The 115,343-nt window shown below is 33.3% G+C and carries 95 protein-coding genes and 2 tRNA genes (2 of these 97 running past the window's edge); 53 read left to right on the top strand and 44 right to left on the bottom strand.

The features are described from left to right. The 3 genes from DM397_RS18475 to DM397_RS18465 form a co-directional block, all read right to left on the bottom strand. On the bottom strand, positions 1–122 hold the beginning of the coding sequence (locus tag DM397_RS18475; protein ID WP_111378934.1) for a TolC family protein. The gene continues 1,210 nt to the left of window position 1, outside the view; the window shows 122 of its 1,332 coding nt (coding positions 1–122); its start codon is at positions 120–122; its stop codon lies off the left edge, out of view. A gap of 93 nt (positions 123–215) precedes the next feature. Next, positions 216–815 carry a TetR/AcrR family transcriptional regulator gene (locus tag DM397_RS18470; protein WP_111378933.1) on the bottom strand — a complete coding sequence of 200 codons (600 nt, stop codon included), beginning with the start codon at positions 813–815 and terminating at the stop codon, positions 216–218. A gap of 107 nt (positions 816–922) precedes the next feature. Continuing rightward, positions 923–1,444, bottom strand: a complete 522-nt coding sequence (locus DM397_RS18465; protein WP_111378932.1) for a YceI family protein — start codon at positions 1,442–1,444, stop codon at positions 923–925. Positions 1,445–1,710: 266 nt separating this feature from the next. On the opposite strand from DM397_RS18465, the gene DM397_RS18460 reads away from it, so the two are divergent. Further along, positions 1,711–2,685 (top strand): polyprenyl synthetase family protein, encoded by a 975-nt coding sequence (locus tag DM397_RS18460; RefSeq protein ID WP_111378931.1) that lies wholly within the window; start codon positions 1,711–1,713, stop codon positions 2,683–2,685. A 53-nt stretch (positions 2,686–2,738) separates the two neighbouring features. Next, the gene (locus DM397_RS18455) at positions 2,739–3,092 is read left to right on the top strand and encodes a hypothetical protein (RefSeq protein WP_111378930.1); all 354 of its coding nucleotides are present in this window, start codon (positions 2,739–2,741) and stop codon (positions 3,090–3,092) included. A gap of 20 nt (positions 3,093–3,112) precedes the next feature. On the opposite strand, the gene DM397_RS18450 is transcribed toward DM397_RS18455, so the two are convergent. Further along, positions 3,113–3,685, bottom strand: coding sequence for a hypothetical protein (locus tag DM397_RS18450; protein ID WP_111378929.1), 573 nt, complete (start codon positions 3,683–3,685; stop codon positions 3,113–3,115). 65 nt (positions 3,686–3,750) lie between these two features. Next, complete coding sequence (locus tag DM397_RS18445; RefSeq protein ID WP_111378928.1) at positions 3,751–4,317, bottom strand: hypothetical protein; 567 nt, start codon at positions 4,315–4,317, stop codon at positions 3,751–3,753. A 116-nt stretch (positions 4,318–4,433) separates the two neighbouring features. Here DM397_RS18445 and DM397_RS18440 point away from each other — a divergent pair, with 116 nt between their 5' ends. From DM397_RS18440 to DM397_RS18410, 7 genes are all read left to right on the top strand, one after another. After that, on the top strand, positions 4,434–7,211 hold the full coding sequence (locus tag DM397_RS18440; protein ID WP_111378927.1) for a 2-oxoglutarate dehydrogenase E1 component: 2,778 nt from the start codon (positions 4,434–4,436) through the stop codon (positions 7,209–7,211). A gap of 96 nt (positions 7,212–7,307) precedes the next feature. Next, a complete protein-coding gene (gene odhB / locus DM397_RS18435; protein WP_111378926.1) occupies positions 7,308–8,549 on the top strand; it encodes a 2-oxoglutarate dehydrogenase complex dihydrolipoyllysine-residue succinyltransferase in 1,242 nt (413 codons plus the stop codon). Positions 8,550–8,767: 218 nt separating this feature from the next. Further along, positions 8,768–11,221 (top strand): TonB-dependent receptor, encoded by a 2,454-nt coding sequence (locus tag DM397_RS18430; RefSeq protein ID WP_111378925.1) that lies wholly within the window; start codon positions 8,768–8,770, stop codon positions 11,219–11,221. 65 nt (positions 11,222–11,286) lie between these two features. Continuing rightward, positions 11,287–11,619, top strand: a complete 333-nt coding sequence (locus tag DM397_RS18425) for a hypothetical protein (RefSeq protein ID WP_111378924.1) — start codon at positions 11,287–11,289, stop codon at positions 11,617–11,619. Between the two features lie 20 nt (positions 11,620–11,639). Next, complete coding sequence (locus DM397_RS18420; protein WP_111378923.1) at positions 11,640–11,939, top strand: hypothetical protein; 300 nt, start codon at positions 11,640–11,642, stop codon at positions 11,937–11,939. Between the two features lie 5 nt (positions 11,940–11,944). Further along, on the top strand, positions 11,945–13,495 hold the full coding sequence (locus DM397_RS18415) for a PepSY-associated TM helix domain-containing protein (protein ID WP_111378922.1): 1,551 nt from the start codon (positions 11,945–11,947) through the stop codon (positions 13,493–13,495). A gap of 195 nt (positions 13,496–13,690) precedes the next feature. After that, positions 13,691–14,803 (top strand): PepSY-associated TM helix domain-containing protein, encoded by a 1,113-nt coding sequence (locus tag DM397_RS18410; protein ID WP_111378921.1) that lies wholly within the window; start codon positions 13,691–13,693, stop codon positions 14,801–14,803. A 58-nt stretch (positions 14,804–14,861) separates the two neighbouring features. Here the strand turns inward: DM397_RS18410 and DM397_RS18405 are convergent, their stop codons facing one another. Then, the gene (locus DM397_RS18405; RefSeq protein ID WP_008466129.1) at positions 14,862–15,209 is read right to left on the bottom strand and encodes a toxin-antitoxin system YwqK family antitoxin; all 348 of its coding nucleotides are present in this window, start codon (positions 15,207–15,209) and stop codon (positions 14,862–14,864) included. A gap of 211 nt (positions 15,210–15,420) precedes the next feature. Beyond that, on the bottom strand, positions 15,421–16,416 hold the full coding sequence (locus DM397_RS18400) for a TlpA family protein disulfide reductase (protein ID WP_111378920.1): 996 nt from the start codon (positions 16,414–16,416) through the stop codon (positions 15,421–15,423). A gap of 157 nt (positions 16,417–16,573) precedes the next feature. Between DM397_RS18400 and aspS the strand changes: the two genes are divergently transcribed. From aspS to DM397_RS18310, 18 genes are all read left to right on the top strand, one after another. Further along, positions 16,574–18,325 carry an aspartate--tRNA ligase gene (gene aspS, locus DM397_RS18395; RefSeq protein ID WP_111378919.1) on the top strand — a complete coding sequence of 584 codons (1,752 nt, stop codon included), beginning with the start codon at positions 16,574–16,576 and terminating at the stop codon, positions 18,323–18,325. Positions 18,326–18,633: 308 nt separating this feature from the next. Then, complete coding sequence (locus tag DM397_RS18390; protein ID WP_007137066.1) at positions 18,634–18,828, top strand: cold-shock protein; 195 nt, start codon at positions 18,634–18,636, stop codon at positions 18,826–18,828. A 243-nt stretch (positions 18,829–19,071) separates the two neighbouring features. Next, complete coding sequence (locus DM397_RS18385) at positions 19,072–19,437, top strand: NADH-quinone oxidoreductase subunit A (RefSeq protein ID WP_008466117.1); 366 nt, start codon at positions 19,072–19,074, stop codon at positions 19,435–19,437. Between the two features lie 157 nt (positions 19,438–19,594). Next, positions 19,595–20,143, top strand: coding sequence for an NADH-quinone oxidoreductase subunit B (locus DM397_RS18380; protein WP_111378918.1), 549 nt, complete (start codon positions 19,595–19,597; stop codon positions 20,141–20,143). Position 20,144: 1 nt separating this feature from the next. After that, a complete protein-coding gene (locus tag DM397_RS18375; RefSeq protein WP_111378917.1) occupies positions 20,145–20,666 on the top strand; it encodes an NADH-quinone oxidoreductase subunit C in 522 nt (173 codons plus the stop codon). Between the two features lie 21 nt (positions 20,667–20,687). Further along, positions 20,688–21,926, top strand: a complete 1,239-nt coding sequence (locus tag DM397_RS18370; RefSeq protein ID WP_111368854.1) for an NADH-quinone oxidoreductase subunit D — start codon at positions 20,688–20,690, stop codon at positions 21,924–21,926. Between the two features lie 77 nt (positions 21,927–22,003). Continuing rightward, entirely contained in the window at positions 22,004–22,534 is a 531-nt protein-coding gene (locus DM397_RS18365; RefSeq protein ID WP_057115709.1) for a complex I 24 kDa subunit family protein, read from the top strand. A 1-nt stretch (position 22,535) separates the two neighbouring features. Beyond that, positions 22,536–23,906, top strand: coding sequence for an NADH-quinone oxidoreductase subunit NuoF (gene nuoF, locus DM397_RS18360; RefSeq protein WP_111378916.1), 1,371 nt, complete (start codon positions 22,536–22,538; stop codon positions 23,904–23,906). 170 nt (positions 23,907–24,076) lie between these two features. Continuing rightward, entirely contained in the window at positions 24,077–25,108 is a 1,032-nt protein-coding gene (locus DM397_RS18355) for a 2Fe-2S iron-sulfur cluster-binding protein (protein ID WP_111378915.1), read from the top strand. Positions 25,109–25,111: 3 nt separating this feature from the next. Then, entirely contained in the window at positions 25,112–26,164 is a 1,053-nt protein-coding gene (gene nuoH, locus DM397_RS18350) for an NADH-quinone oxidoreductase subunit NuoH (protein WP_111368849.1), read from the top strand. A gap of 87 nt (positions 26,165–26,251) precedes the next feature. Next, entirely contained in the window at positions 26,252–26,797 is a 546-nt protein-coding gene (locus tag DM397_RS18345; protein ID WP_111368848.1) for a NuoI/complex I 23 kDa subunit family protein, read from the top strand. Beyond that, positions 26,798–27,337 (top strand): NADH-quinone oxidoreductase subunit J family protein, encoded by a 540-nt coding sequence (locus tag DM397_RS18340; RefSeq protein ID WP_066033069.1) that lies wholly within the window; start codon positions 26,798–26,800, stop codon positions 27,335–27,337. It abuts the gene before it with no gap. Further along, the gene (nuoK, locus tag DM397_RS18335; protein ID WP_008466103.1) at positions 27,337–27,657 is read left to right on the top strand and encodes an NADH-quinone oxidoreductase subunit NuoK; all 321 of its coding nucleotides are present in this window, start codon (positions 27,337–27,339) and stop codon (positions 27,655–27,657) included. The genes DM397_RS18340 and nuoK overlap by 1 nt, the downstream gene beginning before the upstream one ends. 6 nt (positions 27,658–27,663) lie before the next feature. Continuing rightward, the gene (gene nuoL, locus DM397_RS18330) at positions 27,664–29,547 is read left to right on the top strand and encodes an NADH-quinone oxidoreductase subunit L (protein WP_111378914.1); all 1,884 of its coding nucleotides are present in this window, start codon (positions 27,664–27,666) and stop codon (positions 29,545–29,547) included. Positions 29,548–29,557: 10 nt separating this feature from the next. Continuing rightward, on the top strand, positions 29,558–30,997 hold the full coding sequence (locus tag DM397_RS18325) for a complex I subunit 4 family protein (protein WP_111378913.1): 1,440 nt from the start codon (positions 29,558–29,560) through the stop codon (positions 30,995–30,997). 64 nt (positions 30,998–31,061) lie between these two features. After that, positions 31,062–32,453 (top strand): NADH-quinone oxidoreductase subunit N, encoded by a 1,392-nt coding sequence (locus DM397_RS18320; RefSeq protein WP_111378912.1) that lies wholly within the window; start codon positions 31,062–31,064, stop codon positions 32,451–32,453. Positions 32,454–32,612: 159 nt separating this feature from the next. Continuing rightward, positions 32,613–33,383 (top strand): Bax inhibitor-1/YccA family protein, encoded by a 771-nt coding sequence (locus DM397_RS18315; RefSeq protein ID WP_111378911.1) that lies wholly within the window; start codon positions 32,613–32,615, stop codon positions 33,381–33,383. A 477-nt stretch (positions 33,384–33,860) separates the two neighbouring features. Beyond that, positions 33,861–36,719: a pectate lyase family protein gene (locus DM397_RS18310; protein ID WP_111378910.1), complete on the top strand. Its 2,859-nt coding sequence runs from the start codon at positions 33,861–33,863 to the stop codon at positions 36,717–36,719. 63 nt (positions 36,720–36,782) lie between these two features. On the opposite strand, the gene amaB is transcribed toward DM397_RS18310, so the two are convergent. Next, positions 36,783–38,336 carry an L-piperidine-6-carboxylate dehydrogenase gene (amaB, locus tag DM397_RS18305; protein WP_111378909.1) on the bottom strand — a complete coding sequence of 518 codons (1,554 nt, stop codon included), beginning with the start codon at positions 38,334–38,336 and terminating at the stop codon, positions 36,783–36,785. A gap of 180 nt (positions 38,337–38,516) precedes the next feature. On the opposite strand from amaB, the gene DM397_RS18300 reads away from it, so the two are divergent. Together DM397_RS18300 and DM397_RS18295 are read left to right on the top strand one after the other, a co-directional pair. After that, positions 38,517–39,473 carry an MBL fold metallo-hydrolase gene (locus DM397_RS18300; RefSeq protein ID WP_167511656.1) on the top strand — a complete coding sequence of 319 codons (957 nt, stop codon included), beginning with the start codon at positions 38,517–38,519 and terminating at the stop codon, positions 39,471–39,473. A 53-nt stretch (positions 39,474–39,526) separates the two neighbouring features. Then, positions 39,527–39,817, top strand: coding sequence for a type II toxin-antitoxin system RelE/ParE family toxin (locus DM397_RS18295; RefSeq protein WP_091128809.1), 291 nt, complete (start codon positions 39,527–39,529; stop codon positions 39,815–39,817). Between the two features lie 2 nt (positions 39,818–39,819). Here DM397_RS18295 and DM397_RS18290 read toward each other — a convergent pair whose 3' ends face one another. The 3 genes from DM397_RS18290 to DM397_RS18280 all read right to left on the bottom strand — a co-directional run bounded on the left by DM397_RS18290 (position 39,820) and on the right by DM397_RS18280 (position 41,971). Next, positions 39,820–40,131, bottom strand: coding sequence for a hypothetical protein (locus tag DM397_RS18290; protein ID WP_091128812.1), 312 nt, complete (start codon positions 40,129–40,131; stop codon positions 39,820–39,822). 140 nt (positions 40,132–40,271) lie between these two features. Then, the gene (locus DM397_RS18285) at positions 40,272–40,811 is read right to left on the bottom strand and encodes a 3-hydroxyanthranilate 3,4-dioxygenase (RefSeq protein WP_111378907.1); all 540 of its coding nucleotides are present in this window, start codon (positions 40,809–40,811) and stop codon (positions 40,272–40,274) included. Positions 40,812–40,876: 65 nt separating this feature from the next. Beyond that, positions 40,877–41,971, bottom strand: a complete 1,095-nt coding sequence (locus tag DM397_RS18280; RefSeq protein ID WP_111378906.1) for an endonuclease/exonuclease/phosphatase family protein — start codon at positions 41,969–41,971, stop codon at positions 40,877–40,879. A 230-nt stretch (positions 41,972–42,201) separates the two neighbouring features. Here DM397_RS18280 and DM397_RS18275 point away from each other — a divergent pair, with 230 nt between their 5' ends. The 3 genes from DM397_RS18275 to DM397_RS18265 all read left to right on the top strand — a co-directional run bounded on the left by DM397_RS18275 (position 42,202) and on the right by DM397_RS18265 (position 44,430). Beyond that, on the top strand, positions 42,202–43,101 hold the full coding sequence (locus DM397_RS18275) for a S66 peptidase family protein (RefSeq protein WP_111378905.1): 900 nt from the start codon (positions 42,202–42,204) through the stop codon (positions 43,099–43,101). A 179-nt stretch (positions 43,102–43,280) separates the two neighbouring features. Then, on the top strand, positions 43,281–43,652 hold the full coding sequence (locus DM397_RS18270) for a YraN family protein (RefSeq protein WP_111378904.1): 372 nt from the start codon (positions 43,281–43,283) through the stop codon (positions 43,650–43,652). A gap of 121 nt (positions 43,653–43,773) precedes the next feature. Continuing rightward, a complete protein-coding gene (locus DM397_RS18265) occupies positions 43,774–44,430 on the top strand; it encodes a hypothetical protein (RefSeq protein WP_008466087.1) in 657 nt (218 codons plus the stop codon). A gap of 500 nt (positions 44,431–44,930) precedes the next feature. On the opposite strand, the gene DM397_RS18260 is transcribed toward DM397_RS18265, so the two are convergent. The 3 genes from DM397_RS18260 to DM397_RS18250 all read right to left on the bottom strand — a co-directional run bounded on the left by DM397_RS18260 (position 44,931) and on the right by DM397_RS18250 (position 49,721). After that, positions 44,931–45,485, bottom strand: a complete 555-nt coding sequence (locus tag DM397_RS18260) for a DUF5683 domain-containing protein (RefSeq protein WP_111378903.1) — start codon at positions 45,483–45,485, stop codon at positions 44,931–44,933. 269 nt (positions 45,486–45,754) lie between these two features. Continuing rightward, on the bottom strand, positions 45,755–49,120 hold the full coding sequence (mfd, locus tag DM397_RS18255) for a transcription-repair coupling factor (RefSeq protein ID WP_111378902.1): 3,366 nt from the start codon (positions 49,118–49,120) through the stop codon (positions 45,755–45,757). After that, complete coding sequence (locus DM397_RS18250) at positions 49,113–49,721, bottom strand: hypothetical protein (protein ID WP_111378901.1); 609 nt, start codon at positions 49,719–49,721, stop codon at positions 49,113–49,115. Before DM397_RS18250 ends, mfd begins: the two co-directional genes overlap by 8 nt. A gap of 312 nt (positions 49,722–50,033) precedes the next feature. On the opposite strand from DM397_RS18250, the gene DM397_RS18245 reads away from it, so the two are divergent. Beyond that, the gene (locus tag DM397_RS18245) at positions 50,034–50,972 is read left to right on the top strand and encodes an L-threonine 3-dehydrogenase (RefSeq protein WP_111378900.1); all 939 of its coding nucleotides are present in this window, start codon (positions 50,034–50,036) and stop codon (positions 50,970–50,972) included. Positions 50,973–51,211: 239 nt separating this feature from the next. On the opposite strand, the gene DM397_RS18240 is transcribed toward DM397_RS18245, so the two are convergent. The 12 genes from DM397_RS18240 to DM397_RS18185 all read right to left on the bottom strand — a co-directional run bounded on the left by DM397_RS18240 (position 51,212) and on the right by DM397_RS18185 (position 67,436). Continuing rightward, the gene (locus DM397_RS18240; protein WP_111378899.1) at positions 51,212–52,270 is read right to left on the bottom strand and encodes an SDR family oxidoreductase; all 1,059 of its coding nucleotides are present in this window, start codon (positions 52,268–52,270) and stop codon (positions 51,212–51,214) included. A gap of 94 nt (positions 52,271–52,364) precedes the next feature. Beyond that, positions 52,365–52,949: a Crp/Fnr family transcriptional regulator gene (locus DM397_RS18235; protein ID WP_111378898.1), complete on the bottom strand. Its 585-nt coding sequence runs from the start codon at positions 52,947–52,949 to the stop codon at positions 52,365–52,367. A gap of 295 nt (positions 52,950–53,244) precedes the next feature. Next, positions 53,245–54,048 (bottom strand): hypothetical protein, encoded by an 804-nt coding sequence (locus DM397_RS18230; protein ID WP_111378897.1) that lies wholly within the window; start codon positions 54,046–54,048, stop codon positions 53,245–53,247. A gap of 2 nt (positions 54,049–54,050) precedes the next feature. Then, the gene (locus tag DM397_RS18225) at positions 54,051–55,655 is read right to left on the bottom strand and encodes a M23 family metallopeptidase (protein WP_162615500.1); all 1,605 of its coding nucleotides are present in this window, start codon (positions 55,653–55,655) and stop codon (positions 54,051–54,053) included. Between the two features lie 55 nt (positions 55,656–55,710). After that, a complete protein-coding gene (locus DM397_RS18220; RefSeq protein ID WP_111378895.1) occupies positions 55,711–56,754 on the bottom strand; it encodes an XAC2610-related protein in 1,044 nt (347 codons plus the stop codon). Continuing rightward, entirely contained in the window at positions 56,723–57,994 is a 1,272-nt protein-coding gene (locus DM397_RS18215; RefSeq protein WP_111378894.1) for a peptidoglycan amidohydrolase family protein, read from the bottom strand. Before DM397_RS18215 ends, DM397_RS18220 begins: the two co-directional genes overlap by 32 nt. Positions 57,995–58,077: 83 nt before the next feature. Continuing rightward, positions 58,078–58,872 (bottom strand): hypothetical protein, encoded by a 795-nt coding sequence (locus tag DM397_RS18210; RefSeq protein ID WP_111378893.1) that lies wholly within the window; start codon positions 58,870–58,872, stop codon positions 58,078–58,080. Between the two features lie 9 nt (positions 58,873–58,881). Then, complete coding sequence (locus DM397_RS18205) at positions 58,882–62,763, bottom strand: PAAR-like protein (protein WP_111378892.1); 3,882 nt, start codon at positions 62,761–62,763, stop codon at positions 58,882–58,884. A gap of 110 nt (positions 62,764–62,873) precedes the next feature. Beyond that, a complete protein-coding gene (locus tag DM397_RS18200; protein ID WP_111378891.1) occupies positions 62,874–63,410 on the bottom strand; it encodes a hypothetical protein in 537 nt (178 codons plus the stop codon). Beyond that, positions 63,377–63,724: a hypothetical protein gene (locus DM397_RS18195; RefSeq protein ID WP_111378890.1), complete on the bottom strand. Its 348-nt coding sequence runs from the start codon at positions 63,722–63,724 to the stop codon at positions 63,377–63,379. The genes DM397_RS18200 and DM397_RS18195 overlap by 34 nt, the downstream gene beginning before the upstream one ends. A 132-nt stretch (positions 63,725–63,856) precedes the next feature. After that, the gene (locus DM397_RS18190) at positions 63,857–65,737 is read right to left on the bottom strand and encodes a M1 family metallopeptidase (protein ID WP_111378889.1); all 1,881 of its coding nucleotides are present in this window, start codon (positions 65,735–65,737) and stop codon (positions 63,857–63,859) included. 64 nt (positions 65,738–65,801) lie between these two features. Continuing rightward, positions 65,802–67,436 carry a S8 family peptidase gene (locus DM397_RS18185; protein WP_111378888.1) on the bottom strand — a complete coding sequence of 545 codons (1,635 nt, stop codon included), beginning with the start codon at positions 67,434–67,436 and terminating at the stop codon, positions 65,802–65,804. A 303-nt stretch (positions 67,437–67,739) separates the two neighbouring features. On the opposite strand from DM397_RS18185, the gene DM397_RS18180 reads away from it, so the two are divergent. From DM397_RS18180 to DM397_RS18165, 4 genes are all read left to right on the top strand, one after another. Beyond that, on the top strand, positions 67,740–73,784 hold the full coding sequence (locus tag DM397_RS18180; protein WP_111378887.1) for a T9SS type A sorting domain-containing protein: 6,045 nt from the start codon (positions 67,740–67,742) through the stop codon (positions 73,782–73,784). A 3-nt stretch (positions 73,785–73,787) separates the two neighbouring features. Next, positions 73,788–74,489: a glycoside hydrolase family 78 protein gene (locus DM397_RS18175; RefSeq protein WP_111378886.1), complete on the top strand. Its 702-nt coding sequence runs from the start codon at positions 73,788–73,790 to the stop codon at positions 74,487–74,489. 162 nt (positions 74,490–74,651) lie between these two features. Then, a complete protein-coding gene (locus DM397_RS18170; protein WP_111378885.1) occupies positions 74,652–77,459 on the top strand; it encodes a T9SS type A sorting domain-containing protein in 2,808 nt (935 codons plus the stop codon). A 160-nt stretch (positions 77,460–77,619) separates the two neighbouring features. Next, complete coding sequence (locus tag DM397_RS18165; protein ID WP_162615499.1) at positions 77,620–79,797, top strand: T9SS type A sorting domain-containing protein; 2,178 nt, start codon at positions 77,620–77,622, stop codon at positions 79,795–79,797. 68 nt (positions 79,798–79,865) lie between these two features. On the opposite strand, the gene DM397_RS18160 is transcribed toward DM397_RS18165, so the two are convergent. Both DM397_RS18160 and DM397_RS18155 read right to left on the bottom strand, forming a co-directional pair. Continuing rightward, positions 79,866–80,723, bottom strand: a complete 858-nt coding sequence (locus DM397_RS18160) for an MBL fold metallo-hydrolase (protein WP_111378883.1) — start codon at positions 80,721–80,723, stop codon at positions 79,866–79,868. A gap of 83 nt (positions 80,724–80,806) precedes the next feature. Further along, positions 80,807–81,727, bottom strand: coding sequence for a coiled-coil domain-containing protein (locus DM397_RS18155; RefSeq protein WP_111378882.1), 921 nt, complete (start codon positions 81,725–81,727; stop codon positions 80,807–80,809). 331 nt (positions 81,728–82,058) lie between these two features. On the opposite strand from DM397_RS18155, the gene DM397_RS18145 reads away from it, so the two are divergent. The 6 genes from DM397_RS18145 to sufD all read left to right on the top strand — a co-directional run bounded on the left by DM397_RS18145 (position 82,059) and on the right by sufD (position 87,032). Continuing rightward, a complete protein-coding gene (locus DM397_RS18145) occupies positions 82,059–82,388 on the top strand; it encodes a HesB/IscA family protein (RefSeq protein ID WP_111286450.1) in 330 nt (109 codons plus the stop codon). 90 nt (positions 82,389–82,478) lie between these two features. Further along, positions 82,479–83,927 (top strand): Fe-S cluster assembly protein SufB, encoded by a 1,449-nt coding sequence (gene sufB / locus DM397_RS18140; protein ID WP_111378880.1) that lies wholly within the window; start codon positions 82,479–82,481, stop codon positions 83,925–83,927. A gap of 7 nt (positions 83,928–83,934) precedes the next feature. Beyond that, complete coding sequence (locus DM397_RS18135; protein ID WP_111378879.1) at positions 83,935–84,423, top strand: flavodoxin family protein; 489 nt, start codon at positions 83,935–83,937, stop codon at positions 84,421–84,423. A gap of 11 nt (positions 84,424–84,434) precedes the next feature. Continuing rightward, positions 84,435–85,181 (top strand): Fe-S cluster assembly ATPase SufC, encoded by a 747-nt coding sequence (sufC, locus tag DM397_RS18130; RefSeq protein ID WP_008466070.1) that lies wholly within the window; start codon positions 84,435–84,437, stop codon positions 85,179–85,181. Between the two features lie 47 nt (positions 85,182–85,228). Beyond that, positions 85,229–85,597, top strand: a complete 369-nt coding sequence (locus tag DM397_RS18125) for a four helix bundle protein (RefSeq protein ID WP_111378878.1) — start codon at positions 85,229–85,231, stop codon at positions 85,595–85,597. A gap of 118 nt (positions 85,598–85,715) precedes the next feature. Continuing rightward, complete coding sequence (sufD, locus tag DM397_RS18120) at positions 85,716–87,032, top strand: Fe-S cluster assembly protein SufD (RefSeq protein ID WP_111378877.1); 1,317 nt, start codon at positions 85,716–85,718, stop codon at positions 87,030–87,032. 118 nt (positions 87,033–87,150) lie between these two features. Here sufD and DM397_RS18115 read toward each other — a convergent pair whose 3' ends face one another. Both DM397_RS18115 and DM397_RS18110 read right to left on the bottom strand, forming a co-directional pair. Then, the gene (locus DM397_RS18115) at positions 87,151–87,621 is read right to left on the bottom strand and encodes a hypothetical protein (RefSeq protein WP_111378876.1); all 471 of its coding nucleotides are present in this window, start codon (positions 87,619–87,621) and stop codon (positions 87,151–87,153) included. Positions 87,622–87,624: 3 nt separating this feature from the next. Then, the gene (locus DM397_RS18110; RefSeq protein WP_111378875.1) at positions 87,625–88,974 is read right to left on the bottom strand and encodes a serine hydrolase domain-containing protein; all 1,350 of its coding nucleotides are present in this window, start codon (positions 88,972–88,974) and stop codon (positions 87,625–87,627) included. Positions 88,975–89,195: 221 nt separating this feature from the next. On the opposite strand from DM397_RS18110, the gene DM397_RS18105 reads away from it, so the two are divergent. The 6 genes from DM397_RS18105 (at position 89,196) to DM397_RS18080 (ending at position 93,361) form a co-directional block, all read left to right on the top strand. Further along, positions 89,196–90,410, top strand: coding sequence for an aminotransferase class V-fold PLP-dependent enzyme (locus tag DM397_RS18105; RefSeq protein ID WP_111378874.1), 1,215 nt, complete (start codon positions 89,196–89,198; stop codon positions 90,408–90,410). 84 nt (positions 90,411–90,494) lie between these two features. Beyond that, complete coding sequence (locus DM397_RS18100; protein ID WP_239457878.1) at positions 90,495–90,848, top strand: hypothetical protein; 354 nt, start codon at positions 90,495–90,497, stop codon at positions 90,846–90,848. A 2-nt stretch (positions 90,849–90,850) separates the two neighbouring features. After that, complete coding sequence (locus DM397_RS18095) at positions 90,851–91,276, top strand: SufE family protein (protein WP_012023259.1); 426 nt, start codon at positions 90,851–90,853, stop codon at positions 91,274–91,276. 88 nt (positions 91,277–91,364) lie between these two features. Then, a complete protein-coding gene (locus DM397_RS18090) occupies positions 91,365–91,688 on the top strand; it encodes an SUF system Fe-S cluster assembly protein (protein ID WP_008466058.1) in 324 nt (107 codons plus the stop codon). Positions 91,689–91,822: 134 nt separating this feature from the next. Next, the gene (locus DM397_RS18085; protein ID WP_111368783.1) at positions 91,823–92,332 is read left to right on the top strand and encodes a DUF2480 family protein; all 510 of its coding nucleotides are present in this window, start codon (positions 91,823–91,825) and stop codon (positions 92,330–92,332) included. 78 nt (positions 92,333–92,410) lie between these two features. Further along, positions 92,411–93,361, top strand: a complete 951-nt coding sequence (locus DM397_RS18080) for a DUF3078 domain-containing protein (RefSeq protein ID WP_111378872.1) — start codon at positions 92,411–92,413, stop codon at positions 93,359–93,361. A gap of 171 nt (positions 93,362–93,532) precedes the next feature. Here the strand turns inward: DM397_RS18080 and hflX are convergent, their stop codons facing one another. The 7 genes from hflX to DM397_RS18045 form a co-directional block, all read right to left on the bottom strand. Beyond that, complete coding sequence (gene hflX, locus DM397_RS18075) at positions 93,533–94,768, bottom strand: GTPase HflX (RefSeq protein WP_111378871.1); 1,236 nt, start codon at positions 94,766–94,768, stop codon at positions 93,533–93,535. Between the two features lie 165 nt (positions 94,769–94,933). Further along, positions 94,934–95,791, bottom strand: coding sequence for a hypothetical protein (locus DM397_RS18070; protein ID WP_111378870.1), 858 nt, complete (start codon positions 95,789–95,791; stop codon positions 94,934–94,936). A 136-nt stretch (positions 95,792–95,927) separates the two neighbouring features. Continuing rightward, positions 95,928–97,262, bottom strand: coding sequence for a DUF5689 domain-containing protein (locus DM397_RS18065; protein ID WP_111378869.1), 1,335 nt, complete (start codon positions 97,260–97,262; stop codon positions 95,928–95,930). A gap of 18 nt (positions 97,263–97,280) precedes the next feature. Then, positions 97,281–100,100: a carboxypeptidase-like regulatory domain-containing protein gene (locus DM397_RS18060; RefSeq protein ID WP_111378868.1), complete on the bottom strand. Its 2,820-nt coding sequence runs from the start codon at positions 100,098–100,100 to the stop codon at positions 97,281–97,283. A gap of 191 nt (positions 100,101–100,291) precedes the next feature. Further along, complete coding sequence (locus tag DM397_RS18055; protein ID WP_111378867.1) at positions 100,292–101,512, bottom strand: MFS transporter; 1,221 nt, start codon at positions 101,510–101,512, stop codon at positions 100,292–100,294. A 575-nt stretch (positions 101,513–102,087) separates the two neighbouring features. Next, the gene (locus DM397_RS18050) at positions 102,088–103,131 is read right to left on the bottom strand and encodes a Gfo/Idh/MocA family oxidoreductase (protein ID WP_111378972.1); all 1,044 of its coding nucleotides are present in this window, start codon (positions 103,129–103,131) and stop codon (positions 102,088–102,090) included. A 108-nt stretch (positions 103,132–103,239) separates the two neighbouring features. Continuing rightward, a complete protein-coding gene (locus tag DM397_RS18045; RefSeq protein ID WP_111378866.1) occupies positions 103,240–104,310 on the bottom strand; it encodes an NADH:flavin oxidoreductase/NADH oxidase in 1,071 nt (356 codons plus the stop codon). A 200-nt stretch (positions 104,311–104,510) separates the two neighbouring features. Between DM397_RS18045 and rseP the strand changes: the two genes are divergently transcribed. The 4 genes from rseP (at position 104,511) to DM397_RS18025 (ending at position 106,463) form a co-directional block, all read left to right on the top strand. Beyond that, positions 104,511–105,854 (top strand): RIP metalloprotease RseP, encoded by a 1,344-nt coding sequence (gene rseP, locus DM397_RS18040; RefSeq protein ID WP_111378865.1) that lies wholly within the window; start codon positions 104,511–104,513, stop codon positions 105,852–105,854. A gap of 83 nt (positions 105,855–105,937) precedes the next feature. Then, a tRNA-Asn gene (locus DM397_RS18035) sits at positions 105,938–106,011 on the top strand. Between the two features lie 39 nt (positions 106,012–106,050). Then, positions 106,051–106,124: transfer RNA gene (locus DM397_RS18030), tRNA-Asn, on the top strand. Between the two features lie 54 nt (positions 106,125–106,178). Further along, the gene (locus DM397_RS18025; protein WP_111378864.1) at positions 106,179–106,463 is read left to right on the top strand and encodes a GIY-YIG nuclease family protein; all 285 of its coding nucleotides are present in this window, start codon (positions 106,179–106,181) and stop codon (positions 106,461–106,463) included. A 748-nt stretch (positions 106,464–107,211) separates the two neighbouring features. Here the strand turns inward: DM397_RS18025 and DM397_RS18020 are convergent. From DM397_RS18020 to DM397_RS17990, 7 genes are all read right to left on the bottom strand, one after another. After that, positions 107,212–107,892: a hypothetical protein gene (locus tag DM397_RS18020; protein WP_111378863.1), complete on the bottom strand. Its 681-nt coding sequence runs from the start codon at positions 107,890–107,892 to the stop codon at positions 107,212–107,214. A gap of 461 nt (positions 107,893–108,353) precedes the next feature. Next, on the bottom strand, positions 108,354–109,550 hold the full coding sequence (locus DM397_RS18015) for a C1 family peptidase (RefSeq protein ID WP_111378862.1): 1,197 nt from the start codon (positions 109,548–109,550) through the stop codon (positions 108,354–108,356). A gap of 220 nt (positions 109,551–109,770) precedes the next feature. Next, the gene (locus tag DM397_RS18010) at positions 109,771–110,931 is read right to left on the bottom strand and encodes a BamA/TamA family outer membrane protein (RefSeq protein ID WP_111378861.1); all 1,161 of its coding nucleotides are present in this window, start codon (positions 110,929–110,931) and stop codon (positions 109,771–109,773) included. Positions 110,932–110,986: 55 nt separating this feature from the next. After that, complete coding sequence (locus tag DM397_RS18005) at positions 110,987–111,955, bottom strand: SphA family protein (protein ID WP_111378860.1); 969 nt, start codon at positions 111,953–111,955, stop codon at positions 110,987–110,989. Between the two features lie 43 nt (positions 111,956–111,998). After that, a complete protein-coding gene (locus DM397_RS18000) occupies positions 111,999–113,174 on the bottom strand; it encodes a helix-turn-helix domain-containing protein (RefSeq protein WP_111378859.1) in 1,176 nt (391 codons plus the stop codon). Between the two features lie 129 nt (positions 113,175–113,303). After that, entirely contained in the window at positions 113,304–113,885 is a 582-nt protein-coding gene (locus DM397_RS17995) for a DUF4136 domain-containing protein (protein ID WP_111378858.1), read from the bottom strand. 303 nt (positions 113,886–114,188) lie between these two features. Beyond that, positions 114,189–115,343: the 3' portion of a DUF2252 domain-containing protein gene (locus DM397_RS17990; RefSeq protein ID WP_111378857.1), read on the bottom strand. 246 nt of this gene lie beyond the right edge of the window; the window shows 1,155 of its 1,401 coding nt (coding positions 247–1,401); its start codon lies beyond the right edge, outside the window; it ends in the stop codon at positions 114,189–114,191.

Here is a 115,343-nt window from a genome sequence, read left to right as displayed (position 1 = left end):
GCTTTTTTAGCATCGGCTTTATTTTGAAGCGCATAATTGACCGCGTCTTTCAGGGTTAAAGTGGTTTGTGCGTTGACAGACAAGCCAATGGTGCACAAAAATATAAGAAGGATTCTTTTCATAAGTAGTTAAATATTTATTTTTTAAATTTTGAGATAGTACCGCCATTTTCCATCCTCACTCAGAATAATGACGATTGAATATATTTGGATGAATTAATTATTTATTCTTTTTAGTTGCTTTTCTAATTCCTCTACTCCTTTTAAAGTTGCCATTGCGCGAGTATGATATTCTAATGCTTCCAGCTCAATTCTTTGTGCTTCGCTTTCAGAAACGGTGTTTTCGTTTATATGAAAAACCAGTGTATAATAAAACTTCACATAAACCTCTATATTCAAATCGCTTCTGTAAAGACCTTCACGAATTCCCTTTTCAATATTTTCTCTAAACATCTGTGTACATTGATCAATTTCGAATGAAAGAATATTTTGATAGATCTCAGGGTAATGTTTTTTGAGCTGATAAATTGGCGAAGTATCAATGTTATTTTTAAACATGTCGCGGAACATTTCTCTAATCTCAAAATTCTCATGAATAGCATTAAAATTCTTTGCAATAATGGTATCCATGATTTCGTGTACCTGGCCATGAACCAGCGAAGTGCTTTCTTCAATCAAAACTTCTTTATTGCAGAAATACTTGTAAATCGTTTTTTTCGAAATACACATTTCGCCTGCAATATCGTCCATTGTAACACTCTTAAAACCAAGCTTTAAAAACAACTCGCTTGCTTTTGCTATAATCTTCTCTTTCATTTTAAATTCTCGATTGCATCACAAATATACTTTGGAAACTAAAATTAAAAAAATAGTTTCCTGTTAATTTGTAATAATTTTACATCAAATTATTGATTTGGTAAGATTTATATGCTAAATTCTAAATTTGCTATAAGTTTAATGTCTTTACCTAAAGCAGCACCCGAAGCGTGGTTGAAAGAACTGTAATCTAAACCAAAGTCCTCACGTTTGATGTTTCCTTTGATTTCAAAAGCCACTTTCTTTTCTCCGTTATAAATATTTTCCCCTAGAAATTCAGCATCCAATTCAACTACTCTGGTGATATCTTTTATAGTTAAATCTCCTTTAAAAAAATTGATGTTCTGATTTACTTTTTGAAACGATGTCGATTTGAAACTGATAATTGGGTGCTCATCTTCTTCAAAAAAATCCTGAAGCTGTAAATAAGCATCTATAGATTGGAAACTTTCATTTTTGTTATTGATATCTAATGAGAATTCGACAGAAGCGTCTTCAATCTCATTATCTTCAATATTTACATACCCATCAAATTTATTTGAGTCTCCTCCCAAATAAGCAGTTCTTGATCGTCTCATTTTCAATAAAACATCTGATTGGCTAGAATCTAAGGTCCATTTTGTTTTCATAAATAGCTGATTTAATTGATTTTAAGAATCATTAAAACTCTTCATGGAAACTTTTACAGTGTTCTTAGTTTCCATTTTATTGCTGCAAATATAGACAGGAAACTCTGAATACCAAAAAAGTTTCCAAGTTTTTTATGAAAAATTTTAACATCTTAGAAATGAGACGGATTAAAAGCCTGTTTAAAGTGATTCATACGCTTTTAACATTTCATCCTTAGAAATTCATATTTGAATTGTATCTTTGAGCCGCGAAATCAGAATTTATTATGCACGATATAAGTCAGTACCAGGATTTTTTTATCAATTATCTACAAAGCCAAAACATACATAAAGAACCTAAAAATCTTTACGAACCTATAGAATATATTTTAGGACTTGGAGGAAAACGCATTCGTCCAGTTTTAACTTTAATGGCCGCAGAGGTTTTTGATACTGATTATTCGATTGCGCTTCCGGCAGCAATGGCGGTTGAAGTTTTTCATAACTTTTCGCTAGTTCATGATGATATTATGGACGATGCGCCTTTAAGAAGAGGACAAGTTACTGTGCATGAAAAATGGGACTTAAACACTGGAATCCTTTCGGGAGATGCCATGCTGATTTTGGCTTACCAGTATTTTGAGCAATATGAGCCGATTGTTTTTAGAAACCTTGCCAAATTATTCAGCAAAACAGCGCTTGAAGTTTGCGAAGGACAGCAATGGGATGTAGATTTTGAGGACCGTAAAGATGTTACCATTCCTCAATATCTTAAAATGATTGAATACAAAACAGCTGTTTTGGTTGCCGCTGCCATGAAAATGGGCGCAATTGTAGCTAAAACTTCTGAAAAAGAAGCAGATTTAATTTACGATTTCGGATTAAATTTAGGATTAGCTTTCCAACTTCAAGACGATTATCTAGATGCTTTTGGTGACCCAGAAACTTTTGGAAAACAAGTTGGAGGCGATATTATTGAAAACAAAAAAACCTATTTATATCTAAAAGCTTTAGAGTTTTCTACTGAGGAAAAAGCTTCAGCATTAGAAAAATTATTCACGTTACAATTAGAAGATAATTCAGAAAAAATAGAAACGGCAAAAACCATTTTTAACGAATCTGGAGCATCACGCGCCACGCAAGAAGCTATTGAAATGTATACTTTAAAAGCCTTTGAAACCTTAGAAAAAATGGATATTAATTCTGAAAAAAAGGATATTCTAAGAACATTTGGCGAGAATTTAATGGGACGTAAAGTTTAGTATTCAGGAAAAAATCTACAATCATAAATCAGCAATCTAAAATCTAAAATCACATGTTTGTAGCACCAGTAAATACCGAATCATTATTAGCGCAAGCGCAAGCAGAGACTTTATACCTTAGTCTTATTGAACAGCTTAATAAAGATTTTAATTTAGCAAATGAAGGAATCGATTTTCCGTTAAGCATTTCGCCAGATGAATTAAAAATTCAGCTTCACGAAAAAGTCTACAGAATGATTCAGTACAAATTTGCTGAATATTTAAATCTACTTTACATCATTGACGTTCCCGAAAATGAAATCAAACAATTAGATGGTTCTGATTTAGTTATTTTGGCTGAACAAGTTGCTTTCTTGATTTTGAAAAGGGAATGGCAGAAGGTGTGGTTCCGCAACTATTATAAATAAGGTTCTAAGATACTGAGATGCTAAGGTTCTAAGGTTTTTTCATTGGGACGAACGATATTATGCAATTTATCTAATTCCTCAAAAAGCCCAAAATACTGGGTATCAATTTTACTTCCAATAATTTGGAAACGGCCACATTCAAAACAAATCTTAGCTATACCCACTGTCTTTTCTTTCTTTTTAAAAATAAAGATATCTCGATATTGAGCACTGCAGGCATATCCATCTTTCATTAACGAATCTTTTTCGCTAAATATATCTTCGATTTCCTTTTGCTTCTTAATCGATAATTTTGATTTTTTATAACTATGATTTAATAAAGTTTTCTCAAAATCAACTTTTGGAATACTTTCTGGATAATCAAACTCATAAATATCAATTAACTCTCTTTCTTTTGCATTTGGATTATCCTTACGGACTAATCCATAATAATCATCATCTGAAAAATTCAAATAATAATGATCAACTATGTTTGCATCAAAAAAAGGTCGCAATTCCTTTTTTGCAACCTTTTCACTATTGACATCGGACTTCTTAGAATTATTACAGCTTAAAAGTACAATTGCCGTAATTATAAAAATAACTTTCTTCAAATTTTCGCTTTAAAAAACCTTAGAATCTTAGCATCTCAGTCCCGATAGCTATCGGGATAGCATCTTTAGAAATAAACTCTCACAAAAGGCATAAATCCAGAGCCATAAAGACTTTTATTAGGATCATACAAGACATCGTAACGTGCTCCAATAGTCACATTTCCTGTTCTATAACCTGCTCCTAGATATAGTGCAGTATTCCAATAACTATCTGAATAGGAAGGATAATAACGACCATAAATATCATATCCTGCTTCATATTGGCTATCGACTCTTACTTGCTCTAATTCAGCTGACAACTGGATTTCGGGGATTGGATTTACTAAACCTATAAGGCTTCCTCCCCAAACGAAAGATTCGTAATAATTTTTTTGATATAAATAGCCAAATTGAAGACCTGCTCCAACTGCTGCAATTTCGTTAACATTATAAATGGCACTTGGCATTACAGAAATATTGGTGTATCCTGAACCAAACCCGAGACCTAAACCTCCTCCAAATTGAACTTTTTCCCAAAAATGGTTACTGTTGTCTATGACATATTTTTGCTGCGCAATACTATAACTTGAAAACAAGACCGCCAAAATCACAAAAAAATATCTGAAATCGATTGAAAATTGAATTTTATTCATAGTTAACGTTTATTTTAACAAATTTTTACGTAAAAGTACGTAAAAAAAAGATTTAAATAAATGCGATTGTTGTACTTTTGCCTTTCTATATAACAAAAAGTATATTCACTCATATTATGGATAGGTTTTCATTTTTAAACGCAGCGCATACTGAGTTTTTTGCACAATTATACGATCAATATTTAGTTAACCCAGACAGCGTTGAGCCTAGCTGGAGAAGTTTCTTTCAAGGTTTTGACTTTGGGCAAACGACTTATAATGACGAAAATCCGGTGCAAACGATCGTTGAGTACGTGACTAGCGATAACACAGATTACAGTCAGATTTCTGAAAAACTAAAGAAAGAATTTAACGTTCTTAAATTAATTGACGGATACCGTACGCGCGGGCATTTATTCACGAAAACAAATCCTGTTCGTGACCGTAGAACTTCATCTCCAACTTTGGATATCGAGAACTTTGGATTATCTACAGCAGACCTTTCAACTGTTTTTGATGCAGCTCAAACAATCGGAATGGCGCCATCTTCTTTGCAAGATATCGTAAATCGTCTAAAAGCTATTTACTGCCAGCATATCGGTATCGAGTACATGTACATTAGAAACCCTAATGTAGTAAAATGGATTCAGGATAAATTATCTGTAAATACGAATCAGCCGAACTTCTCGTCTGACGAAAAGAAAACGATCTTAAATAAATTAAACGAAGCTGTTTCTTTTGAGAATTTCCTTCATACTAAATATGTTGGACAAAAACGTTTCTCATTAGAAGGTGGAGAATCTATCATCCCAGCTCTTGACGCTTTGATCGAGCAAGCTGCTGAAAAAGGTGTTGAACAATTCGTAATGGGAATGGCTCACCGTGGTCGTTTGAACGTTTTGGCAAACATCTTCGGAAAATCTACTCAAGATATTTTTGGTGAGTTTGACGGAAAAGATTACGATCAAGAATATTTTGACGGTGACGTAAAATACCACTTAGGTCTTACTGCTGACAGAAAAACAAGATCTGGAAAAAGCATCAACATCAACTTAGCACCAAACCCTTCTCACTTAGAGACTGTTGGAGCTGTAATTGAAGGTATTACAAGAGCAAAACAAGAAAGACATTTCCCAGAAAATATTTCAAAAGTATTGCCAATCGCTGTTCACGGTGATGCGGCTATTGCTGGTCAAGGTATTTTGTATGAAATCATTCAAATGTCTTTATTGGACGGATACAAAACTGGCGGAACAATTCATATCGTGATCAACAACCAAGTTGGTTTTACAACAAACTACTTAGACGCTCGTTCTTCTACTTACTGTACAGACGTTGCCAAAGTAACGCTTTCTCCAGTATTACACGTAAATGCTGACGATGCTGAAGCTGTTGTTCACGCTGTATCTTTTGCATTAGACTACAGAATGCAGTTTGGACGTGACGTATTTATCGATTTATTAGGATATAGAAAATACGGACACAACGAAGGTGACGAACCACGTTTTACGCAGCCTGTTTTATATAAAATCATTGCTAAACATAAAAACCCAAGAGACATCTACGCAGAGAAATTACTTTCTGATGGCGTAATTGATGCTTCTTATGTGAATGCTTTAGAAAAACAATACAAATCTCAATTGGAGGAGAACTTAGAAGCTTCTCGTAAAAAAGATTTGACTATCATTACTCCATTCATGAAAAACGAGTGGGAAGGTTTTGTACAAGTTACAGACACGCAAATGCTTCAAAAAGTTGATACTTCTTATCCAAAAGAAAAATTAACTCAGATTGCAAATGCTATTTCTAATTTACCTGAAGACAAAAAATTCATCAGTAAAATTCAAAAATTAATCAACGACAGAAAAACAATGTTCTTCGAAACTAATCTTTTAGATTGGGGAATGGCAGAACATTTAGCATACGGATCTTTATTACAAGAAGGTTTTGATGTTCGTATTTCTGGACAAGACGTAGAAAGAGGTACTTTCTCTCACCGTCACGCTGTAGTTAAAGTTGAAGATTCTGAAGAAGAAGTAATCTTAATCAATAGCCTTGAAGACAAAAAAGGAAACTTTAATGTTTACAACTCTCACTTATCTGAGTATGGAGTTTTAGGTTTTGATTACGGATATGCATTAGCAAGTCCAAAAGCTTTAACAATCTGGGAAGCACAATTTGGAGATTTCTCTAACGGAGCTCAAATTATGATTGACCAATATATTTCTTGTGGTGAAGATAAATGGAACAACCAAAACGGTATCGTTCTTTTATTACCTCACGGATACGAAGGACAAGGTGCTGAGCACTCTTCTGCAAGAATGGAGCGTTACTTACAGCTTTGCGCAAGACATAATATGTATGTTGCAGATTGTACAACTCCTGCTAACTTCTTCCACTTATTAAGAAGACAATTGAAAACGAATTTCCGTAAACCATTGGTTGTATTTACTCCAAAAAGTTTACTTCGTGACCCAAGATGTGTATCTCCAGTAGAAGATTTAGTAAACGGAAGTTTCCAAGAAACAATTGATGATACTACAGTAAACAAAAAAGACGTTAAAACTCTAGTTTTCGTTACTGGTAAATTCTACTATGATATAACTGCAGAAAGAGAAAACAACGGAAGAAAAGACGTTGCAGTTGTTCGTATTGAGCAATTATTCCCTTTCCCAGTTGAGCAGATTAAAGAAATCATTGCAAAATATCCAAATGCTGATGATTATGTTTGGGCACAAGAAGAACCTAAAAACATGGGAGCTTACAGCTTTATGTTAATGAACTTTGATCTTGTAAAATGGAGATTGGCTTCATTAAAAGCATACTCTGCTCCTGCATCTGGAAGTTATACACGTGCTAAACGCCGTCACGCAGATGCAATTAGAATGGTATTCGATAAAAACTTATTTAGATAATTAAAAAATAATTGTTTCAAGTTTCATGTTTCGGTTTCAAGTGCAACAACTTGAAACTTGAAACTTGAAACCATAAAAACCTTAAACAAAAACAAGATGATTTTAGAAATGAAAGTCCCATCACCAGGGGAATCAATAAAAGAAGTTGAAATTGCAACTTGGTTAGTAAAAGACGGAGATTATGTAGAGAAAGATCAGGCTATTGCTGAAGTTGATTCAGATAAAGCTACTCTTGAATTGCCTGCTGAAATGAGCGGTGTAATTACACTAAAAGCTGAAGAAGGTGATACAGTTGCAGTAGGTGCTGTAGTTTGTTTAATTGATACAGATGCTGCTAAACCAGCAGGAAGCGCTCCAGCGGCAGAAGCCCCAAAAGCTGAGGCTCCAAAGGCAGAAGTAAAAGCAGAAGCTCCAAAAGCAGAGCCAGTTCAAGCTCCAGCAGCTACAAGCTATGCAGCAGGAACTCCATCTCCAGCGGCAAGAAAAATATTAGACGAAAAAAATATTGCTCCAGCTTCTGTAACAGGAACTGGTAAAGGCGGAAGAATCACTAAAGATGATGCAGTAAATGCAACAGCTGTAGCTTCAATGGGAACTCCAACTGGAGGAAACCGCGGAACTGAACGTACAAAATTATCTATGTTGCGTCGTAAAGTAGCAGAAAGATTAGTTTCAGCTAAAAATGAAACAGCTATGCTTACTACTTTCAACGAAGTAAACATGACGCCAATCAACAATATCCGTAACGAATATAAAGATGCTTTCAAAGCTAAACATGGTGGTTTAGGTTTAGGTTTCATGTCATTCTTTACAAAAGCGGTAACAAGAGCGCTTCAATTATATCCAGATGTAAACTCAATGATCGATGGAGATTACAAAGTAGGATATGATTTCTGCGACATCTCTATCGCAGTTTCTGGACCAAAAGGATTAATGGTTCCTGTTGTTCGTAATGCTGAGAACTTAACTTTCCGTGGAATTGAAGCTGAAATCAAAAGATTGGCTTTAAGAGCTCGTGATGGTCAAATTACAGTTGACGATATGACTGGAGGAACTTTCACAATCACTAATGGTGGTGTTTTCGGAAGTATGTTATCTACTCCAATCATCAACCCTCCTCAATCAGGAATTTTAGGAATGCACAACATTATCGAGCGTCCGATTGCTGTAAACGGAAAAGTTGAAATTCACCCAATGATGTACGTTGCTCTTTCTTACGATCACAGAATCATCGACGGACGTGAGTCTGTTGGTTTCTTAGTAGCTGTAAAAGAAGCTTTAGAAAATCCATTAGAATTATTAATGAATGGCGACGCTAAACGTGCTTTAGAGTTGTAATTTTTAAGTAATTTTCGATAATACAAAGGCCTGTTCTTTCATTAGAACAGGCTTTTTTTTGCTTAAAATTAGCTTAAGATTGTCTTAAGATGTTAATTTTTTAAATAAATGAAAATTTTAACCTTGAAAAACTATTTAATTTAGAATAAATAAGAATAACTTGTTTAGTTGCTATCCAACAATTAAATTTGCACTATCAAAATTAATTCTAAATAAAAATGAAATTAAAATTTACGATTTCGCTCTTAACTTTTTGTTTTTTCTTATTGATTGGAAATACAATTACAGCACAAGAAAAAGCAACTATAAAAGGAAAAATATCTTTAAATAATAATGAATCTCCTGAAGGGATTTCTTTAGCATTAAAAGGCACGAGGTTTGGAACAACTACCGATGAAGAAGGTAATTACAAAATAAAAAATGTTAAGCCAGGAACATACACATTAAAAGTTTCGGCTGTTGGCTATAATGCATCAGAAAAAAAGATTACCATTACCGAAGGACAAGAATTAACTGAAAATTTCAATCTTACTTCAAATTCAGAAGAATTAACAGAAGTAGTTGTAAACGGTCGTAAAAATAGTTTCGTACGTAAAGACAACCAACAAGTTTCAAGATTACCTCTTAAAAACCTTGAAAACCCACAAGTTTATACCACAATTACTGGAGGAGTTCTAAAAGAACAAGTAGTAACAACATTTGATGACGCTTTAAAAAATGCACCTGGTGTTACACAACTTTGGGCTTCAACAGGCCGTGGAGGAGATGGAGCAAGTTACTACTCACTAAGAGGATTTCCTGTTCAAGCAACTATTGTAAATGGTGTGCCAGGTTTAACAAACGGTAGTTTAGATCCTGCAAATATTGACAGAGTTGAAATTATTAAAGGACCTTCTGGAACCTTATTTGGAAGTAGCTTGATTTCATATGGAGGATTAATTAATACCACTACAAAAAGACCTTACAAAGGGTTTGGCGGAGAAGTAAACTATACAGCAGGAAGCTACGGACTAAACCGTGCAACTGTAGATCTTAACACTTCGCTTAACGACAAAAAAACACTTAACTTCAGAGTTAACTCAGCATACAATAAACAAGAAAGTTTTCAAGATGCTGGTTTTATAGAATCATTTTTTGTAGCGCCATCGCTATCTTATGAAGTGAATGATAGATTATCATTCTTAGTAAATACAGAATTCATGAGTAATGAAACAACAAACCCAACCATGTTGTTTTTAGACAGAGCAAATCCGTTACGAGTTCATAATATTGCTGAATTAAAATACGATAACAATCGTTCTTATACAAGTAACGAATTAACAATCAAAACGCCTTCTTACAATATTCAGGCGCAAATGAATTATAAGCTTTCTAGTCAATGGACTTCTCAGACTATTTTCTCTACAAGTAATGCTAAGTCAACTGGTAATTATGCATATCTATACGAAGGAACTAGCAATAAGGCATTTTCTTCTATTAAAGAAGGTATTGTTTTGGCAAGATTTTTCAATTACCAAGACAACAAAAACACCACTTTTGACATACAACAAAACTTCGTTGGTGATTTTAAAATCGGAAATTTAAGAAACAGACTTGTTGTTGGTTTAGATTACTACAATAGAGTGGGACTTGATCGCGGTACAGGATACTTTGGAAATGGATATGTTTATATTGGAGACGATTTAGCATCTTTCAACGCAATCTTTGGACCTTCAAATGGTGATACAGGAGATTTAACAAAAGCTGGATCTGATGCCATTGTAGGAAACGCTCCAAGAAACAACAGTAAAACAAAACAAGAAGTTTACAGCGCTTATTTCTCTGACGTAATTAACTTCACTCCTGCCCTTTCTGCAATGGTAAGTTTACGTGCAGATCGTTTTATAAACAGTGGAGATGTTTCAACTGACGATGACAACTACAATCAGACTTCTTTATCTCCAAAATTTGGATTGGTTTACCAGCCGATCATTGATAAAGTGTCTATTTTCGCAAACTACATGAATGGTTTTTCAAACGTAGCACCAGGCGAAAATGTAAATGGAACAGTAAGAACACCTGTAACGTTTGATCCTGAACATGCTAACCAAATAGAATTTGGTACAAAATTGAATATTTTTAAAGATAAAATTTACGCTACTTTAAGCTACTACGACATTAAAGTTTCGAATATGGTTTATAGCGTTAGACCAAATGCAACCGATGTAACAAACTTCCAAGACGGTGCGCAGCACAATAAAGGTTTTGAAGCAGAATTTATTGCTAACCCAATTACTGGTTTAAACATTATTCTTGGCTACAGCTATAATGATGCAACTCTAACTAAAGGAGATGCTGACTTTGTAGGATTCAGACCAGAAAGTGCAGGAGCTTACAACTTAGCAAACTTATGGGCAAGCTATAAATTTACTAATGGATTATTGAGAGGATTTGGTGTAGGATTTGGAGGAAATTATGTTGGAGACAACAAAATCATGAACCGATCAGTTTCAGGAACATTTACAATTCCAGAATATACTGTACTTAACTCTTCTCTGTTTTACAACACGGACAGATTCGGTATAACATTAAAATTAAACAATATTGCGAATAAAGAAATCTATGACGGATGGTCAACAGTGCATCCAAAAGATCCTAGAACTTTCGCTGCAAGTTTTACATACAAATTCTAATAAAATATAACTAAAAACACCTTTCTAAATTGACTAGAAAGGTGTTTTTCAAATTTTTATTGATTATGATTACAATAGCCAGTCTTATCGTTTTCCTAGCTTTTTACACACTGTATTATACTTCGAAAAGAGCAGTGTTGTCGTATGATTTAGGTTTTGAAAAATGGATGCAGAGAAATCCAAAACAAACAAAAATCGTAGGTTTAATGCTTTTGCTTTCTGCTTACGCAATGTGGCTTTTCACACAATCTTTAGGCTGTGGCACTTTAATGTTTTTCATTCAGCTGATGACTGTTGGAAGCTTAATCATTATTCTTACTCCTTTAAAAAAAATAAACAGCAAGTTACTTTTAGCCCTACTGATTTTTATTGCCACAACTGAATTTTATTACAACTAAAATCCACATTAAATTACAATATGCCAGCAAATCCAAAATATCTAAACCCTTCTTTTTGGCCTCGTTTTTCCAAAATTACTGCTGCAATTTTAGGCGGATACTTTGTTTCTGTTACTTTTCATTTGGCTCTAGCGGCTTGGTTTAGCCGAAAAGATATTTTAATCACAATGGCTTTCAGTGGTTTTATTCTTTGGGTGGCCTTAATGATTATTGCTTTTTTAGCCAAAAGCGGCTGGAAAATTTGGGGAATTTACATTCTGCTGTCTCTACTTTTTTGTCTTTTCATTTACTTAGGTCAAACCTATAATACGGCACAATAATATTTATGAATAACCGTCATTACAATATCTATTTTCACACGCATACTGTCAGCGGAATCGTTATCAGTGTAGTTCTTTTTGTAATTTTCTTTGCTGGATCTTTTTCTTTTTTTAGAGATGAAATCATCAATTGGGAAAGAAGTGAATCTACAGCAATCACAAGAGAAATTCAATTAGACTACAATAATGCACTGCAGCATCTTGACAAAAAACATGTTTTGCACGGAAGAAATCTTACCATTTCTAAACCGGCTGTAGAAAATAGAGTCGCCGTTTACATGGAAGGAACCAAAGACACCTTGGCTCCAAAAAAACAGCAAGCTGGAGAGTTTTTTTATTTGGACAATAAAAATTACAAGAGCTACACTTATGAAGAATCTTATTCGTTAGGCGAACTCTTATATCGTCTTCACTTTCTGGCTCAAATTCCATATCCAGCAGGATATTATTTAGCAGGATTTACAGCTTTGTTCTTTTTATTCGCCATCATAACGGGAGTTCTCCTGCATTGGAATAAAATTGTTTCCAACTTTTATATGTTCCGTCCGAAAGAAAAATTAAAAACACTTTGGACAGATGCTCACACCGCCTTAGGAATGATTGGTTTACCATTTCAATTTGTATATGCGGTTACTGGAGCATTTTTTATGATTAAGCTTTTAATTGTAGCTCCAGCTGTAATGGCTTTGTATAAGGGAGATCAAGATAAATTATACAAGGAACTGGAATATACTGATCCTGATTATAAGTTTGAAAATAAAAAACTGGCAAATCCTTTTAACATAAATGAACTGGTTGCAAAAACCAAAAAGAACTGGGCCGATTTTGAAATTACACGTGTTTTTATCCAAAATTACGGTGATACTAATATGCACGTTCTAGTTGAGGGTGAACTTTTAAGTCATAAAAAATTTACCGGAATTGGAAAAGTAGTTTACAGAGTTGCTGACGGAAAAGAAATTGCCAAAAAAGACCCAATTGCACAAACGAGTTATTTAGATGTCGTAAAAAATGTTTTATACAGAATACATTTTGGCGATTATGGCGGATATGCTTTAAAAATTGTAAGCTTCATTTTAGGAATTATAACTTGTTTTGTCATTATTTCTGGAGTTATGATTTGGCTTGTTGCCCGACAAAAAAACAATATGCCAGAAAAGAAGAGACGTTTCAACGCTGCTGTTGTTCGTATTTATTTGGCAATTTGCTTAAGCATGTATCCTATTACGGCTCTAGCTTTTATAGGAAGTAAAATTTTCTATCCGTTAAGTCAGTCCAATCTGTACGCACTGTATTTTGGAGGCTGGCTAACACTTACCATCTTCTTTATCATTAAAAAGAATGATGCTTTCACCAATAAATTCTGCCTGATTTCAGGAAGTATTTTAGGATTCCTGATTCCAGTTACCAACGGAATTGTCTCTGGAGATTGGTTTTGGACTTCATTTATGGAAAACAAATTTCAAATTTTCTTTATAGATGTTTTCTGGATTTTCTTGGCATCAATTTCATTATACGTTGCCTATCATTTAAAACCTAAAAAAGCGGTTGCTTAATTAAGTTTTTTTTTACAAAGAACATTTAATCTCGCAAAGACGCCAAGTCGCAAAGAAGTATTCAAAATAAAACTTTGCGACTTCGCGACTTTACGAGATTTTTCTTTGACCAACACGTTACCTTATAAACAAAATACTTTGGAAATATTTGCCCTATATAGATTTTGAGCATACTTTTACGCTTTTAATCAAAAAATGGGATTCAAAACCAAAATACGTTTTATACACAAATGGCTCGGACTAATTTCCGGGCTTATCGTTTTTATAGTCTGTATTACGGGTTGCATTTTCTGTTTTCATGATGAAATAAAAGACATTACCAGAAAAGAATGGCGTTTGGTCGAACCTCAAAACAAACCTTTTCTATTACCATCTCATCTGCAGGAAAAAGCAAAAGAAGCTGTTCCTGAAAACAAAGCCAGTATGATCGCTTATTATGGAAAAGATAGATCGGCGATTGTTTACACTTATTCAGACGCTGGAAATCTCTACTTATATTTTAATCCGTATACTGGAGAATATCTGAAATCTGAAAATCCAGAGACTGACTTTTTCATTATTGTAGAATACATTCACCTATATCTGCTTCTACCCGATTATATCGGAAAGCATATTATTGGCGGAGCGACGATCATTTTTATTTTATTATTGATTTCTGGAATTATTCAATGGTGGCCCAAACGAAAAAGTGACATTAAAAGAAGTTTCACCATAAAATGGTCAGCAAAATGGAGACGCGTTAATTACGACTGGCATAATACTACTGGATTTTACATCTCAATAATAGCCTTAATTTTAGCTATAACCGGACTTACTTTTACCTATGAATGGGTTGGTGACGGAATTTATAAATCCTTTAACTTTGGAGGAGACAAAGCAGTTGAAACAAAAACTCCCGTAATTGATACCACCACATTCAAAGTAAATTTGGTTACAGCAATTGACAAAGCATTTATTCAAACTCAGCAATTGCAGCCAAAAGCAGAAATGTTTTTTATAATGATTCCGCAGAAAAAAGGCGATATTGTGAGCACAGGCGCTTATCCACATACATTACGCTATGATCAGCAGAGCAATTATTATTTTCATCCGTCAAGCGGAAAATTAATCCAAAGCCAAACTTTTGATAAAAAAAGCTTAGGATTGCAAGTTGTCGAAATGAATTACGGAATACATACCGGACAAGTTTTAGATCTTCCTGGAAAAATAATAGCCTTTATCGTGAGTTTAATCGCTGCTGCACTTCCTGTCAGCGGATTTATAATTTGGTTTGGAAGAAACAGAAAATCTAAAAAAGTAAAAGCATAAAAAAACCGTCCCATTTTTAACGAGGCGGTCTTTTTATAAGTGATTTTTGAAATTATGATTAATTTCTGTTTGCTAAAGCATTTTTCTGTAAACTTTTAACTGAGCTCACTTTGTTGTCTACATAAGCAACTTCGCTTAAACTGTTTTCATTAAAGTAAATCCATTTTCCTGTTTTAACTCCGTCTGTGTATTCTCCAACGGTTTTTTTATTTCCTTTTTCGTCATAAGATACCCAAACACCGTCTAATTTACCGTCTTTAAAAAAGCCTTCTTGCTGCACTTTACCATTGTCATAGTAATACGTTGCTTTTACCTTGTTTCCAGCAGCTTCCAATTCAGGCTTTCCTTCTTGTGCAACTACAATTCCAGAGAACAATATTGCAGCTAAAATTACACTCTTTTTCATATCTTTAGGTATTTAATGTTAAGAAATCTTTATCAAATATAGTCAATAGTTTACATTAAAAAAACTTTTACTTAACAATTTGGTAACATAGAATAAAAACTTAACATTGGAAATTTCCCGAAAAAGAAAAAACCAGCGCTCAAGCACTGGTTTTACTGGTATTTTAGAAATATTTAAATTTTACGATAACGTTGTAAATTTCGTAAATAAATTAGTTCAATAACGCACTAAGCTGTTTATCCAATTCAGGATCAGATGGTCTTGATGCATCAGATTTTAAAATATTGCCTTGCGGATCAATTAAAATAAATCGAGGAATTCCGGTGACACCGTAGTTCACAACAAACTCAGATTCCCAGTCTTTATCAGCAAATAGTTGAACGCCTCCTAACTTTTTATCAGTTACAAACTTTTTCCATTTTTCATTATCTTTTGCCTTATCAATAGAAATACTTACAAATTCAATATTTTTTCCATGATATTTTTCTTCAATCTTCTGCAAATACGGGATCTCAGCTCTACAAGGCGCGCACCATGTTGCCCAAAGATCAATGTAAACATATTTTCCTTTTAAATCAGAAAGTTTTGTTTTTCCTCCTTTAAAATTTTCATAGTCAAAACCTGGAGAAGCTTTTCCAACCATTTTATTTGCCTTTGCAACTCTTTCATATTCTTCACCCGCATATTGGTGAAAACTTTCGAAACTGCGTTTTAGAGCCGTTTTAAATTCAGGAGCAAAATCACCTTTTTCAAGACTTTCTGTATCTGCTTTTAATTTACTATCAAGTAAAGCGGTAAATTCAGCCGATTCTTTTGCAAAAGCATCTTTCTGAAAATTTTCATCTTTTAAAGCTTGTTGAGCTAAAAAGTTACTTTCGTTTACTCCTTTACCTTTATAAACAATCGTTTCATCAAATTCTTTGGCATTCATAGTCAAATTGATTTCAGAATTTGGTTTTAGATATAAATTAGAAGATTCTGTTCCGTCAGAAAAAACATAAAATCCCTGAGGAGCATCAAAAGTTGCAGAAAAAATCTCTTTTTTATCAATTGGAATTACTTGTCTGAAATTATCTCTTCCTTTAATAACCAAAGTATCGCTATTTCTATTGGCGATTTTAGCTGTAAATTTTACCGAATTTTTGCTTTGACCAATGATATTTAAAGCATTAAAAAGCACTAAACCTGCAACAAAAAGTTTTTTCATAGGTATTATGATTAGTTTTTAGAGAATCAAAACTAAAGAAATTAAAGCTTCGGATTTTCACAATTAACAATTTATTTGAAATTATTCTGAATCAACTTATCACTTTACTATATTATCTTGAATTTTGTATTTACTTTTGCAGTCTAAAATTTTGATTATGTATAGAAGTCATAATTGTGGCGAATTAAACGCTTCAAATATTAATACCGAAGTTACACTTGCGGGCTGGGTTCAAAAATCACGTGATAAAGGATTTATGAATTGGGTCGATTTACGCGACCGTTATGGAATTACACAACTTATTTTCGACGAAAGTCGTACCGATAAAACTGTTTTTGAATTAGCTAAAACTCTTGGTCGTGAATTTGTAATTCAGGTAAAAGGAACTGTTATTGAGCGTGAAGCCAAAAACAAAAATATTCCAACAGGTGAAATCGAAATTTTAGTTTCTGAATTGACGATTTTAAATACTGCATTAACTCCTCCATTTACAATTGAAGATGAAACTGACGGTGGAGAAGACATCAGAATGAAATATCGTTATTTAGATATCAGAAGAAATCCTGTAAAAAACAGTTTGTTATTCCGTCATAAAGTAGCGATGGAAGTTCGCAAATATCTTTCTGATTTAGATTTCTGCGAAATTGAAACACCTTATTTAATTAAATCAACTCCAGAAGGAGCAAGAGATTTCGTTGTACCAAGCCGTATGAACGAAGGTCAGTTTTATGCATTGCCACAATCTCCACAAACTTTCAAACAATTATTGATGGTAGGCGGAATGGATAAATATTTCCAAATCGTGAAATGTTTCCGTGATGAAGATTTACGCGCAGACCGTCAGCCAGAGTTTACTCAAATTGACTGTGAAATGGCATTTGTTGAACAAGAAGATATCTTGAATATTTTTGAAGGTTTGACAAGACATTTATTAAAAGAAATTAAAGGTATTGAAGTAGATAAATTCCCAAAAATTACTTACGACTATGCCATGAAAACATACGGAAACGACAAACCGGACATTCGTTTCGGAATGAAGTTTGGAGAATTAAACGAATTTGCACAACATAAAGAATTCCCTGTATTCAATTCAGCTGAATTAGTTGTGGGAATTGCTGTTCCTGGAGCAGGAAATTATACCCGTAAAGAAATTGACGGATTAATTGACTGGGTAAAACGTCCTCAAGTTGGAGCGTCGGGAATGGTTTATGTAAAATGCAACGAAGATGGAACATACAAATCATCTGTAGATAAATTCTACGACAATGATGATTTGGCAAATTGGGCAAAAGCAACAGAGGCAAATCCTGGAGATATGATTTTTGTTCTTTCAGGACCAGCAAATAAAACAAGAGCACAACTTTCTGCTTTACGTATGGAATTGGCTACTCGTTTAGGATTGCGTAATCCGGAAGAATTTGCACCACTTTGGGTTGTTGATTTCCCATTATTGGAACTTGACGAAGAAAGCGGACGTTATCATGCAATGCACCACCCATTTACTTCTCCAAAACCAGAAGATATGGCTTTACTGGAAACTGAGCCAGGAAAAGTTCGTGCAAATGCATACGATATGGTTTTAAACGGAAATGAAATTGGCGGTGGATCTATCCGTATTCACGATAAAGCGACACAACAATTAATGTTCAAATATTTAGGATTTACCGAAGAAGAAGCAAAAGCGCAATTCGGATTCTTAATGGATGCTTTCCAATTTGGAGCACCACCCCATGGAGGGTTAGCGTTTGGTTTAGATAGACTTGTTGCTATCTTAGGAGGACAGGAAACCATCAGAGATTTTATCGCATTCCCTAAAAATAATTCAGGACGCGATGTCATGATTGATGCTCCTGCCGCAATTGATGATGCACAATTGAAAGAGCTTCGAATTAAAGTAGATATTGCTTAATTTGAAGTAAATTATTCATAAAAAAACAAAAAGCCGTTGAAATTTCAGCGGCTTTTTTATATTAATGAAATTTTAAGAAAAATCTTAGCTACTAATTTTTTTGAATTATCATATTCTTACAAACGTAATGCTTTTATATTCTTACAATTAATGATTCGCAAATTATGGTATTTTATAAACAAATTGATGCAATAAACCGCGTAAAAACACTGTAAATCAATAATTTTTACAAAAAATTAACACGTATATGTCTTTTGTATGATTTTATATATTACATTTGTTTATTATAAATTATTATTACATTACAAATGCGTACAGGTACAGTAAAATTTTTCAATGAGTCTAAAGGTTATGGATTCATTACAGACGAAGAAACAGGAAAGGACATCTTCGTTCACGCTTCAGGAATTAACGCGGAAGAATTACGCGAAGGTGACCGTGTAAGCTATGAAGAAGAAGAAGGAAGAAAAGGGAAAGTTGCTGCTAAAGTAGCAGTAATCTAAGAAAAATATAGCAATTATTTTTTTTTGCCTCTGAATGGTCTCAGAAGACGTCCCGAATACTTCGGGACGTTTTTTTTTACCCATTTCTTAAAAAAATATTAAAATAACGCAATGTTATTTATAATGAATAAAAATTAGACATAAACACGGTTTTGCACCCTACTTAAATCCTTTTTTAACTTGTGTTTTACAGACTTCCAAGTTATCTTTGTGGCTCATTTTTTAAGTATAAAATCTAAGTTTATGCAATCTGATCAATACAGTTACATTCCTATTTTAATGCAGTTTATTCTAGCTGTTGGTTTTGTGGTAGGAACAATCATCATTTCTGGAAAATTAGGACCAAAAAGATCCTCTGAAGTTAAAGATCAAAACTTCGAATGCGGTATCGAATCTGTTGGTAATGCCCGTATTCCTTTTTCTGTAAAATACTTCTTAGTTGCCATTTTGTTTGTATTGTTCGACGTAGAGGTTATTTTCCTTTATCCATGGGCAGTAAACTTCAAAGACTTAGGAATTGAAGGAATGTTAAAAATGTTAGTTTTCATGTCTTTGCTTTTGGTTGGTTTCTTTTATATCATCAAAAAGAAAGCATTAGAGTGGGAATAATTTAGAGATTTTAGATTTTAGATTTCTGATTTTAGATCTAAACGATTTAGAATTAAAATTTAAAATTTAATCCTCAACAAAAACTGATTTAAAAAATTGACTTTATTTTTTATGATTTCAAAAATCTAAAATCTAAAATCAGAAATCTAAAATAAAAATGAGCGATTCAAAAGTAAATATGGTTGCGCCGCCAGAAGGAGTTACTGGTGAAGGTTTCTTCGCTACAAAACTTAGTGATGTTGTTGGTTTAGCAAGAGCCAACTCATTATGGCCGCTTCCTTTCGCGACTTCATGCTGTGGTATCGAATTCATGGCAACAATGGCATCTCACTATGACTTAGCTCGATTTGGTTCTGAGCGTGTGAGTTTCTCGCCAAGACAAGCCGATATGTTATTAGTAATGGGAACTATTTCTAAAAAAATGGCACCTATTTTAAGACAAGTATACGAACAAATGTCAGAACCTCGTTGGGTAATTGCTGTTGGAGCATGCGCTTCTTCAGGAGGAGTTTTTGATACTTATTCTGTTCTTCAAGGAATTGACAAAGTAATTCCTGTTGACGTTTATGTACCAGGATGCCCACCAAGACCAGAACAAATTGTTGATGGAGTTATGAGACTTCAAGACTTAGTGAAAAGTGAATCTGTAAGAAGAAGAAGCTCTCCAGAATACCAAGAATTATTAGCTTCATATAATATCTCATAAGATGGCCTTAGAAAATACCCAAATTCAAGACAAACTTGTAGAAACATTTAATAATGATGTTTTTAACTTTCAGCAAGAAAGAGATATTTTTTCTTTAGAAGCTTCGGCTGATAAAATTACGCCTCTGATTCTATTCCTTAAAAATGATCCAGAATTAAAATTTCATTTTTTAACTGACTTATGCGGAATTCACTATCCGGATAATGAAACAGAACGTCAGTTTGCAGTTGTTTACCATTTACACAACTGGTACGAAAACAAAAGATTGAAAATCAAAGTTTTCTTAAACGGCGAAAAACCAGAAATTAAATCGGTTTCAAATATTTTCTTGTCTTCTAACTGGATGGAAAGAGAGACTTTCGATTTCTATGGGATTGACTTTATAGGACATCCTCAATTGAAACGTATTTTAAATATGGATGAAATGCAGTCTCACCCAATGAGAAAAGAATTCCCATTGGAAGACAGCGGAAGAACAGATAAGGATGATAGATTCTTCGGAAGAACAACATCAAATTGCTAAAAAATAATTCAACATTATAAAATGTCAGAACTATTATTACCACCAGAGCATCGTTATGCTAAAATAATTAAGGAGAGACTAAACGACGACGGAAGCGAACTTTCTGTTCTGAATTTAGGTCCAACTCACCCTGCAACACACGGTATTTTTCAAAATATCTTATTGATGGATGGTGAAAAAATTCTTGAGGCTGAGCCAACTATTGGTTACATCCACAGAGCATTTGAAAAAATTGCCGAAAATCGTCCTTTTTACCAAATTACACCTCTTACAGACCGTATGAACTATTGTTCATCTCCTATTAATAATATGGGATGGTGGATGACAGTAGAAAAACTATTAGGTATTGAAGTTCCTAAAAGAGCTCAGTATTTAAGAGTTATCGTGATGGAGCTGGCTCGTATCACGGATCACATTATCTGTAATGGAATCTTAGGTGTTGATACAGGTGCGTATACTGGTTTCTTATACGTGTTTCAATTTAGAGAAAAAATCTACGAAATCTACGAAGAAATTTGTGGAGCTCGTTTGACAACAAATATGGGAAGAATTGGCGGCTTTGAAAGAGACTGGTCTCCAGAAGTTTTCAAAAAACTAGACAAATTCCTAGAAGAATTCCCACCAGTATGGCAAGAATTCCAAAACTTATTCGAGAGAAATAGAATTTTCCTTGACAGAACTGTAAACGTAGGTGGAATTACTGCTGAAAAAGCAATGGCTTACGGATTTACAGGTCCAAACTTACGTGCTGCTGGAGTTGATTATGACGTACGTGTAGCACAACCTTATTCATCTTACGAAGATTTCGATTTTATTGTTCCTGTTGGAAAATCAGGAGATACTTACGATCGTTTCTGTGTTCGTAATGCTGAAGTTTGGGAAAGTTTAAGCATTATTCGTCAGGCATTAGAGAAAATGCCTCCAGGAAACGAATATCACGCTGAAGTTCCAGATTACTACCTTCCTCCAAAAGAAGATGTTTACACTTCTATGGAATCTTTAATTTATCACTTTAAGATCGTAATGGGAGAAGTTCCTGTACCAGTTGCAGAAATCTATCACCCTGTAGAAGGAGGAAATGGAGAACTTGGTTTTTATTTAGTAACAGACGGAAGTAGAACTCCATATAGATTACATTTCAGAAGACCATGCTTTATTTATTACCAAGCATTCCCAGAAATGATTAAAGGTGCCATGCTTTCTGATGCAATTATCATTCTTTCAAGTTTGAACGTAATTGCAGGAGAATTAGACGCCTAAGAAATTTAGATTTTAGAAGATAAAATTTAGATTAAAAAATTTGTGCCTTTGCGCCTTTGTGGCAAAACAAGAATAAAATGGAAAGAAAACATTACAAACAAGAAATAAATATGACCGAGGCATTGATGAACCGCATCAATGAATTGATCAGTCATTATCCTGAGGGCAAACAAAAATCGGCTTTATTGCCTGTTTTGCACGAAGTTCAGGATGCACATAACAACTGGCTTAGTATTGAATTGCAAGATAAAGTTGCTGAGATTCTTCAGATAAAACCAATTGAGGTTTATGAGGTGGTAACGTTCTATACAATGTTCAACCAAAAGCCAATTGGTAAGTATATGTTTGAGTTCTGCCAGACTTCTTGCTGTTGTTTAAGAGGTGCCGAAGATTTGATGGATTATACTTCTGAAAAACTAGGCATTAAAATGGGCGAAACAACTCCAGACGGAATGTTCACTATTGCCGGTGTAGAATGTTTAGGTGCTTGCGGATACGCTCCAATGATGCAATTGGGAGATTTCTACAAAGAAAAACTGACAGAAGAAAAAATCGATCAGATTATTGCTGATTGTAGAGATGATAAAATAATATTACACGATAAATAAGATGTCACAAAAAATATTATTAGATAAAATCAATATTCCTGGAATTAAAACCTACGAAGTGTATCGCCAAAATGGTGGTTATGCTTCTGTAGAAAAAGCTTTAAAAACACTTACTCCAGACGAAGTTACTGAAGAAGTAAAAAAATCAGGATTACGTGGTCGTGGTGGTGCAGGTTTCCCTGCGGGAATGAAATGGAGCTTTATTGACAAAAAATCAGGAAGACCAAGACACTTAGTGTGTAACGCCGACGAATCTGAGCCTGGAACATTCAAAGATAGATTTTTGATGGAATATATTCCTCACTTATTGATCGAAGGAATGATTACTTCAAGCTACGCTTTGGGCGCTAACCTATCGTATATCTACATTCGTGGAGAATACATGTGGGTTTTCAAAATCTTAGAAAGAGCAATCGCCGAAGCAAAAGCTGCCGGATGGTTAGGAAAAAATATATTAGGATCAGGTTATGATCTAGAACTTCACGTTCACTGTGGAGCTGGAGCATATATCTGTGGAGAAGAAACAGCATTAATTGAATCATTGGAAGGTAAAAGAGGAAATCCTCGTATTAAACCACCTTTCCCAGCGGTTTCTGGTCTTTGGGCAAATCCAACTGTGGTTAACAATGTTGAAACAATTGCGACTGTGCCATGGATTGTAAACAATTCTGGAGATGATTATGCTAAAATTGGAATTGGACGTTCTACTGGAACTAAATTAATTTCTGCTTCTGGGCACATTAAAAATCCTGGTGTTTACGAAATTGAATTAGGTTTGAGTGTTGACGAATTCATGAATTCTGATGAATATTTAGGAGGAATGTCTTCAAGCCGTCCATTAAAAGCATTTGTGCCAGGAGGTTCTTCTGTGCCAATTTTACCAGCTGAATTGATTTTCAAAACAGCAAACGGCGAAGATCGTTTAATGACTTACGAATCTTTAAGTGACGGTGGTTTTGCTACTGGATCTATGTTAGGTTCTGGAGGATTCATTGTTTACAACGATACTGCTTGTGTGGTAAGAAACACTTGGAACTTTGCTCGTTTCTACCACCACGAATCTTGCGGACAATGTACACCTTGCCGTGAAGGAACAGGATGGTTAGAAAAAATCTTATGGAGAATTGAAAACGGTCAAGGCCGTGAAGAAGATATCGAATTATTGTGGAGCATTCAGAGTAAAATTGAAGGAAACACAATTTGTCCACTTGGTGACGCTGCTTCTTGGCCAGTAGCTGCAGCGATTCGTCACTTTAGAGATGAGTTCGAATATCACGTTCGTTTTCCAGAAAAAATTAAAAATAGAGATCACTTTGTTGCTGAACCTTTTTCGCAAGTAAAGCATTTAGTTGGCGGTAAAGCAATCGTATAAATATATAGCAGAAAGTTATAAAGTTAAAAATATTAAAAAGGACAGCAACTCTTTTGAATATTCCGACTTTCAACAAAAAAGTTTAAAATAGTTTCAAGTTTCAAGTTATTATAGTTTCATGTTCAGCAACGTGAAACTTTAAACCTGAAACTAAAAAAACAAAATAAGAGATGAAAGTAACCATAGACGGTCAAAGTATAGACGTAGAACCAGGAACAACGATCCTGCAGGCTGCACGTATGATTGGTGGAGATTTAGTTCCGCCTGCCATGTGCTATTACTCAAAATTAAAAGGCAGCGGCGGTAAATGTCGTTGTTGTTTAGTTGAAGTTTCTAAAGGTAGTGAAGCTGACCCACGACCAATGCCAAAATTAATGGCATCTTGCGTAACAGGATGTATGGATGGTATGGAAGTGAACAGTAAATCGTCTGCAAGAGTAACTGAAGCCCGTAAATCTGTAACAGAATTTTTATTAATCAATCACCCATTAGATTGCCCTATTTGTGATCAGGCTGGTGAATGTGATTTACAGAATTTAAGTTTTGAGCACGGGAATCCGAAATCACGTTACATCGAAGAAAAGAGAACATTTGAACCAGAAGATATTGGTCCAAATATTCAACTTCACATGAACCGTTGTATCTTATGCCAAAGATGTGTACAAGTTGCAGATCAATTGACAGACAACAGAGTTCACGGAGTATTAGACCGTGGTGATCACGCTAATATTTCAACTGGAATTTCTAAAGCAATCGACAATGAGTTCTCTGGAAACATGATTGACGTTTGTCCTGTTGGAGCTTTAACAGATAAAACTTTCCGTTTTAAATCAAGAGTTTGGTTTAATAAACCTTATAACGCGCACAGAGAATGTACAACTCCTGGCTGTTGCGGTAAAACTACAGTTTGGATGTTTGGTGGAGAAATTCAGCGTGTAACTGGTCGTAAAGACGAGTACCATGAAGTAGAAGAATTCATCTGCAACAGCTGTCGTTTTGATCATAAAAATGTTAATGACTGGGTTATTGAAGGTCCAAGAGAATTTGAAAAAGATTCTGTTATCAACCAAAACAACTACACTCAGAAATTAGAGAAAGTTGAAATCGATACTGAGAAAAATATCCTTTTAGGTCGAGATATTGACCGTAAAAAAATTAGTATGGCAGCGATTCCATTAACTGATAATGATAAAAAAGTTTAAGAAATGGAAAGTGCATTTATTATAGAAAAGAGTGTTGTAATTGTTGTCGTTTTTGCGGTAACAATGATCATGGCAATGTATTCTACTTGGGCAGAGCGTAAAGTTGCTGCTTTCTTACAAGATCGTGTGGGACCAAACCGCGCTGGATGGGGAGGTTTATTACAGCCACTTGCAGATGGTATGAAATTATTCTCTAAAGAAGAATTTTTCCCAAATACACCAAACAAATTTTTATTCGTTGTAGGTCCGGCAATTGCAATGAGTACAGCTTTAATGACAAGTGCTGTAATTCCGTGGGGAGATCGTTTACACCTTTTTGGACGAGACATTATTCTTCAGGCTACAGATGTCAACATTGCTATTTTATACATTTTTGGAGTTCTTTCTGTTGGAGTTTACGGCATCATGATTGGTGGATGGGCTTCTAACAATAAATTCTCTTTGATGGGAGCTATCCGTGCTGCTTCTCAAATGGTTTCTTACGAAGTTGCAATGGGATTATCAATAATTGCTTTATTGATGATGACTGGAACAATGAGTTTAAAAGAAATCTCATTACAGCAGCAAGGTATGAACTGGAATGTATTTTATCAGCCATTATCATTCTTGATTTTCTTAATCTGTTCATTTGCAGAAACAAACAGAACTCCTTTCGATTTAGCAGAATGTGAAAACGAATTAATTGGAGGTTACCATACAGAATACTCGTCAATGAAAATGGGATTCTATTTATTTGCTGAATATGCAAGTATGTTCATCTCTTCTACTATTATTTCTGTTTTATTCTTTGGCGGATATAACTACCCAGGAATGCAATGGATGGTAGAAAATGTTGGTGTAAATACAGCTAACCTATTAGGAATTGGAGCATTATTTATAAAAATATGTTTCTTCATTTTCTTCTATATGTGGGTACGTTGGACAATTCCAAGATTTAGATATGACCAATTAATGAACTTAGGATGGAGAATTTTAATCCCGCTTTCGATTATTAATATCATGATTACAGGTGTTGTTATTTTAAGACACGATATTGCAGCAGCTTTAGGATTCTAAGAACCGTAATAAGCTTCAAATAAAAAACAAAATAGATTTTGAATTTGATTAATATCAAATTGCAAATCATAAACTATAATAGTAAAAATGTCAATAGAAACTATATCATTATCGGGTAGAAAAAAGGTGGTGTCAAATAAGGACATGTCTTTTGTTGAACGATTGTATCTTGTGGCGATTGTAAAAGGTCTAGTTATTACTGTAAAACACCTTTTCAGAAAAAAAGTTACCATTCATTACCCAGAACAGGTTCGTGAAATGAGTCCAGTTTACCGTGGTCAGCACATGTTGAAACGTGATGAACAAGGTCGTGAAAACTGTACTGCTTGCGGATTATGTGCTTTATCATGTCCTGCAGAAGCAATCACAATGAAAGCGGCAGAACGTAAGCCTGATGAAAAACATCTATATAGAGAAGAGAAATACGCTGAAATCTACGAAATCAATATGCTTCGTTGTATTTTCTGCGGTTTATGTGAAGAAGCTTGTCCAAAAGACGCTATTTACTTAACAGAATCTAAAGTATTGGTTCCTGCTAATTACAATAGAGAAGATTTCATTTTCGGGAAAGATAAATTAGTGATGCCTTTAGAAATGGCTATGAAAAATGCTCAACTTAAAAACGCTAACTAAATGATACATATTCCTGATTTTGCACACGCAACAACTATTCAAGTTATCTTTTGCTTTTTAGCGTTTATTACCGTTATTACTGCTTTCTTGACTATTTTCAGCAGAAACCCGATTCATAGTGCCATCTACTTGGTAATTTGTTTCTTTTCTATTGCTGGTCATTATTTACTATTAAATTCTCAGTTCTTAGCTGTTGTACATATAATAGTCTACTCCGGAGCTATTATGATTCTGTTCCTGTTTACCATCATGTTAATGAACCTGAACGAACAGCGAGAAGTTCACCGTCCTAGAATTACACGTTTAGGGGCTATTGTATCTTTCTGTTTAATATTGATTGTTTTAATTGCAATCTTTATTAACTCAAAACCAATTGTTGGTGAATACGATTCTACTGGAGAAGATTTCCAATCAATTAAAGTTTTAGGTAAAATCTTATTGGACGAATATATGGTTCCGTTCGAGTTTGCTTCGATCTTACTTTTGGTTGCTATGATTGGAACAGTTCTATTGTCTAAAAAAGAAAAATTAAATAAATAATGGGTAATATATTAAATCAAATAGGTATTGAAAACTACATCTTTTTGAGTGTTGTACTTTTCTGTATTGGTATTTTTGGTGTATTGTACAGACGAAATGCTATTATCGTTTTCATGTCTATCGAAATTATGTTGAATGCGGTAAACCTTTTATTTGTTGCTTTTTCAACTTATCATCAAGATGCGCAAGGACAAGTTTTTGTGTTCTTCTCGATGGCGGTTGCTGCAGCCGAAGTTGCGGTAGGATTGGCCATTTTAGTTTCTATCTTTAGAAATATCGGATCAATCAGTATCGATAATTTAAAAAATTTAAAAGGATAATCAGAAATGGATACCAATTTAGCTTTAATTTTAGTTTTAACTCCTTTACTAGGTTTTCTAGTAAATGTCTTTTTTGGAAAAAGCTTAGGAAAAACAGTTTCTGGTGCAATCGGAACTATTGCCGTAGCAATTTCTTTTGTAGTTTCTCTTTTACTTTTTAATCAAATAACTTCAACTGGAAAAGGAATTGAAGTTACTTTATTTGATTGGATTCAAATTAGCAACTTAAAAATCAATCTTGGATTTTTATTAGATCAATTATCTGTTCTTTGGTTACTTTTCGTAACTGGAATCGGATCTTTGATTCACTTATACTCTATCAGTTACATGCATGATGACGAAAACATGCACAAATTCTTCGCTTACCTGAATTTGTTCGTTTTCTTTATGATTACTCTTGTAATTGGAAGCAACTTATTAGTTCTTTTCATCGGATGGGAAGGTGTTGGACTTTGTTCTTACCTATTAATTGGATTTTGGCATAAAAACCAAGATTACAATGATGCTGCGAAAAAAGCTTTCATCATGAACAGAATTGGAGATTTAGGTTTATTAATCGGAATGTTCATCATTGGATCAATGTTTTCAACATTAGATTATGCAACTTTAAAAACTGCAATTGCTGGTGCTACTAACTTAAATTTACCTTTACTTTCTTTAGCTGCTTTATGCTTGTTTATTGGAGCTTGTGGTAAATCTGCTCAGATTCCATTGTACACTTGGTTACCTGATGCGATGGCTGGACCAACTCCAGTTTCTGCGTTGATCCACGCGGCTACGATGGTTACTGCTGGTATCTTTATGGTAACAAGATTAAACTTTGTTTTTGACCTTGCAACAGATGTTCAATCTGTAATTGCAATTATTGGAGCAATCACTTCATTAGTTGCTGCTACCATTGGATTAGTTCAAACTGATATCAAAAAAGTATTGGCTTACTCAACAGTTTCTCAATTAGGTTTAATGTTCTTAGCATTAGGATTTGGAGCTTATGAAGTAGCGGTTTTCCACGTAATCACGCACGCTTTCTTTAAAGCATGTTTATTCTTAGGTTCTGGATCTGTAATTCACGGATTACACGGAGAACAAGATATGCGTAATATGGGAGGTTTGCGTAAAGCAATGCCAATCACATTCTGGACAATGTTAATTTCTTCATTAGCCATTTCTGGAGTTCCATTCTTCTCAGGATTCTTTTCTAAAGACGAAATTTTATTGACAGCTTTCCACCACAGTATTCCATTATACGTTGTTGGATCGGTTGCTTCAATCATGACAGCTTTCTATATGTTCCGTTTAATGTTCCTGACTTTCTTCAAAGAATTTAGAGGAACTGAAGAACAAAAACATCACTTACACGAAAGTGGTTCATTAATTACTATTCCGCTTATCATCTTAGCTATTTTGGCAACTTTTGGTGGATTAATTAGTTTACCTGGAAACAGCTGGTTAAATGAGTACCTTGCTCCTCTTTTTGCAAAAGCAACAGAAGGCGAACATCATTTAGGCCCAACAGAATACACTTTAATGGGTGTTGCAGTTCTAGGCGGATTACTAGGAATTTTAATTGCTTACATAAAATACTTTAAACAAGATAATGTTCCAGAATCTGATGAAAACATTACTGGTTTAAGCAAAGTGTTATACAACAAATATTATGTAGACGAAGTTTACGATGCAGTATTTGTAGCGCCAGTTAATAGTTTATCTAAATTCTTTAGAGACTATATCGAGACAGGATTATCTGCACTTGTTTTTGGATTAGGTAAAATAGCAAACGAAATTGCTTTCCAAGGAAAAAAATTACAAACCGGAAGTATAGGATTATATCTATTTGTTTTTGTTTTAGGACTTTGCGCAATTGTTTCCTATATATTTTTAGCTCAATAATATTATTACTATGAACGTTTCTACTATATTAATTATACTTTTAATTGGTGCATTTGCCACTTACTTTTCTGGTGACAAACTAGCTTCAAAAGTTGCTTTACTTTTTAGTTTAGCTGCTTTAGGATGTTCAATTGTATTATTGAATAATTATAATGCTGGCGAAAATATCAGCGTAATCAACAGCTGGATTACACAGCCAAAAATTTCTTTCGCTTTAAATGCTGACGGACTTGGACTTGCAATGGTTTTACTTACTGCAGCTTTGACTCCGATTATTATATTTTCTTCTTTCGGAAATGAATACAAAAATTCAAAAAACTTTTATGCTTTGATCTTGTTTATGTCGTTTGCTATGACAGGAACTTTCTTAGCTTCTGATGGTCTTTTATACTACATTTTCTGGGAGTTAGCACTTATTCCAATCTACTTTATTGCTTTAATTTGGGGTAATGGTGATGCTGAAGAACGAAGAAAAGCAGTGATTAAATTCTTTATTTACACACTTGCTGGTTCCTTATTCATGCTAACAGCTTTCATTTATTTATACCAAAAAGCAGGTTCTTTCTTAATTGAAGATTTATATAAAGTAAACTTATCGGCTTGCGAGCAATTCTGGATTTTCTTGGCTTTCTTCTTAGCTTATGCTATCAAAATTCCAATCATTCCTTTTCATACTTGGCAAGCAAATGTGTACCAAAAAGCACCAACAGTTGGAACAATGCTTTTATCTGGTATCATGCTAAAAATGGGATTATATAGTGTACTTCGTTGGCAATTGCCACTTGCGCCAATCGCAGCTAAAGAATACATGTATATCTTTATCGCTTTAGGAATTGCAGGTGTTATCTACGGATCAATTGTTGCTTTAAGACAAAAAGATCTAAAGAAATTATTAGCTTATTCTTCTCTTGCTCACGTTGGATTAATCGCTGCTGGATCATATACTTTAACTCTAGATGGTTTTAGAGGTGCTGTTATGCAAATGATCGCTCACGGTTTTGTTGTAGTGGGATTATTCTTTGCTGCTGAAGTAATTTTCAGAAGATATGAAACTAGAGAAATTGAAGAAATGGGCGGTATCCGTGCTCAGTCTCCAAAATTTACATCGATGTTTTTAATCTTAGTATTAGCTTCTGTTGCGTTACCAAGTACATTTAACTTTGTTGGAGAATTTACAGTATTATACAGTTTATCTCAAGTAAATATTTGGTTTGCTATTCTTGGCGGAACGACAATTATTTTGGGAGCTTACTATATGTTAAGAATGTTCCAACATGTTATGTTAGGCGAAACTAATTCTAAAGCTTTTGCTGATGTTACGCTTAACGAAGGAATTTCGTTTGCGGTAATCATTGCTGTTTTATTATTCTTTGGTTTCTATCCAAAACCAATTACAGATTTGATTACACCAAGCTTGGAAAACATTTTACAAGTTATCAATAAGAACTAATATTTTAAACAAAAAATAAATTAGGATTACAATTAAAATGAAATCCTAAATCAAAAAGATAAAAATGAATACATTAATAGCTATAACAGGATTGGGTATTTTCTGCCTATTGTTTGAAATTCTTAATTTAAGAAAGGCCATTATTCCTATTACCATTTTAGGTTTATTAGGGGTGTTGGCACTTAATTATTGTGAATTTGGAACAGAACAAAGTTATTACAACAACATGATAGCAGTAAGTAAATTCTCTACAGCTTTTTCATCATTGTTTATTGTTTTGACCATTTTCCTTGTAGCATTAAGCCACAATTTTTACCAAAATCACCCAACAAAAATCTCAGATTACGTTGCAATTAAAGTATTCTTGCTAGCTGGAGCTGTAGCTATGGTTTCTTTTGGAAACTTAGCCATGTTCTTCTTAGGAATTGAAATCTTGTCTATTGCTTTATATGTTTTAGCGGCAAGTGACCGTTTGAATATAAAGAGTAACGAAGCGGGTATGAAATACTTCTTAATGGGATCTTTTGCATCTGGAATTATTTTATTCGGAATCTGTTTGATTTACGGAGCAATGGGAACTTTTGATATAACTGAAATCCACGAAAGCGCTTTATCTGCAGAATTACCAATCTGGTTTCCTATTGGTTTGATTTTAATGATTATCGGAATGTTATTTAAAGTTGCAGCTGTACCTTTCCACTTCTGGGCTCCAGACGTGTACGAAGGTTCTCCAGCTTTAACAACAGCTTTGATGAGTACTTTAGCAAAAGTAGTGGCTATTGCGACTCTATTTAAGTTGATTTCTGGAATGAATGTAATTGCTTCTTTAGAAAACCAAGACCTTTTACATACGTTTGAAGTTATTGTAGTAATTATCTCTATCGCTTCAATGTCTGTTGGTAATATTATGGCGTTAAGACAAGTAAACGTAAAACGTATGCTTGCTTTCTCTGGAATTTCTCATGCAGGTTTCATGTTAATGACATTATTAACGGTTTCTGCTTCAGCTGGAGTTTTATTATATTATACTGCTGCTTACGCATTAGCTGGAATCGCAGCTTTCAGTGTAATTTTATATGTTTGCAGAGATCAGGATAACGAAGATATTACAAACTTCCACGGTTTAGGAAAAACAAACCCGCTATTGGCTGCTGTTCTTACAGCTTCATTATTGTCAATGGCCGGAATTCCTATTTTCTCTGGGTTCTTTGCTAAGTTATTCTTATTCAACCAAACAATTCAGGCAGGATATATTGGTTTAGTAATTGTTGCTGTAATCAATTCAATCATTAGTGTTGGATATTATTTCAAACTGATTATTGCAATGTATTCTAAAGAACCTAATCAAGAAAGAACAGGAAGACCATTTCTTATTTATGCTACAGCTGTAGTATCAATAGTTTTAAACATTGCTTTAGGTTTATTCCCTTCATTAGTTTTAGATTTATTGAAATAATAGAGTCTTTCTCTTAAAATACAAAATCCATCAAATAAGTTTTGATGGATTTTTTTATATTCTAAAATTAAGAAGAGAAATTCATGTTAAAAAATTCTTTCCAACAATTGCACTTCAAAAAATCTCCATATATTTGAATTCAATTAAATGTATTAAAATATGAACTTTAATTCAAAAAATCCATTTTTAAACAGTAAGCGTTTTTCATCTAATGCTGAACCAAGAACAGAAGTACACCAAGCTCAGATTATTGATTACAATCAAGAAATGACGGTATCTGGAACAATTAACAAAACAGCAATCTTATTTCTAATCTTATGCGGTGCTGCTATGGTAACATGGTGGATGACTTTTAACGGAATGAATCCTATGCTGCCTACAATTGGAGGAGCAATTGTTGGTTTCATTTTAGTATTAGTTTCTTCTTTCAAACCACAGTTATCTCCTTACCTAGCGCCAGGATATGCTTTATTTGAAGGATTATTTATAGGAGGTATTTCTGCAATATTTGAATTAAAATTTCCTGGAATCGTAATTAATGCAGTTGGAGCAACTTTGGTTACTTTCTTAGTTTGCCTTGGTTTATACAAATTTAGAATTGTTAAAGTTACAGAACAATTCAAATCTGTTGTCGTTGCTGCAACCTTGGCAATTGCTACCTATTATTTAATTTCTTGGGTTGTATCAATGTTTACAAACTGGACGCCTGTTCATTACGGAAATTCTATGATGAGTATTGGTATCAGTGTTTTTGTTATCATCATAGCTGCTCTTAACCTTTTCTTAGATTTTGATTTAATTGAAAAAGGAGCAAGAGAAAAAATGCCAAAATTTATGGAATGGTATGGAGCAATGGGATTAATGATTACATTAGTTTGGTTGTATATTGAATTCCTAAGACTTTTGTCAAAACTTTCTAGTAAAGATTAAATTTCTTAAATATAAAATCGAAGCCCTTTTGAGTAAAATCAAAAGGGCTTTTTTGTTCCTATAGATTAATTTTTGAGTTTATATTCAAAATTCTAATTAAATCTTCTAAGAATAATCTGTTATTCAAAATGATAAAAGAATCTATTTCCTACAAAATTTAAAATGTAATTTATTGTAATAAAAAAAAATATAAAATCTCAATCTTCATTTTGTTTAAACTTTTAGAATTGTTAAAAGCGAGAAAAATACGGCTTTCCTTACTCAATATAGAATATGCAATAAATTACAATTCGTGCAATTAATTACATTTTTAATATTTTAAAAGCAAAATTTTTTATGTATCCTCTATTTTTTATTAAAAAAATTATAGTATTAAAAATTAATATATAATTTTGTGTAATCGATTACAATTAAACCACTTGGGATCGTAAGTAAAAAACCACTTACTTATTTTATTAACTATCTTAAACAAACCTTATGAAGAAAAACCTACTTTTCGTGGCTGTCTTTCTAATGACAGTTCAATTATGGGCCCAAACTATCCAAATCAATGAAGCTTCTGGCTGGTTGGAATCTGCTTTTGTAAAATGGCAACCAGTTAGCGGTGCCCAAACCTACAATGTGTATTACACAGGTAACGGATTTACAGACCAAAAAATAGATGACCAGCTTATTAGAAGTTATGGCTCTTACTTTCGCGCCGACATTCCTGGCCTTAAAGCTGGAACATACATCGTAAAGGTAAAACCCGTTGTAAATGGCACAGAAGGAACCGGAGCTACAACAGGAAATCTAACTGTAACCGCTCACGACAGAAACGGATTTGCTTTTGATGGCGGTCGTGTACCTGGAGGATACAAAGCAGACGGAACCCCAAAAGACAATGCTGTAATCCTTTACATTACACAAAACACCAAAAACACAATTTCCATGAATATTACGGGTGCAAGTGTAAATCCTTGCATTGGTTTACAAAATATTCTTTACGCTATCAAGAAAGGAAAAGATACACGTCCGTTCATTATTCGTTTAATCGGAAACATTACCGATATGACAGTTATGGATGGTGGCGACGTTGTTATTGAAAACGCGAACAATGCTTCAAGCTATGTTACCATTGAAGGTATTGGTGACGACGCTGTTGCAAATGGATGGGGCGTTAGATTGAAATCGGCTTCAAACATAGAAGTAAGCAATCTTGGATTTATGAACTGTAATAGTACTGCAGGAGATAACGTAGGAATGCAACAGGATAATGACCACGTATGGGTGCACAACTGTGATTTATTCTACGGAAATGCAGGAAGCGATGCTGACCAAATAAAAGGCGATGGAGCATTAGACAATAAAACTTCAACTTATATCACATTATCATACAACCACTTCTGGGATAATGGAAAAGCAAGTCTTTTGGGTTTAAGCGAAGGAACAACTTCTGGGCTTTACATTACGTATCACCACAACTGGTTTGATCACTCTGATTCACGCCATCCTCGTGTACGCTATTACTCAGCTCACATTTACAACAACTATTATGACGGAGTTTCAAAATATGGAGCAGGATCAACATTAGGGTCGTCTCTTTTCGTTGAAGGAAATTATTATAGAAACAGCAAACACCCAATGTTAACTTCGCTTCAAGGATCAGACATTTGGGATGAAGCTAATCAAGTGAATAATGCTGGAACAATGGGAACCTTCTCTGGTGAAGCTGGAGGAAGCATTAAAGCATACAATAATACTTTTGACGCTTCTAACGGAACAAATAATATGCGTTTTGTAGCTTACAATGACCCTAATCCGTTGTACAATATCTCAGGAAAAATAAGCTCTACAACAGATTTTGATGCTTATGTGGCTTCTACAAGAGGAGAAGTGGTAAGCAGTGCTGTTAAATCTAAATCGGGCGCTAATGTTTACAACAACTTCGATACAGATGCTAATTTGTATGTGAAAAATCTAACTATAGATACTCCAGCGGATGCAAAAACAAAAACTACTCAATATGCAGGACGTATTTCTGGAGGAGATTTGAAATGGACATTCAACAACGCTACAGATGATACTTCTTCTTTAGTTATTACAGCATTAAAATCAGCCCTTACAAATTATACCGGAAATTTAGTTTCAGTACAAGGTGAAGGAAATCCTCCTTCTGGATCACAAACTTTAACTTTGACTTCTGCTTCAAACAACAATCAAACTGTTGTGAGCGGTACTGCAATTTCATCAATAGTATTTACATGGGGCGGAGATGCAACTGATGCAACCGTAACAGGATTACCTGCTTCTGGCTTATCTTTTGTAAAAAATGCAACAGCAAAAACTATCACTATTTCAGGTACGCCAACGGCAACAGTTTCGTACTCCATTGCAACTTCTGGAACTATTGGTTCCCCAGCTACTGGTTCTGGAACTGTAACAGTAACTCCAGCTGGAACGCAAACATTAACTTCATCTGGGAATAATAGCCAAACTGTTTCTTCTGGAACTGCTATTGCTTCAATTGTGTTTACTTGGGGCGGAAACGCTACAGATGCATCTGTAACTGGATTACCTGCTTCTGGATTGTCTTTTGTAAAAAATACAACTGCAAAGACTATAACTATCACTGGAACTCCAACTGCAAATGTTTCTTATACTGTAACAACTTCTGGAACAGCTGGAACGCCAGTATCTGCATCAGGAACAATAACAGTTACTACAGGTTCAGGTGGAGGATCTGAATTACATAATTTTACTACATCTGGTAAAACAAGTACATTCTACTCTATTACAGGAAATATGAATTCAACTCCAGGTTCTGTAACTTACAATGGACTAACACTTACTGAGCGTCTAAAAATAGAATCAAGCACATCAATAACATACACTACGACTAGTGCATCTACATTGACTTTGGTTTTCGATTCAAGTTTTGCGGGTACAATCAAAGTTGATAACGTTTCGTACACAGCATCTGCAGGTATCGTAACAGCTTCAATTGCTGCTGGTTCTCATACTATAACTAAAGGATCTGTTGCCAACTTATTCTACATCAGCACGGTTTACAGCGGAAGCACTTCAAGAATGGCTGTTACAACTGAAACTGCTGCAAAAGAAAGCACAGAAACTTCACAAATAATCTTATATCCGAATCCAGTTTCAAGCACTTTATACTTATCAGACCCAGAACAGAAAGTACAAAAAGTACTTATCTATAACATTTCTGGAAATCTAGTGATCAATTCTGGAAATTCTCAAAACATTGACACAAGTGGCTTAATTCCTGGAACTTATCTAGCAAAAATTTACACTGTCGATGGGTCACTTAATCAAACATTAATTAAAAAATAAAAACTAATTTAACTTAAAAAGGCTTCCAAATTTGGAAGCCTTTTTTATATCAAATAATATCAATTACAAATCAAATTTAATTCCCTGCGCAAGTGGAAGATTTGTTGTATAATTGATTGTATTGGTTTGACGTCTCATGTAAATTTTCCAAGCATCAGAACCTGATTCACGTCCGCCGCCTGTTTCTTTTTCACCACCAAAAGCACCTCCGATTTCAGCACCAGAAGTTCCAATATTTACGTTTGCAATTCCGCAATCAGAACCTGTAGCAGATAAAAATCTTTCAGCTTCACGCAAATTATTCGTCATAATTGCAGATGACAATCCTTGCGCAACACCATTTTGAATTTCAATGGCATTTTCTACTTCACCAGAATATTTAATTAAATATAAAACTGGAGCAAAAGTTTCATGCTGTACAATTTCAAACGAATTTTCAGCTTCAGCAATTGCAGGTTTTACATAACAGCCACTTTCATAACCTTCACCAGATAATACTCCTCCTTCTACAAGAATTTTTCCGCCTTCAGCTACAACTTTATTTAAAGCCGCGGCGTACATTTCAACAGCGTGAGTATCAATTAGCGGTCCTACATGATTGTTTTCGTCAAGCGGATTTCCGATTCGTAACTGTTTGTAAGCTGCCACTAAAGCATCTTTTACTTTATCATAAATACTTTCGTGAATAATCAGTCTTCTAGTTGAAGTACAACGTTGTCCAGCTGTTCCAACAGCGCCAAAAACAGCTCCAATAACGGTCATTTTAATATCGGCATCTGGAGTTACAATAATAGCATTGTTTCCTCCTAATTCTAATAATGATTTGCCTAATCTTCCTGCCACAGTCTGAGCAACAATTTTTCCCATTCTAGTTGAACCTGTTGCAGAAATAAGCGGAATACGAGTATCTGCGGTCAACAATTCTCCTATTTTATAATCTCCGTTTATTAAACACGAAATTCCTTCTGGAAGATTGTTTTCTTTTATAACCTGAGCGATGATATTCTGGCAGGCAATACCGCAAAGAGGTGTTTTTTCAGAAGGTTTCCAAACACAGACATCACCAGAAATCCACGCTAAAGCTGTGTTCCAAGACCAAACGGCAACCGGGAAGTTAAACGCCGAAATAATTCCGACAATTCCTAACGGATGGTATTGTTCGTACATTCTATGCCCTGGTCTTTCAGAATGCATGGTTAATCCATGCAATTGACGAGATAAACCAACTGCAAAATCACAGATATCAATCATTTCCTGAACTTCTCCAAAACCTTCCTGCAATGATTTTCCCATTTCGTAAGAAACCAGTTTCCCAAGCGCTTCTTTATTCTGGCGCAATTTTTCTCCAAACTGACGTACAATTTCACCTCGCTGTGGCGCTGGAATCAATCTAAAAGTTTTAAACGCCTCCGCTGCTGTCTGAATTGCTTTTTCATAATCTGCTGCCGTTGACATTTTTACCGAAGCAATTAGTTTTCCGTCAACAGGCGAATAACTTTCTAAAATTTCTCCAGAAGAAAAGTTATTAATTCCTGTTGATGTTCCTTCATTTATTGTCTTGATGCCCAATTTATCAAGAGCTTCCTTCATTCCAGATTGCGATGTTATTGTTGTCATTGTAACTTTCTTAGTTAAAATTGTTATATTTTTATGTAAAGATATTGTTTTAGAATTAATTTCCCATTGAAGTTAATTCATAAATGAACGTAAATTTAAGCTTATTTTATAGTATTAACAGAAACGAAACCTCAATATTGAATTTATTTAATGAAATTTGCATTACTTAAAATTAAAAATATGACCGCTTATACTAGGCTTTTCCTTTGTTTTCTTTTAATAACAACCAATATCTTTTCTCAAAAAACAAAAACCTCTTTTTCTGTAGTTCCATTAGGTGTAATGGGCGGTATTGACGAAAAAAATCTCTCTGCTTATTTAATCGCTCCAGCCAACACAACTGATTATATCTGCCTTGACGCTGGAACCGTAAACGCAGGAATTGAAAAAGCTATTGAGAAGAAAACTTTTAAAGTTTCTACAAGTGAGGTTTTACGAAAACACATCAAAGGATATTTAATCTCTCACGCACATTTAGATCATGTTTCGGGTTTGATTATTAATTCTCCTGCCGATTCTTCTAAAACAGTTTATGCTACAAATAAGTGTATGGAAATGATGGAAAACCATTATTTCAACGATCAGACTTGGGCTAATTTTGGAGACGCAGGGCCAGGATTTCCTTTAAAAAAATACCATTTTCAGACTTTAAATTTGGAAGAAGAAACTTCTTTGACGAATACCAAAATGACAGTTAAAGCATTTTCGCTAAGTCATGTTAACCCATTTGAAAGTACTGCTTTCTTAATTAAAAATGAAAATGACTATGCCTTATATTTAGGAGACACAGGACCAGATGAAGTAGAAAAAAGCAATAATCTTCGCGATTTATGGACCGCAGTTGCTCCATTGGTTAAAGCCAAAAAATTGAAAGGAATTTTTATTGAAGTTTCGTTTCCAAATGAACAGCCAGATAAATTTCTATTTGGTCACTTAACTCCTAAATATTTATTGAAAGAACTTCATGTTCTAGAGAATTTAGCTGGAAAAGGTTCTCTTGAAAACTTTAAAATTATTATCACACATTTGAAACCGCCTGCAAAGAATATTGCTAAAATAAAAGAGCAGTTAAAAGCTCAAAATGATTTAAGATTGAAGATTATTTATCCTGAGCAGGGGAAAAAACTTGAATTATAGAAAATACAATTTGTAAGTTATTTTTTATATTTTAGCCAGATAAATTATATTAAATGGAAATTGTTTGGTCAAAAAAAGCAAAATATAACTTTTACTCTATTCGAAATTATTTAGAATTATATTGGTCACCATTAATAGCAGAAAAATTTATTCTCGATGTATTAAGAGTAAATAAGTTATTAGAAAAAAATCCTCAAATAGGAAAATATAGGGATGATTTAGAATGCCGGGAAATAGTAATCTCAAAACATATTACTTTATATTATGCAATAAAAGAAAATCAAATAAAACTGATTGCTTTTTGGAATAATCGCCAACGACCTTTAAATCCTTATGATTTGTAAATCTATATAAGTTTTTTACTTCTTAATTCTGCCAGCATTTCTTCATGAGTAATAAAATCTCCATTTTCGAGATCACGTTTACCCTGCTCGATTTCCTCTTTTAATTCTAATCTAAAGTTTTCTTCTGGAGAAAGAATTTTAGCAATAGAAAGCATTTCATCGGCAGAAAAAGTTTGAGTCTTTAACTTACGATAGAACGTTGGACTTGGAATACCAACTTGCTCAATAATATAGCTTTTTTTAAAGGGTGATTTGTTCATTAAACTCTCAATATTATCGACAATATTTTTATATGCAATTATTTCTTGTATCATTTTTGATATATTTATGAGTTATTTGTAATACAAATATACTTCAAAAATGATACAATCTTCTTTTTTAGCGTTAAAAAAATAACCCAACAAGCTTACAATAGTTGTTGGGTTATTTTTTATATGTAATAAACATTATTTCTTCATTTCTTCGCCACAAACCTCGGATCAGTTTCCATAACGGTTCCACAATTATCACAGGTTCTTAATTCTTCTGAATTGTAGAAATGTTCAAAATGAGGTAGAAAGTCTTTCTCAATGTTATGAAGTTCAAAATACACTTCATACAATTTATGATTGCAGTTATCGCAATGCCAAAGCAAACCATCTGTAAAACCTTGTCCAGCGCGTTTTCTTTCTATAACAAGTCCTATTGAACCTTCTGAGCGAACAGGAGAATGAGGCACTTTTGCAGGATGCAGATACATATCACCTGCATTTAATTCCATTTCTTTACGCTGGCCATCTTCCTGAATTACCACTTTTATACTTCCTTCTAACTGATAAAAAAGCTCTTCTGTTTCGTTATAATGATAATCTTTTCGTGCATTAGGTCCCGCCACAACCATTACAATATAATCACCAGAATCTACGTAGAGATTTTTATTTCCAACAGGCGGTTTAAGTAAATGACGATTTTCGTCAATCCATTTAGTTAAGTTGAAAGGTTTTGCTATAGCCATTTTTTTAATTCTAATTTATGAAAAGCTAAGATAATGAAATTGTAGAGACGCACCGCAGTGCGTCTCTACAAAACCTCTTTTATCAAATAAATATAAACTGGAAGATGATCACTAAAACCTGCTTCATTTAATGTATTCCGCAACGGATAGCCTTTATAAGCCCCAAAATTTTGAATAAGATAAGGCCTATTGAAAATACCCGCTTTCCAGAACTTAAAAGTCGAAAAATCCGATTTAACCAAAGAGGCTGTCATTATAATTTGATCAAAAATATTCCAAGAATCACGATACGCAATAGTTCCTAAACCTTTATTCGCAAGTTCTTCAAACGGATTAAAAACATCAAATTCTGAAACTTCAGTCTTTACGCCCTTTGCTCCTAATCCTTCTTTTATGCTTTTATTAAATGGTCCATCGTTAAAATCTCCCATTGTCAATACTTTTGCCTGTGGATTTATCTGCTGTAACGAATCAATAATTTTTCTGTTCAATTTTCCTGCGGCTTCTCGAAACATTGTTGTTGCTTTTTCTCCACCAGATCTCGAAGGCCAGTGATTTACAATAATATGTATTTCTTCATCTTCTAAAAATCCTGAAACCAAAAGCTGATCCCTTGTAAAAACTCGATTTTTATTTTCTTTTTTAACTTCAATTTCATCATCTAAGATTTCGGTCTCTTCTTCCTTTTTGGGAATTCCTTTTTTATAAATAATTAATGGAATATTCGTATAAGAAGTTGGTCTGAAATACTTTTTCTGATAAAGTAGCGCCACATCAATACCACGTTTGTCTGGCGAATCAAAATGAATGATTCCGAAATCTAAAGGCTGTAGTTTTGGTTCTCTGATTAAATCTTCTAAAACGTTACGATTCTCGATTTCAGCTCCTCCAATTAAAGTTGGAGCGTTTGAATTCTCAGATGTTCCAATTTCAGATAAAACCCTTGCCAAGTTCTTTAGTTTCTGCCGGTATTTCTCTGTGGTCCAATGCTGTGCCCCATTTGGTGTCCACTCATCATCATTTGTAAATACATCATCTACAGTATCATAGAGATTTTCGAAATTGTAAAAGGCGATTGTATGTATTTTATACTTTTTGGATTGAGATTGCGATTGAATTGAAAAAAGTGTGGCTAATAAAAAGATTCTAAAAAAGTGCATGGATTTAATATTTTAAAAAACAATTCAATATTACTCTTTTTTATCTAATTGTAAGAAAATTCAAATAGATTTAAAATCTAAAATTTCTATATTTGTTTTTTCATACAAATGAAAAGAAGCAAATGATGATCATGAAAAACCTTTTAAATAGTAAGAAGCCAAATACTCTGTTTCAACTCGCATTTCTTATTTTTGCTTTACAATCATTCAACTGTCAATCTCAACAAAACATGATAACACCGCCTTATTTACAAAAAGGAGATACTGTGGCACTTTTGGCAACAGCAAGAAAAAACATCGATGACAATTTAAAACCAACCATAGATTTATTGCACAGCTGGGGTTTAGAAGCTGTAATCGGATCAACAATCGGTTTAGATTATAATCAATTGGCTGGAACAGATGAACAGCGAGCTGCCGATTTTCAAAAACAAATGGACAATCCAAATATTAAAGCAATTTGGTGTGTTCGCGGCGGATATGGCACTGTTAGAATGTTAGATTTACTAGATTTTACTAAATTCAAACAGCACCCAAAATGGGTTATTGGTTTTAGTGACGTAACCGTTCTTCATAATCATTTGAATACTATGGGTTACAAATCTATTCATGGTATTATGCCGGTAACAGTCCCTAGAGCCACTCCAGATGCGGTAAGTTCATTAAAAGCAGCTTTGTTTAACGAACCTATTTCCTACTCTATCAGCCCAAGTCCGATGAATCGTTTGGGAAGTGCAACTGGAGAATTAGTCGGCGGTAATTTATCTATTTTATATAGTCTATTAGGATCTCCGTCTGCAATTGACTGCAAGGATAAAATTTTATTTATCGAAGATTTAGATGAATATCTGTATCACATCGACCGTATGATGATGAATCTAAGACGTAACGGATGCATCGAGAATCTAAAAGGAATTATCATTGGCGGAATGACAAGCATGAAAGACAACGAAGTACCTTGGGGGAAAAACGCTTTGGAAATTATTGATGATGTAACTAAAAAATACAATATTCCAGTAATTTTTAATTTTCCTGCAGGCCATATTAGAGACAACAGGGCTTTAATTATGGGAAATACCGTTTCTATAGAAGTTACAGCTTCTGGAAGTACGGTTACTTTTAAAAAGTAATATCGCATTGCTTATGATTTAAGCAAGTCTAATAATACCACATAAAATCTCGCAAAGACGCGAAGCCACAAAGAATATTAAAACTTTGCGACTTCGCGTCTTTGCGTGCAAAAAACATAAAACTACTATTCAGTTTTCAAAAACCTGAAACCTGAAACTTGAAACAAAAAACAAACCTCATGGCCGAACATAACGACTTAGGAAAATTAGGCGAAGATCTCGCCGCTACGCATCTTGAAGAAAATGGATATTCTATTCTAGAAAGAAACTTTGTCATCCAAAAAGCAGAAATAGATATAATTGCGCAAAAAGACGCTGTTTTGGCAATCGTCGAAGTTAAAACTCGTTCGAGTTTAGATTTTGGTTCTCCGCAAGATTTTGTGAAGCAAAAAAAGATTCAATTACTTATTAAAGCAGTAAATGCCTACATAAACGATAGGGAAAAGGATTTTCAAGAAGATTTAGAAATCCGTTTCGATATCATTGCGGTCCATAAAGACGGGGAATCATTTGCAATTGAACATCTTACCGACGCATTTTATCACTTTTAACATAATTTTTTATTGTTATAATTGTAACAATTTGTTTTTTTATTTATATTTGCAAAGAATTATAACATCGCAATGTTAAATTAACAAACCAACTCAACTGTTACCAAAAAAAAAAAGAATTATGAAAACTGTTTCTTCTATTGTAGAAAACTACATTAAAACAAAACCATTTTTATTAAATGCCCTGTCACTCGGAATTATTAACCTAACATCACTTTCGCGTAATATTATGACCGAATTAGAAAGTGAATTTGGGAAAGAAGTAAAACAAGGCGCTGTAGTAATGTCTTTAAAACGACTGACGGAAGAACTAGATTTTAAATTGAACCACAAAATCAATAAAGTAATTAAAAATATCGGTGAAATCACAGTTCGCTCAGAGCTTACAGATTACACTTTCGCAGCATCTGAAACTGTCTTAAACAAACAAGCAGATTTAATCTCCGATATTAATGCTTTATCTGATATTTTTTATACCTCATCTCGTGGCGTAAACGAAACTAATATCGTAGTGAGCAGCAGTGTAAATCACTTAGTTGAGAAACACTTCATGAGAGAAAAATTAATCCAGAAATTGGATAATTTAGCTTCTATTACTGTAAAATTACCAAAAGAAAATATTGTTGTTCCTGGTATTTATTACTTCATTTTCCAGCGTTTGGCTTGGGAAGGAATTATTATCAACGAGGTAATTTCAACTTCAAATGAATTTACGATTTTAGTTGGAGAAGATCAAGTTGATGTTGCATTTAAAGTAATTAAGGACTTGAAAAACTAAACTAATAAAGATTAAAGAATCATCCCGATTCTTCCCTATACCTTAAAAATCCTTTTGTCTTTTTAATGAAAGATAAAAGGATTTTTTTTGAATAAAAGGTTCTTAGACATAATTTCATTTTTAGTAAATAAGAATATTCTCAAAATACAAATTCTCAAATGAACTTTATTTCTAAAAAGCGTCAAAATGACACTTACTTGCAAAAAGCCACTTCACATCGCATTTTGTGTCTTTTATATAAAAAACTAACAAAAAATACGAATTAAGTTTTTTTACATATAATTTATTACGGATAATATTTTTATATATTTGCTAACGCATCAAAAAAACATCACCTGTTTTTGCTTGTATGCCAAAACAAATAATGAGCTAAATTATTTTGAAATAAGTTAATTTCTAAGATTCAAATTGAATATTGCTTTTTTCAAATTGACGATATAATTATCTAACCAAAACCACAATAATGCCCTTAAAATCACTCTTCGGAGTGATTTTTTATTTTAAAATGAATAATTCACAGCAAACCCAAAATCATTCTTAAATGTGATATCATTTTTTATAACTGCAGGTTTAAATGCCAATCTTTCATCTACATTAAATTGAGATAAAGCCGCATCTATATTTGCATCAATAATATTTAAAACATAAAACCCAACTATAAATAAAGCTGATAAATCCCTGTATCGTTGATATTCTTTTTGAGCAGATGTCAATTGGCTTTCTGATAAACGTGCTAAAAATTCAGAATCACTTTTTTTACCTTCAAGTCTATTTTTATACTCATCTCTATATAAATTATATTTTTTCTGATTGTCAATATAAAAATAAGTGCTTGTGCCAATTGCCTCATAAACCAAAGGAACCTTCCAATATTTCTTGTTATATATCTGTCCTAAACCAGGCAAAACAGCCGAATAAAATGCAGCCTTTGCAGGACGAAGCGGATCGATTGTTTCTGATTTTAGAGAATCATTTAAAATGTTTTTGCTCTTTCCCTGAGCGAAGATTGTAGTTAATCCTAAAAATAAAAATAGTAGAATAAGCTGGTTCTGCATATAAAGTTCTCTTTGAAAATTTGACTCAAAGAAAACTTTTTAGTTCTAAGATTTTTCTTAAATAAAAGATAAAGAAAGCTTAATTTTTTTTAGCCACGAATTTCACAAATTCACACGAATTATTTTAAAAAATTATTGCCACAGATTAAAAGGATTTAAATGATTTTTTAATCTTCATACTCTTTTTAATCTGTGGCAAAAAAATTCGTGTGAATTCGTGACTCGAGCGATAGCGAACAGGCGAAGCAAATTCGTGGCAAACTTTATTTTTACTCTTCAAACAACTCCATCAATTCAAGAGCTCGTTTAATAGACTTCACATTTTCAAAAGTCAATAACAAACGTAATCCATTAACGGTTTGTTTTTCTTTCATTTTGCAGAGTGTGCTGTGCTTTTGAACGAAGTTTAAAACGTTTCTGAACTTCACAGATTGATAATAATCAGACTGCTGATCTGAGACGAAATAACCAATCATTTTGCCTTGTTTCAAAACCAATTTCTCTATTCCGACTTTGGTTGCAATCCATTTTATTCTAATGCTGTTTAATAAAGCAACAGCAGGTTTTGGCAATGGTCCGAAACGGTCAATTAGTTTTTTCTCAAATTCCTGTAAACCAGCTTCGTCTTTTATGGCACCCAATTCGTTATATAAAACCAAACGTTCCGAAACGTTGTTGATATATTCATCTGGGAATAAAAGTTCAAAATCAGCATCAATTTGAATGTCTTTTACATACTCTTTGGTATCGATATCATTTTCTTCCGGGTATAAATCTTTGAATTCGTTTTCCTTCAATTCTTCAATCGCTTCATTCATGATTTTTTGATATGTATCAAAACCAATTTCGTTGATGAAACCGCTTTGTTCTCCACCTAATAAATCTCCAGCACCGCGAATTTCAAGGTCTTTCATTGCAATATTGAAACCGCTTCCTAATTCGCTAAATTGCTCCAATGCCTGAATACGTTTTCTCGCATCTTCGGTCATTGATGAATACGGCGGACAGATGAAATAACAGAATGCTTTTTTGTTGCTTCGTCCTACTCGACCGCGCATTTGATGCAAATCTGATAATCCGAAATTATTGGCGTTATTGATGAAAATCGTGTTGGCATTTGGGACGTCTAAACCACTTTCGATTATTGTGGTTGCCACCAAAACATCAAAATCCCCGTTCATGAAACCTAACATCAATTCTTCCAGTTTAGCGCCGTCCATTTGTCCATGGCCAATTCCGACTCTTGCATTTGGAACCAAACGCTGAATCATTCCTGCCACTTCTTTTATATTTTCAATTCTATTATTGATAAAGAAAACTTGTCCGTTTCTCTGAATTTCATACGAAATCGCATCACGGATAATTTCTTCATTAAAACCAACAACATTAGTTTCAATAGGATATCGATTTGGCGGAGGCGTTGTAATTACCGATAAATCTCGTGCCGCCATTAACGAAAACTGTAAAGTTCTCGGAATTGGCGTTGCTGTCAAAGTCAGCGTATCAACATTCGCCGCAATGGTTTTTAATTTATCTTTTACGTTTACTCCAAATTTTTGTTCCTCATCGACAATCAATAAACCAAGATCTTTAAAAACTACATTTTTGTTTACTAACTGATGTGTTCCAATAACAATATCTAGTTTTCCTTCTGCTAGATCTTTTAAGGTTTGTGTTTTTTGCTTTGCAGTTCTAAATCGATTTAAGTAACCAATTGAAACTGGCATATCTTTCAAACGTTCAGAGAAAGTTCTATAATGCTGATACGCCAAAATGGTTGTCGGAACTAAAACCGCAACTTGTTTGCTATTATCAACTGCTTTAAAAGCGGCACGAATCGCAACCTCTGTTTTTCCAAAACCAACATCACCACAAACCAAACGGTCCATTGGGCGATCGCTTTCCATATCGGCTTTTACTTCTGCAGTCGATTTCATTTGATCTGGAGTATCTTCGTAAATAAACGAACTTTCTAATTCGTTTTGAAGATAACTGTCTGGCGCAAACTGAAAACCTTTTTCTAAACGACGTTTGGCATAAAGCTGAATTAAGTTGAATGCAATATGTTTTACTCGTGCTTTGGTTTTCTGTTTTAAAACCTTCCAAGCGTTCGACCCTAGTTTATAGATTTTAGGAGGCGTTCCATCTTTTCCGTTGTATTTCGAGATTTTATGAAGCGAGTGAATACTCACATACACAATATCATTATCGGCATAAACCAATTTTATGGCTTCCTGCGTTTTGCCTTCAACCTGAATTTTTTGCAGTCCGCCAAACTTCCCGATTCCGTGATCGATGTGTGTTACATAATCGCCAACCGAAAGCGCGGTCAGTTCTTTTAAAGTGATATTCTGCTTTTTTGAATATCCATTTTTAATGTTGAATTTATGATAACGTTCAAAAATCTGGTGATCTGTGTAAGCCGTTATCTGATTTTCTTCATCAATAAAACCTTGATATAAAGGCAGTACAATTGTATGATAATGTTTCCTGATATTTTCAGAATTCGCTTCGTCTAAGCTTTCAAAAATATCATGAAAACGTTTTGCTTGTGTATCATTCGAACAAAACAGATAATTGACATATCCGTTAAAATGATTATCGCTCAGATTATTCAGCAATAAATCAAATTGCTTATTGAAAGATGGCTGTGGCTGAATATGAAATTCGAAATTCTTAGTGGTTTTATAAACTGGTCTTGAAGCCAATTCTACAACCGAAAAATCTAAAGATCTTTTGATAAATGACGCCTGATTTAAAAATAATTGTTCTGGCGTAGCATGTTTTATTTCTTTCGAAAGTTTCTCAAAAGCTTCTTCTGCTCTTGCAAACTGTTTGTCCAACTGAGAAAAAAGTCCCTCAGTATTTTGAATAAAAAGAACAGTTTTTTCGGCAATATAATCTAAGAAACTCTCACGGTTTTCCTGAAAAAGTTTGTTTTCAACATTCGGGATAATCGTTATTTTTTTATGCGTTTCAACAGATAATTGTGTTTCAACATCAAAAGTTCTAATGCTGTCTACTTCGTTTCCAAAAAACTCAATTCGATACGGATGATCATTTGAGAAAGAGAACACATCGACAATTCCACCACGAACTGAAAATTCTCCAGGCTCGGTAATAAAATCTACTCTCTTGAATTCGTATTCGAACAAAACTTCGTTGATAAAATCAATCGAAATTTTATCGTTCAAAGCTACTTTTAAAGTGTTTTTATCGAGTTCTCTTCTGGTAACTACTTTCTCAAAAAGCGCTTCTGGATACGTAACAATTACTGCTGGCTTTTTTCTAGAATTGATTCTATTTAAAACCTCAGCACGAAGCAAAACATTGGCATTATCGGTTTCATCAATTTGGTACGGACGGCGAAATGATGCGGGATAAAACAGTACATCTTGTTCTCCAATCATTTGTTCCAAATCGTTTAGATAATACGCAGCTTCTTCTTTATTGTCTAAAACAATCAGAAAAGGCAGTTCGGTTTTCTTGAAAACGGAACGGATAATAAATGAAACAGCAGATCCTAACAATCCGCTGATGTTCATTTTTACCTGATTTCCTTCCAGTAAATTTTTAGCAATCTGCTCTGCTTTTGGCAGATTGTCGTATGTAGTATATAAAGCGTTTTTACTCAACTCTCGGTATATTTGGATCTATTGGCGGTGCCGAATTTGGAATCGCGCGTGTTGTGTCTAACATTCTAAGGAAATCTTCTTCTCCTTGTTCTTTCGGGATTTTGGCTTTTTCGACAATTTTATCCATTTGTCTCTCCAGTGAAATCAGTTCTTTATTGATTTCCTGTATTAAAAAAACCACTTTATCATCTGGAATTTTACTTAAATGAATAAATAAATCCAGCATTTTAATTTTTGTTATTAAAATAGAAATACGGCTTTTGATTTGAGGCTGGTTAAACTGAGCTGGAATATTATTGTTTAAAGCCATTGCTTTTTTAGAAATAGCCGCCGATTTTTTCTGAAACGCGCCAATGGTCTTTCGAGGCTTTTCTCCAATTTCTTTCATGAATTCACGCCATTCTGTCCAAGAATTCAATTGTGATTCTGAGATTTCGTTAATAGGTTCGTCTAGAAAAGTCCAGCCCTTATTTATATTATTAAAAATAACTTCTTTCTTCTTCGCTTCTTTTGCATTTTCTGCAAAGCGCTTTTCATTTTCATTTTGGCAAGAAAATAATAGAGTTGTTAAAAGCAAAAAAAGAGATATTTGATATTTCATTGATAAAAATAGTTTGACCGCAAAGTTACGAAGTAAATTTACAATTATGAATTCTGTTTTTTGCTAAAGATTCTATAAATCAAGGTTATTTTTTTGTCTTTTTATGGCTGTCGGCGTTATAATTTGAAAAGCGATTTTTCTAATAAAACAGGGCTTTTTTAACTGATTTTAAAAAAGGCACAAAGACACACTTTTAAAAGAGAATAATATAACAAACAAACTTTTTAATTATTGAATTTATAATTTATTCTCCAAAAAAGTGCTCGTAATTGCGAAAACGTTATATTTGTATCTCTAAAAAATTATCAAAAAATGAATCCTAAAATATTGATCATTGGCGCCTGCGGTCAGATTGGAACAGAACTGACGCAAAAACTGCGTAAATTATACGGAACCGAGAATGTTATCGCTTCTGATATTCGAAAACTTAATACTGATGTTGTGAATTCAGGCCCTTTTGAAGTGGTCAATGCTTTAGATTTTAATCAGATCGAACATTTGGTCGAAGTGCACAAGATTACAGATATCTATCTGATGGCGGCACTTTTATCTGCAACTGCTGAAAAAAATCCAGCTTTTGCTTGGGATTTGAATATGAATTCTCTTTTTCATGTCTTGAATTTAGCGAAAGCTAAAAAGATTCAGAAAATCTTCTGGCCTTCAAGTATTGCTGTTTTTGGACCAACAACTCCAAAAGAAAATACACCTCAATATACCGTAATGGAACCTTCTACAGTTTACGGAATCAGTAAACAAGCAGGCGAAAGATGGTGCGAATATTATCATAACATTTATGGTGTAGATGTTCGCAGTATTCGTTATCCAGGCTTAATCAGCTGGTCTACTCCTCCAGGAGGCGGAACCACAGATTATGCAGTTGATATTTTCTATAAAGCAATTGCTGATAAAAAATACGAATGCTTCTTATCATCTGAAACCAAAATGCCAATGATGTATATGGATGATGCAATTGATGCGACTATTAACATCATGAAAGCTCCGGCTGAAGAAATCAAAATACATTCTTCATACAATTTGGCTGCAATGAGTTTTACTCCAACTGAAATTGCTGCAGAAATCAAAAAGCATATTCCTGAATTTGAAATTACTTATAATCCAGATTTCCGTCAAAAAATTGCGGACAGCTGGCCAGCAAGTATTGACGACAGTTCTGCAAGAGAAGACTGGGGATGGAATCATAAATTTGATTTGGAAACTATGACAAAAGATATGATTGAGCATTTGAGTTAAATCAATAAACTGAGGTTTGAATAGCGTCCAACTTTAGTTGGATGGAAAAATAAATCACAATAAGGGCTTTAGCCAAAACTGTAACGGTTGGGCTAAAGCCCTTTTCTATTCAAATCTAATTCCTCCAGCTAAAGCTGGAGGCTATTCAAATAAAGCTTTATCTTAAAAAGAAAAAGTCCTATTTATTGACATATGCGGTGCTTTTTTTATTTTATTTACTTCAAAAAACATCCTTTCATTTATGGTATAATTTTTTCTTGACGTAATTGATCAAAAAGACTAAAAAACATTTCTTCTGTATCTATAAATTCATGAAATCCTAAACGTCTTGCTTTGGTTCCATCGGCAAAAAAATCATAATCCCAAGAAAAGACAAAATCTCCGAAGTTCCAACTGGCTAATTTTTCATAATCGTGTTTTTCTAAATTGTGTTTTTCCTGAATATTTTCCCATAAAATCTTTTTGTCAGCCATTACAGTTTTTAGTTCCATTTGTAGTGGCGCTGCAACAGGAATATCAAAATAAGATGCAATTTTAGGCCAAAGTTCTGTCCATCGAAACAGATCACCATTATTAATATTAAAAGCCTGATTTGCACATTCTGGATTTGTAGCTGCCCAAACTGTAGCTTTGGCTAATAGACCCGCATCTGTCATTTCCATAAGTTTATCGTAAGCTCCTGCTTTTCCAGGAAATCGAAGCGGAACATTTAATTCTTTAGAAATTGAAGCATAAACAGCAATCAAAAGTGCCAGATTCATTGGATTTCCTATTGCTGTGCCACCAACAACAGAAGGCCTAATGGCGCTCCAATTCCACTTTTTCCCTTCTTTCTTTTTTTCTAAATATTGCTGTTGGTCAATGTTAAATTCTGGAGGCATGTGTCCTGCATCTGTTTCTTTGGCTGGAGTTTTAAACGGTCCCAAATGAGCTCCATACACTTTATATCCTTGCATCAAACTAATATGCTGTAAGTCTTTAGCTATTGGCTCAATTATCTCCACTACATTTTTGAGCATGTTCAGATTAGGCTCAACAAGCTCAGCCCATGATGGACGATCTTGATAAGCGGTATAAAATATATGAGTAATATTTGTGAGCTCTGATAACTGCTTTTTACTGTTTTCAGCATCTAGCAAATCAACTGAAATGTATTTCAGATTAGGAGCGTTTTTGCCTCCTTTTCGAGACAATCCAATAACATCCCAGTTCTTAGTAGATAAAAGATATTCTATAAGATTTGCACCGATAACGCCATTTGCGCCAACAACCAATGCTGTGTTTTTATTTGCTGTCATTTTCTTTGTATTTAAAATTGTTTTACAAAGTTCAGACAAGCTAAACTGCTATAAAATGAAGTGGATTATGAAATAAGGTTGAACTAGTTCAAGTTTATTTTTTCAATTTATTGTTTTTTATTTTCGAAAGAAATTCTGTTGTCATTCCTAAATAAGAAGCCAATGCATATTGAGGCACTCGATTTGCGATTAAAGGGAATTGGGTTATAAATTTGTCATAACGCTCTTCTGCCGAAGAGGTGAGATTTGTAATAATTCTTCGTTGAAAAAATGCGGCAGTACGTTCTGCTGTAATTCGAAAAAAAGTTTCAAATTTTGGGTTAGCCATCTTTAATTTCGCTTCTGTTTCGAAATCTATTTGAAGCAAAACAGCATCTTCTAAAGCCATAACAAACATCGTGGCAGGCTGTTGGTAGATGTAGCTATTATAGTCAGAAATCCACCAATCTTCAATAGCAAAGGCAATTGTATGTTCCTGACCTTCATCATTTACAACATACGCTCGTAAAGCACCTTCTACCACATAATTTCTGTGTTTAGCAACAAAATCAGGCTGTACTATAAACTGTCGTTTCTTGATCTTTTTTATTTTAAAATTAGAAACAAATAGATTGGCTTCTTCCTCAGAAAGTTCTATTCTGTCTTGCAAATGTTTTATTAAAGATTCATAATGTTCCATTCTTTTGGGTTTTAAAGTTTCAATTTACAAGACTTCTATTCTTTCAAAATTACAACTCTTTTAAATTTATCAGGCAAAAAAAAAATCCAAAGCCAGAAACCTGCTTTGGATTTTTTTGATTTACGTTTTAAGCTTTGAAACACGAAGTATAACTTTCCATCATTTTATACGTTTTAAACCTTTTTTAAAACTAGCGATTTCATCATTTATATCACCTAGAAAACTTTATCAATAACTTTAGAACATTACCAAATAACATTGAGATTTGTTTTATAATTTAAAATTTTCTAATACTTTAATCTGCACTATAAGTAATGATTTGCTTTACATTATTATTAATTTTCTGTAATTCTATTATTGTAATGCCTCCCTGATAATTCATAATAATTTCTACTTTAGTATTATTCATAACTTTGTACTCAATATTCATTATTCCTTTTTGATTTACAGCAATAATCTCACTTGATTTAGGCAATACTTTGCTTAAAAATTCAGAATCATTCACTCCATGTTCTTCAACTAATTTATTATACACATCCTTAAGGTTGGTGTTTTTAAATAAACATTCTTCTATATTGTCCATATCCTCTATAATCTTTTTACAATCTTCATTTTGTGATACTTTCTCATTTTCATCAAAACAAAAACTACGATCATTATTAAATAAGCAAGCAATAATTTTATTCCATATTATTTTGTCGAATTTTAACTTTTCTGGATTTTTATCATCATTAGTAATATCAAGAAGTCTCATGTTTTCAGCATCAAAAACAATCCATCCAACAGTATTTTCTGATTTGTCATTTGCATCAAACAAACGTAATTTCATATTAACACCGTTATTGTCTATAATTTCAATTTTTAAATTCTCTTTGAAAGGATTTTTAAAATTTGATTTTTGTATTAAGCTTAAAACTAATTGAGAACAATCAATTTTTAAATCTTCAGATCCCTGATTGTTTTTTTTAAGTAATGTTTCAGTTTTTTTGACTGGAACTTCTCTAATGTTTTTTTGTATTACTTTTTTATCTTCGTTATACTTACATGATAAGATGAATACCAATGTAATTAATACTATAATATTTTTCGCTAACTTCATTTTTAAAATGTTTTTACTATTCTTGGTACTATTGCTTTTAAAGATTCTCTATATTTTTCCTGCGCTTCTAAATTAGTTTTATTATACCAAGTTGCATAATTACCATCATATCTATTTATATAGTCGGCCTTGTAAATCATTCCTGCTAAAACTGATGGCAACTTAACAAAATTCTTGGGTTTATCTTTCTGCTGAGCATTTCCACCTTTACCATCTAATCCTTTATTTTCCATTGCACTCCATGTCCCTATAGGACTATACTCTGGATGTTTCTTGAAAGTTGAAGAGTCCCATCCATAATAAGGTGCTTGTCCAAAAACTTCCATTCCTCCAGTTCCACAATACTGATACTGTTCTGATTTAAAATGATCCGTTTCTAAACGATACATCTTTTCAACTATTATTGCTATTTCTTCTCCATACTCTTTATAAATTTTCAATAATGCCATTCTTGCATCTTCCTCATCAAATAATTCACTATCACCTTCTTTTGACCCAATTGTAGTTTCAAATGAATTCTTATATCCTTCTTTTAAAATAGATATAGGATCTAACAAATCACTTCTTCTTAAAAATGGTTTTGACCCGTTTGTTAATGGAGCTTTATTTAAATCAAAACCTAAACTTCCACTATAGTATTCGAAATGAAGCATATAAACAATTTCATCTTTTATTTTCATTAGCGGAATATATTTTCCTGTTTTTTTAATGTAATCAAGAAGTTTTCCTGTTTTTCCTAGAATGTGTTTCTGCTTAATTTCTTCTCCTACTTTTACATTTATACTTTTAGGATCAAGTTCACCATACCTGATTATAAAATCTCTGCCATCTTTAAGAGTATGTCTTACTGTTACTTGATGAGTTTGACAGTAAAAATCGGCAATCTCAAGTACTATTCCATCTGCAATTGCAACAACTTCAGTAAGAGGATTTGTATACAAATCCCTAGCAGCATGTTTTCTTGCTCCACTATTCCTGTTAGAATTAAAAGTTGTCATATTAACTCCTTGTTTTGCAGTCCAATTTCTAATTTTGCCCCACTTTTGATTTTCATCATTCTCAGGTTTAACAAGCAATGGAAAAATCACAAGTTTGGATTTACTCCTATCATTACTCTCAGACTTCTTAACCAAAACAGCACTCTTATACTCCGCCAATCCCAGCAAAGAACTAGTTTTTGTAATATGCACTCCTCCATTGGCAACTTTATTACCCTCATACAAAATCTTGTTTTCACTGTCTACGACCACCACATGAACAACGCGATTTGGCAGTTTTTGGCTTATGGTATCCCATTTTAAAGTTGCTGTTATTTTACCGCTGGTATCGACTGATACATTAGTCGCATCAAAAAGCTTTTTCCCTTTCTCGTAAATCGTGATTTTTAGTTTTTCTCCCGCTTTTATACCACGAGACTTGCCGTAGAAATAACTTATTTTGTTGTAGTCTACATGATAATGTCTTTGCTTACCATCTTGTGTGCCAATTTGGGCAGAGTAGATTTCGCGTTTATCTTCTACGTTAAGGTGGTTTTTAGATTTAAAAACATTATTCTCATTGGCCAATTTTAAATGCGGTGCGCCAATTTTTAATTCCTCTATCTTCATTAAAATTTGGGAAAACAACTTCATCACTAACTTTGGAACATTACCATTAGCAGTATTAATTAGTAATATTTTTCTGTTTAGATGAAATTACTACCCATTTGTTGTCATCTGTTAATTGATAAATAACAGTATTTATTTTGCAACATCCAACAATGCTTACTTGTTCCAAAGTTTTGTTGATTTTGTTTATTTTTGAAGGAATAAGTCTAACAGGAAAAAGCTTATCTTCTTCAAAAAAACCTTCTAAATTTTGAAAAAAATAAGTATAAATTGTTCCCGTATTAATGCTATTGTCATATACAATTGCAAAATCATCAAGTGAGTCAAAGTTGTAATCTCCAACGATTATTTCGTAGTCATTATGTAAAGGAATGTCATCAGTAAATGCTGTTGATTTACAGTTAAAATCAAAACTAAATGGGGTATAATTTAATTCTTGAAAAATAATATTGGACTTACTATCAATTAATGTAATTTTTAAATCTTGTGAATTCACAATTTCAGACTTCATTATATGGATAGTTTTGTCTTTCAGTAATTTTTTATAAAAGCATTCTTGCAAATTTTCTTGTTTGATTATTTTATTATCATGCCTAATGATAAAATCAATTTTATATTGATTCTTTTCTTTTATTACTCCTAAATACATTTTTTCATCTTCTTTTCCATTATAATAACTTACAATGTATTGATTGTTTACTGATTCATCCTTTTTAACTTTCAACGTTTTAATCCAACCATCATAAAAATCTTGTGCATTTACAAAAGGATCCCAATCTAAACTGCCATTTTCCATTTGATTCCTAATATTTTGTAACAATTTTTTTGATATATATTTATCTTTTATTTTGTTTATAAAGCTGGGATTGATTTCATTTTTTGAATTTTCGAAAATATAAGAAATGTAAAACTCTTTTATTGTATTAATTATCAATGAATCATTTTCCTGAATTTGTTCTGTACCATTTATATCTTTTTGAGATATCGAACTCTGTTCATTTTTTTGAAAACAAGATTGAATCGAAAACATTAAAATGAATAAACTTATATATTTCATAATTTTATTTTTATTCCCATCTAAAAATTGAACTTTTTCCATTGTTATATGCGTTATTTACAATTATACTTTTTTGTTTAAAATCTGAAATCCATTCTGTACCTGTCCACATTGCAATATGCCCATATTGATGACCTGTTACAGCATCAAAAACTACTATGTCTCCTTTTATATAAGTAGTTGTTTGAAGTTCCTTAAAACCTAATTGTTTTAAAATACCAAAATAATTTAAGGCATTTCGAGGCTGTGCATTGGACTTTAATCCACCTGCTTCTATAGCCAATCTAACATACGTTGCACATTTACTTAATGATTGAGATTCGGCATGAGACTCAATATAGCTAACGGCTTTATTTATATCATAACCTTGTTTACTTAATTTTTTATTTTGACCACTACAAGTACAGTCATATCCGAATCCTTGTAAAAATCCTTTTTTAATATGTAAGTCACTTTTGCCTTTTAATTCCTCATTCAAGTAACTATCATATTTAACTTTAACCTCTTTAATAGTGTAATCTGCTCTTTGTTGTCCATAAGGAGAGTCTGGAAAACTAGCCCATTCTAAAGAAGCAGTTAAAAATAATTTATTATAATTCTGAGTTAGTATCATTTTTATCATGTGTCCATGAGCATTTCTAAATTTTTCTCCATACTTTTTTATCACAGATTCAGGTAAAGGGTCGAACCTTTTATGCTTCAGTAAAACGACAATAAATCTATCTTGATTTTCTTGGTTAAAATTTGAAATATTATACTTTTTTCTATATTCAATCATACCATTCCACGTATATCCCATAACTTGATATGCTCCAGCAGCACTTGAATAATCATTTATTCTCTTGATATAAACTTTTATTTGCGGATGGTCATCCCAATTCTTTCCATAATTTTTTATGAATGACTCTCCTCCACATAGTGTTTCATATCCTATTTCTCCTGCCACGCCTTCCTCATCCCTCAACATCCTCATAAATGCCCTAACTCTTGCCTCGCATTCACAAGCGCAGTTTTTATTATTTATTTTAGAAATACTGCTGTCAGACTTCTTCACCAAAACAGCACTCTTATACTCTGCCAAACCAAGCAAAGCGCTTTTTTTAGTAACGACCACACCGCCATTTGTGGTTTTAGTGCCATTGTATAATATTTTATCTTCACTATCCTGCACAACAGCATAAACGGTGCGCATAGGTAATTTTTGACTAATGTTATCCCACTTTAAAGTTGCTTGTATTGCACCACTTGTATCGACTATAACATCTTTAACATCAAAAAGCATTTTGTCTTTTTCGTAAATAGTTAAGTTTAAGTTTTTCGCCTGCTTTTATGCCACGAGACTTTCCGTAGAAATAACGATCACATTTATTCTTTCTTTAAAATGTAAGTATTCTTTTTCCCATCATTAAAATTAATGTCAATATATGGACTTACCCAATTGTAGTTTTTACTATCAAATGTGATTACACCAAAGTTTTTAGTTTTTTTCAACGCCCAACTATTAGCATTATTAAGATCTTTTTCAAAAGTCAATTTTAAACTATCATTTTTTTCAATTGCATAAATTCGATAAAACTCATATAATTGAAATCCTTTTGCTAAATACGTTACAGAATCTTTATTTATTGTAATGGAAATATCACGCATATCTCGCCAATCATCACTATCTTCATTCATTGTAAATGAATATTCTCCACACCATTTTGAACTTAATAAAACTTTATTTTTTTTGCTTTCTGTCTTAATAAAAAAGCTTTTATATTCATAGAAAAGATCTGTGAATCTATCTTTGTTAGATTCCTTTAATGATTCTTTCTCTTTTCTTAATATTTTAGGTGTTGAATTTATATAAATAGGTTCCTGATAATGATTCGTAATATGTACAACATTTAATAATTTTTTATTAAATGTAAATATGTAATTTACATTGCCCATCTCTCCAAAAGTTTCTACCTTAATTATTGAATCATTATTATTTAATTGTTTAAATAATTTAACTTCGGTTCCTTCGGTCGATTCTCCAAATACAGCTGTATCTTTAATTAGAAATAAAGAATCCTTTTTTACAATCGCTGTTTTAGTTTGAAATTGTTCTTTATGTTTACAAGAAAACAAAATATTCAAACAAATTAAAAAAATTGAAATTTTAATTTTATTCATAATTCTTATTTATAGAGGGATTTTAGTATAATCTTTATAAGTTTCAAGTAATTCTCTTAAATCTTTAGTCTTTTTTCCAAATGTCATTTCAAAATGAGGCTTATCAACAAAACTTTTCCATTCACCTCCCCATTCAAAACCCCATTTTTTACCAATAGGAGCAATTTTAGGCAAAACATTTTCTTGTTCTGCCCAATCAATATTGCCATTTTTTATTTCAGCAACATCAATTGCCAAACCAAAATTATGATTGCTTTCTCCTCCTTTTGCATTTGTAACTTTTGGGCGTTGTGCATATAAGGCATCTTGTTCTGCATAAGTTCTATAACCTTGAATTATTCTTAATTTTATTCCCATAGTTTTTTCTACATCATTAATAAAGTTTTTAACTGAACATTTTATTTTAGGATGAAGCTTGTCAATTCTTGAATTTGTTACTGTATCCCATGTATCTAAACAATTTCCTCTTTCTGTAATAATTTCTTTACATCTAAAAACATTCTCTTTTAATGTTAATCCTTCCGTATAGACTTCTTGTGCAACCATTGCAATCTCCCAAACATATGTATTACCGTCCGGATTTGTTGCTTTCTTATATTTTATTTCTTTACCCTTATTATTTACCTTAGTTGCCCATTCCCATTCTCCATTTTCTTTAAAAAATAATGGATTATTGCGATACGCTGCACCGCTTAAAACTATTAAATTAGGCTCTTTTCCGTGCCCCGATACTGAAGGATACAAAACAGCCAAATATAAATCTGCCAGTGTTTCGTATTTTTTCTTGGTTACAAAATGGTTTTTCACATATATTAAATATTCCTGAACATATTTCATCTGTTCAATGAAAGTCATCTTGACTAATTGAGATTGAGTAATTTTTAATTGCTCTGCAGCATCTCTTCCAAATTGAATTAAACCAACGTAACCAATACCATTATCAACAGATGGACTAAATGTTCGATTTGATTCTAAAGCTATAACCGTCATCAGCCAATTAGGATCAACCCCCAAGACTTTTGAAACCTCTATTACTTTCTTTCTTTCATCGCAATTTATTTTATTCCCCCAAACCAAATTATTATCGCTACAAACACAAGTTCCGAAACTATTCCCAGACTCAGACTTCTTAACCAAAACAGCACTCTTATACTCTGCCAAACCAAGCAAAGCGTTTTTTTTAGTAATTACCACTCCACCATTGGTAACTTTATTACCTTCGTACAGAATCTTATTTTCACTATCCTGCACAACGGCATGAACTGTACGCATAGGTAATTTTTGGCTAATGTTATCCCACTGTAATTTTGCTTGTATTGCGCCACTTGTGTCTACTTTTACATCTGGAGTTAAAACTTCAAAAAGCATTTTACCTTTTTCGTAAATAGTAAGTTTAAGTTTTTCGCCTGCTTTTATACCACGTGATTTTCCGTAGAAATAACTTATTTTGTTGTAGTCTACATGATAATGTCTTTCTTTACCGTCTTGTGTGCCAATTTGGGCAGAGTAGATTTCGCGTTTATCTTCTACGTTAAGGTGGTTTTTAGATTTAAAAACATTATTCTCATTGGCCAATTTTAACTGCGGTGCGCCAATTTTTACATATAGCATTCCCCAATCGCCTGCTTTACCTTTTACATAACTGTCTAATGTAAATGGGATAAGGTTTCCGTCATATTTTTTTACATTAATTACTTTGCAGTAATCGTCTTTAAAGGCATCGTTGTCCCAAATCTCGATGGCAAGATCTTCGCCTATAAGATGTTCTTGTTTTACCCAAATATTTACGGTTTGGTACCAGCTCGATTTTTCGATCTCTATACCGTTGCTGTCTGTAAACATCATTCCCAGCACTTTTGCTTGTTTTACATCGATGCTCAAAGTTTTGCCTGGCTGTCTGTTTATAAGGCATTTTACAATTTCTTTTCCTGCTTTTAGGGGTTTTATAGCTATTGTATTTTGACTTGCAATAGTATGCGGTATTACTGTATCCCAAACCACCACTTCGTTTGCCATCAGTTTTGGAAACACTAATTGGTCCGCTTCTAAAAGTGTTGTTTTACCTACTTTAGGAACACCATTGTAGCTAAAAGAAATTACATCATTTTCTTTTACCTCAAAATGCCAGTCGTCGTTTTCATGTTTGGCATTTTGTCCGTAAGCATTTGCCAATGTAACATAAGCTTCTACAACATAATTTCCTAGTTTCATGAACTCGTAACCTGGTATAGTTATGTTTCTCCCAGTACCCAATAAACGTCCATTTAAGTTCCATTTTACAGCTCGAACTTCTTTAGCAATTGCTTCTTGCTCATCTGGAATGTACAGACTAAAGGTGCTTGCTTTAACAGCAAAAGTCATTGGAGTGCCAGGCCTTATTACTGCTGCATCGTGTGTTATTTCAGAAACAGTATTGGTAATGGTTTCTCCTGTAAAATTTTGTCTTGATTCTTCGCCTGTATCAAGTTTATAAACCGCCGTAACTATATATTTTGCTTTTGTATTTTCTGGAGTAAACGAAACAGTGTTTTCGATTTTTGTAGACTTCAACACATTTCCCAAAGCATCTGTAACGTACATTTTTAAATTTTCGAGTTCAGAATCTGTAGGAGGCATTAAAAATTTGGATTTAAAAGTGGCTGGAAAATTTTGTCTCAGACGCATTTTACCTGAAATTATTTTTGCAAAATTTTCGCCGTCAATGGGCACGAGTTCCGTTCCGTCTAATGTATTTACAGCTACCTCAACATCAAGAGAACAGTCTGGATAATTTTTGTTGTGTTTTCCGTCCTCAAAATCTTCTTTTTTGGGTTTCCCGTACCCCTCAATACGATATTTACCTAGTGTTGAGAATGTATATTTAAAACTGGTTCCCAGTTGTTCTTCTGTAAATAATCGTTTGTCTTTGTCGCCTGTAAAACCATCGTAAATAACCCACGAAGTTAGGTTTACATTTCCTTTTTTTATTTTTGCCAAAAAAGTACATTCTTCATTTTGGCGTATGGTAACTCTTTCGACATTTTTTGTATCACTTGATGATACTGGTTTAAAGTCGGGTATGTTCTTAAGGTTTTTTAAGGTAATATTAGAAACACTCGGGTAAGCGGTTTCTAGAACAGGCATTTTTACAGCGGGGTTTATAAGTGCAAGTGCAGCGAGGTTTGTATTCTCGGCATGCTCTTTCATAATCATATCAGTCTGCCCAGACTTCACAACTTCTATTTTGCCCCCAACGGTACACTGTAATGTCGAAATTTCGGTAAGTACTTTATTTCCAAAAATACTTGTTTTATCGTAGACTTTTGTCCATTTTGGTGCGGGCGCCAATGCACAAGGCTGGTTACCTCCCGAAGATGGTTTTAGGGTGCATTTGCCAAAAGTGGCAGCAGCTGGATCAAAAGTCTTATCGACCTCAGTAGCTGTAAATTTACCTTCCTCGCCATTATAGATTACTTTGTTGTGGGAAGTAACCAATAATTTGGCTGTCTGTTTTGGGTTTTCTGCTTTATTGCAACAGCATAGACCTCCATGTACAACAAAAAATTTATTGTCGTGAGCGTTTTTTTCGACTTCTTTTTGTTTTTCTTGTTCTTGCTGCTGTTTTTGCTGTTCTTTCTCTTGTTCCTGCTGTTTTTTCTCTTCTTCTTTTTCGCTATCAGCTTTTACAACTTTTTGCCTCTCTTCATTTTTTTTATTTATGGCTACAATCTCATCTTGTGGTGGCGTTAAGAGTGTTTTCCCTACAGAAGGTTCTGATCCAATTCCGTCCTTTATTCCGGCATTCATGTTATGATAATGGCGTAAATCTAGAGGATTGTCTATTCCCAACTCATTGGCAATACTTTGCAAAGTATCTCCTTTTTTTACTAAATACGGTATTGAATTATTCATGGTCTTGTTTTTTATTAATGGCAGACATCTAGACGGTTTCTTTATTTGATCTATAGTAAACATTTGGACCTACTCTAAATTTTCATTTTCTATTAGTCTTATCCATATTTTTATTCTTTTCTGGTTAGAATTAAATTTTCTCTATATTTAAAATATGAGTTATTGATTTTTATCTCTGTTTCTGAAATAGTAAAATCAAACTGAGTAGTCTTATATTGCGTTTCGTGCTTAATAGTAGCAGTAATTACAGATTCTTCATCAGTTACTTTATCTGGATACTGATAATTATTTCCTGCTGTTTTGACAACATTAAATAGTGCTTTATCTTTGTTACTTTCTCCCTTATACTGTAAAATATTTGATTCAGGATTAAAGCTTTTTCTGCCTTTCCAAAAAACTTCAGTGTCTAATGGAAGAACATGCCAGCTAAAATGGTAATCATTGTTATTTTCTGGTTTTTCTAAACAAAGCCGCAAAATGCTTATCAAGCCAAAGGAATGCATATAATTTACCATTGCACAACAATCTTTTGCCGCTTTTTCGAAAAACGCTGCACGAATATATTCTAGTCCTGCTCCCTCATGTTTAAGCTTTAATTCTTTGTCTGTGTGGATTAACCGTTTTGAAATTTCATTATAATTTGCCAAAAAAAATTTCCGCCTCTTATCTCAAACAAAACCGGAAAAAGCACATCATTATAAGTATGTGCTATATTCTCAAACTTTGAGGTTACTTTTTTATCATTAACTTTAAATTTTTTGCGCTTTATTTCAATTCTAGAATTAGAGTATTCCACAATTTCAATTTCGTATGTACATTGGGATTCTAGTTTTCTATCAAAAAGTTCGTGATTAATTTTATGTAGAATTTTAAACTTATACTTTTGCTCTATGCTCATTTTTAAATCATTAAAAAGATTAACAATTAAAAGTATGCATCGATTACTAAGTTCTTTAGCCACAAAAGGATATTTTTATAACAAAATAAGGCTAGCGTTGTAAGTTAATGCCTATAATTTGGTCGTTTTAAAACAAAAAAAAATCCAAAGCCAGAAACCTGCTTTGGATTTTTTTTTGTTTGAGATTGGAAATCTTTATTTCACTTCAAAAACATTATTTGTCTGTTTTACGTCAGCCATTAATCCGCTTGGATCGATCGTGATTTTTTTAATTGACGTTTTGTTTTTGTCGATTGTAAAACTATAGTTTTGCTGTGCCCAAGCCCAGTCTTCTAAAACTGTTCTCTTTTCGTTTGGATTTGGGTTTGGTTTAATGAAGTTCATCATTCTTAACGGAATATAGAATGTCTCAGATGTTCCGTCAGTATAATCTACTTTCAAATCGATTGGCATTGGCATTCTTCCAATTCTTTCTAAAGAAACAGTTGTTTTTCCTGCATTGTCAGCTACATCCTTAATTCCGTAATCGATTGTATTTAAGGTTTGTGTCCAATCTATTAAATACCAATCTAACTCCGCTCCAGAAACTCTTTCTGCGGTTCTTTTGATATCGTTTGGAGTTGGGTGTTTGAATTTGAAATCGTTGAAATATCTTTTTAAAGTCGCATCAACGTTCTCTTTTCCGATTACATATTCTAATTGAGAAAGAAAAAGGCTTCCTTTTACATAAGAAGAAATACTGTACGGACGGTTCTCATCATAACGATCTCCATGAGTTGTTTGTGGCTGTTCTTTACCAGAATTTACTAAACTGTAATACGCTTTATAATTTCCTATAAAAGGATTTACTTCTTTTTTGTCTCCTTTTAATTCGTTCAAAGCACTGTCTTCGATGTAAGTTGTAAAACCTTCATCCATCCAAGGGTGTTTTGATTCATTTGAAGCCAAAATGTGTTGAAACCAAGAGTGCCCTAATTCGTGCGTTGCTGTTCCAAGAATTCCTTCAAGAGTTCCGTTTCCTAGCATTAAAGTACACATTGCATACTCCATTCCACCGTCTCCACCTTGAATAAATGAATATTGTTTGTATGGATACGCTCCTACTCTTTGGTTGTAATAATCCATTACTTTAACCATTAAAGGCTCTAACTGTTTCCAGTTTGCAGTCGTTTTTTCGTTGTTTTTGTAAAAGAAATGCAAATCAACATCGTTTGGTCCTTTTACAATATCATGCGTATATTCTTTATCAGCAGCCCACGTAAAATCGTGAACATTTGGTGCAATAAAATGCCATGTCAATGTTTTTGCTTTTTTAGGATATGTAACTGTTACACCTGCATCTTGGTAACCGTGACCAATAGAATTTTTTTCTTGCAAATATCCAGAACCACCAATGGTGTAATCTTTATCGATAGTAATTTTTACATCAAAATTACCCCAAACACCGTGAAATTCTCTTGCGATGTAAGGATCTGCGTGCCATCCTTCAAAATCAAATTCGGCCAATTTTGGATACCATTGTGACATAGAAAGTTCTACTCCTTCAGAATTGTTTCTTCCTGAACGACGAATTTGTACCGGCACTTGTCCGTCAAAATCTAATGTAAAAGTGGTTTTAGAATTTGGAAGGATTGGTTTTGCCAAAGTCACTTCTAAGATTGTTCCTGAAACTCTTGTTTGAGCAGTAACTCCATCTTGTTTGAAATTTGCAATTTTTAAATACCCAATTTCGTTAGGTTTTAAAGTTTCAATACGGCTTTGTTTTACTTCTTTTCCGTCAGCTTGTTTTACTTTGTTTACCATTCTTCCGTCTGGATCTTTAATAAAATGAAGACGTGCATCCATTTCGCTTCCTGGTTGAAATGCGTTTGGAAACAAATGATAAAATACTTTTTTTAGAGTATCAGAAGAGTTGTTGGTATAAACCAATTCTTGTTTTCCTTTGTACTGATAGTTTTTTACATCCATCGAAACCTCCATTTTATAGTCAGCATGCTGCTGCCAATATGGGGCGCTTTGTGCAAAAGCCGAATTAAAACCTAAGCTTAGGAAAGAAAGTAAAATAATTTTTCGCATGTTAATATGTAATAGAAAATGGAAGAGCGCGAACTCTTCCATTGGATTAATAGTGTATTATTGTTTATTTTTTAGACATCTTTTCAGCCATCAATAAAGCGTTGTAAGCATTTACCATCTTAGCTGTTCTTGATGATTCTACAGAAGAAACCGCTTTTGGTTTTTCGTCTGGATTTTCACTTTCACCCAAAACAATCATTGAAGGAAGTGCCACTCCAGAGTCCATTAAAATCTTTTTAACCTGAGCTGCTTTTAATTTTGGATAGTAAGAACGAATCAAAGCGGCAACACCTGCCGCATTTGGAGATGCCATTGATGTTCCTTGCAGGTATTTGTATTTATTATTTGGCACTGTTGCATAGATTTCTTCTCCTGGAGCAAAAACGTCTACGTTTATTTTCCCGAAGTTAGAGAATGGCGCCACAACATTTTCGCCATAAGATTTATTAATCGCTCCAATTGTGATCAAATTATCTGCAAACTCTTTTACGTTGTCTTCAGAGTCGTTTGGATAATTGATGTTTTTAGCTTCATCAATGTTGTAACCATCATTACCAGCCGCGTGAACAATTAAAACGTCTTTTTTAGCTGCATACTTAATAGCATCATAAACCCATTGTTTGTGTGGAGAAAAACTTTTTCCAAAACTTCCGTTGATTACTTTTGCTCCATTGTCAACTGCATAACGAATTCCCAAAGCAATGTCTTTATCATATTCGTCTCCATCTGGAACGGCTCTAACAGTTAAAATTTCAACGTTTTCCGCTACTCCGTCTCCACCTAAGTTATTTCCACGAACTTGAGCAATAATTCCAGCAACGTGAGTTCCGTGAAGTGCTTTTTCTTTATCTGGACCAAAAACAACATTGTTACCATAATGATTGTTTTTAATGTCTTCTGGATTGTCGCCTACAATTTTTCTTCCGTCATAATCTTTATTCAAATTGTAATCCAACTGATCGTAAACTTGTTCTTTGTATTCTCCAAAATCTGCTTCTGGATCAAAAGTTGAACCTGCATTTGTAAAAATCTGAGTCATAATCATTTTACTTCTTGCCACTTTTGGGTCTGTTGAAGTAATAGTGCTTAAATCTTCGATTTTATATGTTGTTTTATTAAGTTCTTTTTTGATCGTGTTGTGAACATCAAGTAAAAAATCTACCTGATCTTTGTCTTTTAACGCTTTTTCATACTTCTCTGTGTATTGCGCCAAAGCTGCTTTATATTGAGCAGAACCATCGTCACCTTTTTTAACGATACGAGTCATTTCTAGGTTTTCATGAACCGAATTTCCTAAGAAATTCCATCCGTGAACATCATCGATAAATCCGTTTTTATCATCATCGATTCCGTTTCCTGGAATTTCTTTCTTATTGGTCCAGATCATTCCCTGTAGGTCTTCGTGCTCGATATCGACACCTGAATCTACAATTCCCACGATTACTTTCTGCCCTTTCTTACCTTGCAGTAATTCAGCATAAGCTCTATCAACGCTCATTCCTGGAATAGAATCTTTTATTAAATCAAGATGGCTCCATCTTTTTAATTCATTTTCGCTAACAGGCGCTTTTTTTACAACTGCTGCCGGCGCTGTAATAAACTCCTTTGAAGTAGAAACCTGCGCTTGAACTGTAGCGCTACATCCTGCTAAAACAAGCAATGCAAAAGCAGATAATTTAAGAGGTTTTATATGACTCATGTATCTATAAATATAAGTAAAGTTAAAAGATGGGTCTAAATTATGCTTTTTTGTTACAAAAAACTAACTGTTAACACTGTGTTATGAAATTTTGACGAAAAATACTGAAAAGTATAATTTTCGCAAACATTTATTTATCAAACCATTACAACATAGCCCTGCCAGACCAAAAATATACTTATATGCAATTATTTGTTTTGGAATTGAAAAAAAATTAACAAATAATATAGTCTTTACGGGTTTACGTAAGGTTTGCCCATTTTATTAACTTATACTTGCGCGACCTAATTCTAAACTTATTCTATGAAGACAAAACTACTCTTATTGCTGTTACTGGCAACTTTTTCTATTTCTGCGCAAATTAATTTAGTCCCAAATGGTGGGCTTAATTCTTGGGCGGGATTTACACTTCAAGACTGGGCCACGGAAAATAGTGTCTCTCGAAGAACTGCCAATTATGAAGGGACTTTTAGTGCCGAATTATCATATATAAGTGCTTCTCCTAAAATTACTGCGCAAGTACCATTACAGGCGGGTGTTACTTATACGATCAAATTTAAGTACCTGTACGCAGACAACAATTATAATGGAAGCCATCCTATTTCATTAAATATCTCAAAAAACGGAAGTTCTAGCACTTTATCTTCAAGTACTATTGCTACCAACAATTTATGGAATGAAAAAGAAGCAACTTTTACTCCTGATGCAAATCTTTCATATGATTTATCAATTTCTACTTTTAGTTTTGATAATGCTCCTTTTACTGTCTTGATCGACCATGTTCAGGTATATGTAGCTGGAACAGAACAATACACAAAAATTCCTGATATAAACTTTGAAAATAAATTAATTTCCTTAGGCATTGATTCTGGAGCGCCTGATGGTAAAGTACAAACAAGCAATATTAATACAATAACATCATTGGATGTTTCAAGCAGTAATATTACTGATTTAACAGGGATTGAAGACTTCGTTTCTTTAACTCAGTTATATACAATGTCAAATAAATTGACAACATTGGATTTGTCTAAAAATGTAGAATTAACAACCTTAAGATGTGATTCAAATTATAGTATAACAAGTTTAAACGTCTCCAAAAACACTAAACTAATCAATTTATATTGCGCTGACAACAAGATCTCTAGTTTAGATGTTTCTGCTATTCCAGACTTAATGTTTTTATATTGCAGTAGTAACCAACTAAGCAGTTTAAATCTTTCTTCTAATACAAAATTACAATATCTGTATGTAAATGGAAATCTTTTGACCTCTTTGGATTTAAGTAAAAATACGCTTTTAAATACTATACAATCTCAACAAAATAGCAGACTTGAAACCTTAAATCTTCAGAATGGACAAAACACTCTGATACAAAAAATAAACTTAAACTATACTCCAAGCTTATATTGTATTCTAGTTGATGATATAGCATATTCTACTGCTAACTGGGAATCATTTAAAGCCAGCAATGTTGATTACTCATTAACCTGCCAAACTCCTGAATACATTATAATACCAGATCCCGAATTCGAAAAAGCTTTAATGACTAATGGTTTGGACGGTGTAGTAGACGGTAAAATTCTAAAATCTAAAGTTTTAGCTACCGATAACCTACATCTTAACATTGAGAATGTAACCGATTTAACAGGTTTAGAATCTTTTAAAAACTTAAAAAATTTAGAACTTACAGCATTCGCGAACGCGAGTACAATAACTAAATTTAATATTACTCCTTTTACTCAACTTACATCTTTTACTTGCCGAACTAAAAGCTTATCTGAAATTGATGTATCACAGAATGTAAATCTTACAGAATTAAATTTAAGCAATAATAAGCTTACTAAACTTGATTTGAGTTCAAATTTGGCTTTAGAAAAATTAATAGTTTCATCAAATGCAATTACTGATCTTAATGTTACTCAAAATACAGCATTAAAAACATTAGGTTGTGGCGAAAATCCTTTAACAGTAATTAATGTTTCTAAAAACACTGCGCTAGAAAGCCTTTACTGCTACAATACCAAAATCAAAACTTTGGATATTACAAACAATCCGGCATTACAAAATTTAGATGTTGAACTTAATTATCTAAAATTACTAGACATTTCTAAAAACCTACAGTTAGTGACTCTTAACTGTGATCAAAACGATTTTAAATCGTTAGATATTTCAAAAAATACTTTACTGACAAAATTTAGTTGCGGTTATAATAACGATTTATCTTATTTAAACCTTAAAAATGGTAATAATAAAAATTTCATAACAAATACGTTAAACTACAGAGGTTTTAGAAATACAAAATTAAGCTGTATTGAAGTAGATGATGTTGAGTACTCTAATACAAATTGGGCAACATTAAAAGATGCCTCTGCGACTTATTCTTCTTCATGTGATGTAGTACTTGCATATACGGCAATCCCTGATCCAAATTTTGAAGAGGCATTAATTCTAAAAGGAATTGACAAAGATGGTAAAAATGGTAAAGTTTTAACTTCTGAGATACTTAATCTTACTTCTTTAAATGTATCCGACAGTAACATTAAAGACCTAACGGGAATTCAGGATTTTGTTTCTTTAACTTCATTAGATTGTTCTAAAAACAATTTGACAGTATTAAATGTTTCCAACAATACGTTCTTAACAGAACTAAAATGCAGCAACAATACTATTTTTTCATTAGATGTATCTTATAATGCTAGACTAACCAACTTAAGCGCAAGTTTTAACAAAATAGTAAGCTTAGATCTTTCTGCAAATAAGAGTTTAAAAGAGGTTGAGTGTGCTTCTAATAACCTGCACAATCTTAACTTGAAAAATGGCAATAACGCAAACATGCAGCGTATGATTTTCGGTAATTTCACCGAAAATCCACATTTAGTATGTATCGAGGTTGATGATGCAACATTTGCTGAAGCAAATTGGATTGCAAAAGACGCAAATGCAAGTTATTCATCTCAAGCATGTCCGTTAAACGAGCAGCAAACATTAATACCTGACTTAAATTTTGAAAGAATACTAATAGCTCAAGGTATAGATAAAGATGGAGAAAATGGAAAAGTACGTACTTTGAGCATTTTAACATTAACAGATTTAACCTTAAATGACGCAAACAATAAAGTTTCAGATCTAACGGGTATCCAAGATTTTAGAGCTTTGACCTCACTTAATGCAAACAATAATAATATTAAAACCGTTGACCTTTCCAGTAATACTGCATTAATTCTTCTAAATCTTGATAATAACCAGCTAACTGAAATTAATGTATCGAACAATACTTCTTTATGGGGTTTGAGCTTAAATTATAATAAATTAACTACTCTTGATATTTCTAAGAACACAAAATTAGGCTCTTTAAATATACAAGGAAATCAAGTAGCAGACCTTGACATTTCAAAAAACACAAGTTTAAGCTCATTAGATGGTCGAGACAATCAATTAACTTCTTTAGAAGTTTCTAAAAATACGATCTTAAACAGGTTGTATTTAGGCAACAATAGTTTGAAAACTATCGATTTGTCTCAAAACACAAAATTGAATTATTTATCTATTTATGACAATTTACTAACATCTTTGGATGTTTCAAACAACCCACTTTTAGTTGCATTACAATGTGCTCAAAATCAGATCAGAACTTTAGATTTGTCTAAAAACAACAAACTGACCCAATTATACGTAAATGATAATAAGATATACAATTTGAATTTGAAAAACGGAGCTAATAGTTTAATAAATACTACCTACTCAGACTTCAAAAGAAACCCTTATTTAACTTGTATTGAGGTTGATGATGTGGCTTTTTCAAACGAAAAATGGAGTACATTAAAAGATGTAACTGCTAATTTTTCATCAGCAACATGTCCAAATGGAGAACCTTTTACATTAATTCCTGATGTAAATTTTGAAAATAAATTAATCGCTCTTGGAATTGACAAAGATGGTCCAAACGGAAAAGTAGCAACTTATAGCATTGATACAGTAACTTCTCTAAACGTATCAAAGAGTAATATTACTGATTTGACAGGATTACAAGATTTTACTGCATTAAATTCATTGGAAGCTGCAGATAACAAATTGACGACAATTAATATTACTAATAATAAATTGTTGGCCAATTTAAATGTAAGCAAAAACCAATTGTCTTCTGTAGATGTCTCTGCAAACTACAAATTAGCGACCTTAAACTGTAATGCAAATAAAATCACAGCTTTAAATCTTTCCAATAATTACTTATTGAGCAATTTAAACTGTAGCAATAATACAATTACAACATTGGATGTATCTAATCAATTAGAATTAACTAATTTAAACTGTAGCACTAATGCTCTTACTGTTTTGAATGTTTCAAGAAACACCAAACTAACAGTATTAAGTGCTAGTATTAATAAATTGGAAAGTTTAGATGTTTCTAAAAACACAATACTGAAAGAAATCGACTGTGCAAGTAATGAGTTATACAACTTAAACTTGAAAAACGGGAACAATGCTAATATGGAAAGAGTAATTTTTGGAAATTTCACAGAAAATCCAAACTTGCTTTGTATTCAAGTAGACGATGCTGCATTCTCAAATGATAATTGGATTGCAAAAGATGCAACTGCAACATACTCTTCTGAAGCATGTCCTGTAAACGGGAAGTACACTTTGATACCTGATCCAAATTTTGAAAAAATATTAATTGCTAAAAACATTGACACAGATGGTGAAAATGGAAAAGTACTTACCAAAAGTCTTTTAAAAGTTACCTATTTGAATGTTAGCGACACTAATCTGAAAGTATCTGATTTAACAGGTATTGAGGATTGTACAGCATTAGAAACTTTATATTGTTATTCTGCCGCATTGACGAATTTAGATGTTTCTAAGAACATAAACTTACAAACTTTAGACTGTTCAAATAATAAATTAACTTCTTTGAACTTATCAAAAAACAGTCAATTAAAATCAGTAGATTTTTCTAGGAATGATTTAACATCAATAGATCTTTCAGCAAATACTAATTTAACTCGTTTAACGGGAAGCAACAATCAGCTTTCAGCATTAGATCTTTCAAAAAATAAAGCGTTGGAAACTGTATCTGTTTACAATAATAAATTAACTAATTTAAATATTACTGAAAATCTTAATTTAACCAATTTAACGGTTTCAAAAAACCTTCTAACATCAATAGACCTTTCAAACAACGCAAGTTTAAAAGCTATAGACATTGCCGAGAACCAATTTACAACGGTTGATATTTCTAAAAACCCTTTATTAGTATCAATATTTGCAAGCAAAAATAATTTAGAGAGTCTAAATCTTAGCAATAATACCTCGTTAACTTCATTGCATTTGCAATATAATAAACTCGCAACTCTTGATATTTCTACAAATAAAGTTTTAAGCACAGTTTTTCTTTATAATAATATGTTGACCTCTTTTGACATAACTAAAAATTCTGCAATAAACACTTTAAACTTAGACAGTAATCAATTGACAAGTTTAAATTTAAAAAACGGAAAAAATAGCTTGATAAGTGTTGTTAGTATGCGTCAAAACTCAAAACTAAATTGCATTCTTGTAGATGATGTAATTTATGCCAATACTAATTGGAATACTAGTAAAGATGAAATAGCAACCTATAACATCGAATGTACTGGCGAATTAGTTCTAGCTCCAAGCAATTTTACTGTAGAAACTAAAGGTGAATCTTGTCTTGGTGAAAATAACGGAGAAATCAGCATTGTTGGAAAAGCTTCGTTTGCTTACAATGCAACGATAAACGACAAGTCTTACACGTTTACAAATAATGCTTTAAAAATTTCTGCATTAACTCCTGGGGTTTACAAAATTAAGATTACTATTCCTGAAATGATTTTCGAACAAAATTTCAATGTAACCATCCAAAAAGGAGCTACTATTACAGGAAAATCTAATATAAGCGCTAAGAATGTAAATGTTGAAATTACTGAAGGAACAGCTCCTTTTACCGTATTTGTTGATGGTACAGAACAATTCCAGACAACAGACAACAATTTTACAGTTTCTCTAGATAAAGCTGGATTGGTAGAAGTGGCAACCGCAAAGGCTTGTGAAGGTGTTTTTGCTAAAAAAGTTACTTCTTATGAATTAGGGACAATGCTTTCAGCTTATCCAAACCCTACTTCTGGCAGTATCGAAATTGAAATTCCTAGCTCAAAAACGGAAGTTGCTATTGATTTGTACAATTTCGGCGGCCAGTTAGTTTCACACGGAACTTATAATATTGAAAGCGGAAGAGCTCTTTTAAATCTTGAAAAATTGCCTTCCGGAATTTATGCCGCTAAAATTAACTTAGAGACTCCAGAATACATTAAAATCATAAAAAATTAAGAAATGAAGAATTCTATATACTTATCAATAATCTGTTTAGTATTTGCGGCCTGTGGAAGCGGAGGCGGAGATGATCCAGTTACTCCTCCGGCAGTAAACACAGCTCCTACAGTACCTGTATTGAGTATACCTGCAGACAATAAATTATGTTTAGACAATAATGTTTCTTTTCAGTGGAATGCTTCAACTGATGAACAAAAAGATGCAATCGTTTATCAGATTCAAATTGCAAAAGATAACGGATTTGCTCAAATCGTCAATACGCTTGATAATTCATCTCTTTCTACCAGTGCTTTAGCTTTAGAGAAAAATACAGCTTATTATTGGAGAGTTAAAGCGACAGATGCTAAAGGATTGTCTAGTGCTTATTCTTCAACATTTAAGTTTTATACGGCTGGCACAGCTGTGGTGAATCATTTGCCTTTTGCTCCAGAATTGATCGCTCCAGCAATCAATGCAGCCTTGAGCACGTCAACTGCAACTTTAACTTGGAACGCTTCTGATGTTGATACTGCAGATATTTTGACTTATGATGTATATTTTGGAACGGCAAATCCGCCAACGGCAAAAGTAAGTGAGAACATAAGTGCAAAATCAATTGAGGTTGCACTTCAGCCTACAACGCAGTATTATTGGAGAATTGTTGTCAAAGACAATAAAGGCGGTGAAACTGTAGGTCAGATTTGGAAATTTAAGACAAACTAAACTTCAAAAATTACAATTAGTTAAATCAAAAACTCCCATTTTCAACAAATGAAAATGGGAGTTTTTTGTAAAGTACTGATTCTATTTGTTTCGTTACGTCTTTCCGTAAAGAATAATGAAACGAATATTGTATCATTGCAAATCCAAAAACTGTATTAGTCTATGAAAACAAAATTACTTTTAATGCTTTTATTAGCAAATTTTACTTTTTATGCACAAACCAATTTAGTTTCCAACGGAGATTTTGAAAATTGGACATCTTCCTCTCAGCCAGATGATTGGGGACGATTTTTTAGTGGACTTATCTATAAAGATTCCGATCATCAGAATGGAAATTCGAGTACCAAAATAGAAATAACAAGTGGTACTCTTAATTATATGTTTACTAACGCTTATTTCCCAGTAGAGACTGGTAAAACTTATAGAGTTACTGGTTACCATAAATTGGTTTCTGGATCTATTACTTCTCTTGAATTAGGCTTAATAGATTCTGATGTTTCGCAGACACCAATTACAAGTTCTATTGACAATACTTCATCAAATTCAGAATGGAGAAAAATTGAGTTTGATTATGTAGCTACTGCAACTAAAAACATCGGAGTTATTATTAGAGTAGAAGGAACAGCAACTTCAGAAATTTTGATTGATAATGTCTCTGTAGTAAATATCCCTCAATACACTCAAATTCCAGACATTAACTTTGAGAACAAATTAATTTCTTTAGGAATCGATTCTGGAACTGTTGATGGACTAGTTTTGACCTCAGACATTGCTTCTGTAGAAACTTTAGACCTTTACTACAGTAATATTAGTGATTTGACTGGAATAGAAGATTTTAAATCGTTAACATCTTTAAACTGTATGTCAAATACAATTTCTTCTATAGACCTTTCTAAAAACACCGCCCTAACTTACCTTGATCTTTCTTATAATAATTTGAGTGCTTTAGATCTTTCTGCTAATATTAATCTTCAAACCTTAAATATTAATTATAATAGCTTTACAACTATAGATCTTTCGAAAAATACTGAATTAATGTACTTTTTTTGTACATCAAACCAGTTAGGTAATGTTGATTTTTCACACAACACTAAGTTAAGTGCACTTTGGTGCCAATCTAACCAATTTACAAGTTTAGATTTTTCAAATAATACTGCTTTAACTTCATTGCTTTGCGCCAACAATAAATTGCTGACAACAGTAAACCTGAAAAATGGAAACAATGGTTCTGTTTCTTTAAATATAAACGAGATTGATTTTACAAAAAATCCGCTATTAACTTGTATTGTTGTTGATAATGCACTTTATGCGAATCAAAATTGGTCTGCATTTAAAGAAGCAACTGCATCATATTCAACTTTTGACTGTTCTCTAGTTACGCCTATACCAGATCTTGCCTTTGAAACGAAATTAATTGATATAGGAATTGACACCGATGGACAAAACGGAACTGTTTTAAACAGTAGCATTTCAGGCGTAACCTCTTTAGATGTTTCTTCAAGTTCTATTAAAGACTTAACGGGTATTAGCGGTTTCACTGCTTTAAACAGTTTAAATTGTTCAGGAAATTTACTAGTAACATTAAATCTTTCTAAAAATACTTCTTTGACTCTTTTAGATTGTACCAACAATACTTTAGAAAAATTAAGCATTAAGAACGGCAACAATTTAAATTTAGATCTTAGTTCTAATTTTACTTCAAATCCAAGCTTAAGCTGTATTGAAGTTGATGATGTTACTTATTCTAATACAAATTGGACTTCTCTTAAAGATGCTACAGCAAATTACAACGAAGATTGTACGCAATACACTTTAATACCAGATTCAAATTTTGAAGACGCATTAATCGCTTTAGAAATTGATACTGATGGTAAAAATGGTAAAGTTAAAACAGAAAGTGTACGTAAAGTAACTTCATTAAATGTACAAAGTTCAAATATTTCTGATTTAACTGGAATCGAAGATTTTACAGCTTTAATTGCTCTAGAATGTATTGATAACACGATCAGTAGTATAGATGTTAGCCATAATAAACATCTAACAAGATTAGGTTTAGACTTTAATAATTTATCAAGTTTAGATGTTACTGCAAATACCGAATTATACAATTTATCATTCAGTAACAATCTAGTTCCAGCGATTGATTTATCGCAAAATAAAAAACTTCATATTTTAGTTGCCGATCAAAATTTATTGACAAGTATAGACTTTTCAGAAAACCCAGAATTAGAAACTATTTATTGCGGAAGAAATAATTTGACAACTTTAAATGTATCAAATCTTCCTAATTTGAATCAATTAAATTGTATCCTCACAAACATTTCTGAAATCGACGTTACTGCAAATCCAAAATTGGTGTGGCTATATCTTAATAACAACCAATTAACAGAGATTGATCTTAGTCAAAATCCTCTTTTAAGATATTTAAACTTAAGCCATAATCAATTAACCACTTTAGATTTAAGTCACAATCCTCTTTTAGAACTTATTTTTGTTGAATTCAACCCTTTAACATCACTAAATGTTCAAAATGGCAACAACAGAAATTTTATATTGCCTTCACAGACTGGGAAAAAAGCAGGATATGGCGATACAACAAGCTTCTTGAAAAACCTTAAATTGAGCTGTATTCAGGTTGATGATGTTGATTTTTCTAATGCAAATTGGTCGCATATCAAAGAAACTACCACAAGCTATTCTAATACTTGTAAAAGTCTAGGTATTGACAAATCTGAATTTAGTCAAGCCATTGTATATCCAAACCCAACAAAAGGTGAAATAACGATTAATAATATTGCATTAGACAAAGCAACAGTTTACAATTATTTAGGGCAATTGGTAAAATCTTTTACTCTAAACAACGCAAATAAAGAGAACACGTTAGATTTATCTGGCTTGCCTAGAGGAGTTTATTATGTGTATCTAATCAATGGAGATGCCGCTTCTGCTAAAAAAGTTATAGTAGAATAATGTCAATTAGTTAAATTATAAAATCCCGTTTTCAAAGTTGTGAAAACGGGATTTTTTTAATTAATAATTTTTAGTTGTCTATTGAAAAATAATTCATTTTTTGTAGGTAAAATATGTTTAAATAAATTATACTTGCATTTTAAAACATATGTCTTTTCTTATGAAAACAAAATTACATTTATTTTTACTTTTATTAACCAGCTTTTCTTTTTATGCCCAATCTACTTTAATTCCTGATTTGAATTTTGAAAACAAACTAATCAAACTCGGAATCGACTCTGGGACTCCCGACGGAAAAGTACTTACTTCTAGAATTGCTAACTTAACAACATTAGATGTTTCTTCAAGTTCTATAAACAACCTTACAGGCATTCAAGACTTTGTGAGATTAGTCGATTTAAAATGTTATTCAAATAATTTAGTTGATTTAGATCTTTCTAAAAACACCGTTTTAAAGACTTTAAACTGTGATAAAAACAAATTAATAGGTCTAAACCTTGACAAAAATGTTGCCTTAACTTCTATCTCTTGTGAAGAAAACCAAATAAAAAGTCTAGATGTTTCTAGAAGTACATCACTTATCACTTTATATTGCAAGCAAAATGAAATTACGAGCTTAGATCTTTCTAAAAATATTGCTTTAACGAAAGTGAATTGTGCTTACAATAAATTAACGCTATTAAATGTTTCAAAAAATGTTAATCTAACTCAATTAGAATGTGAAAGAAATCAATTAACATCTTTAGATCTAAACAGTCCGAATCTAGCAATTCTTTCATGTGCATATAATAAAATAACTATTTTAGATGTTTCCAAAAATCCAAAGCTGACAGAGTTCAGCTGTAACAACAATAGTCTAACTTATTTGAATTTACATAACCTAAAAAATACTTTGTTAACCTATATCGATTTTACAATAAATCCCGATTTAGATTGTATAGTAGTTGATAACCTCTATTATTCTAATGCAAACTGGCCAACTAAAAAAGATGATACGGCAAATTATGTTCCTTTTTGTGGAGTAAAATATACCTTGATTCCTGACCGGAATTTTGAACAAAAATTAGTTTCACTTGGTCTTGACGATGAAGTAAATGGAGCAGTCTTAACAGAAAAAATCGTAAAAGTTGAGAGAATCAATGTCAGTGAACTACACATTCAAGATTTAACCGGAATAGAAGATTTTAAAGCACTGACATCTCTTAATTGCTCTCATAATCAGATAACAAATTTAAATGTTAGTAAAAATATTCTTTTAAGCTATTTAAACTGTAGTTATAATTATATAGCTACATTGGATATTACAAAAAATACTCTCTTGAATGAATTTGATTGTCACAGCAATCGATTAACCGCTTTAGATGTTTCTAAAAATCTTGAACTACATTATTTAGATTGCGGTTCTAATAAAATAGTAATTTTAGATATTTCAAAAAATTATGATTTAAGACAACTATCTTGTGGTCTTAATAAACTTCTAAGTCTTAACCTAAAAAATGGTAATAACGGTGCATGGTTGGGGCTTTCTTATGCCTACATGAGAGATAATCCAAATCTAACTTGTATTCAATTAGATGAGCGCTCAAAAGGCTATGAATTTAAACTTTATAGTGATCCTATTGCAAAATATTCTTCAAACTGTCCAACTTACACCATGATACCTGACAGCAATTTTGAAGATAAATTGATTGCGCTAAAAATTGATACTGATGGAAAAAATGGAATAGTAGCGACCTCTAGTATTTCAGGAATTACATCACTAGATGTATCTTCAAGCTTTATTGCCGATTTAACAGGAATTCAAGATTTTATAGCCTTAACTAATTTAAATTGTTCTTCAAACTTGTTAAAAATTCTTGATGTTTCTAACAATTCCAAATTAACCAATTTTTCTTGTTCCTCTAACCAATTAATTTCGTTAAATCTTAAAAATGGAAATAATACTATTTTAAATACAAAATACTCCGATTTTAAAAACAATCCTAATTTAACTTGTATTAAAGTCGATAACCCTACTTATTCTAATCTAAACTGGGCAACAATAAAAAACACTGAAGCAAAATATGCTACAGATTGTGCCACATTGGGTCTTGACGATTCTATTTTCGTACACGCTATAATGTACCCAAATCCAACTAAAGGAGAAATAAACATCAATAATATTGCATTAGACAAAGCAACAGTTTACAATTCTTTAGGTCAACTAGTAAAATCTTTTACTCTCAATAATGCGAGCACAGATAATACAATTGATTTATCAGGTTTGGTAAGAGGAGTTTATTATGTGTATTTAATAAATGGCGATGCCGCTTCTGCGAAAAAAATAATCCTAGAATAAACCATACAATTTAGTTCAATTAAATAATCCCATCTTCAATATTTTGAAATGGGATTATTTAATTCTGTTTAAAGAATCTCTTCGCAAGTAAAAACATCTTTCAATCGAACACCTTTTTCGGTATGTTCAACAGTAATAATTTGATTGTGCGCATCGTGTTCTAAAAACAAATAATGATTATTATCTGCTGCCAAATTCAAAAATTTAGATTTCTCTGGCATTGTTAGCAAAGGTCTTGTGTCATAACCCATTACATACGGAAGCGGAATATGTCCTGCTGTTGCTAATAAATCGGCGCAAAAAACAATCGTTTTATCTTGATATTTGATGTAAGGAATCATTTGTTTTTCAGTATGCCCGTCAACATAATAAATATCAAAACCAAGTGCTGCCGAAAAACCAAAATCAGATTCAGGTCTTTCAATAAAATTCAGCTGTCCGCTTTCCTGCATTGGGATTATATTTTCAGACAAGAAAGAAGCTTTTTCTCGAGCATTGGGTTTTGTTGCCCATTCCCAATGGTTTTCGTTTGTCCAAAATTTTGCGTTTTTAAAAGCTGGCTCGTAACCTGTTTTATCAGCATTCCATTGCACACTTCCTCCGCAATGGTCAAAATGGAGATGTGTCATAAAAACATCTGTAATATCATCTCTATTAAAACCATATTTTGCCAAAGACTTATCTAAAGAATGTGATCCCCAAAGCGAGTAATATCCGAAAAACTTTTCAGATTGTTTGTCACCCATTCCGGTGTCAATCAAAATAAGACGATTACCGTCTTCGATCAATAAACAGCGTGCAGCAATATCGATAAGATTATTGGCATCGGCAGGATTGGTTTTATTCCAAATGGTTTTAGGAACAACGCCAAACATTGCACCTCCGTCTAATTTAAAATTTCCGGATTCTATTGGGTAAAGTTTCATGAGAATGATTTTCTAAAAAAGAACAAAGCTAGAAAATTCAAACTCCTTTTGCTAAAATTTAAAGCTAAAAACAAATTTTCTGATTATTCTAATGTAATCGAAGTGCTTCCCATTATTTCCTGCTTATCAAAGTAATTCACAAAATAGGTTCCTTTTTTAAACTGGTCAGCATTCAAAATTCCGTATGCATTTACCGATTTACCCTGAAAATCGGTGCTTACTATAAAACTGTAAACAAGCGCTTTATCATTACCAAACTCAATCAGCTTATTATCGCCCAGAACCGTGTTTTTCTGATCTAAAACTTGAACATAAAAAACTTTTCTTCCTGTCTTTGCAACAGCATTTCCGTTAACGGTAAAGCTAATTTTTAATTTTTTGGTATTCTTTGCTTTTGTTGTTTCCAGTTCAACTCCAGAATTTTTTTCACGAAGTGCAATTGCTTTAAAATTGCTTAAATACAATTTTGAAGCATCTTTTAAAGTCGATTCTAACTTTTTTTGTTTAGAAACTAAAGTGTCATTTTCTATCTTTTGATTGTACATGACCACATTCTGGCTTTCAATTTCTGTCAATAAATTTTTATTCTGAGATTTCAGTTTTTTAATTTCCTGAACTCTGCTTCCTAATGATGCATTTAAATCTGAAAGCTGATTGCGATAAACTTTAATCTGCTCCGCCGATGGATTATTAGAAGCTTTAATAATAGCTACTAAATTCTCAACATTTTTACGCTCTAATTCTAACTCTTTAGATAAAGCTGTTTTTTCTAAAATAGCCTGATCATATGCCTTTTTTAATGCATTTAAAGAGTCCAAAATATTCTTCTGCTCACTTGTTTCTTTACTTTCAAATGAGATTATATTGGCAATACTTTCCTTTTTGGCTCCACTATTATTCTTATCAGGTTCACTGCTAAAAACCAAGACTACAGCACCTACTCCTAAAACAAAAATTATAGCAAACAAGGGTTTAAACCACTTTATTTCATTTTGTTTTTTCATAATTACTCCTAATTTTCTGCAAAATTATTGAATAAAAAATGGTTATAATCAGTAGAAATACTTGTTTTTTAACATTTAGGAGCGATATTTGCAGCTTAATTCTAAAAAGGAGTTCCTTTTGAAATTTTAGAACTATTTCAAAGTCGATTTTATCAAAATAAGTATTATCTATTTTCACATTTGTTATAATAATGTGAACCGCTATGGAAAAAGGTTTTTAAGTCGTATCTTTGCCGATAATTTCTATTTAACATTGAAAATTAGCGTTTTAAATCTGTACTAAATTCATTACAGATCAAAAATGTTCATTAAAAACAAACATCTAAGAACAATGATAAAAGTTTCTGATACTGCCAAAAAGAAAATCATCGATTTGATGACTGATGATGGTTTTGACGCCGCACACGACTATGTAAGAGTAGGTGTAAAAAGCGGTGGATGCTCTGGTTTGTCTTACGATTTAAAATTTGACAAAACCAAAGGAGAAGACGACAAAATATTCGTTGACAACGACATACAAATTGCTGTTGAAAAAAAATCATTCCTTTATTTAGCTGGAACAATTTTAGAATTTTCTGGCGGATTAAACGGAAAAGGTTTCGTTTTCAATAATCCAAATGCAAGCAGAACTTGCGGTTGCGGAGAATCATTCTCTTTATAGTCAAAAGCCGAAAGTCATAATGTCTGCAAAGACTTTGACTGACTTTTAAACTTTGGACTTTAAAAACTTTAAGACAACATTAAAAATATAATGAGCAAATACACCGAAGACGATTTAAAGATCGAACTGGAAACTAAAGAATATGAGTACGGATTTTATACCAATATAGAATCTGAGACTTTCCCTATTGGCTTAAACGAAGAAATTGTAAGAGCTATTTCTCTTAAAAAAGAAGAACCTGAATGGATGACCGAATGGCGCATCGAGGCTTTCCGTGCATGGAAAGAAATGATCGAGCCGGAATGGGCAAACGTACGTTATGAAAAACCAGATTTTCAGGCAATTTCATATTATTCAGCTCCAAAACAAGTAGATCCTAATAAAACTCTAGACGATGTTGATCCAGAATTATTAGAGATGTACAAAAAACTTGGAATTTCTATCGATGAACAAAAAAAGATGAACAATGTCGCTATGGATATTGTAGTCGATTCTGTTTCGGTAGCAACAACTTTCAAGAAAACTTTGGCAGAAAAAGGAATTATTTTCTGTCCAATTTCTGAAGCTATTAAAGAACATCCTGAATTAGTAAAAAAATATTTAGGAACTGTTGTACCTCAAAAAGACAACTTCTATGCAGCATTAAACTCAGCGGTTTTCTCTGACGGAAGTTTCTGTTATATTCCAAAAGGCGTTAAGTGCCCAATGGAACTTTCAACTTATTTCAGAATCAATCAAGCAGGAACTGGACAATTCGAAAGAACTCTAGTTATTGCAGATGAAGGAAGTTATGTTTCTTACCTTGAAGGATGTACTGCTCCAAGTCGTGATGAAAACCAATTGCACGCTGCTGTGGTTGAATTAATCGCTTTGGACGATGCTGAAATTAAATATTCTACAGTTCAAAACTGGTTCCCTGGAAATAAAGAAGGAAAAGGTGGAGTTTACAACTTCGTAACTAAAAGAGGTTTATGCGAAACAAACGCTAAAATTTCTTGGACACAAGTTGAAACAGGTTCTGCTGTAACTTGGAAATATCCTTCTTGTGTATTAAAAGGAGATAATTCAGTAGGAGAATTTTATTCTATTGCTGTAACCAATAATTTCCAACAAGCTGATACTGGAACAAAAATGATCCATTTAGGAAAAAATACCAAATCGACTATTATTTCTAAAGGTATTTCGGCTGGAAAATCACAAAATAGCTACCGTGGTTTAGTGCAAATCTCACCAAGAGCAGAGAATGCCAGAAACTTTTCTCAATGTGACTCATTGTTAATGGGTAACAATTGCGGTGCGCATACTTTCCCATACATCGAAAGTAAAAATCCATCTGCAAAAATCGAACACGAAGCAACTACAAGTAAAATTGGAGAAGATCAGGTTTTCTATTGCAACCAAAGAGGTATTCCGACTGAAAAAGCGATTGCCTTAATTGTAAATGGTTTCAGTAAAGACGTCTTGAACAAACTTCCGATGGAATTTGCCGTTGAAGCTCAAAAATTATTAGAGATTTCTTTAGAAGGATCTGTAGGTTAATTTAAAGATGGAGAATAAAACAGTCATCATTTTAGGTTCTTCTAGAAAAAACGGAAACACAGTAAAAATTGTGGATCAACTTTCGAAAGAACACAACATTGATGTAGTTAATTTAAGTGATTATAATATTTCGTATTATGATTACGAAAGCAAAAATTTAGGCGATGATTTTTTGCCTTTAATAAGAAGAATTATCGAACAGTATGATACTTTAATTTTTGCAACGCCCATTTATTGGTATAATATGAGCGGAATTATGAAAGTCTTTTTCGACAGGATTTCAGATTTAATCCGAATTGAAAAAGAAACTGGAAGAAAACTAAGAGGGAAAAAAATCGGGGTGATATCAAATTCTCACGATAATGAAACTGACGAAAGTTTTTATATTCCGTTTCAAAAATCAGCCGATTATTTAGGCATGGAATATTTAGGACACGCGCATTTTAATGCCAATATCCTAAACCAAACAACAAAAATAGAATTGACATTTATATAAAATAAAGAACAATGTTATCAATAAAAAACCTTCACGCCGCGATTGGTGATAAAGAAATCCTTAAGGGAATTAATATAGAAGTTAAAGCTGGAGAAGTTCACGCGATAATGGGACCAAACGGTTCTGGAAAAAGTACACTTTCTGCTGTTATTGCAGGAAACGAAAACTATGAAGTTACAGACGGAGAGGTAATTCTTGACGGAGAAGATCTTGCTGATTTAGCTCCAGAGGAAAGAGCACATAAAGGTGTTTTCCTTTCTTTTCAATATCCAGTAGAAATTCCTGGAGTTAGCGTTACTAACTTTATGAAAACTGCTATCAACGAAACTCGTAAAGCAAACGGACAAGAAGAAATGCCGGCAAACGAAATGTTGAAAGTTATTCGTGAGAAATCTGAATTATTAGAAATCGACCGTAAATTTCTTTCTCGTTCTCTTAATGAAGGTTTTTCTGGAGGAGAGAAAAAAAGAAACGAAATCTTCCAAATGGCAATGTTAGAGCCAAAATTAGCGATCCTTGACGAAACAGATTCTGGTCTTGATATCGATGCTTTAAGAATCGTGGCTAATGGTGTAAACAAATTAAAGAGCGACAAAAACGCAATTATTGTTATTACGCACTACCAACGTTTGTTAGATTATATCGTTCCTGATTTCGTTCACGTTCTTTACAACGGAAGAATCGTAAAATCTGGAGGAAAAGAGTTGGCTTACGAATTAGAAGAAAAAGGATACGACTGGATCAAAGCAGAGAATTAGTCAGTCTGAAAGTCGAAAGTCAAAAGTCATAAAGTCGAAAATACAATATGAGTAAGTTCAAATCTTTTGAGGAAATAAATTCTTGGCAAAAATCTCGAATCTTCAATAAGAAAATATATTTGATTACTGAAAATTCTAATTTCAAAAAGGACTTTGATTTTGTTAGACAAATAAGACGTGCATCACTTTCTATATCATCAAATATAGCAGAAGGTTTTGAGAGAAATACTGATAAAGAGTTTGTTTACTTTTTATATGTAGCCAAAGCATCGGCAGGAGAAGTAAGATCTCAATTATATTTAGCATTTGATTTAGAATATATTTTAAAAGAAGAATTTGAAATGCTTTTAGAATCGATTACAGAAATATCGAAATTATTAAGCGGTTTCATTAAATATTTGAGCCCAAAGTCATAAAGTCGAAAGTCATAAAGTCTTAAACTTTATGCTTTAAATTTTTAACCTTTTGGCAAAAACAGTCGACAATCCAAAGTCTTTTGACTTTCGACTTTCGACTTTAAGACTAAAAAGAACAATGGATTTAAAAGAAAAATTAGTATCGTCTTTTATGGCTTTTGAAGAGCGTGTCGATGTACATTCAGATTTACATGACATACGCACAAATGCTTTAAAAAACTTCGAAAATAAAGGTTTCCCAACCAAAAAAGAAGAAGCTTGGAAATATACATCGCTAAATGCCATCTTAAAAAATGACTTTACGGTTTTTCCAAAGCAGGAAAATGCAATCGAATTTAATCAGGTAAAAAAATACTTTTTACACGAAATTGATACTTACAAATTAGTATTTATCGATGGTGTTTTCAGTTCGCATTTGTCTTCTACAACGCACGACGGAATCGATGTTTGTTTGATGTCATCGGCATTAACAAAACCAAAATACAAAATGGTTATTGATACCTACTTCAATCAAATTGCAAGCAAAGATGACAGCTTGACTTCATTGAACACTGCTTTTGCAATGGAAGGTGCTTTTATCAATATCCCAAAGAAAAAAGTAGCAGACAAACCAATTGAGATCATGTACTTCTCAACTGGTGCAGAATCTGCTTTAATGGTTCAACCAAGAAACTTGGTTATTGTGGGTGAAAATTCACATGTACAAATTATTGAGCGTCACCAAAGTTTGAATGAAAATCCAGTTTTAACAAACTCTGTTACCGAGATTTTTGCTCAAAAACGTGCGATTGTTGACTATTACAAAATTCAAAACGATAATAGTGAAGCCAATTTAATTGACAACACTTACGTTTCTCAACAGCAAGAAAGTCATGCATATGTACACACTTTCTCTTTTGGTGGAAATTTAACTCGTAACAACTTAAACTTTTACCATTTTGGAGAAAGATTGACAAGTACGTTAAACGGAATTTCTATCTTAAATGACAAACAACACGTTGACCATTATACTTTGGTAAACCACGCACAGCCAAACTGTGAAAGTTTCCAAGATTATAAAGGAATTTTCTCTGATCGTTCGACAGGAGTTTTCAACGGAAAAGTTTTGGTAGAAAAAGAAGCTCAAAAAACAAATGCTTTCCAAAAGAGCAACAATATTTTATTGAGCGACAAAGCTACAATCAATGCAAAACCGCAATTAGAGATTTTCGCTGACGATGTAAAATGTTCTCACGGATGTACTGTTGGACAGCTTGATGAAACAGCAATGTTTTACATGCAATCACGCGGAATCCCGAAAAAAGAAGCTAAAGCTTTATTGATGTACGCATTCTCAAATGCCGTTATCGAAAGCATTAAAATACCAGAATTAAAACAAAGAATTACTAAAATCATTGCCATGAAATTAGGTGTGAATTTAGGATTTGATTTGTAGAATTGTTTAACCGCAAGGTTCGCAAAGATTTACGCAAAGTTCGCAAGGTTTAGTTTTAAACTTTGCGAACTTTGCGCTTTTATACCTTGCGCTCTTTGCGGTTAAATATCTATAATACTTATAAAATCTCTGCATTTCCAATCAAATTTGGCCCTTCATGAATCCACCAAACTTGTCCTTTATTAAGATATTTTTCAAGTGGCTGATTAAGTAAAAATCTGACTGTAACTATTTTTTCTTCTCCTGGTTCAATAGTCGATTGATTTTCAAAGATAATATCTCCCATAAAGGCTTGATTTACTTTTCCATCATTTCCATACTCAAAAACATGATCGGGTCTATAACCACTAGCAATACCTGTTTTCCTTCCTCCTCCATTAGTTTCTTTAAGTTTAATCTTTGCTTTTACTGAAAACAATTCATTTGAATTCTCATATTGTAAATCTTTATAACTCATTAAAGTATATTTGTCATAAGCCATTATGTCAAATATTTTGGAATTTCCAGTACTTAACCAGCGTTTATAAATGAGAACTCCATTCATATATAAATAAAGCTCATCATTTTCTATTCTTTTTAAAATTGCCATTTATTATTTCTTCACACTATCAATTATCCCTTTCAAAAACCCATTAAAATCAAATCCAGGTTCTTCTTCCCTCACTCCCATTCTCACGATTACCATATCTTTTGATGGAATAATCGCAACCATTTGGCCTTGATATCCACTGCAATAAAACATATCACGCGGAACATCTGGGAATTTCCCTCCGGCGTTTAGCCAAAATTGCGCTCCATATTTCCCTTCTGAAGTATCCGTTGGTGTTGCTGTATATTTTACCCAGCTTTCGTCTAGAATTTGTTCTCCGTTCCAGTTTCCTTTTCTTAGATATAACAATCCAAATTTTGACCAATCACGAGGTGTTGCCCATCCGTAAGAAGAACCTACGAAAGTTCCGCTCATATCTTGCTCGACAATCATCGAGTTCATTCCGATTTTGTCGATTACGGCGCTGTACCAAAAATCAAGATATTCTTGTTGTGTTTTAAATTGGCTTCTTAAAATTCTCGACAATAAATTGGTCGTTCCAGAAGAATAATACCAATGCGTGTTTGGTTTGTACTTCGCTGGTTTGTCCATTTGAACTTTTCCCATATCTTCAGACTGGAAAAGCATTTGTGTCGCATCGCAAATCGTGCTATAATTCTCTTCCCATTCCAAACCAGAATTCATGTGAAGCAAATCATTTATGGTAATATTTTTACGCTCATCATTTTGCCATTCTGCAACTGGAGCAGGTTTATAAATATCAATCTTTCCTTGTTTTGCCAAAACTCCAAAAGCAGAACTTGTGATACTTTTTGTCATTGACCAACCCAAAATTTTACTGTCTTTATTAAAACCTGTATCGTATTTTTCACCGATTAATTTGTCTTTATATAAAACTACAACAGCGCGCGTACGTTTTGCTTTTCCTCCATCTTTATCAAAAGAATCATCAATTGCTTTTTTCAATTTTGCGTAATCCACATTCGCGAAAGCAGTATCTTTTGGTTCATTATTCCCATAAGGAAAAGGAAGATTATTAACCAATTTTGTTCTTTTTGGAAGCAAATATGGTTTCGAAACATCATAATCATCATTAATTAATAAAGCGCCTAAACCATCTCTGTATATCGCTTTCCTTTCTTTCAAACCATAAACTGCCGATGTTGCAAATTTTCCAGCATCATCTATTTTGTTTGTTGCAAGATCTAATAAATGAATATCATTATCTGTTTTCTGAATTAAATCCAGTGATCGATGATCCATAAAATGCCCAGATGCAACACTTTTGGCAGAAAATCCAGAAATCAAATCAAGCTTCGGATAAGTAGTAAAGCCGAAATACAAAAAAGCAAGAACCAAAGCAAGCGCAAGTACTTTTAGAATTTTTTTCATAATGATGTTAGATATTTTTAATGCAATATAAATAATTTATGTTCACGATTTTAGAACTCAAATTATAAATCTGTTTCGGATAATGCAGAAAAACAAAACTATTTTTACGGAATCAGCATTTACAACATCTGACAATCGTATCATAAAAGGAAATTATAGAATTCCTGTATAAACAAATTTAGTTTTAGTACTTTTGTAAATAGATTTTTTCTAAATAAGACATGCTAGATATTCAAAAAATAAGAGCTGATTTCCCTATACTTTCTCAAACTGTAAACGGAAAGCCATTAGTATATTTCGATAACGGAGCTACTTCGCAAAAACCACAAGTTGTAATTGATGCTGAAGTAAAATATTATAACGAAATCAATGCCAACATTCACCGTGGCGTTCACACTTTAAGCCAGTTAGCTACTGATGCTTACGAGGTTGCTCGCGGAAAAGTAAAAGATCACATTAACGCAAAACATGCTCATGAAGTGCTTTTTACTTCGGGAACCACTCACGGAATTAATTTAGTGGCAAATGGTTTTGCTTCGATTTTAAAACCTGGAGACGAAGTTGTGGTTTCTTCATTGGAACATCATAGTAACATCGTGCCTTGGCAAATGTTATGTGAAAAAACTGGTGCTGTTTTAAAAGTTATTCCAATCGATGACAATGGAGAATTAATCATTGCCGAATTTGACAAATTGCTTTCAGATAAAACGAAAATTGTTACCGTAAATCATATTTCAAACGCATTGGGTGTAATCAATCCAATCAAATATATTATTGATAAAGCGCATTCATTTGGCGCTGCAGTTTTAATTGACGGTGCACAGGCGGTTCCGCATTTAAAACCGAACGTTCAGGAATTAGACTGTGATTTTTATGCTTTTTCGGGTCATAAAATGTGTGGTCCAACGGGAACTGGAATTCTTTATGGAAAAGAAGAATGGCTAAACAAACTTCCTCCTTATCAAGGCGGAGGCGAAATGATCAAAGAGGTTACTTTCGAGAAAACAACTTACGCAGATTTGCCTCATAAATTTGAAGCAGGAACGCCAAACATCGCTGGTGGAATTGTTTTAGGAACTGCCATTGATTATTTAAACGAGATCGGTTTTGATAAAATTCATGAATACGAAAATGAATTGTTAGAACACGCTACGAAACGTCTTAACGAAATTGAAGGTATTAGAATTTACGGAAATACAAAAAATAAAGCTTCTGTAGTTTCGTTTAATATTGATGGAATTCATCCGTATGATGTTGGTTCTATTATAGATAAATTAGGAATTGCTGTTAGAACAGGACATCATTGTGCACAGCCAATTATGAATTTCTTCTGTATTCCAGGAACAATTCGTGCTTCTTTTTCTTTCTATAATACTAAAGAAGAAATTGATCAAATGGTTGAAGCAGTTAAGAAAGCACAAACTATGTTAAGCTAAAAAAAACTAAATATGCGAATAGTATCATTATTGCTCCTAACACTTTTTATTGCTACGGGATGCTGCAGTCAAAAAAAAGCAGACATGAAATCTACACAAATTGAATATTCTGCAATGTCAAGAGGTTATTACAAGAGTATTGTAGTCCAAAATAAATCGGTTTCTGTTGTTAAAGAACGTAACGCCGAAGCTGTTAAAAGCAATATTGATGATGCAAAATGGAATAAAATTGTTGATGCTTATTCAAAAGTAAATTTAGAAAGTCTTTCTACGTTAAAAGCACCAACAGACAAACGTACTTATGATGGTGCTGCAATAGGAAATTTAAAAATAACTAAAGATGGGAAAACATATGAAACTCCAGGTTTCGACAATGGTTTTCCGCCAAAAGAAATCGAAAAACTAGTAAACTTATTAGTTGATTTTTCTAAAGAATAATTATGACAATAAAAGAGATACAAGACGAAATAATAGATGAGTTCTCAATGTTCGATGATTGGATGCAGCGTTATGAATACATCATCGAACTAGGAAAAAGTCTTCCATTAATTAAAGAAGAATACAAAACCGACGATAATTTAATCAAAGGCTGTCAGTCTAAAGTTTGGTTGCAAGGTGAACAAAACGATGATAAAATTGTTTTTACGGCAGATAGTGATGCTATTTTGACAAAAGGAATTATTGCGATTTTAATTCGTGCTTTCTCCAATCAAAAAGCAAAAGATATTCTTGAAGCTGATACCGATTTTATAGACGAAATTGGCTTAAAAGAACATTTATCTGCAACCCGTGCAAACGGTTTGGTTTCGATGATAAAAAACATCAAAATGTACGCTTTGGCTTTTGATGCTAAAAACAAAAATTAAATTTCTTTTGCCACGAATTTCACAAATTGACACTAATTTTTAAATTCGGGAAATTTGCGAAATTCGTGGCGAAAAAACAAATAACAAAATGGAACAAGAAATAGACACAAACGAATTAGGAGAATCAATCGTAAGAGTTTTAAAAGGCATTTACGATCCGGAGATTCCTGTAGATATTTATGAATTAGGATTAATTTACGACGTAATGGTAAACACAGATTACGAAGTAAAAATCCTTATGACACTTACATCTCCAAACTGCCCAGTTGCAGAAAGTTTACCAAGAGAAGTAGAAGAAAAAGTAAAAGCCATTGAAAACATTAAAGATGTTGATGTTGAAATTACTTTCGACCCACCTTGGAGCAAAGATTTAATGAGCGAAGAAGCTAAATTAGAATTAGGAATGCTTTAATAAAGTGTTCAGTTTTCAGTCACAGTTTTCAGTAATTAACTGTGACTAAAAAACACTTTAGAAATGTATACAGTTTTCAGTCTCAGTCACAGTGATCAACTGCGACTGAGACTGAGACTGAAAACTCAAAAGAAATGGAAGAAATCATCAATAAAGTTGCCAATAGTGCTTTAGAAGTTTTTGATTTAGAGGATTATTATCCAAAAGGAATGCGTGTGCAGATTGACATCTCGCAATGGCTTTTGGAAGGATTTTTATTGAAAGAAAAAGACTTTAGAGAACACCTTAAAAATCATGATTGGTCACAATATCAAGATCAATATGTGGCTGTATACTGCAGTACAGATGCTATTATTCCAGCTTGGGCATTAATTTTGGTTGGTGTCCATCTGGCACCTTTTGCAAAAAAAGTTGTGAACGGAACTATAGAAGATCTTGATGCAAGCCTTTATGAAGAACTTTTAAGCAAAATAGATTACTCTGTTTACAAAGGCAAACCAGTCATTGTAAAAGGCTGTTCTAGAAAACCAGTACCAATGCGCGCTTACATTTTGGCTACAAATTATTTACAGCCATTTGCCCGCAGTATTATGTATGGCGAAGCATGTTCTGCAGTGCCTCTATACAAAGAATCTAAGAAATAACCTGCAATAACACTGCTGTAAACCTTAACTTTCCATTGGTTTTTAGTATATTTGATTATACACTCTAAACTAAAAACCATGAGAAAGATAACCGTATTACTTTTCATTTTAGTAAATTTCACATTTTTACAAGCCCAAAACACCGAAAAAGAACTAGCACAAAACACCGAAAAAGCTGTCAAAAAAATTAATGATACAATTGAAAAAGACGGCTGGAAGGCAAAAGGAACTGTATCTCTTTTATTAAACCAATCCAGTTTCAACAATTGGATTGCTGGAGGTGAAGATAGTTTTTCTGGAACGCTAGGAATCAATTACGACTTCAATTACAAAAAAGACGATTTAACTTGGGACAATAAAGTTCTTGCATATTATGGTTTGCTTCAAACTAAAAATGCCGATTTTGAAAAGAAAACAGACGATAGATTCGAATTCAATTCCATTGTCGGAAAAAGAGCATTCGGAGAATGGTATTACTCTTATTTCTTAAACTTTAGAACACAATTTACAACCGGATATATTTACGGACAGGATCCAAACGGAAAAGAAATCAGAACTGAAAACACCAAATTCATGTCTCCAGGTTATCTAACTACCGGCCCAGGTATTTATTGGTCTAAAGATGAGAATCTTAAAATAAATTTTGCACCGCTAACCTCAAAATTCACATTTGTAGACAAAGCCTATACCACAGCCATCGATCCTGCCACAGGTTTGCCTTATCCTGATGGATATTATTTTGGTGTCGATGCTAACAAAAGCATGCGTTATGAACTCGGATTTTATGCTTCTGTCTATTACAAATTGGCCATTATGACCAATGTAACTGCCGAAAACACTCTAAATTTATATTCAAATTATTTAGAAGACCCACAAAACGTTGATATTAATTATTCCTTAAACATTGTCATGAAGGTGAATAAATTTCTATCAGCAAACTTTTCTTTCCAAACAATCTATGACGATAATGCTTTTCAAGGTTTCCAAACAAGAGAAGTATTTGGTTTAGGAATTAATTTTGGATTTTAATCTGAAAATTGAAAACGCTAATATTTTACCGCAAAGGGCGCTAAGATCTTCATAAGTTACGCTTTTACATAAATACAAAGTTCGCAAAGCTAAATCTAAATATAGCTTTGCGAACTTTGTATTTTTTGAAGATACTTTAAAATAATCTTAGCGCACTTTTCGGTTAATTAACTATTCCTGATCTTCATCCTTTTCAACTGCATCCTTATAATCAGGATATAAGAAATTGTTATAAGGAAAACGCGTTATATGAATCTGGCGAACCGCTTCATAAACTGTTTCTCTAAATTCTTCGAAATTCTCTTTGTTTCTGGCAGAAATAAACAATGCTTTATCCTGACCCACATTACTCATCCAAGTCTGTTTCCACTCGTCAAGCGTCCAATATTTTCTTGTTCTTTCGGTGATCAAATCATCTTCGTCAATCGTAAGATGTTTGTAAGCATCGATTTTATTAAAAACCATAATAGTTGGTTTATCGTTGCTTTTAATCTCTTGCAAAGTCTTATTTACAGATTCAATATGATCTTCAAAATCTGGATGTGAAATATCGACTACATGAAGCAATAAATCGGCTTCACGAACCTCATCTAAAGTACTTTTAAAAGAATCAACCAATTGTGTTGGCAGTTTTCGAATAAATCCAACTGTATCAGAAAGTAAGAAAGGAAGATTTTTAATAACCACTTTTCTAACCGTTGTATCTAAGGTTGCAAACAATTTATTCTCAACAAAAACATCACTTTTACCAACTGCATTCATCAAAGTCGATTTTCCGACATTGGTATATCCAACCAAAGCAACACGAACCATTGCACCGCGATTGCTTCGCTGAATGCTCATTTGTTTGTCGATCGTTTTGATTTTATCTTTCAACAGCGAAATTCGGTCACGCACAATACGTCTATCGGTTTCAATCTCTGTTTCTCCTGGACCACGCATACCAATACCTCCTTTTTGACGCTCAAGGTGTGTCCATAAACCAGAAAGTCTTGGCAATAAATACTGGCATTGTGCCAATTCTACTTGCGTTCTAGCGTATGAAGTTTCGGCTCTCTGCGCAAAAATGTCTAGAATTAAGTTGGTTCTATCTAGAATTTTACAGTCAATAATTCTTGAAATGTTTTTCTGCTGTGAGGGCGTTAATTCATCATCAAAAATTACAGTCGATATTTTATTTTCTTTTACAAAAAGATTGATGTCATCTATTTTCCCCGTCCCCACAAAAGTTTTCGGATTAGGGCGTTCCATTTTTTGCGAAAAGCGTTTAATAACTTCACCTCCTGCGGTAAAAGTCAAAAACTCCAATTCGTCTAAATATTCATTTAGTTTTTCTTCACTTTGATTCTGAGTAACAATACCAACAATTACTGTTCTCTCAAAATTTATAACTTCTTTTTCTAACATAGTCTTGAATAAGGTGCAAATTTAATCATTTGTCGGCTACAATCAATTATACAATTTTGTTTTTACATTTATATTTAGAGAATAGGCTTCAAAAAAAAATGGAACCCGTCAAGATAAACTCAACAAGGTTCCACTTACTCAATAAATGGTCTAAGTTTAAAACTTTTATTCGTAAATAAAGGTTTTTTCCGTTTTCACAATTCCGTTTTCTTCTATTTGAGAACAAGAAATCGGGTAATTTAATTTGTTGTATTTGTATTTTCTGCTCACCGCAACTAAAGCTGTTGATGATGGGCTGAAATTCATTTCATTATTATAAGAAATCGATTCAAACTCAAATTCTTCTTCATGATAAGAAATCATTGGTACAATTACTTTATAATTATCTCCAAAAAGACTTTGAACAATTAACTGATCAACCGATTTTTTATCATCATAAGTATATGATTTTGAGATTTTATCTCCAACCAATCCTCTGTGTCTTGAAACATTATCGTTTACATACACATATTCCAATTTCCCAATGATGGCCTTGTTTCTATCGCGAGAAGTACGTCTCACAATAATTCCGTTTTCAACAAGATATTCAATATCATCTACCAGATTCTGATGATTGGTACTCTTTTTTGTTGTTACTTTCACTCTTGCTCCTTCATAAACAAATGAAACAGTTTTTGTAATGTAATTTGGCCCTTCTTGATACTTTTTCACAAATTTGGTAATATTGTTATCAGGATTATAAGTATAATTGATTACTTCTTTCCAGTCGCTTCCTACTTTATCTTTTACAGTCATATCCAGCAATCCGTTTTTGTTGTAATAGAAATGCTGCACAACATCTGAAGTAGTAATAGTTTGAAGCTTACCGTCTTTAAAAACTAGTGTCTTGTTAACAATTTCTCCGTCTTTAGAGTTTTGGTAATTTGTTTTTACAATGTTGATCTGCTTTAGCTTAACGTTGTCTTGACTATGCATCAAGAAAGGAAACACCATCATTAAGATGGCAATAAAGTAGGTTTTCATGTGGTATTTGTATTGATTTGGGATGACCAAAGTACAAAATTCAATTAGATTTTAATACTTTGAAGTACAAAAACTACAAAATTTTCAATAATACTCTAAAATTCAGCTCATTAATTTCCTTTTTACAAAATACCGCTTACTTTTCTCCAAATATCTTAATATCATCAACCATAAATGCACCATTTAATGTTTTGTCTTTTCCCGATCCGATGTACTTAAAGGCAATATTTATGTTTCCTGAATAAGCAGAAAGATCAATTCCTCCAGAGCTTATAAACTCACGTGTAGGAGTTGAGAGTGTCGGAACTTTTGCTTCCAATTTTGTCCATTTTGCTTTGGTTACACTTGCTCCATCAAAATTAGTCGAAATATAAACTTCGAGTGTATTTAACGGAGAATCGACTTTCAAATCGTGTTGCGCACTTCTAAAAGAAAGCACCGCATTTTTATATCCTGATAAATTTATTTTAGGCGACACAAGCCAAGCCACATTCTCGGCTGCCGTTGTACTTGTAGTGTTAAATTCAGCATAACCATTTCCAGAATATACCATGCTCTTCCAGAGTTTTGTAGCTTTTTCTACAATATTACTCCAGCCTGGCAATGCAAAATTGACGTTGTTTTTAACCGACTGAAAATCTTCTGCAAAAAACGGAGTATTTCTTTTTCCATTCATCACAATATCGCTTTCATATCTAACCATAAATTGATAATCTGTACCAAATTTTGTTAGAATGCCTTTGACTTTTCCACTTCCTTCAGGCACATCATGATCAGCAAATTTTGCATAACTGCTGGTTCTAAAAATGATCTGATTTCCTGATTTATCTCTCAAATACCAATTGGTAGAACCTCCAACATTATTGGATTCTTCAAAATAATGACGCCCTAATGCTGCTTCGGTAAATTCCACATCGTTTAATTCTATCAAAGTATTTAATTTAGAATCTGAAAGCGCTTCTTCCATAGAAACCGATTTAAGCAATTGATTCTCGTCTATATTTGTGCATGAAGCGTTTAATACATTTTTATATTCGTTTTGAGAAATTCTTCCAATTGTTGGTTCTCCTGCGTTGCTCACATACAAACTCCCGATTCTTAAACCACCATAATACAAATCTGTAAATTGATTTTTAAGTTTTACAAATACTTTATTTCCTACACGATAATCTATGTACGTATTTGTTGCATCAACTGGAACACTAAAACCAATCGCAGGGATTCCCTGGGTTTCTTTGGTCTGCAGTGAAATCGTTTTGAAAAAATTACCTCCTTCATCACTAGAAACTACGTAAGCTTCTATAATGTCATCGTACAAATATTGCTTCGCTGTTGTACCCGAAAGTTCATAAACTTTTTCTACACTTTTATTCACAATTAGATTGGACTGAATACAAGCTAATTCTGGGGTTTCGACTTCTTTACTGCAGCTAATTAGGCATAATGCAAAAAATATAATTAGATTTTTCATGAGAAATAGGTTTTCAGTTTATAAACCGATTGTAAGATTTAGAAAATAAGTTCGGCCATAGCCATAATAATATCTCGGGCCAAAAGATGGTGTTCCGCTTGAAGCATCTTGATTTAGTGCTCTAAAATTGGCATTTCTTGCCTGTTCATAACCTCCTGTTTTATACATTAAATCCAAAACATTATTTACGCTGGCAAAAAGTCCCACGTATTTTTTATGAATGCGCCAAGATTTTCCTCCGTTAAAATTCAGCAACATGACAGGTTGAAATTTTTCTTGTTTTAGCAATTCATTTCCGCTTTCTGAAGTTGCCTCAGGAAAAGGAAAACCATTGGCTGGATTGATATAAAATTGAGAAGTCCGAGAAATTGACGAAACATCAATATAACTTTCTGCCAAATAATTAATATTCCCGCCAATCCACCAAAACTTCGGGTCACGGTATTCTAAACCAAATGAATACGCCTGCTGTGGAGTTCCGGGCTGTTTGTAGTTCTTCAAATAGGCTTGCCCAAAATCAAAAGTCGTTTGCGCTCCTTCTTTTGCTCTATTAGCATCGTTTACAATCATTACGTTCGGATTGCTGGTGTAGATATAATTCCCAAATGCTGCAGATAAAGTTGTTTTTAATGTTGGCCAAATTTGATATTCAAAACTTAATTCTGCTCCCGCATTTTTCTTATCCAAATTGGTCAAAGTCTGGCTGACAAAGGCATTTGTTGGATCATAACCAGAACCTTTATCAAAAATTCCTTCTGCATAGAAATAAGAAGTTTTTGAAGTATTTTTGATTGCAGTATAATATGCCGTTAATCGCAATTTGAGTTTTGCTGAACGGTACACATAATTAGCCTCAGCACTAGTAATATTTTCACTCTCGATTCCATCCACAACATTATTATTTAAACGTGAATTTGAAAAAGTATTTCGCAATGAAGGCGCTCTTGTAAAATGTGCTCCATTAAAAAACAACAATTGTTTTCCTGAAATCTTATAAGTAAATCCACCTTTGAAACCGAAATTTTCAAAATTTACTTTCTCGCTTTTACCTAAAGAATTTGCCGGATACAATCCGTTTTGATATAACCCCTCTCTTTGATAATCTGACATGGAATACGATTGTGTCAAGAAGAATTCTGTTTTGTTATAACTAAATTTAAACTGAGCGAAAACATCTAAAGTATTAGCCTGTAAATTATAATTATATCCGTAGATATCTCCTTTTACGACTTGACGATTTGGATGCTGTAAATCAGACTGAGAAAGATTTCCTTTGTAAAACGGATCTATATCTTCAAAATATGCTCCTCCAAGAAGATCTAATAAATACTGAAAATTATGCGATTTTAATTTCTTAAAAGTAAATCCGCCATCAAAAGAAATATTGGGAGTTATCTGGGTATTCAGATTTGAGTTTACTGCCAAAGTCCTATCATCTGTTCGGTCTTCATAAAGCACATAATGGCTCTGCACAGGCATGTAACCGCTTTCTCCCACTTTTTGATTTGCAAAATACATTTCGTTCCAATTGATCTGCGGATTGGCTAAAAATGATATTTTACTTTTTTCTGCATTCTCATAGTCTGGAGTAAATTCGCCCGAAAATTCTCCTTGATCTTTAGCATAAAGTGAACTAAAATAACTTGGCATTTTCCTGTAATAAACTGGATCGGGACTATCTGCATTTTGGTAATCGATATTGCTGTTTCCGACTTTTCCAAATTGATACATAATTGCAGAATTCAGATTGGTTTTCTCATCAATTTTAAAATAATGATTGAGCATAAACAAAGGCTCTTCTACATTTTTTACTCTTGCATTGCGTTTTTTACCATTCTGAAATCCCCAGTATGAATTGTATTTTTCATCCATTAAATGAGTAACCTCAGCCGTATTAGCAGAATTCTTCCCGCGTGAATTTGGAGTATAAAATCCTGTAAAATTAATTGAATTTCTGTTGTTTAATTTCTTTTCGACACTAAGGAAAAAAGAGTCGGCATCGAAGTTTGTGCCTTCAAAATACCCTTCATCTGCCCAACGTTTTCCAGCCGAAACCACAAAAGCCCAGCCCGAAGCATTCATTCCTGAAGCATAAGTGCCGATTGCACGCCATAAATAAGTGGTATTGCTTCCAGAAAACGTTAGTGATGTTCCTTTTCTATACAAAGAAGCACGTGTAAAAATCTGTTGTGTCCCTAAAACCGCACCAAAAGTATAATTGGAAGCTGCTGTTCCAACTGAAAATTCCTGATTTCGAAGTACATTGTTCAAACCGCCCCAATTGCTCCATTGTGGTCTGCCATCGTAGATTTTATTCATTGGCATTCCATTAAGCATCGTGATGGCATTTTCACTGTCTAAACCACGCATCCTAAATCTAGCCTGTCCCCAATTGAATGCCGATGCCTGCATAAAAGCATCTCTTGAAGATTGCAAAAGTCCAGATGTCATTTCAGAGGAACTGTTATCATCTGAAAAATCATTATCTGAGAGCGTAATTAATGCCGCTGGAACTTCATCTGAATAAGTATCTTCTAATTGTAATATTCCGAGATTAATATTCTGCTCTAGATTAGACTGAACTTTTAAAAGAAAATCTTTGTATCCTTGGCTTCTGAGTAAAAGCAATTGCTCTTTTTGAGGAAAAATATGAAGTTCGAATTTCCCTAATTTTGAAGTAAGCTGCATCACAGCCGTATTCTGTATTGTCACCACTACATTCTCTAGCGGATTCTGCGTTCGGGCATCAATAACAATTCCTGTTACCGTAATTTCCTTTTGAGAGAAAGCAATATTAAAAAACCAAAAAATAAAGAAGACTGCGTAATTTTTTACCATTAAAACCTATTATTAACTTTAAAATTTACTCGGATGATAATCCTTAATTCAAAAGATAAAATTGGTTTTTGGAAAAAGAGCATTTTAAAAACTCAAGCTATTGCTTAAATTCAAATGTAGACAAAATATTTAAAAAACAAATAAATTCTTACAAATTTATTCAATTCTAATAAATACTAATCAAAAAAGCGTTATGCTGACGTTCTAATTTTAGAAACCATAAAGGCAATTAGAACTCCAAAAATTCCGATAAAAGCAAAAGAAAACTGCAGACCGAAACTTTGTGCAATATGCCCAATTACTGGCGGTCCCATTAAGAAACCAAGGAAACTTACGCTAGAAACAATCGTTAAAGCTTCTCCTGCTGGAACAGTCGGGTTTTTACCTGCAATGCTGTAAACGGTAGGAACAATTGTTGCAACGCCTAAACCTACAAACATAAAAGCTATAGTACACGGAATGATATAAGGAAGAAAAACAGCTGTAAAAAGTCCTGCCGAAATCATAACTCCACTAATTTGCATAACGCGTTCGCGACCAAATTTGTTAATTAATCCGTCGCCAAGAAATCTTCCGCTGGCCATCATAATCATAAAAGAAGTATACCCCAAAACCACCAACGGTCCTGGCGCTTTTACAATATCTTTAAAGTAAACACCGCTCCAATCGAACATAACGCCTTCGCTTGCCATACTGCAGAACCCTATAACGCCTAACCAAAGTAAAGCGGTATCTGGTTTTACAAATAATTTTTTACCTTCTTCTTTTGGTTTCTTTTTTTCTTTGGCTCTAACCAAAAATTTAAAATTAAAAGCTACCATCAATAAAACAATTCCAGCTACAATTATAAAATGATGCAGCGGACTTAAATTTAAAGCCAGCATTCCTAAACCAACCAATGCGCCTGTAAATCCTGCAAAACTCCACATTCCGTGAAAAGAAGACATGATTGTTTTTTTGAACAAAACTTCGGTATAAACGCCTTGTGTGTTTACGGCGATATTGGCTAAGTTTCCGAAGAGACCAAACAAAAATAATCCGAGGGATAATTGTAATGCTGTTGTTGCCAAACCTAAATTGATTAAACACAAAACATACATTATTAAAGAAAAAATCAGAATACGATGACTACCAAATTTGGTTACCATTTTTCCTGAAAAGGGCATAACAATTAGCTGTCCAACTGGAAGTGCAAAAAGTATAGAACCCAAATCGCCTTCTGTTAAATGCAAAGCAGATTTGATATCTGGAATTCTACTGGCCCATGTGGCAAAACTCAAACCCATTCCGAAATAAAACATTCCAACAGCAAAACGAATACGATTTAAATACGAAGCTTTGGCTTCTCTAAATACTTTCTTGATTTTTGCTTTGGTCTGAAAAAGCGATAATGGATTAATATTTATCAGCATATTGAATTTTTATTGGAATGTTGTCAAAAATACTAAAAACACGCGTCAAAGCGCATAAAGCCTAAGGTTATCCACAATATACAACGTTATTGTTTATAAATTCAGAGGTTTTCAATTGAATTCTCATTATTAAAATTACAATTTTTAGGGTTTAGTAGAATTATAATTTGTTTCATTTTTTAAAAGTAAATAAATAGGGGCTGTTTCAATATTTGAAACAGCCCCTATTTATATTTCTTTGTTCCGTAGGAACATTTCATCGGTAGAAAAAAATATCGTTGTCAATATTTTACGTTCCGTAGGAACGTTTGAAACATTAGATTATTAAAAAATTGCCCGAAATCAAACGTCCCTACAGAACGTAAATGTGCCTGAATATTATTATTTTCTACCGATGAGACCTTCCTACGGAATGTTTTTATGATATGCTTATCACCTTTTGCTATGCATTACTACCGATCAGACATTACTACGGAATGTGTTACGATATACCTATTACTTTTTGCTGGGCATTACTCGCAATTGCAGATTCTATAACCTGCATTACTACCGACGAGACATTCCTACGGAATGAATTATGATATGCCTATTACTTTTTGTTGTGCATTACTCGCAATTGCTGCTTCTATCACTTGCATCACTTTTACACCTTCGTCTGCAGTAACAGGTTCTTTTGTATCGTTTGCAATCGAGTCGTAAACGCCATCGAAGAAACTAAAATAATTGCCTTGAAGCGTTGGGATTTTTTCTCTTACAATTTTACCGTCTATTTCGGTGTGCAAAAGTCCTTGCAAGCTTTCATCTTCTGTTCCCCAAGAATCTAGGTTTGGTTTTTTACCTATTTTCAATTCGTCTTCCTGAACATCTCCACGAGGTTTTAAGAAAGAACCCTTTTTTCCGTGAAGTGTATACGCTGGGTTCGCTTCTCTTACAAAAAATCCTGCTTTTAAACGGACTCTGAAATTAGAATAAAACAAAGTCAAATCGATCCAGTCGTCTACAACAGAGTTTTCTCTGGTTACGCGAATGTCTCCAAAAACTGCTTTTGGACAGCCAAACAAACTTATAGCTTGGTCTATTATATGTGGTCCTAAATCTTTTAAAACTCCAGCTCCATCATTAGCGGTTTCTTTATGCGTTTTTGGGCTCAATAACGGATTATATCTATCAAAATGAAATTCAGCTTCTACCAAATCTCCTAAAACGCCATCATCAATTACTTTTTTTACAGTTTTAAAATCGCTGTCCCATCTTCTGTTCTGAAAAACGGCCAATTTTAAACCTTTTTCTTTGGCAATTTTTGCCAATTCTTTTGCTTCTGCGGCAGTTGTCGTAAAAGCTTTTTCTACAACAGCATGTTTTCCTGCCAAAAGCACTTTTTTAGCATATTCGTAATGCGTTCCAACTGGCGTATTTACAATTACCAAATCGACATCGTCACTTAATAATTCGTCTAGCGAAGCATAACTTTTTACGTGTGGATAATCTTCCTGAATTAATTTTTTGCTTCTTTCCCAGGAACCTAAAAGTTCAAATCCTTCGTGAATATCTAAAAACGGAGCGTGAAAAACTTTCCCCGACATTCCGTATGATAATAATGCTGTTTTTATCTTTTGCATTGGTATAGTTTTTTTGTTTGCCACGAATTGCACGAATTAACACAAATCGGCATGAATAAAAATTTTTAATTCGTGAAAATTCGTGCAATTCGTGGCTAATAAAAATATTTAAAGTTTAGCTCTTTCGTATTGTTTTGGCCATTGAATATCGTCGTTTAATGCTGCGGCAAAATCCAAAGGCAAGTTTGGGTTTCTCAATGATTCTCTAGCGAATAAAATCAAATCAGCTTGATCCAAATTTAAAATTTCTTCTGCTTGTTCTGCTTCTGTAATTAATCCGACTGCACCTGTAGCAATATTCGCTTCTGCTTTCACTTTTTCTGCAAAAGGAACTTGATAACCTGGCCCTAATGTGATTTTCTGATGCGAAACCAATCCGCCTGACGAAACATCGATTAAATCTACTCCTTTTTCTTTTAATATTTTAGAAAGCTGTACAGATTCTTCTGGATTCCATCCGTTTTCTGCCCAATCTGTTGCCGAAATTCTAACAAACAAAGGCAAATCTGAAGGCCATTCTGATTGAACTGCTTCTACAACTTCTAAAGTAAAACGGATTCTATTTTCGAAACTTCCTCCATATTCATCGGTTCTTACATTTGTTAGAGGCGATAAAAACTGATGCAGTAAATAACCATGAGCAGCGTGAATTTCTACAACCTGATATCCTGCTTCTACTACTCTTTTTGTCGCGGTTTTGAAATCGGAGATCACTTTCTGAATTCCATTCTTGTCTAATTCCTCTGGAAGAAATGGTTCGCCTTCATGATACGGAATCGCACTTGGTGCCACGGTTTGCCATCCGCCTTGAGCGAAATCTAATTTTTTGTTTCCCAACCACGGAGCCGAAACACTCGCTTTTCTTCCCGCATGCGCTAACTGAATTCCTGGAATAGAATTTTGAGAAACTATAAAGGCGTTGATTTGTTTTAGTTTTTCGATGTGTTCATCTTTCCAGATTCCAAGATCAGAAGGAGAAATTCTCGCTTCTGGAGAAACCGCTGTCGCTTCTTGAATAATAAGTCCGGCGCCTCCGCTGGCACGGCTTCCTAAATGAACTAGATGCCAATCGTTTGCAAATCCGTCAATTGCAGAATACTGGCACATTGGCGAAATCGCAATTCTATTTTTTAAAGTGATATTTTTTATAGTAAGGGGGGAAAATAATTTCGTTGCCATATACTGTAACTTTTAATGAGTTTATACTACCAATTGAGTAAGGCAGTGTTCAAAAAGTAAAGTTACAGCATCTTGTTAAAACGAGAAATCTAAATGTTTATTAATTAACAAACATTTAAAATCTTAAACACTATCTTGCACACTTATATTAAAATAGAAAACGCTACTTTTGTGCGTTAAATACGAATTAAAAACAAAAAATGGATATAGTTATCAAACTCTCTCAATTTCTATTGAGTTTATCTTTACTTATTATTCTTCATGAATTAGGGCATTTTATCCCTGCTAAATTGTTTAAAACTAGAGTCGAAAAATTTTACTTATTTTTTGATGTTAAATATTCACTATTCAAAAAGAAAATCGGGGAAACAGAATATGGTATCGGATGGCTTCCGTTGGGAGGATATGTGAAAATTTCTGGAATGATTGATGAAAGTATGGACAAAGAGCAAATGGCACTTCCGCCTCAGCCTTGGGAATTTCGTACCAAACCAGCTTGGCAGCGTTTAATTATTATGCTTGGTGGTGTTACAGTAAACTTTATTTTGGCTTTTATTATCTATATAGGAATGGCGTTTGCTTACGGAGATACTTATATTGCTAATGCTGACTTAAAAGATGGTGTTCTGATTGAAAATCCTGCTATGCTTAAAGCGGGTTTTAAAACTGGTGACAAAATTATTTCTATTGATGGTAAAACTGTAGAAAATTTTGACAGCGACATGAACATGAATGTGATCATGGCAAAACACGTTTTGATTGAAAGAAACGGGCAACAGCAAACGATTACAATGCCAACTGATTTTGTTGATCAGCTTTCTAAAACAGAAAAAGGTCTTCTTATTGGTATCCGTACACCTTTTGCAATTGGAAAAGTTACAGAAGAATCTGCTAATCAGAATTTAAAACCAAAAGATTTGATTCTTTCGCTTAACGGGCAAAAAGTTAAATATTTTGATGAAGCTAAATCAATCTTAGCCGCTAATAAAGGAAAACAGATTTCTGCAGTTGTTTTACGCGATTTAAAAGAAACGCCTCTAACTTTGAAAGTTTCTACAAAGGGAACTTTAGATGTTCTTGCTGGTGGTTTAGACATGAAATCATTAGAGAAATTAGGATACTATAAAATAAGCACTAAAGAATACGGTTTCTTCGAATCTATTCCAGTTGGTCTTCAAAAAGGAAAAGATCAATTAGTAGGTTATGGAAAACAATTGAAAATGATTTTTAATCCAGAAACAAAAGCTTACAAACAAGTAGGTGGTTTTGCGGCGATTTATAACATTTTCCCTAGTTCTTGGAGCTGGGAAGTATTCTGGTCAATCACAGCTTTATTGTCAATTATGCTTGGAGTTATGAATTTATTGCCAATTCCGGCTCTTGATGGTGGTCATGTAATGTTTTTATTGTATGAAATTGTAAGCGGCAAAAAACCGAGCGATAAATTCCTAGAGAATGCGCAAATGGTTGGTTTTGTTTTACTTATTTCACTACTACTATTTGCTAATGGTAACGACATTTACAAAGCCATTGTAGGCAAGTAAAAAAAAGTCAAAAAAAGAGTGAAAATGTTTTTGAGAAACTAAAAATAGTTTTATATTTGCACTCGCTAAAAAGAGCAACACTTTCCTCCTTAGCTCAGTTGGTTAGAGCATCTGACTGTTAATCAGAGGGTCCTTGGTTCGAGCCCAAGAGGGGGAGCAACTTTTTTTAGCAAACATATTAACCTTTTAAGGTGATTCCTCCTTAGCTCAGTTGGTTAGAGCATCTGACTGTTAATCAGAGGGTCCTTGGTTCGAGCCCAAGAGGGGGAGCTTATTAAATACCACTTACAATTTGTAAGTGGTATTTTTTTTTATCCCTATACCATGAATCATATTGTATATATTCTACACTCCCTAAAGCTTAATCGCTATTATATTGGCTATACAACTAATTTTGACTTAAGATTAGAATTTCACAAAAATTCACCTTCCAACAAATTTACTGCAAATGCAAATGACTGGACTTTGTTTCTTAGTTTTGACTGTACCAACAAAACCCAAGCACTTTCAATAGAAAAGCATATCAAAAACATGAAGAGCAAAACTTATATTGAAAACTTAATCAAGTATCCCGATATTATTTTAAAACTGAAAGAAAAATACAAATAACCTATTAATCAGAGCCCCGATAGCCATCGGGGTTGGTTCGAGCCCAAGAGGGGGAGCAAAAAAGACTATCAGAAATTATGGTCTTTTTTTTGCCCAAATTCTAAAGTTTAAAAATTCCAATATTATAGGATTGCTTATTTAACCGCAAAGCGCAAGGTTTTTACGCGAAGTTCGCAAAGATTTAACGCAGAGATCGCTAAGAGTTTTTTTTATCCGAGACTTAATAGGAATCTATAAAAGAGATCGCAAAGGTCGCCAATCTTTGTCGATATGCGAGTGCGATCCTTCGTTCCTCAGGATGACAAACTGTAGGTAAAACAAAAAAATTCGCAGAGCTTTATAAACATAAAACTTTGCGAACTTAATCTTTAGATTTATCTACAAAATAACCTTAGCGAACTTTGCATAAACCTTAGCGCCTCTGCGGTAAAAAAACTTCACATAATAAAGAAAGACAAACTGTAGGTAAAACAAAAAAATCGCAAAGCCTTATCTACATAAAACTTTGCGAACTTAATCTTTAGATTTAACTCAAAATAATCTTAGCGAACTTTGCGTAAACCTTAGCACCCTCTGTGGTAAAAAAAACTTCACACAATAAAGAAAGACAAACTGTAAGTAAAACAAAAAAAATTCGCAGAACTTTACAAACACAAAGCTTTGCGAACTTAATCTTTAGATTTATCTCAAATTACCCTTAAAAACTTTGAGCCTTTGCCTCTCTGCAGCTTTGAACCTTTGAAAAAATCTATTTCATAGTCAAAGTTTCACTTTTAAACCTTTTCATTAAAGTATTTGCTTTTTCATCTTCATTTATTGCTTTTAAGGACTGTGCGTATCTGTAATAGTAAATAACATCCAAATCTTTAGCTTGATCAAATAACTGTGTGTAATAGCCTGCTGCTGCAGTTAGATTACCTTCAAAATAAAATCGGTCGGCTACTTTTTTAAGCATCTCGATAGATTTATATCCTTTATCGATCACTTTTTCGTAAGTATCCACCATATTTACAGTTACATATTTTGAAGTTGAGGGTGCAGGAGTTACAACTTCTACCTTAACAGGCGCAAGCGAAGCACTCGAACTTGCTACAAGCGTTTTTGCTTCGATTGCATTTGGAGCAACTTTTGGTTTTCTTTTTACGTAATTTGGAATTACTGTTCTAGTATTGTTAGGTCCAAGATCGTAAGTATCGACCAAGTCCAATTTTGAAACTTGGTAGGTAATAATTCTACCTCCAAAAAGTTTATTTATTCTTTCTTCTACATAATATGATTGTATTACCATATCATTTGTAGGGAGACTATCCGTCAATAATGTCGTTTTTCCTGGTGCTGGAGAAGCAGAGACACTGTTTGTGCTCTGAGCAAAACAGCCGAGAGAAAATACGAACGCAAGTGTACATAAAATTGCTTCATACTTTTTCATGATTTTTTTTAAATAAAATTAATGCTCCTATTAAAAAACTCAGACTAAAGATACTGATTTTCTTTTAGTTAGGTTTTATTCTAGCCATGAATTACTTAGAAAGCCGATAAAGTACTTCTTTTTACCTATTTTGAAAGTACCATTAATTAAATTCTGCAAATTTATCCAGAATACATTCCTATTTATTTAAACACATGTATTTATATTGACACTTAACATTCCATAGAAATGTCTAGCCGGTAAAAAAATAATATCGCTTTACATAGTGTCCTTTGGGCCCCCTTGTTTTTCCAAAATAAACCTGTTTAACCAATCAAACGTTCCTACGGAACGTATAATTGCAATTAAAATTTATTTCTACCGACGAGACATTCCTATGGAATGAATTTTCTTTTAATCAAAAAAAAACGCCGTAATCTTTGGATTACGGCGTTTTCTATTTTGTCGAACTCTCAGAGTAATTAAACCCCTAATTTCTTAGCAATATCAGCAGGAATTCCTCCTTTGTTTACTAGTAATGCAGTTGTTTTATATTTTACGAAGTTCTTAGTTACAAACAAGAAACCTTTGTAGTCGTTTGTTTCTCCCCAAGAATTTTTTACGATATAATATTCTTTTCCAGTTTGATCTTTTGCAAGACCTATAATGTGCATTCCGTGATCGTCTGTTGTTGCGTAGTTATCAAACGCTTCCTGACGCATTTCTGGAGTAATTTCTGGTTCTGCTTTTGGTCCGTTAAACATGTCTGCTTTTTCTTCAGCCGTCATATCGTCGAATTTTTTAGACGCTACATAAGCCACACCGTTTTTCCAGCTAAAGCTTTTCTCGCTAACATCTGTTGCCCAAGCTACAGTGTATCCTTTTTTAAGCGCATTGTCGATAACGTCTGTCATATCGTTCAATTTTACGTTGTAAACTTGATCCAATGACCAGTTGTCTGGCACCATCATAGTTGTTTTTTGGTAGTATGGAGCATTTGTAAAAGATGACATTTCTACATACTCGTCTGGGTTAATTCCTACTACTTCTTTAGCAAAAGATTGTGGCGTATAGCTTTTTCCTTTATATGTAAAGTTATCTGGCACTTTTCCTAAATAAGAATCAATAACAGCAGAATACGCTTTTTGCCAGTTTGGAGTCAATTCTCCGTTCGGGTTTTTCACCACTGCTGCCAAAACACCTTCAATAAGAGCGCTCATTTCAGCAAATTTGTTTTTGTCTGTTCCGTAGTTTAAACCTGTGTAAACTTCTCTTGGCACAGTTCCGTATTTTTTGTACATATTAATTACATCGTGAAGAGCACCTCCGTCACCAAGCGTAATTGCTCCGTGCATACGAACATAGTTAATCCCTTTTTCTACATATACGTTTCTTGCAGAATAAATTTGAGATAACTCAACAGGCTGTTTTCCTAAACGAATCATTTCTGACTCTAAGAATGAATTTGTTGAGTAGCTCCAGCAAGTTCCAGATGATCCTTGAGATTTTACCGATGTAGTTCCTAGGTTGATTACTTCTGTAAATTTGAAGTTCTCTTTACTTTTGTCGCTAGCATTTAGTTTAAGTGAATTTACTAAAATGTCTTGCGCAAAACAGCCTGCAGTTCCAGCTAAGAATATTGAAGCAGCAAACACTGATTTGAATGAAAATGTATTCATAAGTTATGTTTAAGATTTAATAAAATTAGTCTCAAATGTTTCCAATTTGTTACAAAACAATTAAATATTATACAATTTGTGTAATGTTTAGTTGTTAATATTTTCTTAACGGCTAGAATTATTAAGGCATTTAATACAAAAAAGCCTCAATACTATATTATTAAGGCTTTTTTAGTTTATTATTTATAAATTAACTTCTTACAAGTTTTTGCTTTTTTAGCTATCTCAGCCAGTTGCTCCCAAAAACGATATAGTATGCCCATTCTTCATTTCCTTTAGCCACATCTACTCCCATTCGGAGTTTAAATTTTCTGGCAATGAGGTATCTAAAACCTGTTCCATAGCTGTAAACAATGGGTTTTGCAAAGGCTTGATCCCAATCGTTAAAGGCGCTTGCGAGACCGCCATATCCCATAAGACTCCATCTTCGGTACAAATCCCATCTAAATTCGAGTTCAGATACAATACTGGTATTCCCCATATATCTGGCTGCGGGAATTCCTCGCAAATTAATTCCTGGTTTTAAATAAAAAGGCGGACTCCCCAACGCCTGCTCTCCTTCAATCCTTAGTCCGCCAATTAGAGTTTTCGCCAACGGATAATATCCAATTGCCGATAAATTAATACGCCATGCCTGATAATCGCTCCCCAATGCTTTATCTGACCAGAAAAAATCGCTTTGGATTCTTATTCCTTTATCTGGCGTAAATATGTTATCACGTCCGTCAAACTGGAGCGCAAGTCCTAGTTGACTTATCGTGCTTTTAATATCTTTTGGATCTACAAATGGTGGCGGAAGATTAAAATCGGGCAGGTTTATTTTTGAATTTAAAAATAAATACTGTGGCCCCGCACTCCATTTTGCATTATTAAATTGTTTGAGCCATTGTGTATAAAAAATGGTTGATTTAAAATTGAGTTTAAATTCCTGATCGGACTGATTGGGCAGATTATTAGCATAAAATGATAAATTCATGTCTCCATAAGCTGCAAAAGCACGATACAATATCTTAGGTTTTACCAATGTTGCCGAACGAAAAGCTCCTGCCATCCAGCTTTTATTGGCTGTATACATTCCTATTCCTCCCGTAATGTCTGGATTTATAAATCTTTTTTTACCATTTTCATCAATAACGGGTGCTCGTTTTTTTAAGAAGATTGGTGCAACCGCACCTCCAAATCCCCCTACAGCTGGTTCTGTTATAATGGTGGGCACAACTATGAATCCGTTGGCATAGATAAGAAAATCACTTAAATCGAAAGCTCCGTCTAAAGAATCTTTTAAAACTGTATGATGTTTTTGTGCATTTAGAACATTAAACGATACTAATATCCAAAGGAGGAACAGGACTTTTTTCCGTATTATTTTTTTGTTTACCATAGATAATTATCGTTTTAGATTTAAATTTTCACTTTGTTTAAAAAAAAATCAGCAATTATTTTTTCTTAAAACTGAACACGTGCGCCAACGTAATAAAGAAAGTATTTCCTTGAAATCTATTTACCGCGTTTACTTCGCCAATCCATCTAAAACCTGCCGAAGTCATACAGCCAAGATGCAGGTAATTAACCTCAGCTCCTAGTCCGCCAACTCTGTCTTTATCTGGTTCGATTATGAATGCATTCCCTACCGGAATTTTATCGTCTGACACTTTGTATTGCAGGTAATAAATCAGACCCGCATTGAATATGCCTTTTGGTGCAGTTTTTTCGGCATTCATACAATAAAAGGTTTTTCCTAAACCACCTTCAATGCTCAAAATGTCTCCTGTTTTAATATCGGTGTCTTTCTTTTTTCCGTTGATTTCATAAGCGGCCAAAGCAGAAAAATGGAAGGTTTTTTTATCATTAAAGTACAAAGTTGTCCCTGCCGAAAACTCATTCATGAACATTCCTAAACCGCTATTATTGCTTCCGCCAACTTCATATTTTCCTGTTGGCAGATACATTTGATAACTGAAAACAAAATCTGCTCTTTTGTTATGCCAGCCTAATTGAACAGGCTGTATGTACATATCTGTAAAAGCAAAATCACTTTTAGAATCGACGTAACTTCCTTGAATTGTATTGGAAGCGCCTGCCAATAAAATGGAAGCTCCATAATTGGCACCTAAAATTTTAAAATCGCTTACATAATTGGCACCAACTCCTGTAATAAACATGGTAAGGTTGGGATCTCCAACTTTATCTCCGTCGGCATCTCTTAATGAAGATGCGGCATAAATGTAACCTGGAATATAAACACTCAGCGTCTTTTCTGGAGCTTGAGTTCCCGATTGAAGCCCCATTGCGCCAAGAATATGTCCTCCTTTTAATTGTGCATTACAATAAAAAGAAATCAACAACATCATTATTGCAAAAACTGACTGTACTTTTTTCTTCGAATAATCAATTTCTAATTTCATGGCAGATATTTTAAATTAGACTATGCAATAACCATTAATAATTTTACTTGAAGTAATAGGATCCTGTACGATCCGGATTTATTCTGATTGTTTTAAAATATTCTGAAGGAGATTTTCCAGTGTGTTTAATAAATGCCCTGAAACAGGTTGTTCGCGATTTAAAACCAGATCCCCAAGCCATGCCTTCTAGAGATAAATCTTTCCACTCTGGATCGTTTATTTTGTCTTTGAAATATTCAATTCTTTTGAGATTAACATAATCTTGAAAATGAAGTCCAAATTCAGAATTAATCAAATTGGACAGATGGTGTACAGATATTCCTGTTTCGTCAGACAAATCTCTGATTACAAAATCTTTCTTTAAAAACAGATTTTTAGAGTTTAGCTCATAATCTAATTTTAAAAGGTATTCTTCTCTTTTTTCGAGAGTTATTTCGTTTGCAATTGGAAGCGTATTTTTTGTTTCTTTTGTTTTTACTACTAATGTATTATCGACGACAAAATCGAATGTCTCTTCCTCGTCATGAAAAATTTGGGGTCTGAAATAAAGCCAGCCAACTGTAAAAAACAATACAGAGGAAATAAGCACATAACAGGAAAGATCTGTTGCATCTACTTTTTGCAATAAAAAATGATGAACAAAAAGTGCCGAAAACAAAAACAAAATCATGAGATTGTACACTCTAATCCAGTTTATTACTTTACTATGGTGAAATTGGTTCCCTTTAAATTTTTTCAGATCATAGTTTAAAATCAACATGGTTTGAAAAAAGACATAGAAAAGCCAAATCGTCAAGGTTAAAACTGAAAATGGATTTTTGATTAAGGCGGCAATATAATGGACCGCTTTTATATTGGTATAGCTTCCAATATAAACAACCAATGTCAAAAAGAAATAAATAGCAAAAGGCACAAAATGAAGCCAATCGTATTTTCTTAAACTTTTGTTTACTGATAAGATGTTTCTAACGTACAAAAAAGAGCACGGTGCGGTCAAAAATATAAATGCTTTGGTAATAGTAAATAGATCTGGGAAATTTTTAAATAAATTGGCCGAAAGATAAAAATTGTAGATACTTACTACCGCCAGACTCAGCAGAAACATTCCCAAAAAGAAACTTTTCGAGTAATTTTTTTTTGAAAATAAAACCATAATAGCAGTGGCAAGCCCTGCAATAGTGGCAATAAAAAAGAATAGGGAAAGTAAAATATCGATCATTTTTTTAAGCTTAATTTAATAACGTTAATTCTCTTAAAATCTTAAAAATAGAATACGATGGGGGCGTATGCATGAGGAATAAAGATTGTACTTGCCAAGGTGTGACAAGTACAAAATCTTCATTTTGAATTATTTTTTAACTGCTGCTCCAGGAGGAAAACCAGTTAATATTTTTTTGATTGCATCATTGATGAATTGTTCAGGGTTATCTGGTCTGCTATCAATTTCAGCATTTCCGATTCCCTGCCAAACCAGTTTGTCTGTTTTTGTAGATACGATATCTATTACCAATGAGCCATCAACATAATCATAAGTATTAAATGTTGTATTGGCACCACCCATCATAGCACCACCTCCCCAATATCCGTATGGACGATACATTCCTCCATAGCCATAAAAGTCTGTATTGGCACTAACAGATGTTTTGTTTTTTAGAATAGAAACAGCATTTACTTTTAAATCTGGATTGCTAGATTCTGTAAATCCTTTTGCCAGCATCTCGTTTCGAATTGCTTTTGCAACACGATCAACATTTAACTGATTTACCTGGCCTTGCTGCGCTTTTAAGTCATAAACCGCAAAAGTTTTGTATTCGCTGAAGTTCGCAGCATGATCATAATCAGTAGTAACTTTTACAGTTGGAGAGCAGCTGTAAAATAAACCCAAAAATAAAACTGGGATTATACGAAGACTTGTTCTTTTAATATTCATGTTGTGGTATTTATTAAATTAATAATTAAATCAGTTTAACTCGAATGTATTAAAATCGTAAAAATCTTGAACGATGGGGCTAAATAGGTGTCAATAATCGCTAATATGGTGCAAACCATTACTAAACAATTACATAGATCACTCTCAAAGATAAATTATTTTATTTAATTAACAGTATTAAATAAATAAAATCTTACTTTGTTGTTTTATCATCTATTTTGTTCAAAAATTTAAGATTTTTTAAAGTTTTTTTTACTTTGTACGACTACGAACCTACTTTATTTTACAATTTTCAATTAAGAATTAGATTTCTGTAGATATAGGCAGCTTCCCTTTTTTTATTGCGTCTAGCATTTTATTGTAATCCAATTCGTTCTGATTGGCATATAAAACCGAAAATTCTGAAACAGCATCAGCAAATTCGTCTGTATCTCCAATATAGCCCGAAATTACAGAAGGATCTCCTGAACGGGCATGTGCTCTTGCAAGTGCCCATCCGCAAGCTTTGGCATATTCTGCCATATTCTTAGGTTTCATTACTTCAAGAACTGGTTTTACTTTGGCATCTCTTAGCTGACGGATATAGAAGTACTTGTTTTTACTATCATCTGTCCAGCCCAGAAACATGTCTGATGCCGATTGCATTAGTTTTTGTCCCATTACAATTCGTTCCCCTTGGTGGCTATATTTCCCTTTAATTTTTACATTCCCTTCCAAAACACTTTTTCGGGCTTCTTTAAACTGTAAAAAAATGGGTTCTCCAGTTGCCGACATTAGCAGACTGATGCCGCACAATGTTCCAACACTTCCTACGCCAACTACTTTTATAACAATATCATGAAGCATATATCGGCTTAACAAAATCTGTTTTTCTTCTGAAAGCGATTCTAAATATCTATTATGGATAATTTCGCCCTCTTTAGCCACTTGTTTTTCAAGTTCTCCGTTTGGGTGAAATATCAATGGCGGATCGTCTTTAATACGGGCTCTGGCACCATCAAAATAGGTCATCTTTGCAAACTCTTTTTCGTGAGCGGTGTACTCTGATGCCTTTTTAATTCTTTTCTGGTCAAATTCTTTAAATTCTTTGTCGCCGCCCAATTCGATCAGCTCTGCCAAATCAATGTCGGCATACCAGATTTGAAGCGCCGATAGTTTACTATAATCCAGCATATGCCTTTTGTAGCTATCTGCGACCTTCCAAGCAAATTCTTTGCAATTTTTACTGGAAAATTTTCTCCATCTTCCTGCAATAACAAAACTTGCCGCCAATCGTTTTACATCCCATTCCCAAGGGCCAGGAAAAGTTTCATCAAAATCATTAATATCAAAAACCAACTTACGTTCTGGAGTTGCAAATCCGCCAAAATTCATCAAATGGCAATCACCACAAAGCTGCAGATTTATTCCAGACACAGGAGTGTGAGCCAAATCGGCAGCCATGACAGCAGCCGCCCC

It is taken from the genome of Flavobacterium nitrogenifigens (assembly GCF_003254565.1).
GTDB classification, from domain to species: domain Bacteria; phylum Bacteroidota; class Bacteroidia; order Flavobacteriales; family Flavobacteriaceae; genus Flavobacterium; species Flavobacterium nitrogenifigens.
This window is presented reverse-complemented; position numbering and strand designations above follow the sequence as displayed.

Bases quoted from the DNA above. Each gene is read 5' to 3' on its own strand.
- DM397_RS18470 (WP_111378933.1), bottom strand. From the start codon at position 815: ATGAAAGAGAAGATTATAGCAAAAGCAAGCGAGTTGTTTTTAAAGCTT.
- DM397_RS18465 (WP_111378932.1), bottom strand. From the start codon at position 1,444: ATGAAAACAAAATGGACCTTAGATTCTAGCCAATCAGATGTTTTATTG.
- DM397_RS18460 (WP_111378931.1), top strand. From the start codon at position 1,711: ATGCACGATATAAGTCAGTACCAGGATTTTTTTATCAATTATCTACAA.
- DM397_RS18455 (WP_111378930.1), top strand. From the start codon at position 2,739: ATGTTTGTAGCACCAGTAAATACCGAATCATTATTAGCGCAAGCGCAA.
- DM397_RS18445 (WP_111378928.1), bottom strand. From the start codon at position 4,317: ATGAATAAAATTCAATTTTCAATCGATTTCAGATATTTTTTTGTGATT.
- DM397_RS18440 (WP_111378927.1), top strand. From the start codon at position 4,434: ATGGATAGGTTTTCATTTTTAAACGCAGCGCATACTGAGTTTTTTGCA.
- odhB (WP_111378926.1), top strand. From the start codon at position 7,308: ATGATTTTAGAAATGAAAGTCCCATCACCAGGGGAATCAATAAAAGAA.
- DM397_RS18430 (WP_111378925.1), top strand. From the start codon at position 8,768: ATGAAATTAAAATTTACGATTTCGCTCTTAACTTTTTGTTTTTTCTTA.
- DM397_RS18425 (WP_111378924.1), top strand. From the start codon at position 11,287: ATGATTACAATAGCCAGTCTTATCGTTTTCCTAGCTTTTTACACACTG.
- DM397_RS18420 (WP_111378923.1), top strand. From the start codon at position 11,640: ATGCCAGCAAATCCAAAATATCTAAACCCTTCTTTTTGGCCTCGTTTT.
- DM397_RS18415 (WP_111378922.1), top strand. From the start codon at position 11,945: ATGAATAACCGTCATTACAATATCTATTTTCACACGCATACTGTCAGC.
- DM397_RS18410 (WP_111378921.1), top strand. From the start codon at position 13,691: ATGGGATTCAAAACCAAAATACGTTTTATACACAAATGGCTCGGACTA.
- DM397_RS18405 (WP_008466129.1), bottom strand. From the start codon at position 15,209: ATGAAAAAGAGTGTAATTTTAGCTGCAATATTGTTCTCTGGAATTGTA.
- DM397_RS18400 (WP_111378920.1), bottom strand. From the start codon at position 16,416: ATGAAAAAACTTTTTGTTGCAGGTTTAGTGCTTTTTAATGCTTTAAAT.
- aspS (WP_111378919.1), top strand. From the start codon at position 16,574: ATGTATAGAAGTCATAATTGTGGCGAATTAAACGCTTCAAATATTAAT.
- DM397_RS18390 (WP_007137066.1), top strand. From the start codon at position 18,634: ATGCGTACAGGTACAGTAAAATTTTTCAATGAGTCTAAAGGTTATGGA.
- DM397_RS18385 (WP_008466117.1), top strand. From the start codon at position 19,072: ATGCAATCTGATCAATACAGTTACATTCCTATTTTAATGCAGTTTATT.
- DM397_RS18380 (WP_111378918.1), top strand. From the start codon at position 19,595: ATGAGCGATTCAAAAGTAAATATGGTTGCGCCGCCAGAAGGAGTTACT.
- DM397_RS18375 (WP_111378917.1), top strand. From the start codon at position 20,145: ATGGCCTTAGAAAATACCCAAATTCAAGACAAACTTGTAGAAACATTT.
- DM397_RS18370 (WP_111368854.1), top strand. From the start codon at position 20,688: ATGTCAGAACTATTATTACCACCAGAGCATCGTTATGCTAAAATAATT.
- DM397_RS18365 (WP_057115709.1), top strand. From the start codon at position 22,004: ATGGAAAGAAAACATTACAAACAAGAAATAAATATGACCGAGGCATTG.
- nuoF (WP_111378916.1), top strand. From the start codon at position 22,536: ATGTCACAAAAAATATTATTAGATAAAATCAATATTCCTGGAATTAAA.
- DM397_RS18355 (WP_111378915.1), top strand. From the start codon at position 24,077: ATGAAAGTAACCATAGACGGTCAAAGTATAGACGTAGAACCAGGAACA.
- nuoH (WP_111368849.1), top strand. From the start codon at position 25,112: ATGGAAAGTGCATTTATTATAGAAAAGAGTGTTGTAATTGTTGTCGTT.
- DM397_RS18345 (WP_111368848.1), top strand. From the start codon at position 26,252: ATGTCAATAGAAACTATATCATTATCGGGTAGAAAAAAGGTGGTGTCA.
- DM397_RS18340 (WP_066033069.1), top strand. From the start codon at position 26,798: ATGATACATATTCCTGATTTTGCACACGCAACAACTATTCAAGTTATC.
- nuoK (WP_008466103.1), top strand. From the start codon at position 27,337: ATGGGTAATATATTAAATCAAATAGGTATTGAAAACTACATCTTTTTG.
- nuoL (WP_111378914.1), top strand. From the start codon at position 27,664: ATGGATACCAATTTAGCTTTAATTTTAGTTTTAACTCCTTTACTAGGT.
- DM397_RS18325 (WP_111378913.1), top strand. From the start codon at position 29,558: ATGAACGTTTCTACTATATTAATTATACTTTTAATTGGTGCATTTGCC.
- DM397_RS18320 (WP_111378912.1), top strand. From the start codon at position 31,062: ATGAATACATTAATAGCTATAACAGGATTGGGTATTTTCTGCCTATTG.
- DM397_RS18315 (WP_111378911.1), top strand. From the start codon at position 32,613: ATGAACTTTAATTCAAAAAATCCATTTTTAAACAGTAAGCGTTTTTCA.
- DM397_RS18310 (WP_111378910.1), top strand. From the start codon at position 33,861: ATGAAGAAAAACCTACTTTTCGTGGCTGTCTTTCTAATGACAGTTCAA.
- amaB (WP_111378909.1), bottom strand. From the start codon at position 38,336: ATGACAACAATAACATCGCAATCTGGAATGAAGGAAGCTCTTGATAAA.
- DM397_RS18300 (WP_167511656.1), top strand. From the start codon at position 38,517: ATGACCGCTTATACTAGGCTTTTCCTTTGTTTTCTTTTAATAACAACC.
- DM397_RS18295 (WP_091128809.1), top strand. From the start codon at position 39,527: ATGGAAATTGTTTGGTCAAAAAAAGCAAAATATAACTTTTACTCTATT.
- DM397_RS18290 (WP_091128812.1), bottom strand. From the start codon at position 40,131: ATGATACAAGAAATAATTGCATATAAAAATATTGTCGATAATATTGAG.
- DM397_RS18285 (WP_111378907.1), bottom strand. From the start codon at position 40,811: ATGGCTATAGCAAAACCTTTCAACTTAACTAAATGGATTGACGAAAAT.
- DM397_RS18280 (WP_111378906.1), bottom strand. From the start codon at position 41,971: ATGCACTTTTTTAGAATCTTTTTATTAGCCACACTTTTTTCAATTCAA.
- DM397_RS18275 (WP_111378905.1), top strand. From the start codon at position 42,202: ATGATAACACCGCCTTATTTACAAAAAGGAGATACTGTGGCACTTTTG.
- DM397_RS18270 (WP_111378904.1), top strand. From the start codon at position 43,281: ATGGCCGAACATAACGACTTAGGAAAATTAGGCGAAGATCTCGCCGCT.
- DM397_RS18265 (WP_008466087.1), top strand. From the start codon at position 43,774: ATGAAAACTGTTTCTTCTATTGTAGAAAACTACATTAAAACAAAACCA.
- DM397_RS18260 (WP_111378903.1), bottom strand. From the start codon at position 45,485: ATGCAGAACCAGCTTATTCTACTATTTTTATTTTTAGGATTAACTACA.
- DM397_RS18250 (WP_111378901.1), bottom strand. From the start codon at position 49,721: ATGAAATATCAAATATCTCTTTTTTTGCTTTTAACAACTCTATTATTT.
- DM397_RS18245 (WP_111378900.1), top strand. From the start codon at position 50,034: ATGAATCCTAAAATATTGATCATTGGCGCCTGCGGTCAGATTGGAACA.
- DM397_RS18240 (WP_111378899.1), bottom strand. From the start codon at position 52,270: ATGACAGCAAATAAAAACACAGCATTGGTTGTTGGCGCAAATGGCGTT.
- DM397_RS18235 (WP_111378898.1), bottom strand. From the start codon at position 52,949: ATGGAACATTATGAATCTTTAATAAAACATTTGCAAGACAGAATAGAA.
- DM397_RS18230 (WP_111378897.1), bottom strand. From the start codon at position 54,048: ATGAAGTTAGCGAAAAATATTATAGTATTAATTACATTGGTATTCATC.
- DM397_RS18225 (WP_162615500.1), bottom strand. From the start codon at position 55,655: ATGAAGATAGAGGAATTAAAAATTGGCGCACCGCATTTAAAATTGGCC.
- DM397_RS18220 (WP_111378895.1), bottom strand. From the start codon at position 56,754: ATGGAAAAAGTTCAATTTTTAGATGGGAATAAAAATAAAATTATGAAA.
- DM397_RS18215 (WP_111378894.1), bottom strand. From the start codon at position 57,994: ATGCTTTTTGATGTTAAAGATGTTATAGTCGATACAAGTGGTGCAATA.
- DM397_RS18210 (WP_111378893.1), bottom strand. From the start codon at position 58,872: ATGAATAAAATTAAAATTTCAATTTTTTTAATTTGTTTGAATATTTTG.
- DM397_RS18205 (WP_111378892.1), bottom strand. From the start codon at position 62,763: ATGAATAATTCAATACCGTATTTAGTAAAAAAAGGAGATACTTTGCAA.
- DM397_RS18190 (WP_111378889.1), bottom strand. From the start codon at position 65,737: ATGCGAAAAATTATTTTACTTTCTTTCCTAAGCTTAGGTTTTAATTCG.
- DM397_RS18185 (WP_111378888.1), bottom strand. From the start codon at position 67,436: ATGAGTCATATAAAACCTCTTAAATTATCTGCTTTTGCATTGCTTGTT.
- DM397_RS18180 (WP_111378887.1), top strand. From the start codon at position 67,740: ATGAAGACAAAACTACTCTTATTGCTGTTACTGGCAACTTTTTCTATT.
- DM397_RS18175 (WP_111378886.1), top strand. From the start codon at position 73,788: ATGAAGAATTCTATATACTTATCAATAATCTGTTTAGTATTTGCGGCC.
- DM397_RS18170 (WP_111378885.1), top strand. From the start codon at position 74,652: ATGAAAACAAAATTACTTTTAATGCTTTTATTAGCAAATTTTACTTTT.
- DM397_RS18165 (WP_162615499.1), top strand. From the start codon at position 77,620: ATGAAAACAAAATTACATTTATTTTTACTTTTATTAACCAGCTTTTCT.
- DM397_RS18160 (WP_111378883.1), bottom strand. From the start codon at position 80,723: ATGAAACTTTACCCAATAGAATCCGGAAATTTTAAATTAGACGGAGGT.
- DM397_RS18155 (WP_111378882.1), bottom strand. From the start codon at position 81,727: ATGAAAAAACAAAATGAAATAAAGTGGTTTAAACCCTTGTTTGCTATA.
- DM397_RS18145 (WP_111286450.1), top strand. From the start codon at position 82,059: ATGATAAAAGTTTCTGATACTGCCAAAAAGAAAATCATCGATTTGATG.
- sufB (WP_111378880.1), top strand. From the start codon at position 82,479: ATGAGCAAATACACCGAAGACGATTTAAAGATCGAACTGGAAACTAAA.
- DM397_RS18135 (WP_111378879.1), top strand. From the start codon at position 83,935: ATGGAGAATAAAACAGTCATCATTTTAGGTTCTTCTAGAAAAAACGGA.
- sufC (WP_008466070.1), top strand. From the start codon at position 84,435: ATGTTATCAATAAAAAACCTTCACGCCGCGATTGGTGATAAAGAAATC.
- DM397_RS18125 (WP_111378878.1), top strand. From the start codon at position 85,229: ATGAGTAAGTTCAAATCTTTTGAGGAAATAAATTCTTGGCAAAAATCT.
- sufD (WP_111378877.1), top strand. From the start codon at position 85,716: ATGGATTTAAAAGAAAAATTAGTATCGTCTTTTATGGCTTTTGAAGAG.
- DM397_RS18115 (WP_111378876.1), bottom strand. From the start codon at position 87,621: ATGGCAATTTTAAAAAGAATAGAAAATGATGAGCTTTATTTATATATG.
- DM397_RS18110 (WP_111378875.1), bottom strand. From the start codon at position 88,974: ATGAAAAAAATTCTAAAAGTACTTGCGCTTGCTTTGGTTCTTGCTTTT.
- DM397_RS18105 (WP_111378874.1), top strand. From the start codon at position 89,196: ATGCTAGATATTCAAAAAATAAGAGCTGATTTCCCTATACTTTCTCAA.
- DM397_RS18100 (WP_239457878.1), top strand. From the start codon at position 90,495: ATGAAATCTACACAAATTGAATATTCTGCAATGTCAAGAGGTTATTAC.
- DM397_RS18095 (WP_012023259.1), top strand. From the start codon at position 90,851: ATGACAATAAAAGAGATACAAGACGAAATAATAGATGAGTTCTCAATG.
- DM397_RS18090 (WP_008466058.1), top strand. From the start codon at position 91,365: ATGGAACAAGAAATAGACACAAACGAATTAGGAGAATCAATCGTAAGA.
- DM397_RS18085 (WP_111368783.1), top strand. From the start codon at position 91,823: ATGGAAGAAATCATCAATAAAGTTGCCAATAGTGCTTTAGAAGTTTTT.
- DM397_RS18080 (WP_111378872.1), top strand. From the start codon at position 92,411: ATGAGAAAGATAACCGTATTACTTTTCATTTTAGTAAATTTCACATTT.
- hflX (WP_111378871.1), bottom strand. From the start codon at position 94,768: ATGTTAGAAAAAGAAGTTATAAATTTTGAGAGAACAGTAATTGTTGGT.
- DM397_RS18070 (WP_111378870.1), bottom strand. From the start codon at position 95,791: ATGAAAACCTACTTTATTGCCATCTTAATGATGGTGTTTCCTTTCTTG.
- DM397_RS18065 (WP_111378869.1), bottom strand. From the start codon at position 97,262: ATGAAAAATCTAATTATATTTTTTGCATTATGCCTAATTAGCTGCAGT.
- DM397_RS18060 (WP_111378868.1), bottom strand. From the start codon at position 100,100: ATGGTAAAAAATTACGCAGTCTTCTTTATTTTTTGGTTTTTTAATATT.
- DM397_RS18055 (WP_111378867.1), bottom strand. From the start codon at position 101,512: ATGCTGATAAATATTAATCCATTATCGCTTTTTCAGACCAAAGCAAAA.
- DM397_RS18050 (WP_111378972.1), bottom strand. From the start codon at position 103,131: ATGCAAAAGATAAAAACAGCATTATTATCATACGGAATGTCGGGGAAA.
- DM397_RS18045 (WP_111378866.1), bottom strand. From the start codon at position 104,310: ATGGCAACGAAATTATTTTCCCCCCTTACTATAAAAAATATCACTTTA.
- rseP (WP_111378865.1), top strand. From the start codon at position 104,511: ATGGATATAGTTATCAAACTCTCTCAATTTCTATTGAGTTTATCTTTA.
- DM397_RS18025 (WP_111378864.1), top strand. From the start codon at position 106,179: ATGAATCATATTGTATATATTCTACACTCCCTAAAGCTTAATCGCTAT.
- DM397_RS18020 (WP_111378863.1), bottom strand. From the start codon at position 107,892: ATGAAAAAGTATGAAGCAATTTTATGTACACTTGCGTTCGTATTTTCT.
- DM397_RS18015 (WP_111378862.1), bottom strand. From the start codon at position 109,550: ATGAATACATTTTCATTCAAATCAGTGTTTGCTGCTTCAATATTCTTA.
- DM397_RS18010 (WP_111378861.1), bottom strand. From the start codon at position 110,931: ATGGTAAACAAAAAAATAATACGGAAAAAAGTCCTGTTCCTCCTTTGG.
- DM397_RS18005 (WP_111378860.1), bottom strand. From the start codon at position 111,955: ATGAAATTAGAAATTGATTATTCGAAGAAAAAAGTACAGTCAGTTTTT.
- DM397_RS18000 (WP_111378859.1), bottom strand. From the start codon at position 113,174: ATGATCGATATTTTACTTTCCCTATTCTTTTTTATTGCCACTATTGCA.
- DM397_RS17995 (WP_111378858.1), bottom strand. From the start codon at position 113,885: ATGAATATTAAAAGAACAAGTCTTCGTATAATCCCAGTTTTATTTTTG.